Source organism: Agrobacterium sp. SORGH_AS 787 (assembly GCF_030819035.1).
GTDB classification, from domain to species: domain Bacteria; phylum Pseudomonadota; class Alphaproteobacteria; order Rhizobiales; family Rhizobiaceae; genus Agrobacterium; species Agrobacterium larrymoorei_B.
This window is the reverse complement of sequence record NZ_JAUTBG010000001.1, coordinates 877,501-992,843: the sequence shown is the minus strand read 5'-3', so window position 1 is coordinate 992,843 and position 115,343 is coordinate 877,501. Positions and strand designations below refer to the sequence as shown.

99 protein-coding genes and 1 pseudogene (2 of these 100 only partly in view) are annotated in these 115,343 nt (G+C 58.7%); 55 read left to right on the top strand and 45 right to left on the bottom strand.

Annotation, left to right across the window (positions count from 1 at the left end):
* The 6 genes from QE435_RS04325 to QE435_RS04300 all read left to right on the top strand — a co-directional run.
* Positions 1-772: the 3' portion of a sugar ABC transporter permease gene (locus QE435_RS04325; protein ID WP_309769715.1), read on the top strand. It extends 101 nt beyond the left edge of the window; the window shows 772 of its 873 coding nt (coding positions 102-873); its start codon lies beyond the left edge, outside the window; its stop codon occupies positions 770-772.
* Positions 773-783: 11 nt separating this feature from the next.
* Positions 784-1,608: a carbohydrate ABC transporter permease gene (locus QE435_RS04320; RefSeq protein WP_309769714.1), complete on the top strand. Its 825-nt coding sequence runs from the start codon at positions 784-786 to the stop codon at positions 1,606-1,608.
* 11 nt (positions 1,609-1,619) lie between these two features.
* On the top strand, positions 1,620-2,624 hold the full coding sequence (locus QE435_RS04315; protein WP_306928957.1) for an ABC transporter ATP-binding protein: 1,005 nt from the start codon (positions 1,620-1,622) through the stop codon (positions 2,622-2,624).
* A 98-nt stretch (positions 2,625-2,722) separates the two neighbouring features.
* Entirely contained in the window at positions 2,723-4,207 is a 1,485-nt protein-coding gene (locus tag QE435_RS04310) for a mannitol dehydrogenase family protein (RefSeq protein WP_349040375.1), read from the top strand.
* Positions 4,208-4,211: 4 nt separating this feature from the next.
* Positions 4,212-4,916 carry an HAD family hydrolase gene (locus tag QE435_RS04305; protein ID WP_349040374.1) on the top strand — a complete coding sequence of 235 codons (705 nt, stop codon included), beginning with the start codon at positions 4,212-4,214 and terminating at the stop codon, positions 4,914-4,916.
* A 68-nt stretch (positions 4,917-4,984) separates the two neighbouring features.
* Positions 4,985-6,559 (top strand): FGGY-family carbohydrate kinase, encoded by a 1,575-nt coding sequence (locus QE435_RS04300; RefSeq protein WP_349040373.1) that lies wholly within the window; start codon positions 4,985-4,987, stop codon positions 6,557-6,559.
* A gap of 34 nt (positions 6,560-6,593) precedes the next feature.
* Here the strand turns inward: QE435_RS04300 and QE435_RS04295 are convergent, their stop codons facing one another.
* The 9 genes from QE435_RS04295 to QE435_RS04255 all read right to left on the bottom strand — a co-directional run bounded on the left by QE435_RS04295 (position 6,594) and on the right by QE435_RS04255 (position 14,649).
* A complete protein-coding gene (locus tag QE435_RS04295; protein ID WP_306928950.1) occupies positions 6,594-6,776 on the bottom strand; it encodes a hypothetical protein in 183 nt (60 codons plus the stop codon).
* Between the two features lie 169 nt (positions 6,777-6,945).
* A complete protein-coding gene (locus tag QE435_RS04290) occupies positions 6,946-8,055 on the bottom strand; it encodes an aminotransferase class V-fold PLP-dependent enzyme (protein WP_349040372.1) in 1,110 nt (369 codons plus the stop codon).
* Positions 8,048-8,833, bottom strand: a complete 786-nt coding sequence (locus QE435_RS04285) for an ATP-binding cassette domain-containing protein (protein WP_349041128.1) — start codon at positions 8,831-8,833, stop codon at positions 8,048-8,050. Before QE435_RS04285 ends, QE435_RS04290 begins: the two co-directional genes overlap by 8 nt.
* Entirely contained in the window at positions 8,833-9,639 is an 807-nt protein-coding gene (locus QE435_RS04280) for an ABC transporter ATP-binding protein (protein WP_349040371.1), read from the bottom strand. The genes QE435_RS04285 and QE435_RS04280 overlap by 1 nt, the downstream gene beginning before the upstream one ends.
* Positions 9,636-10,466 (bottom strand): ABC transporter permease, encoded by an 831-nt coding sequence (locus QE435_RS04275; protein WP_349040370.1) that lies wholly within the window; start codon positions 10,464-10,466, stop codon positions 9,636-9,638. Before QE435_RS04275 ends, QE435_RS04280 begins: the two co-directional genes overlap by 4 nt.
* Entirely contained in the window at positions 10,463-11,452 is a 990-nt protein-coding gene (locus QE435_RS04270; RefSeq protein ID WP_349040369.1) for an ABC transporter permease, read from the bottom strand. Before QE435_RS04270 ends, QE435_RS04275 begins: the two co-directional genes overlap by 4 nt.
* A 1-nt stretch (position 11,453) precedes the next feature.
* The gene (locus tag QE435_RS04265; RefSeq protein WP_349040368.1) at positions 11,454-13,061 is read right to left on the bottom strand and encodes an ABC transporter substrate-binding protein; all 1,608 of its coding nucleotides are present in this window, start codon (positions 13,059-13,061) and stop codon (positions 11,454-11,456) included.
* A gap of 217 nt (positions 13,062-13,278) precedes the next feature.
* The gene (locus QE435_RS04260; RefSeq protein ID WP_349041127.1) at positions 13,279-14,439 is read right to left on the bottom strand and encodes an AGE family epimerase/isomerase; all 1,161 of its coding nucleotides are present in this window, start codon (positions 14,437-14,439) and stop codon (positions 13,279-13,281) included.
* A 66-nt stretch (positions 14,440-14,505) separates the two neighbouring features.
* Positions 14,506-14,649: a hypothetical protein gene (locus QE435_RS04255; protein WP_349040367.1), complete on the bottom strand. Its 144-nt coding sequence runs from the start codon at positions 14,647-14,649 to the stop codon at positions 14,506-14,508.
* Positions 14,650-14,752: 103 nt separating this feature from the next.
* Here QE435_RS04255 and bcsN point away from each other — a divergent pair, with 103 nt between their 5' ends.
* The 6 genes from bcsN (at position 14,753) to QE435_RS04225 (ending at position 24,439) form a co-directional block, all read left to right on the top strand.
* Positions 14,753-15,730 carry a cellulose biosynthesis protein BcsN gene (gene bcsN / locus QE435_RS04250; RefSeq protein WP_349040366.1) on the top strand — a complete coding sequence of 326 codons (978 nt, stop codon included), beginning with the start codon at positions 14,753-14,755 and terminating at the stop codon, positions 15,728-15,730.
* 110 nt (positions 15,731-15,840) lie between these two features.
* Positions 15,841-18,033, top strand: coding sequence for a UDP-forming cellulose synthase catalytic subunit (bcsA, locus tag QE435_RS04245; protein ID WP_349040365.1), 2,193 nt, complete (start codon positions 15,841-15,843; stop codon positions 18,031-18,033).
* On the top strand, positions 18,033-20,555 hold the full coding sequence (locus tag QE435_RS04240) for a cellulose biosynthesis cyclic di-GMP-binding regulatory protein BcsB (protein WP_349040364.1): 2,523 nt from the start codon (positions 18,033-18,035) through the stop codon (positions 20,553-20,555). Before bcsA ends, QE435_RS04240 begins: the two co-directional genes overlap by 1 nt.
* Positions 20,556-20,581: 26 nt before the next feature.
* Positions 20,582-21,601, top strand: a complete 1,020-nt coding sequence (locus QE435_RS04235) for a glycosyl hydrolase family 8 (RefSeq protein ID WP_349041126.1) — start codon at positions 20,582-20,584, stop codon at positions 21,599-21,601.
* Positions 21,598-23,859 (top strand): tetratricopeptide repeat protein, encoded by a 2,262-nt coding sequence (locus QE435_RS04230; protein WP_349040363.1) that lies wholly within the window; start codon positions 21,598-21,600, stop codon positions 23,857-23,859. The genes QE435_RS04235 and QE435_RS04230 overlap by 4 nt, the downstream gene beginning before the upstream one ends.
* Before the next feature lie 136 nt (positions 23,860-23,995).
* Positions 23,996-24,439, top strand: a complete 444-nt coding sequence (locus QE435_RS04225) for an Rrf2 family transcriptional regulator (protein WP_306928933.1) — start codon at positions 23,996-23,998, stop codon at positions 24,437-24,439.
* Between the two features lie 28 nt (positions 24,440-24,467).
* On the opposite strand, the gene QE435_RS04220 is transcribed toward QE435_RS04225, so the two are convergent.
* A complete protein-coding gene (locus QE435_RS04220) occupies positions 24,468-24,989 on the bottom strand; it encodes a flavin reductase family protein (protein ID WP_309769699.1) in 522 nt (173 codons plus the stop codon).
* 286 nt (positions 24,990-25,275) lie between these two features.
* On the opposite strand from QE435_RS04220, the gene QE435_RS04215 reads away from it, so the two are divergent.
* From QE435_RS04215 to QE435_RS04185, 7 genes are all read left to right on the top strand, one after another.
* Complete coding sequence (locus QE435_RS04215) at positions 25,276-26,343, top strand: LacI family DNA-binding transcriptional regulator (RefSeq protein ID WP_306928929.1); 1,068 nt, start codon at positions 25,276-25,278, stop codon at positions 26,341-26,343.
* Positions 26,340-27,362, top strand: a complete 1,023-nt coding sequence (locus QE435_RS04210) for an ABC transporter substrate-binding protein (RefSeq protein WP_349040362.1) — start codon at positions 26,340-26,342, stop codon at positions 27,360-27,362. Before QE435_RS04215 ends, QE435_RS04210 begins: the two co-directional genes overlap by 4 nt.
* 86 nt (positions 27,363-27,448) lie before the next feature.
* A complete protein-coding gene (locus QE435_RS04205; RefSeq protein ID WP_306928925.1) occupies positions 27,449-28,276 on the top strand; it encodes an ABC transporter permease in 828 nt (275 codons plus the stop codon).
* The gene (locus QE435_RS04200) at positions 28,273-29,052 is read left to right on the top strand and encodes an ABC transporter permease (RefSeq protein ID WP_309769696.1); all 780 of its coding nucleotides are present in this window, start codon (positions 28,273-28,275) and stop codon (positions 29,050-29,052) included. Before QE435_RS04205 ends, QE435_RS04200 begins: the two co-directional genes overlap by 4 nt.
* Entirely contained in the window at positions 29,045-30,070 is a 1,026-nt protein-coding gene (locus tag QE435_RS04195; protein WP_349040361.1) for an ABC transporter ATP-binding protein, read from the top strand. The genes QE435_RS04200 and QE435_RS04195 overlap by 8 nt, the downstream gene beginning before the upstream one ends.
* A 1-nt stretch (position 30,071) precedes the next feature.
* Positions 30,072-30,998, top strand: a complete 927-nt coding sequence (locus QE435_RS04190; RefSeq protein WP_349040360.1) for a nucleoside hydrolase — start codon at positions 30,072-30,074, stop codon at positions 30,996-30,998.
* Positions 30,995-32,788, top strand: coding sequence for an adenine deaminase (locus QE435_RS04185; RefSeq protein ID WP_349040359.1), 1,794 nt, complete (start codon positions 30,995-30,997; stop codon positions 32,786-32,788). Before QE435_RS04190 ends, QE435_RS04185 begins: the two co-directional genes overlap by 4 nt.
* Positions 32,789-32,794: 6 nt before the next feature.
* Here the strand turns inward: QE435_RS04185 and QE435_RS04180 are convergent, their stop codons facing one another.
* Positions 32,795-33,967, bottom strand: coding sequence for a M20 aminoacylase family protein (locus QE435_RS04180; protein ID WP_349040358.1), 1,173 nt, complete (start codon positions 33,965-33,967; stop codon positions 32,795-32,797).
* A gap of 149 nt (positions 33,968-34,116) precedes the next feature.
* Between QE435_RS04180 and QE435_RS04175 the strand changes: the two genes are divergently transcribed.
* Together QE435_RS04175 and QE435_RS04170 are read left to right on the top strand one after the other, a co-directional pair.
* Positions 34,117-34,785 (top strand): phosphoribosyltransferase, encoded by a 669-nt coding sequence (locus QE435_RS04175; protein ID WP_349040357.1) that lies wholly within the window; start codon positions 34,117-34,119, stop codon positions 34,783-34,785.
* A 75-nt stretch (positions 34,786-34,860) separates the two neighbouring features.
* Positions 34,861-35,643 carry a Ku protein gene (locus QE435_RS04170; protein WP_349040356.1) on the top strand — a complete coding sequence of 261 codons (783 nt, stop codon included), beginning with the start codon at positions 34,861-34,863 and terminating at the stop codon, positions 35,641-35,643.
* Between the two features lie 164 nt (positions 35,644-35,807).
* On the opposite strand, the gene QE435_RS04165 is transcribed toward QE435_RS04170, so the two are convergent.
* Entirely contained in the window at positions 35,808-36,608 is an 801-nt protein-coding gene (locus QE435_RS04165) for an AraC family transcriptional regulator (RefSeq protein ID WP_349040355.1), read from the bottom strand.
* Positions 36,609-37,086: 478 nt separating this feature from the next.
* On the opposite strand from QE435_RS04165, the gene QE435_RS04160 reads away from it, so the two are divergent.
* Complete coding sequence (locus tag QE435_RS04160) at positions 37,087-37,488, top strand: nuclear transport factor 2 family protein (RefSeq protein WP_349040354.1); 402 nt, start codon at positions 37,087-37,089, stop codon at positions 37,486-37,488.
* A 198-nt stretch (positions 37,489-37,686) separates the two neighbouring features.
* Here QE435_RS04160 and ligD read toward each other — a convergent pair whose 3' ends face one another.
* The 10 genes from ligD to QE435_RS04110 all read right to left on the bottom strand — a co-directional run bounded on the left by ligD (position 37,687) and on the right by QE435_RS04110 (position 49,328).
* Positions 37,687-40,182 (bottom strand): DNA ligase D, encoded by a 2,496-nt coding sequence (gene ligD / locus QE435_RS04155; protein WP_349040353.1) that lies wholly within the window; start codon positions 40,180-40,182, stop codon positions 37,687-37,689.
* Positions 40,183-40,185: 3 nt separating this feature from the next.
* Positions 40,186-41,019 carry a Ku protein gene (locus QE435_RS04150; protein WP_349040352.1) on the bottom strand — a complete coding sequence of 278 codons (834 nt, stop codon included), beginning with the start codon at positions 41,017-41,019 and terminating at the stop codon, positions 40,186-40,188.
* A gap of 20 nt (positions 41,020-41,039) precedes the next feature.
* On the bottom strand, positions 41,040-41,294 hold the full coding sequence (locus QE435_RS04145; RefSeq protein ID WP_349040351.1) for a hypothetical protein: 255 nt from the start codon (positions 41,292-41,294) through the stop codon (positions 41,040-41,042).
* A gap of 104 nt (positions 41,295-41,398) precedes the next feature.
* Positions 41,399-42,520 (bottom strand): GGDEF domain-containing protein, encoded by a 1,122-nt coding sequence (locus QE435_RS04140; RefSeq protein WP_349040350.1) that lies wholly within the window; start codon positions 42,518-42,520, stop codon positions 41,399-41,401.
* Positions 42,521-42,697: 177 nt separating this feature from the next.
* On the bottom strand, positions 42,698-42,928 hold the full coding sequence (locus tag QE435_RS04135; RefSeq protein WP_349040349.1) for a hypothetical protein: 231 nt from the start codon (positions 42,926-42,928) through the stop codon (positions 42,698-42,700).
* Positions 42,929-43,069: 141 nt separating this feature from the next.
* Positions 43,070-44,797 (bottom strand): biotin carboxylase N-terminal domain-containing protein, encoded by a 1,728-nt coding sequence (locus QE435_RS04130; protein ID WP_349040348.1) that lies wholly within the window; start codon positions 44,795-44,797, stop codon positions 43,070-43,072.
* Between the two features lie 16 nt (positions 44,798-44,813).
* Entirely contained in the window at positions 44,814-46,406 is a 1,593-nt protein-coding gene (locus QE435_RS04125; RefSeq protein WP_349040347.1) for a 5-oxoprolinase/urea amidolyase family protein, read from the bottom strand.
* A gap of 6 nt (positions 46,407-46,412) precedes the next feature.
* The gene (locus QE435_RS04120; protein ID WP_349040346.1) at positions 46,413-47,219 is read right to left on the bottom strand and encodes a putative hydro-lyase; all 807 of its coding nucleotides are present in this window, start codon (positions 47,217-47,219) and stop codon (positions 46,413-46,415) included.
* A gap of 16 nt (positions 47,220-47,235) precedes the next feature.
* Positions 47,236-47,997 carry a 5-oxoprolinase subunit PxpA gene (locus tag QE435_RS04115; protein ID WP_349040345.1) on the bottom strand — a complete coding sequence of 254 codons (762 nt, stop codon included), beginning with the start codon at positions 47,995-47,997 and terminating at the stop codon, positions 47,236-47,238.
* A gap of 74 nt (positions 47,998-48,071) precedes the next feature.
* On the bottom strand, positions 48,072-49,328 hold the full coding sequence (locus QE435_RS04110) for an NRAMP family divalent metal transporter (RefSeq protein ID WP_349040344.1): 1,257 nt from the start codon (positions 49,326-49,328) through the stop codon (positions 48,072-48,074).
* A gap of 259 nt (positions 49,329-49,587) precedes the next feature.
* On the opposite strand from QE435_RS04110, the gene QE435_RS04105 reads away from it, so the two are divergent.
* On the top strand, positions 49,588-50,253 hold the full coding sequence (locus QE435_RS04105) for a GntR family transcriptional regulator (protein ID WP_349040343.1): 666 nt from the start codon (positions 49,588-49,590) through the stop codon (positions 50,251-50,253).
* Between the two features lie 97 nt (positions 50,254-50,350).
* Here the strand turns inward: QE435_RS04105 and QE435_RS04100 are convergent, their stop codons facing one another.
* A complete protein-coding gene (locus QE435_RS04100; RefSeq protein ID WP_309769678.1) occupies positions 50,351-51,070 on the bottom strand; it encodes an outer membrane beta-barrel protein in 720 nt (239 codons plus the stop codon).
* Positions 51,071-51,344: 274 nt separating this feature from the next.
* Between QE435_RS04100 and QE435_RS04095 the strand changes: the two genes are divergently transcribed.
* The 3 genes from QE435_RS04095 to pbpC all read left to right on the top strand — a co-directional run bounded on the left by QE435_RS04095 (position 51,345) and on the right by pbpC (position 59,473).
* Positions 51,345-51,884, top strand: coding sequence for a GNAT family protein (locus tag QE435_RS04095; RefSeq protein ID WP_349040342.1), 540 nt, complete (start codon positions 51,345-51,347; stop codon positions 51,882-51,884).
* A 69-nt stretch (positions 51,885-51,953) separates the two neighbouring features.
* Complete coding sequence (locus QE435_RS04090; protein WP_349040341.1) at positions 51,954-57,395, top strand: alpha-2-macroglobulin family protein; 5,442 nt, start codon at positions 51,954-51,956, stop codon at positions 57,393-57,395.
* Positions 57,392-59,473: a penicillin-binding protein 1C gene (gene pbpC, locus QE435_RS04085; protein ID WP_349040340.1), complete on the top strand. Its 2,082-nt coding sequence runs from the start codon at positions 57,392-57,394 to the stop codon at positions 59,471-59,473. Before QE435_RS04090 ends, pbpC begins: the two co-directional genes overlap by 4 nt.
* 36 nt (positions 59,474-59,509) lie before the next feature.
* Here pbpC and QE435_RS04080 read toward each other — a convergent pair whose 3' ends face one another.
* Both QE435_RS04080 and QE435_RS04075 read right to left on the bottom strand, forming a co-directional pair.
* Complete coding sequence (locus QE435_RS04080; RefSeq protein WP_349040339.1) at positions 59,510-60,016, bottom strand: cupin domain-containing protein; 507 nt, start codon at positions 60,014-60,016, stop codon at positions 59,510-59,512.
* Between the two features lie 246 nt (positions 60,017-60,262).
* Complete coding sequence (locus QE435_RS04075) at positions 60,263-61,795, bottom strand: YifB family Mg chelatase-like AAA ATPase (RefSeq protein ID WP_349040338.1); 1,533 nt, start codon at positions 61,793-61,795, stop codon at positions 60,263-60,265.
* 180 nt (positions 61,796-61,975) lie between these two features.
* Here QE435_RS04075 and QE435_RS04070 point away from each other — a divergent pair, with 180 nt between their 5' ends.
* From QE435_RS04070 to QE435_RS04060, 3 genes are all read left to right on the top strand, one after another.
* On the top strand, positions 61,976-62,227 hold the full coding sequence (locus QE435_RS04070; RefSeq protein ID WP_349040337.1) for a hypothetical protein: 252 nt from the start codon (positions 61,976-61,978) through the stop codon (positions 62,225-62,227).
* 105 nt (positions 62,228-62,332) lie between these two features.
* A complete protein-coding gene (locus tag QE435_RS04065) occupies positions 62,333-63,367 on the top strand; it encodes an aspartate-semialdehyde dehydrogenase (protein ID WP_306928884.1) in 1,035 nt (344 codons plus the stop codon).
* Between the two features lie 369 nt (positions 63,368-63,736).
* Positions 63,737-64,552 carry a lytic transglycosylase domain-containing protein gene (locus tag QE435_RS04060; protein WP_306928883.1) on the top strand — a complete coding sequence of 272 codons (816 nt, stop codon included), beginning with the start codon at positions 63,737-63,739 and terminating at the stop codon, positions 64,550-64,552.
* A gap of 159 nt (positions 64,553-64,711) precedes the next feature.
* Here the strand turns inward: QE435_RS04060 and QE435_RS04055 are convergent, their stop codons facing one another.
* The 3 genes from QE435_RS04055 to QE435_RS04045 all read right to left on the bottom strand — a co-directional run bounded on the left by QE435_RS04055 (position 64,712) and on the right by QE435_RS04045 (position 67,674).
* Entirely contained in the window at positions 64,712-65,353 is a 642-nt protein-coding gene (locus QE435_RS04055; RefSeq protein WP_306928882.1) for a carbonic anhydrase, read from the bottom strand.
* Between the two features lie 66 nt (positions 65,354-65,419).
* Positions 65,420-66,295, bottom strand: coding sequence for a pyridoxal kinase PdxY (pdxY, locus tag QE435_RS04050; protein ID WP_306930190.1), 876 nt, complete (start codon positions 66,293-66,295; stop codon positions 65,420-65,422).
* A 188-nt stretch (positions 66,296-66,483) separates the two neighbouring features.
* Positions 66,484-67,674, bottom strand: coding sequence for a hypothetical protein (locus QE435_RS04045; protein ID WP_349040336.1), 1,191 nt, complete (start codon positions 67,672-67,674; stop codon positions 66,484-66,486).
* Between the two features lie 222 nt (positions 67,675-67,896).
* Here QE435_RS04045 and parC point away from each other — a divergent pair, with 222 nt between their 5' ends.
* Positions 67,897-70,152: a DNA topoisomerase IV subunit A gene (parC, locus tag QE435_RS04040; RefSeq protein ID WP_349040335.1), complete on the top strand. Its 2,256-nt coding sequence runs from the start codon at positions 67,897-67,899 to the stop codon at positions 70,150-70,152.
* A 44-nt stretch (positions 70,153-70,196) separates the two neighbouring features.
* On the opposite strand, the gene QE435_RS04035 is transcribed toward parC, so the two are convergent.
* The 5 genes from QE435_RS04035 to hemB form a co-directional block, all read right to left on the bottom strand.
* Entirely contained in the window at positions 70,197-70,592 is a 396-nt protein-coding gene (locus QE435_RS04035) for a type II toxin-antitoxin system death-on-curing family toxin (RefSeq protein ID WP_306928878.1), read from the bottom strand.
* Entirely contained in the window at positions 70,589-70,810 is a 222-nt protein-coding gene (locus tag QE435_RS04030) for an AbrB/MazE/SpoVT family DNA-binding domain-containing protein (protein WP_306928877.1), read from the bottom strand. Before QE435_RS04030 ends, QE435_RS04035 begins: the two co-directional genes overlap by 4 nt.
* Before the next feature lie 59 nt (positions 70,811-70,869).
* Positions 70,870-71,628, bottom strand: coding sequence for an arginyltransferase (locus QE435_RS04025; protein ID WP_349040334.1), 759 nt, complete (start codon positions 71,626-71,628; stop codon positions 70,870-70,872).
* Positions 71,629-71,764: 136 nt separating this feature from the next.
* The gene (locus QE435_RS04020; protein WP_306928875.1) at positions 71,765-72,223 is read right to left on the bottom strand and encodes an RDD family protein; all 459 of its coding nucleotides are present in this window, start codon (positions 72,221-72,223) and stop codon (positions 71,765-71,767) included.
* Between the two features lie 65 nt (positions 72,224-72,288).
* Positions 72,289-73,302 carry a porphobilinogen synthase gene (gene hemB, locus QE435_RS04015; RefSeq protein ID WP_306928874.1) on the bottom strand — a complete coding sequence of 338 codons (1,014 nt, stop codon included), beginning with the start codon at positions 73,300-73,302 and terminating at the stop codon, positions 72,289-72,291.
* 334 nt (positions 73,303-73,636) lie between these two features.
* On the opposite strand from hemB, the gene QE435_RS04010 reads away from it, so the two are divergent.
* The 12 genes from QE435_RS04010 to QE435_RS03955 all read left to right on the top strand — a co-directional run bounded on the left by QE435_RS04010 (position 73,637) and on the right by QE435_RS03955 (position 85,569).
* A complete protein-coding gene (locus QE435_RS04010; protein WP_309769665.1) occupies positions 73,637-74,074 on the top strand; it encodes a DUF6163 family protein in 438 nt (145 codons plus the stop codon).
* A gap of 233 nt (positions 74,075-74,307) precedes the next feature.
* A complete protein-coding gene (locus QE435_RS04005) occupies positions 74,308-74,817 on the top strand; it encodes a winged helix DNA-binding protein (RefSeq protein ID WP_186330162.1) in 510 nt (169 codons plus the stop codon).
* 306 nt (positions 74,818-75,123) lie between these two features.
* Positions 75,124-76,455 (top strand): murein L,D-transpeptidase, encoded by a 1,332-nt coding sequence (locus QE435_RS04000; protein WP_349040333.1) that lies wholly within the window; start codon positions 75,124-75,126, stop codon positions 76,453-76,455.
* A gap of 185 nt (positions 76,456-76,640) precedes the next feature.
* On the top strand, positions 76,641-77,930 hold the full coding sequence (gene glyA, locus QE435_RS03995) for a serine hydroxymethyltransferase (RefSeq protein ID WP_349040332.1): 1,290 nt from the start codon (positions 76,641-76,643) through the stop codon (positions 77,928-77,930).
* Between the two features lie 12 nt (positions 77,931-77,942).
* Positions 77,943-78,422 carry a transcriptional regulator NrdR gene (gene nrdR, locus QE435_RS03990; protein ID WP_062423522.1) on the top strand — a complete coding sequence of 160 codons (480 nt, stop codon included), beginning with the start codon at positions 77,943-77,945 and terminating at the stop codon, positions 78,420-78,422.
* 4 nt (positions 78,423-78,426) lie between these two features.
* Entirely contained in the window at positions 78,427-79,518 is a 1,092-nt protein-coding gene (gene ribD / locus QE435_RS03985) for a bifunctional diaminohydroxyphosphoribosylaminopyrimidine deaminase/5-amino-6-(5-phosphoribosylamino)uracil reductase RibD (protein WP_349040331.1), read from the top strand.
* Positions 79,518-80,129 (top strand): riboflavin synthase, encoded by a 612-nt coding sequence (locus tag QE435_RS03980; protein ID WP_309769662.1) that lies wholly within the window; start codon positions 79,518-79,520, stop codon positions 80,127-80,129. Before ribD ends, QE435_RS03980 begins: the two co-directional genes overlap by 1 nt.
* Positions 80,130-80,187: 58 nt before the next feature.
* A complete protein-coding gene (locus tag QE435_RS03975) occupies positions 80,188-80,823 on the top strand; it encodes a LysE family translocator (protein WP_349040330.1) in 636 nt (211 codons plus the stop codon).
* Between the two features lie 136 nt (positions 80,824-80,959).
* The gene (gene ribH / locus QE435_RS03970; protein ID WP_349040329.1) at positions 80,960-81,406 is read left to right on the top strand and encodes a 6,7-dimethyl-8-ribityllumazine synthase; all 447 of its coding nucleotides are present in this window, start codon (positions 80,960-80,962) and stop codon (positions 81,404-81,406) included.
* Between the two features lie 4 nt (positions 81,407-81,410).
* Positions 81,411-81,908 carry a transcription antitermination factor NusB gene (gene nusB, locus QE435_RS03965; RefSeq protein WP_062423518.1) on the top strand — a complete coding sequence of 166 codons (498 nt, stop codon included), beginning with the start codon at positions 81,411-81,413 and terminating at the stop codon, positions 81,906-81,908.
* Between the two features lie 97 nt (positions 81,909-82,005).
* Positions 82,006-83,226 carry an MFS transporter gene (locus tag QE435_RS03960; protein WP_349040328.1) on the top strand — a complete coding sequence of 407 codons (1,221 nt, stop codon included), beginning with the start codon at positions 82,006-82,008 and terminating at the stop codon, positions 83,224-83,226.
* 204 nt (positions 83,227-83,430) lie between these two features.
* Positions 83,431-85,569 carry a sodium-translocating pyrophosphatase gene (locus tag QE435_RS03955; protein ID WP_349040327.1) on the top strand — a complete coding sequence of 713 codons (2,139 nt, stop codon included), beginning with the start codon at positions 83,431-83,433 and terminating at the stop codon, positions 85,567-85,569.
* 22 nt (positions 85,570-85,591) lie between these two features.
* On the opposite strand, the gene QE435_RS03950 is transcribed toward QE435_RS03955, so the two are convergent.
* Genes QE435_RS03950 through QE435_RS03920 form a run of 7 tightly spaced genes read right to left on the bottom strand, consistent with a single transcriptional unit; the run spans position 85,592 to position 92,356 of the window.
* Positions 85,592-86,551, bottom strand: a complete 960-nt coding sequence (locus tag QE435_RS03950; protein ID WP_349040326.1) for a sugar kinase — start codon at positions 86,549-86,551, stop codon at positions 85,592-85,594.
* A 6-nt stretch (positions 86,552-86,557) separates the two neighbouring features.
* On the bottom strand, positions 86,558-87,616 hold the full coding sequence (gene ugpC / locus QE435_RS03945) for a sn-glycerol-3-phosphate ABC transporter ATP-binding protein UgpC (RefSeq protein ID WP_349040325.1): 1,059 nt from the start codon (positions 87,614-87,616) through the stop codon (positions 86,558-86,560).
* Between the two features lie 41 nt (positions 87,617-87,657).
* On the bottom strand, positions 87,658-88,479 hold the full coding sequence (locus QE435_RS03940) for a carbohydrate ABC transporter permease (protein ID WP_349040324.1): 822 nt from the start codon (positions 88,477-88,479) through the stop codon (positions 87,658-87,660).
* Positions 88,479-89,417, bottom strand: a complete 939-nt coding sequence (locus tag QE435_RS03935; RefSeq protein ID WP_306928855.1) for a sugar ABC transporter permease — start codon at positions 89,415-89,417, stop codon at positions 88,479-88,481. The genes QE435_RS03940 and QE435_RS03935 overlap by 1 nt, the downstream gene beginning before the upstream one ends.
* Positions 89,417-90,745 carry a sugar ABC transporter substrate-binding protein gene (locus QE435_RS03930; protein WP_349040323.1) on the bottom strand — a complete coding sequence of 443 codons (1,329 nt, stop codon included), beginning with the start codon at positions 90,743-90,745 and terminating at the stop codon, positions 89,417-89,419. Before QE435_RS03930 ends, QE435_RS03935 begins: the two co-directional genes overlap by 1 nt.
* A 54-nt stretch (positions 90,746-90,799) precedes the next feature.
* On the bottom strand, positions 90,800-91,459 hold the full coding sequence (locus QE435_RS03925) for a GntR family transcriptional regulator (protein WP_306928852.1): 660 nt from the start codon (positions 91,457-91,459) through the stop codon (positions 90,800-90,802).
* Positions 91,460-91,471: 12 nt separating this feature from the next.
* On the bottom strand, positions 91,472-92,356 hold the full coding sequence (locus tag QE435_RS03920; RefSeq protein ID WP_349040322.1) for a dihydrodipicolinate synthase family protein: 885 nt from the start codon (positions 92,354-92,356) through the stop codon (positions 91,472-91,474).
* A gap of 313 nt (positions 92,357-92,669) precedes the next feature.
* Between QE435_RS03920 and QE435_RS03915 the strand changes: the two genes are divergently transcribed.
* Positions 92,670-95,396, top strand: coding sequence for a DNA translocase FtsK (locus QE435_RS03915; RefSeq protein ID WP_349040321.1), 2,727 nt, complete (start codon positions 92,670-92,672; stop codon positions 95,394-95,396).
* A gap of 47 nt (positions 95,397-95,443) precedes the next feature.
* Here QE435_RS03915 and QE435_RS03910 read toward each other — a convergent pair whose 3' ends face one another.
* Positions 95,444-96,199 carry a DMT family transporter gene (locus tag QE435_RS03910; protein ID WP_349040320.1) on the bottom strand — a complete coding sequence of 252 codons (756 nt, stop codon included), beginning with the start codon at positions 96,197-96,199 and terminating at the stop codon, positions 95,444-95,446.
* A gap of 258 nt (positions 96,200-96,457) precedes the next feature.
* On the opposite strand from QE435_RS03910, the gene QE435_RS03905 reads away from it, so the two are divergent.
* Positions 96,458-96,937 (top strand): Lrp/AsnC family transcriptional regulator, encoded by a 480-nt coding sequence (locus QE435_RS03905; protein WP_306928844.1) that lies wholly within the window; start codon positions 96,458-96,460, stop codon positions 96,935-96,937.
* Positions 96,938-96,998: 61 nt separating this feature from the next.
* Here the strand turns inward: QE435_RS03905 and QE435_RS03900 are convergent, their stop codons facing one another.
* Entirely contained in the window at positions 96,999-98,981 is a 1,983-nt protein-coding gene (locus tag QE435_RS03900; protein WP_349040319.1) for an EAL domain-containing protein, read from the bottom strand.
* A 315-nt stretch (positions 98,982-99,296) separates the two neighbouring features.
* On the opposite strand from QE435_RS03900, the gene QE435_RS03895 reads away from it, so the two are divergent.
* Positions 99,297-100,340 carry a class I SAM-dependent methyltransferase gene (locus QE435_RS03895; protein WP_349040318.1) on the top strand — a complete coding sequence of 348 codons (1,044 nt, stop codon included), beginning with the start codon at positions 99,297-99,299 and terminating at the stop codon, positions 100,338-100,340.
* Positions 100,341-100,566: 226 nt separating this feature from the next.
* On the top strand, positions 100,567-101,391 hold the full coding sequence (locus QE435_RS03890) for a bifunctional allantoicase/(S)-ureidoglycine aminohydrolase (RefSeq protein WP_349040317.1): 825 nt from the start codon (positions 100,567-100,569) through the stop codon (positions 101,389-101,391).
* A gap of 152 nt (positions 101,392-101,543) precedes the next feature.
* Here QE435_RS03890 and QE435_RS03885 read toward each other — a convergent pair whose 3' ends face one another.
* From QE435_RS03885 to treY, 3 genes and pseudogenes are all read right to left on the bottom strand, one after another.
* Complete coding sequence (locus QE435_RS03885) at positions 101,544-102,338, bottom strand: 2-keto-4-pentenoate hydratase (protein WP_349040316.1); 795 nt, start codon at positions 102,336-102,338, stop codon at positions 101,544-101,546.
* 342 nt (positions 102,339-102,680) lie between these two features.
* Positions 102,681-103,881 (bottom strand): annotated as a pseudogene (locus QE435_RS03880) (MFS transporter).
* 227 nt (positions 103,882-104,108) lie between these two features.
* Positions 104,109-106,637, bottom strand: coding sequence for a malto-oligosyltrehalose synthase (treY, locus tag QE435_RS03875; RefSeq protein ID WP_349040315.1), 2,529 nt, complete (start codon positions 106,635-106,637; stop codon positions 104,109-104,111).
* Positions 106,638-106,884: 247 nt separating this feature from the next.
* Here treY and treZ point away from each other — a divergent pair, with 247 nt between their 5' ends.
* The 9 genes from treZ to QE435_RS03830 all read left to right on the top strand — a co-directional run.
* Positions 106,885-108,666: a malto-oligosyltrehalose trehalohydrolase gene (gene treZ / locus QE435_RS03870; protein WP_349040314.1), complete on the top strand. Its 1,782-nt coding sequence runs from the start codon at positions 106,885-106,887 to the stop codon at positions 108,664-108,666.
* A gap of 371 nt (positions 108,667-109,037) precedes the next feature.
* Positions 109,038-110,129, top strand: a complete 1,092-nt coding sequence (gene rutA, locus QE435_RS03865) for a pyrimidine utilization protein A (RefSeq protein ID WP_309769642.1) — start codon at positions 109,038-109,040, stop codon at positions 110,127-110,129.
* 5 nt (positions 110,130-110,134) lie between these two features.
* Entirely contained in the window at positions 110,135-110,863 is a 729-nt protein-coding gene (gene rutB / locus QE435_RS03860) for a pyrimidine utilization protein B (protein ID WP_306928830.1), read from the top strand.
* A gap of 18 nt (positions 110,864-110,881) precedes the next feature.
* Complete coding sequence (gene rutC, locus QE435_RS03855) at positions 110,882-111,271, top strand: pyrimidine utilization protein C (RefSeq protein WP_349040313.1); 390 nt, start codon at positions 110,882-110,884, stop codon at positions 111,269-111,271.
* A 5-nt stretch (positions 111,272-111,276) separates the two neighbouring features.
* Positions 111,277-112,053, top strand: coding sequence for a pyrimidine utilization protein D (rutD, locus tag QE435_RS03850; RefSeq protein WP_349040312.1), 777 nt, complete (start codon positions 111,277-111,279; stop codon positions 112,051-112,053).
* 247 nt (positions 112,054-112,300) lie between these two features.
* On the top strand, positions 112,301-113,338 hold the full coding sequence (locus tag QE435_RS03845) for an NAD(P)-dependent alcohol dehydrogenase (protein WP_306928825.1): 1,038 nt from the start codon (positions 112,301-112,303) through the stop codon (positions 113,336-113,338).
* A 130-nt stretch (positions 113,339-113,468) separates the two neighbouring features.
* Entirely contained in the window at positions 113,469-113,903 is a 435-nt protein-coding gene (locus tag QE435_RS03840; RefSeq protein ID WP_349040311.1) for a MerR family transcriptional regulator, read from the top strand.
* The gene (locus tag QE435_RS03835; protein WP_349040310.1) at positions 113,833-114,249 is read left to right on the top strand and encodes a carboxymuconolactone decarboxylase family protein; all 417 of its coding nucleotides are present in this window, start codon (positions 113,833-113,835) and stop codon (positions 114,247-114,249) included. The genes QE435_RS03840 and QE435_RS03835 overlap by 71 nt, the downstream gene beginning before the upstream one ends.
* A 116-nt stretch (positions 114,250-114,365) precedes the next feature.
* A protein-coding gene (locus tag QE435_RS03830; protein ID WP_349040309.1) for a D-TA family PLP-dependent enzyme crosses the window boundary here: on the top strand, positions 114,366-115,343 show its 5' portion. It continues 102 nt past the right edge of the window; 978 of the gene's 1,080 nt are visible here — the first part of the coding sequence; the start codon lies at positions 114,366-114,368; its stop codon lies beyond the right edge, outside the window.

The following is a 115,343-nucleotide window of genomic DNA, read 5'->3' as shown; positions in this document are numbered from 1 at the left end:
GTTTTCCTTCCAGAACTACAATCTGCTGAATCCGGCAAATGTCAGCTTCGCCGGTCTGTTCAACTACAAATTCTTCTACACCGATCCGGCCTTCTTCCAGTCGATCTGGAACACGCTGATCATCGTCGGTGGCGTGCTGCTGATCACCATTATCGGCGGCGTCGCCATCGCTCTTTTGCTCGATCAGCCGATTTTCGGTCAGGGCATCGTGCGCATTCTCGTGATTTCGCCATTCTTCGTCATGCCGCCCGTTGCGGCGCTGATCTGGAAGAACATGATCATGCACCCCGGTTACGGCGTGCTTGCGGACCTGAACAGGTTCTTCGGCTTTCAACCCATCGACTGGTTCTCGCGCTTTCCGCTTTTGTCCATCGTCATCATCGTGGCCTGGCAATGGTTGCCCTTTGCGACGCTTATCCTGCTGACTGCCCTGCAATCGCTGGATGGCGAACAGAAGGAAGCGGCTGAAATGGACGGCGCGAACTTCTTCAACCGCTTCATCTATCTGACGCTGCCACATCTGGCGCGTGCCATGACGGTTGTCATCCTCATCCAGACGATCTTCCTTCTGGGCGTCTATGCGGAAATTCTCGTCACCACCAATGGCGGACCCGGCTATGCCTCCACCAACCTGCCGTTCCTGATCTACCGGACCGCGCTGCTTGGCTATGATGTGGGCGGGGCGTCTGCCGGCGGTATCATCGCCATCGTGCTCGCCAATGTCGTCGCCATCTTCCTGATGCGCGCCGTCGGCAAGAACCTCGATCGTTAAGGAGACGTCCCATGGCTCGTAAAGTCTCTACCCGCTCGAAGATCGGCTTTTCCATCGCCGCCTGGGTGGTTGCGCTCATCCTGTTCTTCCCGATCCTTTATGCCTTCCTCACCTCCATCAAGACGGAGCCGGAAGCCATTGCGGGCTTCAGCCTGTGGCCGTCGGGGACGCTGGAAAACTACGTGACGGTGAACACGCAGCGCGACTACTTCAAGCCCTTCATGAACTCGGTCGTCCTGTCGGTCGGCTCCACGATCCTGGCACTGCTCATCGCCATTCCGGCGGCATGGGCCATGGCCTTTTCGCCAACGAAGCGCACCAAGGACATCCTGATGTGGATGCTCTCCACCAAGATGATGCCAGCCGTTGCCGTTTTGGTGCCGTTCTATCTGATGTTCCGCAATGCCGGCCTTCTCGACACCCGCATTGGCCTGACATTGATGCTGACCATGATCAATCTGCCGATCGTGGTGTGGATGCTCTACACCTACTTCCGTGAAATTCCGGGTGAAATTCTGGAAGCGGCGCGGATGGATGGTGCGTCGCTCTGGAACGAGATCGTCTACGTGCTGACCCCGATGGCGGTCCCCGGCATTGCCTCGACGCTGCTCCTCAACATCATTCTGGCCTGGAACGAATCCTTCTGGACCATTCGCCTAACGACCACCAATGCAGCACCGCTGACGGCATTCATCGCCTCCTTCTCGTCGCCGCAGGGCCTGTTCTGGGCAAAGCTTTCCGCGGCTTCGATGATGGCGATCGCACCAATCCTGGTGCTCGGCTGGTTCAGCCAGAAACAACTCGTGCGCGGCCTGACCTTCGGCGCTGTGAAATAAGGATCATAACAATGGGCAGCATTTCGCTTAAAAATGTTTCGAAGGTCTTTGGCGAAGCCAAGGTCATCCCGTCCATCAATCTCGACATTCAAAATGGCGAGTTCGTCGTCTTCGTCGGCCCGTCTGGCTGCGGCAAGTCCACGCTGCTGCGTCTGATTGCCGGGCTTGAAGACGTCAGCGGCGGCCAGATCATCATCGACGGCAAGGACGTGACCGAAAGGGCGCCCGCCGAGCGCGGTCTTGCCATGGTGTTCCAATCCTATGCGCTCTATCCGCATATGAGCGTGCGCAACAATATCGGCTTTCCGCTGAAAATGGCGAAGATGGAAAAGTCCGCCATCGACAAGAAGGTGAATGACGCCGCTGCCATCCTCAATCTGACGGATTATCTTGATCGTCGCCCCTCGCAGCTATCCGGCGGCCAGCGCCAGCGCGTCGCCATCGGACGTGCCATCGTGCGCGAACCCTCTGCGTTCCTCTTCGACGAGCCGCTGTCGAACCTCGATGCGGCACTGCGTGGCACGATGCGGCTGGAGATCTCCGAGCTGCACAATACGCTGAAGACGACGATGGTCTATGTGACCCACGACCAGGTGGAAGCCATGACCATGGCCGACAAGATCGTGGTTCTCAATCGCGGTAATATCGAGCAGGTCGGCTCGCCGCTCGATCTCTACCGCAGCCCGGCCAATCTCTTCGTCGCCGGCTTCATCGGCTCTCCGCGCATGAACCTGGTCAAGGGTGCCTATGCCTTTGGCAAGTCGGCCGAAACGGTCGGTGTCCGCCCTGAACATCTGCTGCTGTCGAAGGAAAGTGGTCTGTGGAAAGGCAAGGTCAATGTGGCCGAGCATCTCGGCTCGGATACCTTCCTGCATATCGATGTCGAGGGGATCGGCATGATCACCGCACGCGCCGGCGGCGAGTTCGCCTGCCAGCACGGCGACATCGTCTTCATCACGCCGGACGAGACCAAGGTCCATAGGTTCGACAAGAACGGTCTGGCAATTCGGGCATAGCGCTTGGATGCCAGCAACTGGCGAAAGCCATCACGAGATGAACGTTGAGCGCGTCTCCTGCGCGTCGGTTCGATTGGGAATTATTCGAGGATTGTCTCATGACATGCAAACTCTCGCTCGCAACGCTTGATCAGGCAAAGGCCACCGCTCAGGTTCCGTCCTATTCGCGGAGCGACCTTTCGGCTGGGATCGTTCATTTTGGCGTCGGTAACTTTCACCGTGCGCATCAGGCGATCTATCTTGACGATCTCTTCAACACCGGTGCCGATCATGATTTTGCGATCATCGGTGCTGGCGTTCTGCCATCGGACGCGGTGATGCGCGAGAAACTCGCCGACCAGGATTTCCTGACGACGGTGGTGGAGCAGGACAACAACCGTACAGGTGCCCGCGTCACCGGACCGATGATCGACATCCTGCCAGTCGGCCAAGCCAAGGCCATCATCGAGGCCCTTGCCGACCCAAAAATTCGCATCGTCTCCATGACGATCACGGAGGGCGGCTACTTCATCGATGCGTCCGGCGCGTTCAATCCGCAGCATCCAGCCATTGCCGAGGACGGCAAGAACCCGGCTGCGCCGAAGACGGTTTTCGGCCTGATCGTTGCAGGACTTCGAGCACGCCGCGACAAAGGCACTCCGGCCTTCACGGTCATGTCCTGTGACAACATCCCTCACAACGGCAAGGTCACCAAGAATGCAGTCGTCGGCCTTGCGGCCTTGTCCGATCCCGCCTTCGCCAACTGGATCGGTGAGAACGTTTCATTTCCCAATTCCATGGTGGACCGCATCACGCCGGCCACCGGCGACCGCGAACGCTCCATTGCCCGCGATGACTTCGGTATCGAGGATAACTGGCCGGTCTTCTGCGAAGAGTTCAAGCAATGGGTGATGGAAGACAATTTCCCCGCTGGTCGCCCAGCTCTGGAAAAAGTCGGCGTCCAGTTCGTGAGTGATGTCGCGCCCTATGAACACATGAAGATCCGCATTCTGAACGGCGGACATGCAGTCATTGCCTATCCAGCGGCGCTGCTCGACATTCATTTCGTCCATGAGGCGATGGAGCATCCGTTGATCCGCGCATTCCTTGCCAAGTTGGAAAAAGAAGAGATCATTCCGATCATTCCTCCGGTCCCGGACACCAATCTCAACGAATATTTCGACCTGATCGAGCGCCGTTTCCTCAACCCGAAGATTGGCGACACGATTCCACGTCTGGCGCAGGACGGCTCCAACCGCCAACCGAAATTCATCCTGCCCTCGACGGCTGACCGTCTGGCACAGGGCCTCGACATTGTTGGTCTGTCGCTGGTCTCTGCACTTTGGTGCCGCTACTTCTACGGCACGTCGGACAGCGGCAAGGCGATCGTCTTCAACGATGCGAGTGCCGAGCGCCTGCAGGCGGCGGCGATCAAGGCGAAAGACGATCCGATGGCGTTCCTCGCACTCAGCGATATTTTCGGCGACGTTGCGGAGTCCGACCTCTTCCGCAAGCGCTTTGCCCATGCTCTAAAGACATTGTGGCAGCAGGGAACGGCAAAGACGCTGCAGCTCTATCTGGACGATAAACTCATCGAAAGCTGACATCATGCCCACCGAAACCGGCCCCTTGGTGATCTTCGACTGCGATGGTGTTCTCGTCGATAGTGAGCCGGTTTCCGTCTCAGTGTTGATCGACATGCTGGCCCATCTGGGTGTCCAGATGACCGAGGAGGAGGCCTATCACCGGTTTCTTGGCCGCAGCCTCGCCAATATGACGGCAACGCTTTGGGAGGAATACGGTATCGAGACCGATATCGACTTTCTCGAACATATGCGGAGCGCGCTTTTCGAACGTTTTCGCCTCGAATTAAAAGCCATTGAAGGCATTGCCGAGACGCTGGACAGGCTCGACGTACCGCGCTGCGTGGCCTCTTCCAGTCAACCGGAACGCATCCGCTACTCTTTGGGCCTGACGGGGCTGATCGAAAAATTCGAGCCGCATATTTTCAGCGCGACCATGGTGAAGAACGGCAAGCCGGCGCCCGATCTCTTTCTGCATGCCGCCCACGAGATGGGCGTGGAGCCGGCCGAGTGCATCGTCATCGAAGACAGCCCGGCCGGCATTGCCGCGGCTAAGGCAGCGGGCATGTGCGTTTTTGCTTTTACAGGCGGCTCTCACGCACGCTTCCCGGCATTTCGCCAACAGATCGCAGCGCTCGAGCCTGATCTCGTGTTTGACGCCATGCCGGATTTGGTCCACCTTGTGCGCGACCGAAAGGGCCGCAAAGGCTCAAGAGCAGAGGCTGGTTGACGTGCAGGTGACGACACGGAACGGTTCTCTCCCCGCTTTCGGCAAGACAGGGATGGGAAACTAGCTTCATGCGCCAATATCTCGTTGCGGTCGATGTCGGAACAGGCAGCGCACGCGCCGGGGTGTTCGATCGTCATGGTGCAATGCTGTCGCGCGCAACGCATCCCATCATCATGCAAAGACCGAGGGAAAACCACGCCGAGCACGATTCCGAAGACATATGGAACGCGGTCTGCCTTTCGGTACGCTCTGCCATCACCGAAGCGGCGATTGATGCGGCGGGTGTGGCTGCCATCGGTTTCGATGCCACCTGCTCGCTGGTTGCGCGGGGCAAATCTGGCGAACAGGTGTCGGTCTCAACGACAGGCGAAGACCGCTTCGACACGGTGGTTTGGCTCGATCACCGGTCCATCAACGAGGCGGACTTTCTGACGGCGTCCCGTCATCCGGTTCTGGACTTCGTCGGCGGATCGATCTCTCCCGAAATGCAGATGCCGAAGCTGATGTGGCTGAAGAAACATCTGCCTCAAAGCTGGTCGAGAGCTTTTTACTTCTTCGATCTTGCCGACTTCCTCACATGGAAGGCGAGCGGCAGTGCTGCGCGCTCCAACTGCACATTGACGGCAAAATGGAATTTTCTGGCGCATGAGCCGCAAGGCTGGCGCAACGATTATCTCGAGCTTGCCGGGCTTGGCGATCTGAAAGAACGCGCTTCGCTCCCTTCGAGCACCGTCGCGCCAGGTCAAGCTGTTGGTGTGCTGTCGCCCAAGGGTGCCGATGACTTGGGGCTGGATACCGGATGCCGGGTCGCGACCGGCATGATCGATGCCTATGCGGGCGCGCTTGGTGCGCTCGGCGGTAGCCTCGACAGGCATGTCGAGAACAACGTCGCGCTGATAGCCGGTACATCCAGTTGTCTCGTGGCGCTGACGCCCAATCGCATGCATGGTCGCAGCCTGTGGGGACCCTATTGGCAGGCTGTTCTGCCGGATCACTGGCTGGTGGAGGGCGGACAATCGGCTACGGGCGCGCTGCTCGATCATATTGTCCGCATGCATGCGGCAGGTGGTGAGCCAGACGCCGCACTTCACCGGCGCATCGTCGACCGCGTCATGGCGTTGCGGGCAGAGGAAGGCGAGGCGTTTGCCAGCCGTCTGCATGTCCTGCCGGATTTTCATGGCAACAGGTCGCCGCTTGCCGACCCGCATGCCCGGGGCGTGATCAGCGGTCTGACGCTCGATACATCATTCGACAGCCTTTGTGCGCTTTATTGGCGCACAGCCGTTTCGATCGCGCTCAGCACGCGCCACGTTTTGGATGCTATGGAGAGTTTCGGATATCGAACCACCACCCTTCACGTCGCAGGTGGGCACGTTCACAATCCACTGTTGATGGAGCTTTACGCAAACGCGACAGGCAAGCGGGTCGTCGTGCCACAAACAAATGATGCCGTGCTTCTCGGAACCGCTATGACCGCGGCGGCGGCGGGTGGCGTCTATACGAGCTTGGCGGCGGCTGGCGCTGCCATGTATCCCGGCTATGAGGAATGCCAGCCGGAGGGAGCCCGGGCATCCCTGTATGAACGGGACTACAAAAAATTCCTCGCAATGTATCGGCATCGCGAGGAACTGGATCGTCTTTAACAGATGTGGAAGAGTATCGCTTTAAAGGTGTTTTTCAGATCACCGGGTAGAGCGACCAAAAGAACAGGTCATGTTCCTGATCTCGATCGCGCTGCTCGGACTCGTCGCGCGAGACCTGATCCTTTTTCGATCCGTTGTCACGCTTGAGCTTTTCTTCCTGTGCCCGACGGCCAAGGCCGAAGAGATCGAAGGAAAGCATGTTGAAACCAGCAACCATTTTCATTCCTCCTGTCACCGAACTTAACAATGTGTAAAGTTTCGCGCGTTGCCACGATTTCGTCAAGATTGCAGCAGGGATTCCTGTGTTAGCGTTGCGGGCGAGAGGGAAAGATCCTTCCAGTAGCGGCGTTTCAGCGAGAGCATTTTTCCAAACGCCCGTATGCGACCTACTTCGCACCTGAGGACGAATAAACTGCGTCCACCACCTCAACGGCTTTGTCGCCCAGTCTTGAGCGCCCCTGCAATTGCAGCGCCTGGGCGAAGGCTTTGATGTTGGCGAGCACCGCTTCCTTGCTGGCGCGGCGGCCGGTATGGTTGAGGCGGACCAAACGATCTGAGCCGGGTCCGACCGCTGCGCCGATATCCGCTCCATCGAGCCTTGCTGCCAGAAGAAGATCGTTGCGGTCGATGTCAGCCGGAAGTCTGACGGCTGTCACCAGTGCTGAAGCGAGAGTGTCGTCGACCCAAAGCTCGGCACCGAGAGCAACCAGAGCTTCGCGTGTCGCCTTTGCCGCAAGATGATGCCGCGCTTGAACTGCGTCAATGCCTTCGGCTTCCAGACGATCGAGTGCGGCGTCGAGCGCGAAGAACTCAAGCGGTGCGGGCGTGCCCGGCAAAACGCCTCTGCCGGTCTCAAGCCATTGCTCTTTCTGATCGAGTAGAGACAGCATCGAGTTGCGGGGAGCGCTTTCATGCCGCAGCATCGTCCAGGCGCGTTCGCTGACGGAGATTGCCGAGACGCCCGCCGGTCCTGCGAGCGATTTTTGCGGGCCGATCACGACGACATCGATGCCGTTTTCATCCACATTCAGTGCATGGCCGCCAATCGACGCGACCGCATCTACCACCGTGAGCACGCCTCTTTCTCTTGCAAGCCGGACGATGTCTTCCAGCGGGTTGAGAATGCCGGTTGCGGATTCCGCATGGACCAGCGAAAGCACAGCGATATCAGGATTTTCATCCAGTTGCTGACGCACAGCCTCTATCGCGATCGGCCGTCCGAGATCGGCCACGAGATTGATGACATCGCTGCCGCCGCGCTTCAGCCAGTCGCCGAACCATGCGCCGTAGGGGCTCGTCACGATGTTCAGCGCTTTCAGGCCAGGCCGTGCGAGACTGGTCGCAACGGCCTCCAGCGCCAATACGGCCTCGGCCTGGATAAGAAGCACATCGTTTCGTGTCTTCATCAGGGCTGCCAGTCTGTCTGCAAGCTTTGCGTAACGCTCCGGCGGAAAAGCAGGCACGTCGAGCAGATGGCTCCAGTTGCGATCAGGCATGGCTTTGGTCCTTGCGAAGTGTGGGAACGGCGGCAATCAGCCGTCTTGCCGTGTCCGACTGCGGGTTCGAGATCACACTGTCCGTCTCTCCATGTTCGACGATGCGACCCATCTCCATGATGGCGACGCGATGGCAGACGGCACGAATGACCGCCAGATCGTGGGAGACGAACAGGCACGAGAGGCCGGTCTCGCTTTGTAAGGACACCAGCAATTCCAGGATCTGGGCACGGACGGAAACATCCAGCGCAGAAACGGCTTCATCCATCACCAGCAGAGACGGGCGACTGGCAATTGCGCGGGCAATCGCCACCCTCTGCCGCTGTCCGCCGGACAGGTGGAGAACCGGACGTGCGGCGTATTCCGCGCCAAGCCCCACCCGCTCCAACAGCCGGGCGATTTCCGCTTGCCGACCCCGCGGCTCGACAACTCTGTGGATCCGTAAGGGTTCACCAATCGCTTCTGAAACCGTGGCGCGCGGATTGAATGCTCCATGTGTATCTTGAAACACCATCTGCATATGGCGCCGGGCGGCTCTCAATTCCTGTCCTGAAAAGGCCAGCCAGTTCCGACCTTGAAAACGCACCTCGCCGCCATCTGCCGGTGAAAGACGCATGATAACGCGGGCCAGCGTCGATTTCCCGCAGCCGGACGGCCCCGCAAGCCCCAGGGTTTCACCACGGGCCAGCGTAAAGGAAACATCCTCGAGCGCCTGCACAGTTCGTTCCCGCGATTGATACCGCTTTGACAGGCGACTGACGGAAAAGAATGTCTCCATCAACTCGCCCTCCGGATCAGTGGCGGTGTCGTCAGATCGAGGTGCGAGGACAGCAGACGCTTTGTGTCGTCGCTCGTGGGATGCGAGAGCACGTCCCGCGCCTTGCCCGATTCCACCAGTTGGCCCGATTGGAAAACCGCGATCTCGTCCGCAAGGCTCGAGGCCAGCGCGATATCGTGGGTGATGAAGATCAGTGTCATGCCGTTGGCATTCACCAGGTGGTCGAGAAGTCGAGCGATCGCCGCTTGCGTGATCGTATCAAGGGCACTGGTTGCTTCGTCGGCAATCAGGATTTTCGGGGCAGCGGAGATTGCGGCGGCAATCGCCACGCGTTGCCGTTGTCCGCCGGAGATCTGATGCGGATAGGCCGACAGCAACGCATCGGGGTTCGGCAATTGCACCTCTGCCAGCAAATCCCGGGCGTGGGTGTACGCCTGTTTTCGGGTGAGGCGAAGATGACGAATAGCCGCCTCCGCCACCTGCTCGCCGATCGTCAGGACCGGGTTCAGGCTGGCACTCGGGTCTTGGAACACATAGGCGATATCGCGTCCTCGTGTCGGAAATTGCGGGTTGCTGCTCTTCTCTCGATCTCCATTCCAGACAATCTGACCTTCCGTCCTCGCGCCCCTTGGCAATATACCCGCTATAGTGCGCGCGAGCGTGCTTTTGCCCGACCCACTCTCACCAATAATCGCCAGACGCTGCTTTTCCTGAAGCTGAAGCGATACGTCGCGCAAGGAAGGTCGCGTGGCCCCGTGATAGGTGACGCTGAGCCCTTCAACCTTCAGGAGCGGAGCCAGACTCATGGCGCATCCCCTTGAACGGCGAACGCCTTGTTGATGCCCTCTCCCAACAGATAGACCCCGAGAACCGTCAGGAGCAGAGCCGTGCCCGGGATGATGGACAGATAGGCTGCGGAGCGAAGCACGTTTCTCCCCTCCGCGATCATCCCGCCCCAGGTGACGATATTCGGGTCGCCAAGCCCGAGGAAGGAGAGGGCGGCTTCAGTGAGGATCGCAGCGGCGACGATGATGGCGGCAAGCGCCATGACCGGAGGCAAGGCGTTGGGCAGAATTTGCCGGAAGGCGATTTCCAAAGGGTGCATGCCGATGGTGCGGGCGGATGCCACATAGTCGCACTCACGGATCGAAAGCACTTGCGCGCGCGTCAATCGCGCCGGATCGGCCCAGGTGCCAAGCGCGATTGCCATGACCACGATGGGCAGCGATGGGCCGATGGTGCTGACAAAGGCAAGGGCCAGCAGGAAACTGGGCACGATCTGAAAGGCATCGGCGACCCGCATCAGCGCTTCATCGACAATGCCGCCAGCGAAGCCCGCAAACGTTCCCATGATGGTGCCAATCAGAAGGGCGGCGGCAGCAGCGGCGAGACCGACGAGAAGCGAACTGCGCGCCGCGTGGAACAGGCAGGCAAGAACATCGCGGCCGAGGGTATCGGTACCGAGCGGCACGGCGCGGTCGGTGAAAGGCGCAATCAGGGGCGCTGCGACGATGGAAAGCGGATCGTGCGGGAACACAAATGGTGCCGAAAGACCAGCGACCGCCACGACGAGAAGGATTGTCAGGCCGACCAGGCCCTCACGACTACGATAGATCCGTCCAAGAACCGTCACGCCGCTTTCTCCCCAGCGCCGATGCGTGGATCAAGAAACGCGTAGAGCACATCGACCATCAGGTTAATGAGGATGACGAAGACGGCGCTGACGAGGATGATACCCATCAACAAGGGGGTATCCCGTCCAGCAACCGCCTCTTGTGCCAGCCTCCCGAAGCCCGGAATGGCAAAGACGCTCTCTATCACCACGGAGCCACCCAGCATGGTGGCCGATTGGAGGCCAAGCACCGTGAGGAGGGGAAGGGCAGCATTGCGCGCAACGTGGCGCAGCACCACCCGGCTGCGGGATAGTCCTTTCGATTGGGCAAAAGTGACGAAATCCATCCGCCAAATCTCACCCATGGCGCTGCGCATCACGCGCAGGAAAAGCGCAAGATAGATGAGGCCGAGGCTCGCAACAGGAAGAGCGAGATGTCGGGCAATGTCGAGGGCGCGCGCGACACCTTGCTTACCGGAAGCGATGGTTTCCAGACCGGACGTCGGGAGCCAGCGAAGCTTGACCGCGAAGACGAGGACGAGGACGAGACCGAGCCAGAACCCCGGAACGGCATAGAGTGCCAGTGAAAAGGACGATAGCGTCCGGTCCAGCAGGGTTCCAGGCTTTGCTCCAGCGACAATCCCCAGAGCAGTGCCGAGAATGAAGGACAAGAGCGTCGCGCTTCCCATCAAAAGAAGCGTGTTGGGCAAACGCTCCATGATCAGCGAAAGGACGGGCCGGTCGAAGGCGACCGACCAGCCGAGGTCGAGTTTCATCACAGAGGATGCGTAGAGCCAGAGCCGCAAGAGGGCGGAATGATCCAGACCATATTGTGCGCGCAGGCTGTCGCGAAGGCTGGCATCTCCGCCGCCGATCGAGACGAGGTAGGCGTCCACCGCATCGCCAGACGCATTTTCCAACAACAGGAATGTAAAGAGCAGCACGATGATCAGCACCGGAATGGCGCTGATCAGCCTGCGACGGAGAATGCGGCCTGCGGCTTGCACCTTAATCCTCGATGGCGGTATCCGCCCAGTTCGAAACCGCCCATCTTGGATTGCTGGCGACGTTCTTCACCGTATCGCGGGCGACCGTAATGAAGCCCCACTCGGCCACATTGATGATCGGCAGGTCCTCTTTCACCTTCTGTTGGAAGGTCTTGTAGAGTTCGGTACGCTGCTTTTCGTCCACCGTTTCCGCCGCCTTGTCGATGATGGCGTCAATCTCCTTGTTCTCGTAACCGCCCTGATTGGAGAAGGGCACGCCAGCGGGTGTTCCCGATTTCACCAGAATAGTGGTGGAGATGGCAGGGTCACCGCGGAAGACGGTGGGGGCCACGGCAAGATCGAAGGCGTGGTCTGTGTAGACCGCCTTCTGATGCGCTGCCGCATCGTTGTTTACCAGCTGTGCATCGATGCCGATGGCAGACAGTGCCTGGCGCAGATAGGCGCCGAACTGCTTGGTCTCGTTGAAATAGGGCGCGGGCAGCAGTTTCAGTGAGAAACGATTGCCATCGGGTCCTCGCGGATAGCCTGCCTCATCGAGAAGAGCATTGGCTTTGTCGACATCGAAGTCGTAGAGTTTTACATCAGCCGTATAGAACTGCGGCGCGTTCTTCGGTACCGGGCCGGTTGAAACTGTGGCATATCCCAGGAAAACCGTGTCGACGACGAGCTTCTTGTCGATCGCATGCGCAATGGCCTGTCGCACCTTGAGATCGGAGAGTTCCTTGCGGCGATGGTTGATTTCAACGACGAGCTGATAGGTCAGCGCCTCATAGCCATCGGCGATGACCTTGAGACCCGGCTCCTTCGAAATACGCGCGAGATCCGAAAGTGGCACGGCGGAGAAGGCGGCCAGTTGGATTTCGTCCGCCTCCAGCGCGGTGGCCGCCCCTGCGCGATCGGGAAGCACACGATAGATGATCTCGTTGAGCTTTGGCTGACCCTTGCCCCAGTAGGTGCCGTTGCGCGTCAGGCGATAATATTCGCCGGGCTTGTACTCGGCAAAGATAAAAGGACCAGTACCCACCGGTTTGTTATTCAGCGGGTTGGTAGCAATATCGGTGCCGTCATAAAGATGCTTCGGGAGAACGCTTGTCACCACCGGGAGGGCGTTGCGGATCAACTGGAACGGCGTCGGTTTGGAGAAGTGGAAGATGGCCGTGTGCTCATCCGGTGTATCCACCCGCTCGAGATTGGCGAACACAAGGCGCCCGAGATTCTGAAGCGGCTTCCAAACGGAGAGCGCGGAGAAGGCCACATCCGCTGAGGTGAATGGCTTGCCATCATGCCAGGTCACGCCCTCGCGTAACCTGAAGGTCGCGCTCAGACCGTCCTGCGATCCTTCCCAGGACGTCGCAAGCCGCGGCTCCAGACCGTTCTTGCCGCTGAAGGAAGCTTCGGCCAGTGGCTCAACAATCTTGCTGGAGATGTAGAAGACGCCATTGGAGGCAACGATTGCCGGATTGAGGTTCTTCGGTTCGGAGTCCGCGGCAACAACCAGTCTCTCGTTGCTACCCGCCGCCCAGGCCAGATCGGTCCGCGTCAGCGTGGTGGAAGCGGCAAGCAGAGCTGCTGTCTTTAGAAGAGAACGGCGCGAAATGGGAGATGGCATGAAGGACTCCGGGTTCGGGTGGCGGGCGGCGTCATGGCTCCATTTAGGACCATGACGGCCCCAGTGTCCATGGGAAGTCATTGCATTGACAGCAATGTTTTCACGCCGCCTCTGACGCCTAGGACAATTCTTTTCATGGCCGTTGGGAAAGCCGCGAAAATTGTTCGCGGCAAGCAGAGACGTGTGGGGCTAATCGCGAGATTTAAGAGTCGACGTCTTATCGCGGTCCGGCTGTCTTGGCTGTCAACGCTTTCAACACGCTGTCGGCTTCGTAAATGGCGCAGACGATATGGTAGAATGTGCTGGCCGGTGCCGGTTCGTCGATCATCGGGGCGTCAGCGGGCCACTTGTCGAACCAGAGGCCTTTAACCGGTGTGTCGAGGAATGGCTGGATCGCCATCACCGCCCGGGAGGCGGAGGTTAGATAGCGGTGCCGTTCCTCACCTTCGGTAGCACTTGCAAGGCGAACGGCGGCCTTCAGCCATTCGGTTTGGGGCCAGAAGCGGGCCAAAGGATCATGCACGCTGAAATCGTCGAGAAGGCTCATCACCGCGACTTTGCGGCGCGGGCAGATGCCATGGCTTTCGCCGATCTCGAACATCCGCTTTGCCTTTTGAATGGCATCGAAGCTGTTGCGCAAGAGGCCCCACCTGACCAGAAGCCAGGCCCATTCGAACTGGTGGCCCGGCTCCATGATGTGGCCTTTTTCGCCCGGTGCCGGGGTCCAATCCTTGTCGAAGAATTCGCGCAAACCGCCATTCTCCTGATCGATGAAACGCGTCATCGCCAGATCTGCAATCTCATCGGCGACAGCTGTCCAGGGGCCGGTCGGATCCACCGTTTCCCAGGCCAGCATCGCCTCGAAAAGATGCATATGCGGGTTGGAACACAGCGGATAGCGCGACGGATTGTCTTCCTCGAAACCCCGATCGAAATGGGCATAATGCTCTTTGAGGAGCGAGAGGATGCCGAGCGCCCGCTCACGCATCTCATGTTTTCTCTCCGGCAAAGCCATGGCCGTCTGTGCTGCAGCAAAGAGGGCGAAGGCTTGATTGTAAAGATCGAAGGATGGATCGATCAACTTTCCGGATGCATCGGCAAGATTGCCGTAGAGCCCGCTCTCCAGAAGATAGACCTTATCGAACCAGTCGAGGCCATGATTGATGGCGCGCTGCCAATCGCCCTTCCAACCGTTTTCGCCAGCTGCCGCATAGCAATAGGCCTGACGGGGCTGCACTCGGGCACGACGATTGTCGCCAAGAACCGGTTTGCCATCCTGGTCCATCCTCTCGTGAAAGCCGCCATCGGGCTTTGCTGCTCCGGCTTCCCACCACAGCGGCAGAGCAGCCTCCTCCAGCCATCGACGCAATGCGGTGATCTCGTCCGTTAGTTGTACTGTCGCGCTCAAGGCTTGCTCTTCCATACTGTTGGTCTTTCCGTATTTTCATTCCGTCGTACCGCCCGTCAAGTCGTCGTAGCGGCTGTCGTCCACCAAAGGAACCATCCGCCCAATCTTGGTCAGGCGATAAAGTTCCCGTGACTTTGTCCAGCGGTACAGCGGCAAGGGACTGGCATCACTCTGTGTCATCGACATTTCGGATTGCTAATTCATTTCACTCACGTATTTCGTAACCATGATTGTGTCACATGTGATTCGTGATGTTTGTACCCTTTCAAAGGGGCGTGGCGGGATGAGTAACACCGCCACTGCGATAGCATTGGCATGTGGCGTGGCGCTTACCCTCTCAGGTTGCAATACGCCAGCCGGCGTGCAGCAATCCGGCGGGCCGAAGATGTTGGCACCGGAAGAAGCACTGATCTTTCCGCCGCCCGGAGGTCCGGAAGTCCTGACCGTTATCAACCGCAATTATGCCAATGCCGTTCAGCAGGACGTGATCCTGCGCTCGGATGCGGCGACCCCTGGTCAGAACTATCTCAAGGTGCAGCTTTTCGGACCGCAAAAGGCGGAGGATACCGGAAGGGGCGGACTATCGGAAAGCAGCCTGCGTGTTTCGTCGATCTCAAGGGAGATCAGGAGCGCGTTTCCCGGTGTGGCGATGGCGACGTCTGCCGAATATCTGCAAAATAATTACGGTGCCTTTTCTTATGCGTCAGGTAGAGGTTATGGAAACGATGCCTGCATTTACGGATGGCAGCAGATCAGGTCGCCGGAAGACGCGCGTCAAGGTTTCAAGAATCTCGGTCGCATCAATGTGACATTGAGGCTGTGTCAGTCGGGCGTCACCGTGCGTTATCTTCTCTCGGTGATGTACAACTACACGATCACCGGCAACTATCTCTCCAGCGACTGGAACCCTTACGGAATCGCGCAGGATCCAGACAAGGGACTTGGACGTCCGGGCAATCCTATCTATCCCGTCTCAGGTGCTGCTCCCATGCAGCCTGGAACACAGACCCCTGTCGCGGCTCCTGTGCTTGCACGGCCACGGACCGTGGTGACAGCGGCCACCGTGCCGGTTGTGGTGCAGCCACAGCCCGCCGCCTCCACCAGACCGGCCGTGCTCATTCCGTCTCCGACAGCGCCGAGGGCTTCTGGCAGCAGGCCAGCAGATGTGCCTCCGCCGGCACGGCGTATCGAAACGAAACGGGTTGCCATTCCGTCGCCTGCCTGCGTTGCCGGTCAGACGAGCGGGCAAACCTGCAATTAACTGTTTCGGGTGTAACTGATCCACTTGGTCTCTTCGTCGCAGTGAGGGGGCCAGCGGCATGAGGCCAGGGAGCGGTCCGCTTCTTATCGACTTGATGTAAAGGTTCGCTGATGAGCAAGGTCATCACTTTCACCCTCTGGCTGTTCGTTTCAGCCTGTGTCTTGCTGATCATTACGTTACCCGTCAGTTTGCAGACGCACCTCATCGCCACGGCAATTTCGCTGGCTTTGCTCGCAACCATCAAATTTCTAAACGGCAGGGGCGCGTGGCGGCTGATCGGTCTTGGTTTCGGCACGGCAATCGTACTGCGCTATGTGTATTGGCGCACGACCAGCACCTTGCCGCCCGTCAATCAGCTCGAAAACTTCATTCCCGGCTTCCTGCTCTATCTCGCCGAGATGTACAGCGTGGTGATGCTGGCGCTCAGTCTCGTCATCGTTTCCATGCCGCTGCCGTCGAGAAAGACACGTCCTGGTTCGCCCGGCTATGTGCCGACTGTCGATGTGTTCGTGCCAACCTACAACGAGGATGCCGAACTCCTCGCCAATACGCTGGCCGCAGCGAAGAACATGGACTACCCGGCCGACAAGTTCACTGTCTGGCTGCTCGATGATGGCGGCACGGTGCAGAAACGCAACGTGCCAAATGGACTGGAAGCGCAGGCGGCCATCCGACGGCATGCGGAATTGCAAAAGCTCTGCGCCGATCTCGGCGTCAACTATCTGACGCGTGAGCGCAACGTCCACGCCAAGGCTGGCAATCTCAACAATGGTCTGGATCATTCCACGGGCGAACTCGTCACCGTTTTCGACGCCGACCATGCGCCCGCGCGCGATTTTCTTCTCGAAACGGTTGGCTATTTCGAGGAAGATCCAAGGCTCTTCCTTGTCCAGACGCCGCACTTCTTCGTCAATCCCGATCCGATCGAGCGCAATCTGCGCACATTTGAAACCATGCCGAGCGAGAACGAAATGTTCTACGGCATCATCCAGCGCGGCTTGGACAAATGGAACGGCGCCTTCTTCTGCGGATCGGCAGCGGTTCTGCGGCGAACGGCGCTGAAGGAAACCGATGGTTTCAGTGGCGTCAGCATCACCGAGGATTGCGAAACGGCCCTTGCGCTTCATTCGCGCGGCTGGAACAGCCTTTATGTCGACAAGCCTCTGATTGCCGGTCTGCAGCCGGCGACCTTCACCAGCTTCATCGGCCAGCGAAGCCGGTGGGCGCAGGGCATGATGCAGATCCTGATCTTCCGCCAGCCGCTTTTCCGACGCGGGCTCTCCTTCACGCAACGGCTCTGCTACATGTCATCGACGTTGTTCTGGCTCTTCCCGTTTCCGCGCACGATCTTCCTCTTCGCACCGCTCTTCTATCTTTTCTTTGACCTGCAGATCTTCGTTGCGTCCGGCGGCGAGTTCCTGGCTTATACCGCGGCCTACATGCTGGTGAACCTGATGATTCAGAACTTCCTCTATGGAAGTTTCCGCTGGCCGTGGATTTCCGAGCTCTACGAATATGTTCAGACGGTGCATCTCTTGCCTGCCGTCGTGTCGGTCCTTTTCAATCCCAGCAAGCCGACCTTCAAGGTGACGGCCAAGGACGAGTCGATCAGCGAAGCGCGCCTGTCGGAAATCAGCCGGCCCTTCTTCGTCATCTTCTTCATTCTCATCATCGCCATGGTTTTCGCGATCTATCGCATCTATGCCGAGCCCTATAAGGCGGATGTCACGCTTGTGGTCGGCGGCTGGAACCTGCTCAACATCATCTTCGCCGGCTGCGCTCTCGGCGTCGTTTCCGAACGCGGAGAGAAATCGGCATCGCGGCGTATCACCGTCAAGCGGCGCTGCGAATTGCAGTTGCAGGAGGACGGTCCCTGGCTTCCCGCAACGGTTCAAAACGTGTCCGTCCACGGGATGCTGATCCACATTTTCGAAAAGGATCTGGATTCTGTCGAGAACGGTCGCTCTGCGATTATCCGAGTGGACCCCTACAGCCCAGGGGCGCCGTCGTCGATGACGATCAACATCGTCAGAAGCGTCAAGCAGCAGGGCTTCATCTCGGTGGGTTGCACCTTTGCGCCGAAGGAAACCATTGAGCACCGCTTGATTGCGGATCTGATTTTCGCCAATTCCGATCAATGGACCGATTTCCAGCGGGCACGCAGGGGTAATCCCGGCCTCATCCGCGGCACGATCACCTTCATGGGCATTGCGATTTTCCAGACACAACGTGGCCTCTATTACTTCATGCGCTCCTTCCGATCGAAGGCGCGCCAGAAGCCTGCCGCAGGAGTGGCCAAGTAATGAAAAGGTCGCTCCTTCTCCTAGGCTTTTACGCCATGATATCGGCGAGCGCGCTGGCGCAGACTGCCCCCTTCGACATGTCGCCTGAGCGTCCCGCCAGCCCGCCTGCGGCGAGACAGGTGCCGGCGCAGCCGGCGCCACAGCCAATGCAGCCAGCACCGTCTGTGCCGCAAATCCCGGCTGCGCCACCCGCAATCGTACCTCCCGCCCAGCAGCCGACATCGCCGCAGCCGACGCCCGTTCCGGTCGCTCCTGTGCCAGTCTCCCCTATGCCAGTCCCTCCGTCTTCTTCTCAACCAGCGCCATCGCAGCCCCAGAATAAGCCACAGAACCAGTCTGCGCAGGCGACACCGGCGCCAGCCCAGACATCGGTCGATCCGCGCCGTCGTTACATACTGCCATTCACCGATCTCAGCCTGTCCGGAGAGATCGATCAGCGGCAATGGACGATCTATCTGACGCAGGAGCAGGCGCAGGCCGCCCAGGCGGTGACGATCGCCTATCAGAACGCCGTCGTGGTTGCGCCGGAAAGCTCAAGCCTTGAAATCGCGATCAACAATGTGCCGCTGGAGAAAAAGAGCGTGGCCTCTCCCGATGCGGAAGGCAGCCTCTCGATCCCCATTCCACCAGGCACGCTTCAGGCAGGTGCCAATGTCGTGACGCTCGGGGTCAAGCAACGGCACCGCACGGATTGCACCATCGAGTCCACCTATGATCTTTGGACCGATATCAATCCCGCCGGCACATTTATCACGCTGAATGCGGATGTCGCCAACCGTTTTGAGACGATCGAAGACATTCAGGCGATCGGTGCCGGCAGCGAAGGCCTCACCTCCATCGATATCGTGGCACCCGGTCTGACGAACCCGGTCCTGGCGGAATCGTTGTTGAAACTCTCTCAGGCGCTGGCACTGCGCACGCAGATGCCCAATCAGGAGATCGCCTTCCACACAACGGTCCCAAAGGAGCGTAAGGCAGGTTCGCTGGTCGTGCTGGCGGGCACATCGCGCGAGATCGCCACCATTGCAAGCTCCGTTCCGCCGGAGGTCTTAGCCGGTCCCTATGCCGGTTTCGAAAGCAATATCGTCAGCAACCTTTCGGCTTTGGTCGTCGGAGGCCCGACACCACAAGCGCTGCAAACGGCAATTGATAGCCTCGCTGCATCAGCGGAACGCCCCACTGGCTCACTCCGATCCTTCCTGTCCACACGCAACTGGCACACGCCGGACGCGCCATTGGTTATCGGCGACCGTCGTCTTGCACTCTCATCCCTTGGTGTAAAAAGTGCGGAATTTTCAGGGCGTCGTTTCAGAACCGATTTCACCATAGGTATTCCCGCTGATTTCTACGCGGCAGCCTATGGCGAGGCGACGCTGCTTTTGGATGCGGCCTATGCCAGTGACGTGCTTCCCGGCAGCCATATCGATGTCTATGTGAACGGCAACATTGCCTCCACTGTGCCGATTTCAAACCGGGGCGGCGGCATCTTTAGACACCTGCCGATCAAGCTCACATTGCGGCATTTCGTGCCGGGCGCCAACACGGTTGCGATTGAAGCCGTCATGCAGACGCAGGCGGATTCGGACTGTTTGCCCGGTACAACGGCAAGCGAGACACCGCGTTTTGCACTGTTCGATACGTCTGAACTCCATATGCCCAATTTCGCAAGAATTGGTCGCGCACCGGATCTGGCTGCCAATCGTGGTGTGATACAACCCTATCACAACTCTCAGCAGCCCGTTGCGGTTTACATGGAGCGGATCGATCCGGACGTGATGTCGTCTGCGGCAACACTTCTGGGTCGCATGGCGCTCGCCGCCGGTCAGCCGATCGCGATTGATCTCGTCAGTTCCATTTCTGCCGTGGGAGACAGAGATGCAGTCTTCATCGGCACGCTGGCCCAGATTCCGCCAGCGCTTGCAGCCCAATTCAACATTGCTCCCGCCAGCCAGACGAGCTGGGGTGAGAGCGGACGTCCGACCCCGCCCGTGGAGCAGACCGACCAGTTGTTTGAAAACTGGCGTCAGCGCGTAGACGGTGGTGTCTGGCAGGGCCAGATCTCCTCCTTCGAGGAATGGGTCAGGCGTAACTTCGATATCAGCGAGGAAACTTTCCGGTTTCTTCCTGGTGCGGAACAAGTCTACACACCGCCTGGAAATGTCAGCTTCATGTTGGCGCAGGGGCTGAGCCCCGGGGGTGAGGGTGTGTGGACGCTTGCAACGGCACCGGCCATCGACACCTTGAGATCCGGCGTCAAATCCATGACGGAACTGAAGCGATGGACAGCCCTTTCTGGACGCATCGCCACTTATGACCCCGCTACCGACAAGGTCGAGACGATTGTTGCCGAGCAGCAGACCTTCTTCATCACCGGCCCGGCGACATTTTCCAACTGGCGACTGATCGCTGCCAACTGGCTATCGAGCAATACGCTGTCCTATGCGCTGGTGTTCATCGGCTTCCTGTCGCTCCTCGGATGGGTTACCTTCTTTCTTCTGCGGGGGCTCGGACGCAAGCCATGATGACATTTGCCAGATCGCTGACAAAAATGGTTCTGCTGCTGGGGATGCTCATGGTTCCGCTGAGCGTCAAGGCAGCCTCCATCAATGCGGCGGACTGGCAGAGCTATCGATCCGCCTTTCTCGATGCGTCCGGGCGCATCGTCGATACAGGCAATAACGGGATCAGCCACAGTGAAGGCCAGGGTTATGGCATGTGGCTCGCCGTTCTTGCCGACGATCAGGCGAATTTCGAGCTGATATGGTCCTTCACCAAGACCGAACTTCTGGTGCGGGACGACGGCCTTGCTGCCTGGAAGTGGGATCCGCAATCCACACCGCACGTCTCGGACATCAACAACGCAACGGATGGCGACATCCTGATCGCGCAGGCGCTGGCACTGGCAGCGAGGCAGTGGGGACGCCAAGATCTCGCAGATGCCAGCCGTGCCATTGCCAAGGCGGTGCTCGACAAGGCGGTGGTGGAGCGCGGCGGACGAACCCTGCTTCTTCCGGCCGTCTCCGGCTTTGCCGATAGAGACCGGCCGGATGGACCAGTTGTCAATCCGTCCTACTACATCTTCGAAGCCTTTCCGCTTTTAAACGAGCTTTCGCCGTCACCCCTTTGGGGCAAGCTTGCTGCGGACGGTCTTGCTGCCATGAACGGCTTTGCCTTTGGCCCGCGGAAACTTCCTGCCGACTGGGTCTCGGTGCGGACGAAGCCGCGCCCCGCCGATGGTTTCGCGCAGGAGTTCGGCTACAATTCCATTCGTATTCCGCTCTATCTCGTCAGAGGCGGCGCTGGCTCGCCCGATCTTTACAACAGGATGGCGGCTGGCATGTCGCTCGATGGCGGCAATGTCGCAACATTCGATCTGAAGTCGGGTGCGGCGAAGGATGTGCTCTCGGATGCGGGCTACCGCATCATGCCCGCACTTCTGGCCTGTAAAGCCAGCAAAAAGCCTATTCCGCAGGACCTGAAAACCTACGCGTCAACACTTTATTATCCATCTACGTTGCATCTCTTGGCTTTGTCTTTCGTAGCGCAAGCGAATCAGGAGTGCCTATGAACAAGAAGCCACTGTTGCTGTCCGCTGCCGTCCTGGCATTGTTCGCCGCTGGCATCTTCCAGTCGCGCGATGCGCTTCTCGGTCACATCAGTGCCGTTCATTCCGCCTCGATGCAAGCGGCTGGAACACAAGTCTTTGCCGCCGGCATGAATAATGCCGAAGTGCAGAAGGGCGCTAGCCCGCTTTCTCTCGGGAACAGACGGCCGCAATCTTCCGCTGCTCCCTCGGCTGATCTTGCGCAGGCACCGCGACCTCCGCAGCAGGCGCCTCAAAACCCAGCTCCTACACAGCCAGGTGCCCGCGATGTACCACCAGCGGTCGACGAAAGTGCGCTTCGCTATTTCGCCGCACGCGGCGATACCGCGCGTCTCCAGGCAGAAATCGCGCGCCTGAAAGCGCTCTACCCGAATTGGACACCGCCTGCCGACCCTGCTGCTGCCGCGCCCACCGGCGATCCGCAATTGGAGGGGATCTGGCAACTTTATGCCGCTGGTCGCTATTCGGAGGCGCGCAAGGCAATCGCCGACCGCCAGGCTGCGGAAGCCGGATGGCAGCCACCCGATAATCTTACCGAAATGCTGGGTCTCGCTGAGGCGCGCCAGCGTCTGGTGAACGCCTCCGATCTGAAACAATATAATGCCGTGATCGGCTTGGCGGCTGAAAATCCAAGCCTGCTGACCTGCAGCGAAGTCGATGTTCTGTGGCGAGTGGCTGAGGCCTTCGCTCGCACGGAAAAACCGGAGCGCGCGCGCGATGCCTATGGCTATGTGCTGAGCAACTGCCAAAATCCGGCTGAACGTCTCGCAACCGTGCAAAAGGCCTCCGCGCTTCTGCCGCTCGACATGATGGAAGACCTTCTGTCGCGCGAAAAACCTGGGCCGGATGGCCAGCTCGAGTTCGAGCCCGTCAAGGACGATCTTGCGCGGCAATTCGTGGCGAAGGCGGGAGAAGACCCCAAGGTCAATGTGCCGCCCGCCTATCTCTCCCGAATGGAACGGCTAGCGGAAACCAACAAGCTCGCAAACGACGCGCTCCTGCTCGGCTGGTATAATGTCGAGCGTGAGAAGATGGACGATGCGGAAAAGTGGTTCCGCCGCGCAAGGGAGGTGGAGGATTCCGCTTCCGCATCTGAGGGCTTGGCGCTGGCGCTCGTGGCGCGCGGAGAACCCCGAGAGGCCGAAGAGATCATGTTCAAGTGGCGTGGCTCTTCGGATGGCGCGCACGCAACCTATCTTGCCGCTGCAGCCAACCTTCTGGCGCTCGATCCGCCTGTCGCACTGGATCCCGACGTTCTCCAGCGCATTGCAACGGAAACCGTTGCACAAAAGGACGCAGCAACGGCGCAGGAATTTGGCTGGTATTCGCGCGCCTTCCAACAGCCGCAGATGGCGCAGCAATGGTTTTCCACCGCCTTGCAGTGGAAGCCGGAGGATGAGCCATCGGCGTATGGTCTGGCGCTGACCTATCAGGACCTTAATAATCTGGCGGAGGTTCGTCGTCTCCAGCGCCAATGGGGTTCCCAATCGCAGCGCATCATGGAAGTCGGCCGGCCTGTGGCTCAATCAAGCGCTGTCGCCGCCGCACCCGCGGTGACGGCACCTGCGCCCGTGCAGCCCCAATCTCGTGCAATGGCGACTGCGCCGCGCATGGTCTCGCCGCAAGCGACTGCGGTCGCTTACGAGCCTCCGCCGCCGCGCCAAGCGCGGGCCGTTCGGGGTGCACGCCAGTCCCAACGTTGCTCTGCGAACCTCAATCCGGAATCGCTTTCTGCGCAGGATGCACTTCAGCAGGGCTGGTGCCTGATGGAGGCCAACCGGCCAGCCGAAGCGGTGAAGGCTTTCTCCGCTGCTCTCAAGGTTGGCGAGCCGTCGGTTCGTAGCGATGCGGCTTACGGTCAGAGCCTCGCCTATCTTCGTATGGGGTTGACGGACAATGCCGCCGTTTCTGCGACGAAGTCGTCCATGGACCGGCAGAAGGCGACCGAGCTTCAAGTGGCGATCCTGACGGACCGTGCGTTGGCAGCCTATGAAAGCAAGCATTATGAAGAAGCGCTCATCCTCCTGGACCAGCGCGCGAGATATGCCACGGAGCGCATTGATCTCATGGTGATCCGCGGCTACGCCTATCTCAATATGAAGCGTTACGGCGAAGCGGTACAGGTCTTCGAGGCCTCTGCTGCAACGGGCAATGCGGATGCGATCCGGGGCCTTGCAGCTGTACAAAATGCCCGGCCGAGCCGCGGCCCGCAGGGCGGCTAAGCAATCTATCTCCAATAGAACCTCTCCATCATTGGAGAGGTTCTATTCGATAATTTTCATGGAATTCATTGAAAGTTCATGTGCCGCAACGTATGTCGGGTGACGAAACGCGACCTACTGGATGTGAAAGACGCCGATGCTGACGAAAAAAGGGAAATACGGTCTCAAAGCCTTGATCGATCTTGCGAGCCTCGACACGGGACAGACTGCCTTCGTCAGCGACATAGCCGCACGCAACAATATCCCGAAGAAGTTTCTCGACGCGATTTTGCTGGAGCTTCGCAATGAAGGCATGCTGCGTTCCAAGAAAGGGCCGGGCGGCGGGTATGCGCTGTCGAAACCGGCATCCGATATTTACATCGGTCAGGTCATCCGCGCACTCGACGGACCGCTCGCCCCTATTCGTTGCGCCAGCCGTACCGCCTTCGAAGCCTGTGAGGACTGTTCCGATCCGGCAGCCTGTCAGGTGCGCCGGTCGATGACGGATGTCCGGGATGCCATGGCAGCCGTCCTCGACACGATGACGCTTGAGCAGTTTGCGGCCAATACCGGCGAGGAGCAGGTGAACAAGACCGCTTGATGCGCCTGCTCTGCCAAACTCGGTCACACTAGACCTGAAGATATTGTCCGGCGTGATAGAGAAGCGGTCGTCCTTGGCCATGGGTGACGGAGAGCACCCGGCCGATGACGATGGCGTGTGTGTGACGCTCCACGACATCCTCGACCGCACAGTCGATGACCGCGAGCGCGCCGTGTAAGCCAGAAGCGCCGCTTTCCAGTTCGAACCAGTCGGCCCCTTCATAGCGCTCTGCCCCCTTCAGTCCGCCAATGCCGGCAAAGCGGGACGCCACCTCTTGCTGTTCACCGGACAGGATGTTGACGCAGAAGTGGTTGAAGCGCGCGATGACCGGCCATGTCGAAGACGATCGGTTGATATTGACGATCATCGTCGGCGGCTCCATCGATAGCGCCGTGGCTGACGTGACGGTCGCACCCGTGCGATGGGCACCGTGGCCAGCCGTGATAATGCTGACGCCGCCTGCCACCTGGCGCATGGCCGTTTTCAACTCCGCGGCTTCAAGGGCGATCTTCTCCCGCTCCTCGTGAATGTAAGTCACTGTCGCTGTCATCGTTTCCACCTTTCAGCGCTTGTTCCCCGGATAGGTCAAACGTAGCAATGCGTTTGTCCCAGCCACAGCCAAAAGATTTTATTGTTGATCAATTTTGTAGAATGTTCCTGGCGTTTCCAGTGGTCAAACAGGGCCGGCATGCCCGGCAGAGGACCAACGGGTCGAACTGTCCAAGATCGTCGAGGATCTCTCACACAGTCCAAAACATGAAAAACGACAGGCACGACTCGACACCGAGGAAAGTTTCGACTAGCTTGGTTAAACGTTTAAGCAAGGGCGTTGAATCATGGCTTTGCAAAAGCCTGCCGCAAATCTGCATGGAATTGCTGCCGCACTCGGTGTATCGAGTGCGACGGTATCGAACGCGCTTTCCGGCAAGGGACGTGTTTCGGCGGAGCTTAGCGACCGCATTCGCAAGATGGCGGCGGAGCTTGGTTACGTGCCCAGTCCTGCTGCCCGCGCTCTTCGCACGGGGCGCAGTGGTGTGCTCGGGCTCGTGCTTCCAGATATCGGCAATCCGCTCTTTCCCCAGATTGCCCAAGCCATCGAGAAGGCCGCGGCTGATGCCGGCTATGGCGTTCTGATCGCCGACTCTCATGGCGAGGTTGCCAAGCAGACCGAGGCGATCACCCGGCTCGTCGAACGCGGCGTCGAGGGCATGGTCGTCGTCCCTCGCCGCGGAACCCGGATTGCCGATGTGGATTGCCCGGTCGCGGTTATCGATTCCCCCTCGACACCTGGCAATACAGTGGCCGCCGACCACTGGGATGGTGGAATGCAGATCGGTCGGCATCTCGCCGGGCTCGGACACAGCAATGTCGTCATCATTGCCAGAAACCAGGATTCCAATGTCCAGAACGATCGCGTCGGTGGCATTCGTGCCGGATTGACCGCATCCGCCCGGACGGAGACGCTCTGGATCGCGTCGCTTGAACAGCAACATGGCGAGGGCTGCCGGCTGGGTGTGGCGGACAAGGTGCGCCAGGGGTTCACCGCCTTTGCCGCTGCATCCGATCTGCATGCCTTACGGGTTCTGACCGAACTTCAGGACGAGGGGATTGCCGTGCCGGATGAGGCCAGTGTCACCGGCTTTGACGACCTCATCTGGGCGTCCGTGGTCACGCCCTCGCTCACCACTATTCGCATGGATATGGCACGCATCGCGGAAGTCGCGGTGACTGCTCTCGTTCGCACAATCGATGACGAAGACCCTGCCAACCGGCCCGCAGCGGGCGGCGTGGTCGCGGATGTTTCCAAAGTGGCTATGGAGCTCGTTACTCGTCGCTCCTCTGCCGCCAACAATAAGAAGCAGACTGAAGAAAAAACCCTCACAGCTGGAGAACACACACCATGAAAAAGATCATTCTGGCATCTAGCACGGCGCTGATGCTGTCGTTCGGGGCCGCACAGGCCCAGGACAAGACCCTAACGATCTCTGTCTACGCCTTCGCGCAGGACGAGTTCAAGGAACTCGTCTACACCCCATTCGAGCAGAAATGCGGCTGCAAGCTGGTTGTCGAAACCGGCAACAGCGTTGAGCGCCTGGCGAAGATGGAGGCCAACAAGGCCAACCCGGTTGTCGATCTCGCGATTGTCTCCATGGCGGATGCGCTTTCCGCCGCCCGCAAGGACCTGATCCAGAAGATCGATACGGCCAAGGTGCCGAATATCGAGAAGCTATACGACATTGCCAAGGATCCGAATGGCGACGGTATGAGCGTTGGCGTCAACCTCTATGCGACGTCGATTGTCTATCGAACCGACAAGATGAAGATCGACAGCTGGGGCGATCTCCTCAAGGACGGTATCGTCGATCACATCGCTTTCCCGAACGTCACTACGAACCAGGGTCCTCCGGCGCTCTATATGCTCGGCAAGGCGATGGGCAAGGATACGCCCGATCTCGCAGCTCCAATCGCGGCTGTCGGTGCAAAGAAGGACGATATCGTCACCTTCTATGTGAAGTCCTCGCAGCTGGTGCAGCTGATGCAGCAGGAAGAAATCTGGGCCGCACCCATCGGTCGCTTCTCCTGGGCGCCTTTCACCAAGCTCGATCTGCCGCTCGCATGGGCGACACCCAAGGAAGGCCAGACCGGCGGCATGAACGTGCTTGTCGTCCCGAAGGGGACGAAAAACGAGGATCTCGCACTTCAATTCATGGATTTCTGGCTCTCGACCGATGTTCAGAAGGCGCTTGCCGATAAGCTGGTGGATAGCCCCACCAACAAGGAGGTGAAGGTTTCCGAACAGGTGGCGAACAACATCACCTATGGCGAAGAAACCGTGAAGAGCCTGCAGCTCATCCCGTCCGCTGTCGCGCTCGACAACCGCGACAAGTGGCTGTCGGAATGGAACGCCAAGGTTGGGCAGTAACCTTGCGTCCAGCGTCATCCTCGAACCCAACCGTCGAGGATGACGTCGCATCTGTGATGGACCAGCCTTTCGAAGGATAGACCGCCATGTTTCAAAATCGGACCGAGGCTCTGGCGCTCGCCTTGCCCGCCGCAATCTTCGCGGCGGCGGTCTTTCTCGTGCCGGTCTTCATCCTCCTCTCGGAAGGCTTTCGCACCGCCGACGGGTGGACGCTGCAGGCTTACACGACCTTCTTTTCCGACCCGCTGAACCAGGCGGTGTTTTTGCGCACCCTGAAGCTCGGTGCGCTGGTTACGGTCGTTTCCGCCGTCATCGGTTACGCCGCAGCCTTCGCCATCGTCAGTCTACCGCCGGGCTCCAAGGGGCACATGATCAATCTGGTCATCCTGCCGCTGATGATTTCGCCTGTGGCGCGCACCTATGCGTGGATCGTCATTCTGGGCCGTACCGGTATCGTCAATGAAGCGCTGACGTTTCTTGGGCTGACGGATAGCCCGATCCGAATTCTCTTCAGCGAAACAGCCGTTTTTATCGGCCTGTTGCAGCTCTTTCTGCCCTTGATGATCATTTCGCTGATCAGCGCGCTGGAAAACATGCCGCGCGATGTGGTGGCTGCCTCGCGCGTTCTGGGTGCAAACTGGTTCCAGGTCTTCTGGAAGGTCATCATTCCCCTAACGAAGGAAGGCCTCGTCGTCGGTGGCACGCTGGTCTTCACCGGCTCGCTCACCGCTTATATCACGCCCGCCATTCTCGGCGGCTCCAAGGTGCTGATGCTGGAAACGCTGCTCTATCAGCAGGTGACGGTGTCCAACAATTTCGTTGCTGCAAGCGTCATCGCCTTCATTCTGATCGTCATGAGCTTTGCGGCCAATATCCTGCTCAAGCGCATCGCAACGGCAAGGAACAGGAAATGACCCGCAATCTCTTCATTCCCCTGACGCTGATGCTGGTTATCGGCTTTCTGATCGGACCGTTTTTGATCATCGTCGCCGCCTCGTTTTCGGCGGGCGACACGCTCGCTTTCCCCCCACAGGGCTTTTCGCTGAAATGGATCGCCAAGGTCTTCACGGTCGAAAGCTTCCGTGACAGCTTCGCCATGTCGATGTTCCTTGCCATCGGCGGCACCTTCGCAGCCCTGCTGCTGGGCATACCCGCTGCTTACGCGATGTCGCGCTACAAGCTGCCGTTTTCCGAAACGATCCGCACCATTGTTTCAGCACCGATCATCGTGCCCGGCATCATTGTCGGTCTGGCGCTGCTTCGCTACTTCGTCGTTCCCTTCGGCATCGGCATCACGCTGGCACTCTTCCTCGCGCACACAGCGCTGATCCTGCCCTATGCGGTGCGTGTGGTCTCGGCGAGCCTCACCAATCTGCGCTCGGATATCGAGGAGGCGGCGGTGCTGCTCGGCTCGTCACGGCTTGGTGCCTTCTTCCGGGTCGTATTGCCGAATATTCGCGGCGGCATCCTGTCGGCCTTCATTCTCGGCTTCGTCACCAGCTTCAATCAGGTGCCCGTCTCGCTCTTCCTGTCAGGCCCTGGCGTTCGCACGCTGCCGATCGATATGTTGGGCTATATGGAAATCGTCTTCGATCCGTCCGTCGCCGCACTGTCCTCGCTTCTTGCTTTCCTTTCCATCGGCATTGTTTTCATGGCCGAACGTTTCCTGGGGTTCTCCCGCTATGTCTGACGCTCAGTATCTGTCTCTTCAAAATCTTTCGCTCGCCTATGGTGCCACCATGGCCGTCGACAAGCTCAACCTCGATATCCGTAAAGGCGAGCTTCTCGCGCTGCTCGGACCGTCCGGCTGCGGCAAGACCACGACGATGCGTGCCATTGCCGGGCTGATGCCGATTGCAGGCGGCCGTATCGATCTGGATGGTGCCGATATCACTCGTGTCTCCGCCAACAAGCGTGCCGTTGGTCTCGTCTTCCAGTCCTATGCGCTCTTTCCGCATTTGACAGTCTATGAAAACGTTGCCTTCGGTCTGCGGCTCAAGGGCATAACCGGCGCAGAGCTCGATGCAAAAGTGGCATCCGGTCTTAAATCCGTCGGTCTCTCCACCTTCGCCTCGCGCAAGCCCGCAGAACTTTCCGGTGGTCAGCAGCAGCGCGTGGCGCTTGCGCGCTCCATGGTCATGGACCCCAAGGTTCTTCTGCTCGATGAGCCTCTCTCCAACCTCGACGCCCGGCTCCGGCTGGAGATGCGCACCGAGTTGCAGCGGGTGCAGAAGGCGACCGGTGTGACGATGATCTTTGTCACCCATGATCAGGTCGAAGCCTTGGCGCTGGCTGATCGCATCGTTGTGATGAAAAACGGTGCGATTGAGCAGATCGGTACGCCGGAAGAGATTTATAATGCGCCTGTCTCCGCCTTCGTCGCCGACTTTGTCGGCTTTGAAAACATCTTCCGTCTGGACGGTGCAGAGCTGAAGACGGAGGCAGGACGCATAACGCTTTCTGGCCAGGTTCCGAGTACGGCGGGACTGGCATGGAGGCCGCGCATGGTAACCCTCGGTTCAGGTCCTTTCGAGGGGACCGTGCGCGGCACGTCTTTTGCGGGCAACACGCGGGAATATCTGCTCGACAGCGCGCTTGGCGCCATCAAGGCCGAGGTGGATGCGAGCCTGCCGTCCTACGAGATCGGCGCCACGCTGCCCTTCGATCTGCCCGTCGAAAAGGCAGCATCTCTTAAGGTGTTCAGCTAAGATGGGGCTATGGATCGATACCGATATGGGTTTCGACGATATCGCTGCCATTCTGGTGGTGGTAGCGTCCGGTCAGGTCATCGATGGCGTCTCTCTGGTCTTCGGCAATGCGCCGCTCGATCAGGTGAAAAACAATGCTGCGGGTGCGGCCTTGGCCTTCTCATGGCGCTTTCCGATCCATGCCGGGCGGGCAAGCCCGGTGCTCGGGGAGATCGAGACTGCGCAACGCATCCTGGGTGAAACGGGTATACCAACGGTGGGAGCAATGCTTCCGGCATCGAGCGATCTGCCCCCGTCGGATGCCTTCGAGGCCCTCTGCCGGTGGTTGGCGGATGGGGTAGGGGAAAAGAAAATTCTCGCACTTGGTCCTCTCACCAATATTGCGGCTCTCTGCCTCGCCCGACCCGATCTTGCCGGTCGCATCACCGAGCTGACCTGGATGGGCGGCGGCGTCACGCTTGGCAATCACACGGCCTCTGCTGAATTCAACGCCTTCGCCGATCCTGAAGCCGCGGCCATCGTCCTTGCTCATGGGCTTCCGCTGCGCATGGTCGATCTCGACTTCTGCCGCAAAGTCACCGCCTCTCTCGCGGATGTGGCGCCCATTCGTCAGGCGGGCGGCAAGAACGCGGCGCTGGTGGCCGATATGCTGGAAGGCTTCATCAACATTGCCGTCAGCCGAGGACGCGACGCGATGGCGCTTTACGATCCTTGCGCGGCGGTTGCCGTCGTTGATCCTGAGAGCGTCACATGGAAACCGGCGCGCATCGATGTCGAACTGCGGGGCGGTCTCACGCGCGGGCGAACGGTCGTGGAAGCGCGGCTTGCCCATGCCGAGCACTTCAATGCCCATTATGCCGAGAGCGTCGATGCTGAACACGCGCGCAAGATCATCCTTGGCGCGCTCGCAGAAGAGGCAAGCCGATGAGCGAAAAGCCGATCATTGCCGATCGTGACGGGATGAACGATGCCGCGCTTCGCACGCGCGCCGTCGCTGCTGCGAGAAGCGATGCCCCGTTCGACGTCCTGATTTCCGGCGGCACCTTGGTGGATGTGGTGACGGGCGAACTGCGTCCTGCCGATATCGGACTCGTCGGCCCACTGATCGCAAGCGTCCACCCCACCGGCTCAAGACAGGATGCCGCGCAGGTGCTGGACGCCACAGGCGGCTATGTCGCGCCGGGATTGATCGATACGCATATGCATATCGAAAGCTCCATGGTCACGCCTGCTTCCTATGCCGCCGCAGTCGTCGCGAAGGGTGTGACCACCGTCGTCTGGGATCCGCATGAGTTTGCCAATGTCCATGGCCTTGAGGGTATGTCCTGGGCATCGCGGGCAAGTCGCAATCTACCACTTCGGACGATCTTGCTTGCGCCTTCCTGCGTACCGTCGGCGCCGGGGCTTGAACGGGCGGGTGCTGATTTCGATGCGACGGTGCTTGCCGAAATCCTCTTCTGGCCGGAAGTTGGCGGTGTTGCCGAAGTCATGAATATGCGCGGCGTGATCGAACGCGACCCGCGCATGAGCGCCATTCTCCAGGAAGGACTGCATGCGGATAAGCTTATCTGCGGACATGCGCGTGGGCTGGAAGGTAGCGATCTCAACGCGTTTATGGCAGCCGGTGTCACCTCCGACCACGAACTGACCTCGGCGGAAGACCTGATGGCGAAACTGCGCGCCGGGTTGACCATTGAGCTACGGGGCTCCCACGATCATCTGCTGCCGGAATTCGTCAATGCGTTGAACAGGCTCGGCCATCTGCCGCCGACACTAACGCTTTGCACCGATGACGTCTTCCCCGACGATCTGCTGAAGGGTGGCGGGTTGGACGATGTGGTGCGCCGGCTGGTGCGCTATGGCCTTCGTCCGCAATGGGCATTGCAGGCCGCGACCTTAAACGCAGCAGCACGCCTTCAGCGCAATGATCTCGGCCTGATTGCTGCCGGTCGAAGGGCGGATATCGTGGTTTTCGACGATCTTGCGCAGTTCTCCGCCCGCCATGTTTTGGTCAGTGGAACGCCCGTTGCCGAACAAGGCCGAATGATCGTGGAGCTTCCTGAAATCGACGCAGCGCCTTTGAGAGACTCCATGAAGCTGCCGCTCCGCTCGTCCGAGGATTTCCGGGTGAAAAGCAGCGGCAAACGCGTGCGGCTCGCCACCATCGACAGGCCCCGCTTCACACAGTGGGGAGAAATCGAGGCCGACGTGGTCGACGGTTTTGTCGTGCCTCCTGACGGAACGACGATGATCTCGGTGACGCATCGGCACGGCAAGGCGGATGCCATTACCCGAACCGGATTTCTGACCAGTTGGGGATCGTGGAAGGGCGCCTTCGCCACAACCGTCTCTCACGATAGTCACAACCTGACCGTCTTCGGCGGCAACGAGGCGGATATGGCGCTCGCCGCCAACGCGGTGATCAAGGCTGGCGGCGGAATGGCCGTAGCCTCAGGCGGAAAAGTCACAGCCCTGTTGCCCCTCCCGCTGTCCGGCCTCGTATCCGATGCGTCACTGACAGAGGTGGCGACAGGCTTCGAAGCGGTGCGCGAGGCGGTGAGCAAGGTCGTGGCATGGCAGCCGCCCTACCTCGTCTTCAAGGCCTGCTTCGGCGCCACGCTTGCCTGCAACATCGGCCCACACCAGACCGACATGGGCATCGCCGATGTGCTGACGGACAAGGTGCTGGAAACGCCGGTGCTTGAGGTTCTCGCCTAAGCGGGGCTATTCCGCCGACAGTTCGTGCTCCACCAGCGTCTTCCAGAAGGCAACGCCGGAGGCAATCGCGTCATCGTTGAAGTCATAGGAGGTGTTGTGGTGCAGCGCCCCGTCCACCGCAGGGCCGTTGCCCAGCCAGACATAGCAGCCGGGTGCTTCGCCGGCAAAGAAGGCGAAGTCGTCGCCAGCGGTGGAAGGCGGAAAGGCCGTCCGGACTTTCGTGCCAAAGACACCGCGCGCCGCCTTCAGCGCCCGCTCTGTCGCATCGGCATTGTTGACGACTGGCGGGATACGGCGGATGAATTCGTAACGCGACTCGATCCCGAACATCGACGCCGTACCCTTTGCCAGACGGCCGATTTCTTCCTCCAACTGATCCCGCACATGCGGGGCGTAGGCCCGCGCTGTCCCTCCAATATGCACGAGATCCGGAATGACATTCAGGGCGTTCGGGTCTCCCGCCTGAAGCGAACAGGCACTGACGACGGCGGGTTGCAGCGGATCGATGACGCGTCCGACGATGCTTTGCAGCGAGGAGAGAAAGCTTGCCGAAGCGGTGATCGGATCGCGACCAAGATGCGGCTTTGCCCCATGGGTACCGACGCCCTTGAAAATAACCCGCCAGCTATCGGAAGAGGCAAGCTGCGGTCCTTCCACCACAGCCATTTCGTCCGTATCGAGACCCGGCATATTATGGAGACCGTAAACCGCATCGCAGGGGAAACGCTCGAAGAGCCCGTCTTCGACCATCTTCTTTGCCCCGCCACGGCCCTCTTCCGCGGGCTGAAAAATGAAGTGCACGGTGCCGGAAAAGTTTCTGGCATTGGCAAGTGCCCGGGCAGCACCCAGCAGCATGACGGTGTGGCCGTCATGGCCACAGGCATGCATCTTTCCCGGTATGATCGACTTATAAGGCCTCTCCGCCAGTTCCGGCATGGCGAGCGCATCCATATCCGCTCGCAGCCCGATGCTGCGTGTGCCGTTTCCCACTTGAAGCGTTCCAACGATTCCTGTGACCCCGAGGCCACGATGGACGGTGATGCCCGCCTCCTCCAGAAGAGAAGCGACGATCTGGCTGGTGCGTTCTTCCTCGAACCCGAGCTCCGGATGCGCATGCAGATCGCGACGCAGCGCCGTCAGAAAGGAAAACTCGTCGGCGGTCATGGTCGAGGCGGTCATAAAGGTAGTCCTTGGGATATCTGCATGGAAGCCGTGGGCACGGCTCATCTATTGACGTCATTTCTAGTGCAAAAGCGCTTTGGATTTAATAGGGCATTGAACAGGAATTCGACGATGGTTCGAAAAACAGTGATGAGGAAGGACGCGCGATGAAGCCTCACGAGTTCTGGCAAAATCTGCATGGGCCCGGCAGCTTTCCCGAGCAAGGGACCAAGGTCGGCTTTTACCCGGTCACGCTGGATGATGGGCGTCAGCTTCGTCTGCCGATCCGTCCGCTTGCAGATGGCGAGCACGCGTTGGCGTCGTTGATTATCAACCAAGCCTCATTCGAGGTGCTGGGTGCTCTGGCAGACGATCTGGCGGCCAAGCTGATTTCCTTTGAGCCGGATGTGGTGGTCGGACTGCCAACACTTGGACTGACGCTCGCGAGTGAAGTGGCCCGCCGCCTCGGTTACTCGCGCTATGTGCCGCTCGGGACGTCCCGAAAATTCTGGTATCTGGATGAGCTGTCAGTGCCGATGTCGTCCATCACCACGAAGCAGGAAAAGCGGCTTTATATCGATCCGCGCATGTTGCCGCTTCTGCAAGGGCAGCGCGTGGCGCTCATCGATGATGTTATTTCCAGCGGTACTTCGATCGTTGCCGGGCTCTCCCTGCTCCAAGCCTCCGGCATAGAGCCAGTGGTCATCGGTGCGGCGATGCTGCAATCGGAACGCTGGCGCGACGCGTTGGAAGAGCTGGACCCCAGATGGCCGACGCGTGTGCGTGCGGCCTTCTCCACACCCTTGCTGCGCAAAAATGGAGATGGCTGGATCTGAGCTTGGGAACTTCAGCTCGCCTCAGAGGATTAGATGAGGTTGCTGCAACCGAGCCTCACACCTCAAGGAGTTTCCATGCCGAGACAGACATTCTGGAAGGGTCATCTGAGGCTCTCGCTGGTCACGGCAAAGGTGTCGCTCACGCCTGCCATTTCCCAGAGCGGTAAGATCCGCTTTCACGTCATCAATCGGGAGACCGGCAATCGCGTCGAAAGCCGCTACGTGGACAGCGTCACCCATCGTCCGGTTGCGGATAGAAATCAGGTGAAGGGCTTTCCGAAGGAAGACGGCGACTTTGTACTTCTGGAGGAAGACGAGATCGACGCCGTCGCTCTGGAAAGCACCAGAACCATCGATATCCAGACCTTCGTTCCCGCAGGTTCCATCGACTGGATCTGGTACGATCGGCCGCATTTTCTAAAACCTGAGGACAAGATCGGCGCTGAAGCCTTCAGCGTCATTCGCGAAGCGATGAAGGCCAGCAAGGTCGTCGGCATTGCGCGGCTGGTGCTCTATCGCCGCGAACACGCCGTGCTGCTGGAGCCCTCCGGCAAAGGCATCATCCTCTGGACGCTGCATTATGGCGACGAGGTACGCGATGCTGTCGATACGATCGATCAAAAGACGAAGGTCGATCAGGAACTGCAAGAGGCGCTGGACAAGCAGATCGACAAGCAGTTGACGAATTGGAAGCCGTCGCTGGTCCAAGATACGGTGCAGAAAAAAGTTCAGAAGCTACTGAAGACAAAAGCAAAGGAAGCGCCGAAGTCCAAGAGCAAGAAGCAGCCCGCTGCGGTAAAGCAGGGCGGCAATGTCATCAACATCATGGATGCGCTGAAAAAGAGCCTGCAATCCTAAGCACGATCGCGGCACTGAAGCGCGGTGCCTCCTGTTGGACGGACAAAGAACGCTCTATCTTACTGACGTCTGGCATCGTGTTTTGCGAAAATCGGTTTCGATTTCTGGGCCCATGCTATCGATCGCTTACAATCCGGCAACGGGTCGCGTTCCTGAAATTCACGCTAAGATGCCTTGATATCCATCTCTGGCTGGCCTCCCAGCATCCACTGTTCCAAGTCGAAGCCGAGGCGAGTGCCTTCTCCGACCCTGTCAACAAGACTGTTGCCCCAGTTGCGCAAGCGAGAGGGCGGATAGCCGAACTCGTTGACGAAGGCACGCCGGAAGTTTCGTTCGTCACTCAATCCCCATCGTTTTGCGATTGCGGGGATTGTTTCGCCCTGACACTCCTCGGAGAGGATATCGCGGCGAATGGCAAATAATCGCAACCGCCGGATCGTCTTGGCGATATCGCTGGTTCCCCTCATGGAACGATAGAGCTGCGCTCGCGAGAGGCCGAATGCATGGCAGAGCCGTTCTTGTCCGAGGTCAAATTCGGATAAGTGGTCGGCAATGTATCGGCGGATGGAGGGCTGTAGGTCTGTCACGTCTTTTTTTGACGTGCGGGTGAAGGGCAGAGCCTGGCCAAGGCATGAGGTGATGATTGCAATCGAGGCCTGGGTCAGACAGGTGATCTCCGCCGCCTCCAGCGTCTCGCCGATCTGGTCCAGCGAATTCAGCAGAGCGCCGAGCATCGTGGCCTGAGCCGTACCGGTACCGAAGACGCATCCATCGAAGCGCGGTGACCAGTTTAGCCCAATGGAAAGAAGGCTCATAGGGATGATGAGCGCCAGCCATGTCGCCTCCTCGACGATCAGATCCATCGGGTTGGAGAGCCGAGAAAAGACGACATCGCCAGCGGCGAGCGATATGGTTCTCCTGCCGATGCGACCATGAACGCGACCGCGCGCCACGACATTGACCATGACATGCTCGACCGGAACTTTCTGTGTCCGATCCTTCCCTCGCGAGAAGCGAAACGTTCTCGAACTGGTCCGCGTCCAACGCAAGTCCCCAAGAGCTCGAGTCTCAAATGCTCCCGTAAAGCTCCCTTCATCCATGATCTCGACATCACCGCCGGCTCGCATCGTGTCCTTCCAAAGAGCGACACGCTCTGCCGGAGACATTCCGTGCAGGTCGAGCTCAAGTCTGCTGATGGGTGCTTGAAGCGGCTTCATGCAAAGACGGTAGCACCCTTTACCGGGCAAAACATCTCATCATTGCAGAAATAAGCGTACAATTCGCCCGCGCCGCGATGAAGCGGTTGAATGAACAGATGTCGCTTGGCACTGAGCAGAGGGGCGTCGTGATCGGAAGCGACCTTTGACCTAAAGCGTTACGATGCACACCCGAAGCATTTTTCAACAACAACTATTTCCACAGCCCAGTTTTTCAGGAACGAACATGAGCGATATCGAACAAAATCGTGCCCTTGCCGAGCGTCTCTATTCAGGCTTTGCCACCGGCGACCTGCCGGCAGTGCTTTCTACAATGGCGGCGGACATTGAGTGGACGGAGGCCGAGGGCTATCCCTATGCTGGGACCTTCATCGGTCCCGACGCTGTCGTCGAGGCCGTTTTCGTCAAGCTCGCGACGGAATGGGAGGGTTACCAGGCCATTCCAGAGCAATTCGTCGCTGAAGGAGACACGGTCGTAGCGCTCGGTCATTACAGCGGGACATACAAAGCAACGAACAAAAGCTTCCGCGCCCCGTTTGTGCATGTTTGGACAGTGCGGGACCACAAGTTTGTGAAGTTCGTGCAACACACCGACACAGTTGTCGTTCAACGCGCGCTCCACGCGTAACGCTTGCCTTGCAGAATTATTGATCGGTACCTGAGGCAAACAAGAAGCAAATGCGTGCGGGCGAAGCCGAAGAATAAGCGGCACGCATGAGCTTCTAAAGCCGACGAAATGGCCCCGCGAGCGCTGGTATCTAAGATAGACAATCCGAAAGAGGGTGTCGTGCGACGCGTTGGAACGGGCCTCGGCGCGCCACGCCCCTCAGCCGGGAAGCGGCTTGGCGGATGTCCAGAAGTCCGCCCATGGGTCGGACTTCCTCGCCTTCACATGCGCTGGTGTGTTCTTCACCGTGAACTCCGCCGGACCTTTTATCTTGGACAATTCCGACCATTCGAGCGGCATGGAAACAGTCGCGCCGTCTCTGGCGCGGGTGGAGTAGGGCGCGACAGCCGTGCTTCCGCGCCCATTGCGCAAATAATCGACAAAGATGCGACCATTGCGCTTGGCCTTGGTTGCGACAGCCAGATATTTATCCGGCTCATCTTTGCCCATGTCTGTCGCGAGTTTCTTCGCAAAACTCTTTACCTTCACCCAGCCGGCTTTTGGCTCCAGTGGCGTGACGACATGCAGGCCCTTGCCTCCAGAGGTCTTGACGAAGGCGGCAAGTCCAGCCGCTTCCAGCCGGGATTTGAGGTCGAGCGCGGCTTCGACGACAGCGCTCCACTCGACGTCCTCACCGGGATCGAGGTCCATCGTGATCAGGTCCGGTTTCTCCCAGGCCTTGGTGGTCGAACCCCAGGGATGTATTTCCAGCACGGCGGATTGAACGAGCGCCATCATGCCGTCGAAATCGTTGATCACGATCAGGGGCTCGCCGGATCTGTCCTTCGGGTCCTTGATGGCACCGATCGCCTTGTTCATCCCGCGCCATGGATGCTTCTGGAAGAATTTCTGTCCGCCGATCCCTTCCGGGCAACGCAGCAGGGAAAGCGCGCGGCTTGTCACATAGGGTGCGATGTGCTCCCAAACCTGTGCATAATAGTCCGCAAGATCCGCCTTGGTGATCTTCTGATCCGGCCAATAGACCCGCTCGGGATGGGTGAACTTGATCTTCGTTTGCGGCATTTCTGCTGCATCATTTGTGTCGGGCTTCGCCACCTCTCCCACCTCCCGGCTGATCTCCTTGGGCGCCTTGTCTTCCCGCAGGCCTTTGAATGAGGCATGGCGGAGATTGCCATCACCGGACCAGCCTCGAAACTCGACCTCCGCGACAAGCTCAGGCTTCACGTAGTGAAGATCACGGCGGGCAAGCGCCGTCAGCTTCTGTGAGAACGGACTTTCCGTCTGTGTCAGGGGTTTCAGCCTGTTGAAGATCATCTCTGCGGTCTCGCCGGTAAAACCTGTCCCAACTCGGCCGACATGCCGAAGCTTGCCATTCTCGTAGACGCCGAGTGCCAGAGAGCCGATGGCCTGGTCCGATGACGATGAGAGCGTGTAGCCACCGATGACAAACTCCTGGCCGCTGCTGCATTTGGACTTGATCCACTGCCCCTTGCGACCGGAGACGTAAGGAGAATTGGCAACCTTGGATATGACGCCTTCCAGTCCAAGCGTGCAGGCATGCTGAAGAACTTTTTCGCCGTCCTCCTGAAAATGGGCGCTGTAGCGCAGCACAGGGTCGTCGGAGGGCAGCAGTTTTTCCAGCAACGCCTTGCGTTCAACGAGTATAGCCTGCTGCAGGTCCCGGCCATCGAGATAGAGCAGGTCGAAGACGTAATAGCGGAAACGATCCTGCCGACCCTCGCTGAGATCGGCCTGAAGTGCCGAGAAGTCGGAAACACCGCTTTCCTTTTCAACGACCAGTTCGCCGTCTAAGATGGCGGCTTCCACCGGCAGTGCGGCAAGCGATTGGTTGATGGCCTCTCCAAATTTTTCGGTCCAGTCCAGGCCGCTGCGGGTGAGAAGAACGACTTTGCCCTTCTCGATCCTTGCTTGCAGTCGATAGCCATCGAACTTGACCTCATGCAGCCAACGCGATCCTTCCGGTGCGTTGTTCTTCAATGTCGCCAAGGCCGGTTTGATGAAAGTGGGCATCGCCGCTTTACGACTTTCCTTGGGAAAATCATGCACCTGCTTGCCGGTTGTCTTCGCGCTTTTGGGCTTGGACGAGACGTCTTTTGAGTTCCAGGTATCTTCAGGGTTCTTTGCCACCTGCTCGATGCTTCGCCCCGTCTTGACGGAGTTGGCAGCGTCCTCGATCACATCGACGGTTTCGTTGGCTTCCTCGTCATGTGCCTTGATCAGCAGCCAGTTTTCCCGCTTTTCCTCGGGCCTGCCTTTCATCCGGACCAGATGCCAGCGGCCTTTCAGCTTTTCGCCGTCGAGTTCGAATTCCATGTGACCCTTGCGATAGGCCTTTTTCGGGTCGCCGATGGGAGACCACGTGCCACGATCCCAAACGATGACAGTGCCGCCGCCATATTGGCCTTGGGGAATGATACCTTCGAAGTCGGCATAGCTTAGCGGATGGTCCTCGACATGGACGGCTAGTCGTTTCTCATTCGGATCGAGGCTCGGGCCTTTGGTCACGGCCCAGCTTTTCAGTACGCCATCCATTTCCAGGCGGAAATCATAATGCAGCCGCCGCGCATCATGTTTCTGCACCACGAAACTGTTGCCGGATGTCGCCGCCGCTTCGCCCTTCGGCTCCGGTGTCTTATCGAACTTGCGCTTCTGGTTATAGGTTTGAAGGCCCATGGATCAACTTGCCTTCTTGCGTTTGGCGGTGCCAGACGACTTAGGTTTGGCCGCCTTTTTGTCGGAGACACCAGCGCTCTGGCGCAAGGCCTCCTTCAGGTCGATGACGTTGTCACGCTTTTCAGGCTCGCGCTTCTTGATCGTCTTGCCTTCGATCTTCGCCTGCACCAGTTCCGTCAGCGCATCATTGTAGCGGTCGCTGTAGCGCGACGGATCAAACTTGCCGGCTCGCTTCTTGATGATGTGTCCTGCCAGTTCCAGCATCTCGTCGTCGAACTCGATGTCGGGGACGGATTTGAAGGCGGCAGCTTGCGAACGCACCTCGTAATCATAGTTCAATGTCGTGGCGATCACGGCGTCACCGTCGGGCCGGATCAACAGCATTCTGTTGCGACGAAAGAGAATTGCTTCTGCGAGTGCTGCCACTTGGCGCTCTTTCAGTGTCCGCGCCAAGAGTGAAAGCGCTTCTCGGTCTTCGTCTGTCGAGGGTGAAAGATAATAGGGCTTGTCGAAATAAAGCTTGTCGATCTCGTCGCATTCGAGGAAGTTTTTAACCCGAATGACCTTGTTGCCGTCCGGCATCAACTCCGCCAGCTCGTCGCCTTCAATGACGATGTGGTCGCCATTCTCCAGCTCATAGCCCTTGACCTGCTGCTCGCGTTCGACCTTGTCGCCGGTCTCGCTATCCAGATATTGTCGCTCGACGCGGTTGCCGGTCTTTCGATTGATGATGTTGAAGGAGATTTTTTCCGAGGATGAGATGGCTGTGTAGAGTCCGACATCACACTGAAAATCAGCGAATTTGATACTGCCTCTCCACACCGCTCTCGGCGCCATCGCCAGCCTCCTTTTACGCTCTAACTTTTACTGGAACGCTCACGATCGATAATCCGCTCGACGGCGACGACATCTTCCTGCGAAAACACCGGAACGGGGTCGGACGCCATGGCTTCCATCACATCCGGCGAAAGCCCACCGCGCCGCGCCACCCACTCCATCGCCTCACGCGTCTCTCGCTCGGCCTTCAACTGCGCATAAAGCGCCACGATCAGCCTGTCGCGAATGTCGGGCTGTTGATGCTGTGGATCCGTGGTTTTCGCAGTATGTGCCATGTTTCTTAAATTCGAGACTGGCGCGAAAGTTCCACCATGAGCGGGACGAGGGTATTCTGGCCGCGTCGGATGGTTTGAGGCTCAAACGATTCCAGGCTTCAGCCTTAGTCAGCCGCGACCGGAGATGTTTGATGGAAGGAGGGAAATTCTCTCTCAACGCCTCCGCCATTGCGCTTTGCCCGATAGGAAGCAGCATCCGCCAGGCGTATCATCGTGCTGAACTCCGCATCTTTTGCCGGTCGGACCGTGTATCCCAGGCTGACACCCACGCGGACAGCTTCGTCGAAAATATCAAAAGGCGTCGTCAATGACTGGAATACGTCATGCGCAGTTTGCTCGACATCCTGCGTGTTTTGAATCTGCGTCTGAACGACGACGAACTCATCGCCGCCAACGCGAGCGGCAATGTCATGTGGCACGATCAGACCTCGAAGCCGGACGCCTATGGCGATCAGCAAGTCATCTCCAGCGGAATGCCCGAGACGATCGTTGATCGCCTTGAAGCCATCCAGATCTAGACAGTGAACTGCAATCATGGGACCCACCGTGTGGGGGCTGCGGGCGAAGCCTTCGCGAAGTGCGATGCGATTGGCAAGACCGGTCAAAGGGTCGACGCGCGCAAGGCGCTCCATCTCAAGCCGCAACAGGATCTGCTGTGACGCCGTTCGATAGACATGCCACACGCTCTGCATCGCCGCGAGCAGGAAGACCGCAAACATCGTCGCCAGCAACCAGTGCGCCGTGTCCCCAGCGAAAGCGGCAGAAATTGTTGTCGGAACGGCAGCTATGCTAATTGCGATTGCCGATATGAGGGGGCGAACGGACATGCGGCTCGCGACGCCGGCGGAATAACCGAAGAGCAGGGCCGTCGCCAAAACGTGCAGGGAGAAATCGGAGGACCGGAATATCAGCGCGGAAATCGCGCCCACCGACGCGGCGACGAGGAAGGTCAGAATTGCGTGCGCCAGCTCCCAGTCTTTCGGTGCCAGAGAAGGCGGACGCCCGGTATTGGTCCAATGCCGGTGACACAGCATGACGCATACCTTGGCGAAGGACGCCAGGCCACCGCACACCATGGCGGCAAAAATCCCGGTGTCGTGCAAGCTTGTCGCGGCGAAGTATCCGATGACGACAAGGGTGAAACCCATGACGGTCGTCGGGGTCACAGTATAGGCCAGTTGGGCAACAAGTGCCTTATAGAGGTCGTCCGGCTCTCTTTTCCGCATCGATCAGCCCTTGTCGCCGGCTGGCGCCTGTTGAGCGCAAGAGTTTATGCGAAAAACTTAAACGACTCTCTAAGAGAGGCTTCATTGGTTGGCAGCGGAACACGATCATCTGACGGAGACCTGCAATTATTGGCACGAAATTTTAGGCTCGAGGTTAGGCGCTCAGAGCCTCAAATGTTACCCTCGAAAATTGCCCTCATTCATGTCGCGCTCGTCGTAATTCACGTCCCAATCCTTGTCGGGTTTTTTCTTGCCCGGCGGCAGCTTGTTGGCCGTTGCGTCGTCGGAACCGGTGATGAAGGTGGGTTTGGCGCTTGCGACGCCATTATTGTCCGAGGTCTTTTTGCCCGGTGCAAATTGCGGCTTTGCATCCGCGTGGATCTTGTTGATGTCTTTTTCAGAGCTCATGGGAACCTCCATTGGTTCATGAGCTAACCTCAAAGCAGCAGGTGTGTTCCGTTAGTAGAAACCCTGAAGCCTGTGGTGACGCCCAACCAGGGGCGCCATCACCGGCGAAATGCGCGGCTCTCGTCTGCTCTCAAAGACCGATCAATCAATCGTCATCAATGCGGTACCGGCCTGCAGATAATCGCCTTCCTTGACCAGAAGACGGATCGTACCGCCTTTGGTGGCAAGGATCTGGGTTTCCATTTTCATGGCTTCCATGACAGCAATCAGATCGCCCTCAGATACGGTCTGGCCATCTTCGACCTTGAAGGATTGCAGCGTGCCAGAGACAGGCGCGGCGATCTCGCCTTCCTTCTTGGCGGCTGCGCCAGCCTCCGCTGCCGGAGCTCCGCCGCCGACGCTACCCAGAGCAGAGAGCAGAAGGCTAGGCAGGCCGACCGAAACGCGTTTGCCGTCGATCTCCAGATAGGTGCGGTGAATGGATGGGTCGTCTGCCTGGGCGGGGCGCTCCATCGCATCCGGCATAGCGGCGAAATCGGTCTCGATCCAGCGGGTGTGAACCTTGAAGTCGTCCTCCCCGCTAAAGTCTCCCGTCTCCAGAGCCGCGCGATGGAAAGGCAGGACCGTTGCCACGCCTTCGATCTGGAATTCCTTCAACGCACGGCGGGCGCGTTGCAGCACCTGCTGGCGGCTTTCACCGGTGACGATCAGCTTCGCCATCAGGGAATCGAATACGCCAGGAATGCTCGAGCCACTGACGACGCCGCTATCGAGACGAATGCCGGGGCCGGATGGCGGATCGAAAAGCGTGATCGTTCCCGGCGTTGGCAGGAAGCCGCGGCCGGGATCTTCGGCATTGATACGGAACTCCATCGAATGACCGCGAGGCTCCGGCGTCTCCGTAACGCGAAGCGTCTTGCCTTCGGCAATGCGGAACTGTTCGATCACCAGATCGATGCCAGTGGTTTCCTCGGTGACGGGGTGCTCGACCTGAAGGCGGGTATTGACCTCAAGAAACGAAATCGTCCCATCCACGCCCAGCAGAAATTCAACCGTGCCCGCACCGCTATAGCCGGCGGCTGCACAGATTGCCTTGGCGGCAGCGTGGATTTTCTGCCGTTGCTCGTCCGAGAGGAAAGGGGCAGGGGCCTCTTCGATCAGTTTCTGGTTACGGCGTTGCAGCGAGCAGTCGCGGGTACCCAGCACCAGCACGTTGCCGTGCTTGTCGGCCAGAACCTGCGCTTCGATATGGCGCGGTCGGTCGAGGAAGCGCTCCAGGAAACATTCACCACGGCCAAAAGCGGCGGTCGCTTCTCTGACGGCGGACTCGTAGAGATCGGCGATCTCTTCCATCTTCCAGGCAACCTTCAAGCCGCGTCCGCCACCGCCATGGGCAGCCTTGATGGCAACCGGCAGGCCATGCTCTTCCGCAAAGGCGATGACTTCCGCCGCGGTTTCTACCGGGCCGTCGCTACCAGCAACGAGCGGCGCGCCGACGCTGGTCGCGATACGGCGTGCCTCGACTTTGTCTCCCAGTGCTTCGATGACCTGCGGATCGGGACCGATCCAGGTCAGTCCGGCATCGAGCACGGCTTGGGCGAACTCGGCGCGTTCGGACAGGAAGCCGTAGCCGGGGTGGATGGCATCTGCATCCGAACGCTTTGCGATGGCAATGAGCTTGGGGATATCGAGATAGGTTTCGGAGGGACGCACGCCGTCCAGCGCATAGGCTTCATCCGCCATGCGGGCGAATACTGCATCCTGATCCGGGTCGGCATAGACGGCCACCGATTGCAGTCCATAATCCCGGCAGGCGCGGATAATCCGGACAGCGATTTCGCCGCGATTGGCAATCAGAACTTTCTTCATCGCTATTCTCCTCGGATTATTTGCTCTTGGCCGCGATGTCGGCGAATGGCCCGATCGGGCGAAACTGGATTTTGGCATTGACGGGGATTTGCCCCGCGAGATCGAGATGATATTCCGCAACCGCCCCGATCACGGGATAACCGCCCGTCAGCGGATGGTCGGCAAGGAAAAGCACGGGCTGGCCGCTATGGGGAATCTGAATTGCACCCGTTGCGGTGCCCTCGCTCGGCAGTTCGGCGCTGTCGCGCCGTTCCACCGGCACTTCACCCGCAAGGCGGATGCCCACGCGGTTGGATTGCGGCGTGACCTGCCAGAGCTGGTTGGTCAGCGTTTCGATACCCTTTTGCGTGAACCAATCGGTGCGTGGACCGAGAACGACGTCAAGTATGACGACCTCATCCATGGCCGGTGGTTCGAAGGCGGGAACTTCATCGATGGCGACGCTCGAAGGCCCGTTCGTTTCGGTCTTGAGCGGCAGGATCCGACCTGCCGTGACCGGTTCAGGACCGACCACGGCGAGCGTATCGGTGGCGAAGCTGCCAAGCACGGGCTCGACATCGAAGCCACCGCGCACCGCGAGATAACAGCGCATGCCTTTTGGTGGCTGTCCAAGCGTGACGATATCGCCGGCCTCAAGCGAGATCGGCGCGTAAGCCGCTTTGGTGAAACGTCCGTCTGCCGTTTCGATCGCGACAGGGCAGGGGGCACCAGCAAGTCCGATAACGGTGCGGTTCGCAGCACGGAAGGAAAAGCCACCGAGCGTCAATTCCAGGCATGGGGTGTTGTGGGGATTGCCGACGATGCGGTTTGCCGCATTGAAAGCGCCGCGATCAAGCGCACCGGATGCAGAAACGCCCTGTCCGGTCTGTCCAAAACGGCCAAGATCCTGAAAGAGGGCCGGCATGGGCGCCGCTAGCACTTCGAAATGCGGACCTTCGCGCGACGGCTCCTCGCGCGGCTTTACGTCGGAGGCTGGCAGGCTGATCTTTCCTGAAGCCTTGTCCATGTCGAAGAAGCGAACGCGGTAGCCCGGCTGGAAGAGCGCGCCGGGCTCGCGATCGATGTCCCACATCTTGACGGGCGTCGTGCCGATGATCTGCCAGCCCCCTGGGCTGTTTTGCGGATAGACACCGCTGAAAGCGCCAGCCAGCGCCACGGAGCCAGCGGGGATGCGGGTGCGCGGGCTTTGTCGCCGGGAAACATGGAGTGCGGGATCGCCACCGACCAGATAGCCGAAGCCCGGCGCAAAGCCGCAAAATGCAACGGTAAATTCGCTCTCGGTATGGCGACGGATAACCTCGTCGACGCTAAGCCCGGTCAGTGTCGCCACATCGCCTAGGTCTTCGCCATCATAATGAACCGGTATTTCAACCAGCTTGTCCGATGGCGGAATCTTTGCCGTCAGGTCACGACGGGAAAGCTCGGCAGCCAGCGCCTGTGCGTCGATCTTTTCAGGGCGAAACCGGATCATCAGCGTGCGTGCGGCCGGGACAGTTTCCTCGATACCCTCGATTGGGTCGTTTTCGAGGGAGGCGAAGAGCGCGAGCGTTTGGTCCAGATCGGCAAGTTCGACAAGAATCGTCGTGAGACTGACGGGGAGAAAGCGCATTTGTCCTCACGCGTGATAGGCAGAATCGGGAATGTCGGTGATGAACATATGGCCCGGTGCGTGGGTGATGGCAAATGGTACACCGGATGCCATGACTGCCGCCTGTGGGGTTACGCCGCACGCCCAGAAAACCGGAACTTCGCCGGGCTCGATACGTACGGGATCGCCGAAATCCGGCTTTGCGAGATCAGCGATGCCGAGTTCCTCGGGCATGCCGATATGCACCGGCGCGCCATGAACGGCCGGAAACCGACCGGAAATCGTCGCCGCATCCGCAACACGCGATGCGGTGATCGGGCGCATGGACACCACCATATTACCCTTCAGGCGTCCAGCCGGACGGCAGGCGCGGTTCGTCAGATACATGGGGACATTGCTTTTGTCCGTCATGTGACGGATCTCGATGCCCGCCTCCACCATCGGCGTCTCAAAGGTGAAGCTGCAGCCGATCAGGAAGGCGACCATATCGTCGCGCTCGGCCCAGGCCGAGGTCGCATCATGCGTCTCCTCGGCAAGCTTGCCATCGCGCCAGATGCGGTAAAGCGGCAGATCGGTTCGTAGATCGGCACCCGGCGCAAGAAGCGTGGTGGGCGAGCCGGGATCGGACACGTCCAGCACAGGGCAGGGCTTTGGATTGCGCTGCGCATAAAGCAGGAAGTCGAAGGCCCAGTCGCGCGGCAGCACGATCATATTGGCCTGGGTGAAACCGGGCGCGATACCGGAGGTAGGCTGAACCAGACCGGCGCGGTAGCTGGCGCGTGCTTTCTGGGCAAGCTCTATATTCTTGGCGGTGTGCGATGCGGGGATGGTCATTTACCGCTCCTATCGTTCAAGAGGTGAAAGAGCGAACGGCAATACCGTCCGTTTCAAACCGGCGGCGAATTTCGCGCGCAATATCGACCGCGCCTGGACTATCGCCATGAACGCATATGGACTGCGCCTCGATAGTGATCACGCTGCCGTCAATGGCTTCCAACGTTCCCTGACGGGCGAGTTGCACCATGCGTTCGGCGATTTTACCCGCATCATGTAGCACGGCTCCCTTCTCGCGGCGGGACACCAGTTGCCCATCCGGCGTATAGGCCCGGTCGGCAAAGGCCTCGGCGACGACGGAAAGCCCGGACTTGCGCGCCAGTTCAAGGATTGGCGCATTGGCCAGTCCCATCAGCACCAATGAAGGATCGATGGCCTTGATGCCGTCGATGACGGCCTGGCCTTGTTTGGCGTCATGGGCGATCCGGTTGTAGAGCGCGCCATGCGGCTTGACGTAGCGCACCGTGGTACCGGCGGCTGCCGCAATGCCCTTCAGTGCGCCGATCTGGTAGATGACATCGGCAATCAGATCCTCCGGCGTCACATCCATGTCCCGGCGCCCGAAGCCGACGCGGTCAGGATAGGAAACGTGAGCGCCAATGGTCACGCCATTGGCCGCGGCCGCCTTGACCGTCTTGTAAATGCCGGTCGGATCTCCGGCGTGAAAACCGCAAGCGATATTGGCGCTGGAGACGATGGAAAGCATCGCTTCGTCGTCACCCATGCTCCATGCACCATAGCTTTCGCCAAGATCGCTATTGAGGTCGATATGCGCCATGTCGTCTTTCTCCTACAGCGGTTGATCTCCGTGGCCACGTTCAGGTGGCCACGGTAAATGCTTGCCTGTGCTTCTTACAGTCCAAGCAGAGCGAAGATCGGGCCGACCGACTTGTAGGCCATGTACCATGTCAGGCAGCAGGTCAGCGCGCCGAGGATAAGCAGCCAACGCGGATAGTTGTAGCCGCGCATCAGCTCCGGGCGCTTCCAGGCGGCAAAGAGCAGCATGGAAAGGCCGATCGGCAGGACCAGACCGTTCAATCCGCCGACGAAGACGAGCATGGCGGCCGGCGGGGTGGTGATCAGGATGTAGGACACCAGCGAAATGCAGATGAAGGCGACGGTCGAAAGGTTGCGCTGGCGCTCGGTCATGTTCGGCTTAAAGGCGGTGAGGAACGAGACCGAGGTATAGGCCGCACCGATGATGCTGGTGAGTGCCGAGGCGAGGAACACCGCACCGAAGAGACGGAAGCCGATATCGCCGGCTGCCGCGTGGAAAGCCTGGCCTGCAGGGTTAGCCGCCTTGCCGGATAGGTCGATGACGACGCCGCTTGCGACGACACCGAGAATGGCGAGGAAGAGGATGTAGCGAAGAACGCCGGTAATCGCGATGCCGCTCAGTGCCGCACGATTGACGGCACCGATATTTTCAACGCCCACCGTGCCCTTGTCGAGAAGGCGGTGTGCGCCAGCATAGGTGATGTAGCCGCCGACCGTGCCGCCAACAATGGTGGTGATGGTGGCGAAATCGATCGTGTCGGGGAGGAAGGTCTGATGGAAGGCTTCAGCCACTGGAGGGCCGGATACGATCGCCGCGTAGAGGATCAGCGCCAGCTTGACGAAGGCTGCGACGTAAACGACGCGGTCCATGGCAACACCCGCGCGTCGCGACAGGAAGATGCCGATGGCGACGAGTGCTCCTATGGCACCGCCGATCTTGGGGTCAAGGTCGATCATGGCGTTGAAGCCAAGACCGGCACCGCCAATATTGCCGATATTGAAGAACAGACCACCGATGATGACGAGGACTGCCAGAATATATCCCGAGCCTGGAATGGCTGCGTTCGCAATCGCCGGAGCACGCATCTGCGTGACGGTGACGATACGCCAGACATTGGCCTGGACAACGAAGTCGATGATGATGGAAACGATGATGGCAAAGGCAAAGGCTGCGCCCAGCTTCACCGTGAAATTGGCGGTTTGGGTGATGAAGCCAGGGCCGACGGCGGCCATGGACATTAGGAACATCGCCGATAGGAGCGCGTAGCGCTGGCTCTTCGGGTTAAACGCAGCCGCGTTTGTGCGGCCGGGCGTCTGCTCGGTCTGCTGCATGAGAGTTTTCCTGTTCTTATCGTCACCCGCCCCTCGCGGATGCTTATGAGGTCATCATGTATGGTTTGTTTGTGATGTCAATATTGTTCAACAATTTTTTTGTTTTGTTCATTCAGGCATGCATTCTCGGGGCCGGAATGGCGGTTCGGCGCCTACTTTTCCAGTCGAGCAGAGGCAGGGTGAAAGCCGTTGAAACTATTGCTTGATTCCGCCAGTCTTTTGTTATCTGAAGACCCCGCAAGAAGAAGCGAGGAAGCCTGTGACAGACACACGTGAAAGCATGCCGCTGTCCGACTGGATTGCCAAGCGCATCCGCCTCATGCTGATTTCGGGCGAACTCAAGCCAGGCCAACGTATATCCGAAGCAGCCTTCAGCGAGCATCTGGAAGTGTCCCGCAACTCTCTGCGCGAGGCCTTTCGCATCATGACGAAGGAAGGCCTGCTCAAGCATGAAACCAATCGTGGCGTTTTTGTCCAGACGCCGACCATGGCATCGATCATGGATATCTACCGCGTGCGGCGCATGCTCGAATGCGGAGCGCTGCGCAAAGCATGGCGCCTGCATGAATCGGTCAAGGCCATGCGCCAGGCCGTCGAGGAAGCTAAGCTGAAGCGGGAGCAGGAGCTATGGGTTGATGTGGGAAGTGCCAATATGGCGTTTCATGCCGCTGTCGTGGCGCTTGCCGACAGCGAACGTTTGAGCGAGCTTTATGAAAGGGTGTCGGCCGAGCTTCGGCTTGGCTTTGCGCTCATCGAGGACCCGCGTCTGCTCCATTCACCCTTCGTCGATATGAATGACGAGATTGTCTCCTTGTGCGAAGAGGACAGGTTTGCAGAGGCAAGCGAGAAGATGGAAGACTATCTGCTGATTTCCGAGAACGGTCTTCTCAAGGCGTTTGGAAAGATTTCAGGCAAGGCGCGGTAGAGCGGACGTCCTTTCTGGAGTCGGCTGCTTCTCTTCCGCTCATCAAAAAAGGGGACCGCGCGTGGCGCGATCCCCTTTTTAGCATACTGCTCGTCGATCAGAACTGACGACGGAAGCCAGCGGTGATGGCGTGGCTCTTGAAATCCGTGCTGGACACGGTGCCGTCTGCTGCGGTGAAATCGAAGTTGTCTGCGCCCGTGTAACGATAGCCGATATCGAAAGTGGTGTTGGCGAACAGAGCGCTGTCACGCAGGAAGGAAATGGTGTTCAGCTCGATGCCGACGCCTGCATCCAGATGGTATGCGAAAGCGGTGTCGCTATCATTCATGATGACGCCAACGCCATCGGCACCCTGGCGACGAAGCTTGAGGTTCATCGCACCCACGCCACCGCCGAAGTAAGGCGTGAAGGCGGTGCCTGTCGGAACGTCGATGTAGCCGTTGACGTAGCCCTGGAAGTTACGGGCCGAGCCGAAAGAGCCGGCAGCGTCCACGCCGTTCACAGTGTGCGTGTCGACATCCGAGCGGCCATAACCGACTTCGAGTTCGACGCGCGGCGAAACGAAGTCGTAGGACCCGAAGCTATAACCGGCGCGAAATGCGCTATAGTAGCCGACATCGTAATCGGTGTTCACGCCAGCCGTAGCGGTCGAGAAATTGGTATCGTCCAGGAATGTCAGGCTGTTCAGGCTACCGATGTAGAAGCCGCCCGGATCGGCAACAACGGCAGGTTCGGTCTGAACGGCAAGGTCAGCCGCGTAGGCGGTGGTGGAAGCAAGCGCTGTCATGACTGCAGCAAGCTTGAAGACGTTTCTCATTAGAAAACCTTTCTGAATCGGCCCCCGCCGTTGTCCAGACACTGCTTGCGACCTCTTCCAATGTCCACGCCGCAGCTTTCATTTAGCACTTGATCGCAAGCTGAAATCACCATCCCGTTGCAACATGGCAACGAATGGAGAGGCTGACGTTACGGAACCCTGTTGACCCTGGCTTTCGACATAATGTGGTTGTTTTTTAAGTGGATGGCGCTTGCCGGTCGCTCTTTGGCAGCACGTCAATTGGGATTAACGGCAATACGTCCGGGAGACGGAGATGGACGAGATCAGAACGGAGCGCCTGGTTCTGAGGAACTTCAAGGTCGGGGATGCTCAGGACCTGCTCGCTTACCTGCATGACCCAAGCGCCAACTGTTTCCTTTCTTTGCGCCTTCAAAATCTTGAGGAAGCGGCGGCAGAGGCGGCGAAGCGTGGCGCCTCCGATGACGACATCGCCGTCTATTCTCTTGAGCATAAAAAGGTGATCGGTGATCTTTTCGCCATCGCCGATGACGAGGGGGATACGCTGTCGGTCGGCTGGAATTTAAATGGCGACTTTGCGGGCCGAGGCTATGCTTACGAAGCGGCACGCGCGCTGTTTTGCTGGCTGTTTGAAGAAAGGCAGATACGCCGCCTCTACGCCTATGTCGAAGATGACAATATCGCCTCCCAGCGCCTGTGTGAAAAGCTTCGTATGCGCCGGGAAGGGCTTTTTCTGGAATTTGCCTCCTTCACCAAGGATGAGGCGGGGCACCCGCTTTACGAGAACACGATGCAGTATGCAATTTTGCGCCGGGAGTGGGAGGCGTGGGCTTAGGGCTCGTTGACAAAGAAGCCTGAATAGGACCAAAGTCGCGCCGATCATTGTGTTTTCGGGGAGAGACCGATGTCCTTTCGCGTCGTTTCGCACGCTTTTGCCCTTGTTCTTGCAACATTTTCCGCCGCACCACTTCTGGCGCAGGATGCGTCGCGCAAGGTGGTAACAACCGCAAATGGCGACTATTTCGGTTTCGACCTGCGCACGGAGCAGAATGTCTCGTTGGACGAGTGCAAGACGATCTGCATCGATGACAAGGGATGCAAAGCCTTCACCTATAATCCCAAGGTGAAGTGGTGCTTCCTCAAGTCGGATTATAATCAGCTCAATGCCTTTCCCGGCGCCGTCGCCGGAAAGATTGTGGAGGCGTCAAGCGAGCCTGATCTCGGCGCGCCGCAGCGTCTTTCCTTCGTCGAGGACAGCCTCTACCAACAGGCCCGCAAGCTGAAAGCCAATTTGCCTGAGGCGGATGATGCTCAGGGTCTCAACGCGTTGCTGTCGCAAGCACGCCAGCAGGCAGGCATCGATATCCCTCAGGCGGTGGAAAGCTATAAATCGGCGCTCTCGCTCAACCCCGAGAACGGCGCATTATGGGCGGAGCTCTCTTCCGTCGAGGCGAAGGTCGAGAACAATTACGAAATCCTTGGCGAGGCACCGGCGGCAGCGCTCAACGCCTACCAGTTCAGCCGGACACAGAGCGCTCGCTTGACGGCGTTGAACCGGCTGGCACAGGCATTCGAAAAGAGCCAGAGCTATCGCGCGGCTCTGAACGCTTACAAGGCCAGCCTCGCGCTTTCGGATGTTGCCAAGACCCGCGCGGCCTATAACGACCTTCGCACCCGCCAGGGCTTCCGCGTCATCAACAATACGGTCGATACTGACAGCGTAACACCGCGCGCCTGCATCCAGTTTTCCGAGCCGCTGGTCAAAAATGCCGACTACTCGTCTTTCGTGACGTTGGACGGTGCGGCGCCGAAAGCGCTCGAAGCCAAGGGCAGCGAGATCTGCGTCGAGGGTCTGACGCATGGGCAGAAATACAAGATTGCGCTTCGTGCCGGACTGCCGTCCTCCGTGGAAGAGCCGCTGGAAAAGCAGGTCGATCTTGATATCTATGTGCGCGACCGTTCCGGCTCCGTGCGCTTCACCGGCGAAAACTTCGTGCTTCCCGGCACAGCGCGCCGCGGTATTCCGCTCGTGTCGGTCAATATCGATCATGCCGATTTGAAGCTCTATCGCGTGGGTGACCGCAACATCACCTCGCTGCTGGCCAATTCGCAGTTCCTCACTCAGATGGATGGTTACAGCGCCGAGAAGATCGAGAACGAGTTGGGCGAACTCGTCTGGCAGGGCGGCATCGATATTCAGACGGAACTGAACAAGGACGTCATCACCAGCTTCCCGGTGGACGAGGCCTTGCCGGATCGTAAGCCTGGCATCTATGTACTCACCGCCGTGCCGCCAGGCACTGCGCCGGAAAACTGGGACGCGCGCGCCACTCAGTGGTTCCTTGTCTCTGACACAGGCATCACCACCTATGCCGGGACCGACGGGCTGAATGTCTTCGTCCGCGCTCTGAGCAATGCCGAACCGCTGAAGGGTTTTTCGCTCCAGCTTCTTGCCAAGAACAACGAGGTTCTCGGTTCGGCGACCACCGACGCCGAGGGACGCGCGACATTTTCCGCCGGCCTGATGCGCGGCTCCGCCGGTCAGGCGCCCGCCATCATCACGGCCCGCAATGGCGATAAGGACTACGTTTTCCTCGATATGACGCGTGCCGGTTTCGATCTTTCCGATCGCGGCGTGACCGGTCGTGCGGCACCCGGCGCCATCGACGTGTTCAGCTGGACCGAACGCGGCATTTACCGCGCGGGTGAAACGGTGCATGCCGCCGCACTTTCGCGCGATATCGAAGGCAACGCGATCGAGAACCTGCCACTGACCTTCATCTTCTTCCGCCCGGATGGCGTCGAAGATCGCCGCTTCGTCAGCGATGGCAAGGCGCTGGGAGGCCATGCGGTCGATCTTCCGTTGCAGGAAAACGCCATGCGTGGCACCTGGACGATGCGCATTCATACCGATCCGAAGACAAGCGCGATCAGCGAGAAATCCTTCCTGGTGGATGATTTCGTTCCCGACCGCACCGAGTTCGATCTGACGAGCGCAGCAAAAGAGATCGATCCGGTAGGCGAGACGCTGATCGATGTCGATGGTCGCTATCTCTATGGCGCGCCGGCGGCAGGTCTTGAACTCGAGGGTGAAGTGGCGCTGAAACCGACCCGCACCAATCCGGCCTTTGAAGGATATTTTTTCGGACTGGCGGATGAGGAGACCGAAGAAGAGAACCGCACCACGCTCGATAATCTTCCGGTTCTGGACGAAAACGGCAAGGCAAGCTTCCCGGTGGAGCTTGGCGATCTCCCTTCCACCACGCAGTTTCTTTCCGCCAGCATCACCGTGCGCATGCGCGAGGCGGGTGGACGTGCGGTGGAGCGCTCGCTGACATTGCCCGTCAAGTCCGACAGCAACATGATCGGCATCAAGCCGCAATTCTCCGGTGATCTGGCTGAGAACTCCATTGGGCGTTTCCATGTGATCGGCGTTGCGCCGAACGGCAGCAGGCAGGCGATGAATGAGCTCACCTGGAAGCTCATCAAGGTGGAGCGCAATTATCAATGGTATCGTCAGGGTAATTCCTGGCGCTACGAGCCGGTGGTCAATACCAAGCAGGTGGAAACCGGCACGCTTTCCGTCACACCGGATGGAGCAGACATCTCCGTGCCCGTCACCTGGGGTCGTTACCGGCTGGAGGTGGAAGCACCGCAGAATGATGGCGCTGTCTCCAGTGTGGAGTTCGATGCCGGCTGGTTCGTGACTGCAAGCTCGACCGAAACGCCGGATGCTCTGGAAATTGCGCTCGACAAGCAGAGCTACAAGGTGGGCGAGACAGCCAAGCTTCAGGTCACATCCCGTTATGCCGGCCAGTTGATGGTGGTCGCCGGTTCCGAAAAGCTGATCTCGGTGCAGAATGTCGAGATCGGCGACAAGGGTGGCGAAGTCGAAATCCCCGTGACGGAAGAGTGGGGCGCTGGCTCTTACGTAACGGCTACCCTGTTCCGCCCCGGCGACGCGCAGGAAAGCCGTATGCCGATGCGCGCCATCGGCGTGAAGTGGCTGGCCGTCGATCCGGGCGAGCGCAAGCTTGGCATCGCGCTTGATCTTCCCAAGCAGACATTGCCGAGACAGGCGCTGCAGATCCCCGTGCATGTCTCCGGTGCCGGTGCTGGCGATAAGGCCTTTGTGACGATTGCCGCAGTTGATGTCGGCATCCTGAACCTGACCCGCTACGAGCCGCCGAAGCCGGACGAGTGGTACTTCGGCCAGCGCAGGCTCGGTCTGGAGATCCGCGATCTCTATGGCCGCCTTATCGATGGCTCGCTCGGCGCCACGGGGCGTCTGAGAACCGGCGGCGATGGCGGACAGGTTGCGCTTCAGGGCAGCCCGCCGAAGGAGAAGCTCGTCGCGTTTTTTGCAGGCCCCGTAGAGCTGGATGCGCAAGGCAAGGCGACGATCAGCTTCGATATCCCGCAGTTCAATGGCACGGCACGGATTATGGCCGTTGCCTGGACCAAGACAGGGGTCGGTCACGCGGTCTCGGATGTCGTCATTCGCGATCCGGTGGTGGTGACGGCCAGCGCGCCGAAATTCCTGAGCCCAAGCGACGTCTCGCAGTTGCGCCTCGATATCGCCAATACCGATGGCGAGGCTGGTGACTATAAGATCGATGTCACCAGCAACATGGCAGTCACCGTGGATCAGGGCGAGTTTTCGCAAGTGAAGAGGCTGGAAAAGGGTGGTAAGACGTCCCTGACCGTGCCTCTGACGGGCGAGTTTCCGGGTGATGGACAGATCGCGATCAAGGTCAGCAATGCCAGCGGCATTTCGCTGGAGCAGGCGCTCACCATTCCGGTACGTCCATCGGTGCTTCCGGTCACGACACGCCGCAACATCAAGATAGCACCCAACAGCAGCCTGACGGTGGACGGCAATCTCCTGGCCGACAGCATGCTGGTGGGCTCATCGGTCTCGGTCAACGTCACCCGCTCGCCAGCTTTTGATGTTCCCGCACTGATGATGATGCTGGACAAATACCCTTATGGCTGCGCCGAACAGACGACGAGCCGGGCTCTACCGCTTCTTTACGCATCCGAACTGATGAAGGACAGCGGTGGCAATGACGATCTGGAACTGCGCAAGCGGGTGCAGGACGCGATCTATCGGGTACTCTCCTTCCAGTCGAGCGCCGGCGGCTTCGGCCTCTGGTCCCCGGGTGAAGGTGATTTGTGGCTCGACGCCTACATTACCGATTTCCTGACGCGGGCGCGTGAGCAGTCCTACGATGTGCCGGACACCGCCATGGTGCAGGCACTCACCAATCTCCAGAATGGTCTTGCCTATGACAGCAATGTCAAGGACCGTGGCAATGAGATCGCCTATTCGCTCTATGTGTTGGCGCGCAATCGCAAGGCTGCGATCAACGATCTGCGCTATTACTCCGACACGGCCTTGAACCAGTTTCCGACACCGCTTGCCAAGGCACAGGTCGCGGCAGCCCTCTCGCTTTATGGCGATGCTGCACGGGCCAAGTCCGCTTTCGGAGCATCCTTGAGCATGGCCTCCTCAAGCGCGAACGTCACGCTGGCGCGTGCCGATTACGGTTCAGCGCTGCGCGATGGCGCTGCGTCCCTTGCGCTGGCGGCGGAAAGCCGTCCGGTTCCGACAGTTGTGTCCCAGCTTGCGGGCGTCGTATCGAAGGACTTCGAGTCCAAGAGCTATACCAGCACGCAGGAACAGGCCTGGATGGTTCTGGCAGCCCGTGCGCTGAAAGGCGAGGACAAGGATATTCGCCTGGATGTGAACGGCACGCTACAGCAGGGCGGCTTCAGCCAGCGCATGAGTGGTGATGAGCTGCTTCAAAAGCCGCTCAATCTCACCAACGCTTCGGTAAACCCGGTGACGGCGGTCGTTACCACCGTCGCACCGCCATCCACGCCGCTTCCCGCGGGCGGAGAGGGTTTCACCATCGAGAAGACCTATTATACGATGGACGGCGAACAGGTGAATGTCAGCGAGGTCAAGCAGAACGAGCGCTACGTCGTGGTGCTGACGGTCATTCCGCAGAATGACTGGCAGGCGCGTATTCTCGTGACCGATCTTCTGCCTGCCGGTTTTGAGATCGACAATCCGAGCCTCGTCAACAGTGCGGCGCTCACCAACTTCGACTGGCTGCCGGAAACGGAAGCGGCGCATACGGAATTCCGTTACGATCGCTTCGTGGCCGCATTTGACAAAACCGCGGGCGATAGCTCGGAAATCACGCTGGCCTATGTGGTGCGGGCAGTGACACCAGGCACCTATGACAACCCGGCTGCCAGCGTAGAAGACATGTATCGTCCGCAGTTCTCCGCTCGCACGGCGACGAGCAAGATGGAGGTTCGCGCAGCGCAGCAATGAGGGGTTGGCGCAGCTTCTTCTTCGGCTTTGCCCTGGCGGCGTCGGGCACCGGTGCCGCCATCTATGGGCTTGATTGTCTGGATCGCGCCTATCCGCCGCCGCTAGACAATGCGCGTCTTGTCTCTCAGGAACTGGTGGATACCGATGGCAATCTTCTGCGCGCCTTTGCCACACCAGATGGGCGCTGGCGGTTGCAGACCACCGCGGCCGAGGTCGATCCGCAATTCATCAAGATGCTGATCGCCTATGAGGATCAGCGATTTTACGACCACCATGGCGTGGACATTCAGGCGCTTGGGCGTTCTGCCTGGCAGTTATTGACCAATGGTCGCATTGTTTCCGGCGCCTCGACCTTGTCGATGCAGGTCGCACGTCTGATCGAGCCTCGAACGGACCGCTCTTTCAGCGCCAAGTTTCGTCAGATGCTGCGCGCCGTGCAGATCGAACGCCGGCTGAGCAAGGAAGAAATCCTCGAAATCTACCTTAACATCGCCCCCTATGGCGGTAATATCGAGGGCGTGCGCGCGGCAAGTCTTGCATGGTTCGGCAAGGAGCCTCGACGGTTGAATACGGCGGAAGCAGCGCTTCTGGTCTCCCTGCCGCAACTCCCCGAAAAGCGCCGACCAGATCGTTTTCCCGACGCCGCGAAAGAAGCCCGAGAGCGCGTGTTGCAGAGATTGGCCGTCGCGCGCATCGTCGGAGAGGGCGAGGCCGAGCGCGCATCTGCTGCCGCCGTTCCCCGGGATCGTTTGGCGCTCCCAGCTCTCGCACCCCATCTGGCGCAAGCCGCGAGGACGAAGCTGCCGGGCCAGCATGTCATTGGCTCGACCCTACGACGTGGCATCCAGAGCGAACTCGAAGCCTTGGCGCGGCACGCCGCAGACAAAATAGGAGACAAGGTTTCGGTCGCCATCGTCATGGCCGATAGCGCCACCGGCGAGATTCTGGCCGATGTTGGCTCGTCCGACTTCCTCGATAGTTCCCGCCGCGGCTGGGTGGAGATGAGCCGCGCGATCCGTTCGCCGGGCTCGACGTTGAAACCCTTTATCTATGGGCTGGCTTTCGAAAATGGTCTCGTCTCGCAAGAGACCATCATCGAGGACCGCCCGGCGGATTTTTCCGGTTATCGGCCGCGCAATTTCGACATGCAGTATCAGGGCGATGTCAGTATCCGGCAAGCCTTGCAGCTGTCTCTCAACGTGCCCGCGGTGAAGCTGCTGGATGCCGTCAGTCCTGCCGCCTTAATGGTGCGTTTCAGACGCGCCTCGGTCAATCTCGCACTGCCGAAGTCTGAGCCGCCGGGGCTTGCCATTGCGCTTGGTGGGGCAGGTGTGTCTCTTGTCGATCTTGTGCAGCTCTATGCCAGCCTTGCCAATCAGGGTCAGCCGGTGAAGCTTGGCGACGGTGTCAGAAACAAGCCTGAGATACTCGATGTCGAACCGATCTTTTCCCGCAGTGCCATCTGGAACATCACCGATACACTGTCCGGCGTTCTGCCACCGCTCGGCATGAAGCAGCGCGGCATCGCCTATAAGACCGGCACCAGCTATGGCTACCGCGATGCGTGGTCAGTGGGTTTCGATGGCCGCTATGTGATCGGCATCTGGGTTGGGCGGGCCGATAATGGCTCGGTTCCCGGCATTGCCGGCTATGCGACTGCCGCGCCCATTCTCTTCGATGCCTTTGCTAAATCCGGTGTGGCGATCACGCCTCTGGCGCCAGCACCAAGCGGCGTGACGCGCTTAAGCTACGGCGATCTCCTCGCCAATCAACGCCGCTTTACCACGACCTCCAGCGGACTACTGTCAGCGTCGCGTCGCGAATCCTCGCCACTGATCGTCTATCCGCCGGAAGGCGCACGTGTGGAACTTTCAGACAGCGCAGGCTCGCTCTCGCCGCTGGTTCTCAAGCTACAGGGCGGGCGAGCGCCCTTCCGTTGGCTCGCCAATGGAAAACCTCTGCCGGACCTCACGCGCCGCCGCAGCAATGAATGGACGCCGGAAGGTCAAGGCTTCTCTACACTTACCGTCATCGATGCCGATGGTCGGGCGTCCAGCGTCCGCATCTTCGTGCAGTGAAGCATCCTCGCTCGTGTGAACGATGGCGCGGCGCTTTCAGAGCGACGGCGTTTTTGCAGGAAGAATCCGGTTCTTGACCCTATAGGCAAGCGCCAGCGCCGTTGGGAAAGGCCTGCGCAGGAAAGCGACCTTGCGAACATAATTGTCCACGCGCCACGTCGCCCAGGTGCCAGCCTTGAAGTAGGCGACATCGCCGGCATAAAGATGATGCACGGATCCATCGGCTGCCGTCACATGCACGTCGCCCTCGATGATGTGGACGGTTTCGTCCCACATGAAGAACCAGCGAAACGTGCCCGCCGTGCAGTCCCAGACCGCCGTGTAGGCAGCACGGTCGCCACTGCGGGAATGGTCCGCCATGCGCGCCTGTGGATTACCGGCGATAATCCATTCCGGATTGATGGGGGCCGCCTTCATCTCCATCCGCCCGGATGCAGCCGAAACCACCGCCCCGGTCCGTCTCCGTCCCATCGAAATCGGCATGAGCGGCACTGTCCGCGACGCTATCGCAATAGCGGTCGCAATCATCATCTTAACAACCATCGTCGGTCCCCACCTTGATTGCGGAGATTGTAGCAAGGGCGAGTGAGAAAAATCTTCAAAAATTATGTTGAATTTGAACTATCTTCATCCCCTAAGTTAGGGGAACAAGAAGAAATGCTTCAAGCGAACGCTTATACTAGATGCGTTCACGCATAGCTTCGTCTGGAATATGAATATCCTCTGATATAAGCTCATGACGTGGCCAATAAATTCAATTAATACTTTTAAAGCATCATCTAAGAGGCGTTAAGCCGCTGCTGAAAGCCGCTCGCCTGCGATGCGATACGAGATCGCTTCCGCCAAGTGTAATCGCCCGACGACTGGCTTGTCATCCAGATCGGCCAGCGTTCGCGCAACTTTCAGGATGCGGTGGTAGCCTCTGGCCGAGAATTTCAGCTTTTCGGCGGCGTCGCGCAAAAGTTGGAGGCCGGTAGCGTCCGGTTCAGCGCATTTTTCGATGAGGGCTGTGGTGCAACGTGCATTGGTGCGGATGCCCTGGAAGCCCGCGGCTGCGAAGCGTTCTTCCTGCATCTGGCGGGCACGTGCGACGCGGCGGGCGACGTCGGCGCTGGCTTCTGCTGCCATCGGGCGGATCAGGTCTGCAGCAGAGACGGCAGGGACCTCTATGCGGATATCGATGCGGTCCATCAACGGACCGGAGATGCGGGATTGGTAATCTGAAACGCATCTTGGGCCGCGTGCACAGGTGAAGCCGGGTTCGCCGGCCATGCCGCATTTGCAGGGGTTCATGGCGGCCACCAGTTGGATTTCAGCGGGATAGCTGACGCGATGATTGGCGCGGGCGATGATGCATTCGCCGGTCTCAAGCGGTTGACGGAGTGCATCCAGCACTTGCGGGGAGAATTCCGGAAACTCGTCGAGAAACAAGACGCCATGGTGAGCGAGCGAGGCTTCCCCCGGCTTGGCCCGCAAGCCGCCGCCGACAAGGGCTGCCATCGTCGCCGAGTGGTGAGGCGTTCTAAATGGACGCCGGTCGGAGAGCTTGCCGCCGGAAAGCTGTCCCGCGATCGAATGCACCATCGACACTTCGAGCAGTTCAGAGGCAGACAGCGGTGGCAGGATCGATGGCAGGCGAGAGGCAAGCATGGATTTTCCGGAGCCGGGAGGGCCGACCATCAGAAGGTTATGCCCACCGGCTGCTGCCACCTCAAGTGCGCGTTTGGCGCTCTCTTGGCCCTTGATGTCCGCGAGATCAGGAAGATTGTCTGGATTGGCACGGATGGCTGGAATGGGTCTCGACAGAAGCTGCGTGCCGCGAAAATGGTTGGCGATGGCAATCAAGCTGCGCGGCGCGAGGATGTCGATTTCGGCCCCTGCCCAGGCGGCTTCAGGGCCGCTTTCGGCTGGGCAGATCAGGCCCTTGTCTTGGGCGTTTGCCGCAATAGCTGCCGGAAGAGCACCGGCGACAGCGCCGATCGTGCCATCCAGATTGAGTTCGCCCAAAACGACGAAGCGGGTCAACGCTTCGGCGGGAATGGCGCCGAGTGCAGCCATGAGGCCGAGCGCGATGGGAAGATCGAAGTGCGAGCCTTCCTTGGGAAGATCAGCGGGAGCGAGATTGACCGTGACCTTTTTGGCGGGCATCGCAAGACCGGAAGCATGCAACGCGGCCTGTACCCGCTCGCGGCTTTCAGCGACGGCCTTATCCGGCAGGCCAACGATCTGCATGCCGACCTTGCCAGGTGCGACCATCACCTGAACCTCGACCGGCACACCCTCGATGCCTTGAAACGCAATAGTATTGATGCGCGCTACCATCAAAGGCCCCCACAGCCGTAATCGCCGTCCGCACGGCTCTCTCAGATCGCAGGGGCAACTTGGCATAGGGAGGAGAATAAAACAAGAACATGCGGACGAGATTCAGCGCTGAGGGCGCGTAAGGGTCTGAGGGCTCGATGTGCGCTGCGGAGGGAGACAGGCGTGGGCACGAGGATAGCCATGCTGGTTTCGCGTTGCGGCAAGGTTGACACTTGGTCGAAAAGACATGGCACCTGCCAGAAAGAGCGCATGTTTGCGCTTGACAGAAAAGACAAAGCTCCTAATAGCTTCTGCACGAAAAGGAGCGCACTGTTCATGCGGCATGTCCAGCACATGATTGTCATGCAAAGCCCGGCAGGTTCAGCCGGCGATCCTGCGCGCCTTTCTGGTTCCATCCGAATTACGGCCAAAACGACGATTAAAACCGTCTGACGTCTCTGGCCCGCCGCTCTCTCCCCGGTTTGGCCGGGGAAAGGAAGCCGCAGTTTCGCGGCTCCCCCTCACCAAAAAGAGGAGAGGCAGAAAGAGAGCTTGATCATGGGTTTCAAAGTTGCAATCGCAGGCGCCACCGGCAATGTCGGACGCGAAATGCTGAACATCCTGGCGGAACGTGGTTTCCCTGCGGATGAGGTCGTTCCTCTGGCCTCGGCGCGCAGCCAGGGCACGGAAGTGTCCTATGGCGACCGCACGCTGAAGGTTTCCAATCTCGAGAATTACGACTTCTCCGATACCGATATCTGCCTGATGTCGGCCGGTGGCGATGTCTCCAAGAAGTGGTCTCCGAAGATCGGTGCGCAGGGTTGTGTCGTCATCGATAACTCGTCTGCATGGCGCTATGATCAGGACGTTCCGCTCATCGTGCCGGAAGTCAACGCCGATGCTGTCGAAGGCTTCACCAAGAAGAACATCATTGCCAACCCGAATTGCTCTACGGCGCAGCTCGTTGTCGCTTTGAAGCCGCTGCACGATGCCGCCAAGATCAAGCGCGTTGTCGTCTCCACCTACCAGTCTGTTTCGGGTGCTGGCAAGGAAGGCATGGACGAGTTGTTCCAACAGACCCGCGCCGTCTTCGTGGCTGACCCGGTTGAAACCAAGAAGTTCACCAAGCGCATCGCCTTCAACGTCATTCCGCATATCGATGTCTTCATGGAAGACGGTTACACCAAGGAAGAGTGGAAGGTTCTGGCAGAAACGAAGAAGATGCTGGATCCGAAGATCAAGGTGACCTGCACCGCTGTGCGCGTTCCCGTTTTCATCGGCCACTCGGAGTCGGTCAATATCGAGTTCGAAAACGAAATCACCGCCGATCAGGCGCGCGATATCCTGCGTGAAGCACCCGGTTGCCTCGTCATCGACAAGCACGAAAACGGCGGCTACATCACGCCGGTCGAATGCGCAGGCGAAGATGCGACCTATATTTCGCGCATCCGTGAGGACGCAACGGTCGAAAACGGTCTCAACATCTGGGTGGTTTCCGACAACCTGCGCAAGGGTGCGGCACTGAATGCCGTCCAGATTGCCGAACTGCTCATCAATCGCGGTCTTATCAAGCCGCGCAAAGCGGCAGCTTGATACGGTTTTTTAATAACTATTAACTATAACCCGTCCGTTACTTTCGAGAATGGACGGGTTTTCGATTTTCGTGCCTATCACAGCCAGTTCATTTGCTGGTTATGAAGACGATCGGCAATTTGTGCCCATTCAATCTCGCTACAGCATAGGCCCGAAAATCGGAACCGATTTTCGGATAAGCACGATGCGTAGGTTGAAAGAGACAGAGCGTTCTTAGTGCGTCCGAAAAGACGCACGGCGCTCTAGTGGAATGAATTCGACATTTGATGCCCATGTGTGGGGATCTCAAGGATCAAAAGTCAAATTCGAACCATTAGAAAGACGAACATGGCGAGGGACTGTCCCTCACTTTATCAAAGGCAGATACGGATGCGGGCAATAACGGCTTTTTCCCTTGGTGCGACGGTAGTTGCAATGCTGGCGGCAACGCCGCTGCAGGCAGCGCAATGCGGTAATACCTCGGCTGGTTTTGGCAACTGGGTGCAATCCTTCAAGCAGGAAGCGGCGGGCCGCGGCGTCAGCCAGGCGGTGCTTGATCGCGCTTTCTCCAACGTCACCTACAACCAGGCAACGATCCGCGCTGACCGCGGCCAGCACAGCTTCAAGCTCTCCTTCGATCAGTTCATGCAAAAGCGTGGTGGTCAGGCCATCATTTCGCGCGGCAAGGCAATGAAGAAGAACAATGCGGCGCTGTTTGCCAATATCGAGCGCGCTTACGGCGTTCCGGCCGGCCCGCTTCTGGCGATCTGGGGCATGGAAACCGGTTTCGGCAACTTCATGGGCAATCAGCACACGCTCTCTGCCGTTGCAACGCTGTCTTATGATTGCCGCCGTTCCGACTATTTCACCGAGCAGCTTTACGCAGCGTTGAAGCTGGTGGGCAATGGTTCGCTCAACGTCAACGCCAAGGGTGCTGCTCATGGCGAAATCGGCCAGACCCAGTTCCTGCCGTTGAACGTTGTGCGCTACGGTGTGGACTTCGACCGCGATGGCCGCATCGATCTCGTCGGCTCACGCGCCGACGCGCTGGCTTCGACAGCGAATTTCCTTGCCGGCCATGGCTGGCAGCGTGGCGCAGGCTATCAGCCTGGTCAGCCGAGCTTCGCGGGAATCCAGGGCTGGAACGCGGCGACCGTCTATCAGCAGGCGATCGCTTACATCGGCAAGGCCATTGACGGCCAATAATATGTCTCGCCGTTCATAAAACGGGTGAGATGTAACCCGATCCTCGGCTTAAAGCGCCGTGCGTCCTATTGGACACACGGCGCTTTACCTTTTTTGAATCTGCGCATCGTGCTTTCCGAAAATCGAGACCGATTTTCGGGCCGATGCTGTAGCCGGGGATCACACTTCCGGCCTGCGGAAATCGCCGGTCTTACTGTCCATCACCCACAATTCACCCGTCGAGATGTCGAACCAGGCGCCGTGCAGCTTTACCTTGCCTGCGGTCTCCTGCGCCTTGACGAAGGGGAAGCCTCGCAGATTGTGGATGGAGTTGCGGATTGAGACACGTTCGAGCGCTGTCTGACGCTCGCCCGAGGTCATCACGTCGTTGCTCTGGATTTGCTCGGCGGCGGATTTGACGAGGTTCATCCATTTGCCGATGAAATCGCCAGGCGAAAGCGACTCGAAATTCGGATCGAGGGCCGCCTGAATGCCGCCGCAGCGGCCGTGGCCCATGACGACGATGTCCTTCACCTTCAGAACCTGCACTGCATATTCGATGGCGGCAGATGTTGCGTGATATTGTCCGTCCGGTTCGAAAGGCGGCACCATGTTCGCCACATTCCGCATGACGAAAAGCTCGCCCGGTCCGCAATCGAAGATTGTTTCGGGTGCCGAGCGGGAGTCGCAACAGGCAATGAACAATGTCTGAGGCTTCTGGCCGCTATCGGCAAGAGTGCGGTATCGGTCGCGCTCATCGGCATAACGGCCGCTCATGAAGTTCTTGTAGCCGTTCAGAAGATAATCTGGAAAATCTTTCATTCGATCTCGCCGTGCCGTTGGTCGCTACCGGAAACGCCTTCTCATAAGGCGCATGAAACTTGCCCGCTATTTGCCCTTGCTGCGGGCAGGATGCAAGAGATGGCGCATCTGAACCATCGCCATGGGTGTGGAAAGGCTCGACGCATCGGTTTCAAGCGTCAGTTCGTTGGCGCCACGCTTCATGGTGCGGGCCAGAATTTCAAAGACACTGGCGGTTGCCAGTTGCAGCGCTTTTTCGTCATCCACGCCCTGAAGCATACGCGCCAAAAAGACTGCAGCAAGAAGGTCGCCAAGTCCGTTCGGCACGTTATCGATGGCACGATGTTCGGCAAGCAGCGCGTGGCGGCCGCTGAGGAAGAGATTGCCGATACCATTTGCCATCATCGGAACGGCGGAGGTGACGAGCATTTTTGGCGGGCCGAGCGCAAGGGCCGCATCCATGATTTCGGAATTGGTGTCGAGCGCAGCACCGCTCATCCAGGCGAGCTCGTAGCGATTGGGTGTGGAGACGGTTGCAAGCGGCACGAGTTCATCGCGGATCGCCTCGGCCGTCTCGATCGGCACATAGAGCCCGCCCTTGTCACCCATGACGGGATCGCACACGTAGATCAGATCAGGGTTGTTCTCTCTCAGCGTTCGGATCAGACGGGCGACGGAACGCACCTGATCGGCGCTGCCGAAATATCCGGTGAGGACCGCTTTGACTTCTCCACGCCATTTCGAAGCCGCCAGATCGCCCATGGCCGCGTCGAAGGCCTCGCCGTCAAATCGCAGACGGGTGGAGGGTCCTTGGCCTGGATGCCATGGCATGACGATGGTGGGCACCGCCCAAACCGGAAAGCCAAGTGTCTCCAGACCGAACACAGCCGCTCGATTGCCCACCGAGCCGCGCATGACATGGCTGGAAATGACGATGACGGAGCCGCTGATATTGTCTTGCACGAATGTCATTCCATCTTCGAAGGATTGGAGAGGCATACCGCCTCCCACCTTAAGCAGAAGCCTAAAAGTTTTTAGGGTTTTAGAGGGAGCGGCACAGGGGCGCAAGGTCAGGACGTGCCGAGGTCTCGCTTGCCAGCCGCTTGGCAGAAAAAAGCCCCGGACGATTGATCCGGGGCTTGTCGAAGAGACTATTCGTTGGCGGTGACGGTGACCCCCAGAACGCTCGGGATCGTGTTCGGTGCGCCCATTGCTGCGCCCATGATCATGGGGAAAGGAACCGGCTTCGCCGGCGCTGCGGAGATCGTGAAGTTCTTCGGATCGTCAACATAGGTGTTCACAGCAGCGGATACGGCGTTCTGCAGTTCCGGAATGTTGAGTTGTGCGATCATCATAGGCGCCATGCCCTTGATCATCTGGGAGAGCTGCTGGCTCGTCGTGCCCTGCTCCTTGGCGGCGTAATCGATACCGCGCTTGGTAATGCCGGCATCATCGAAACTTATCTTGGCGTTGTTGAAGGTCAGTTGCTGCATGAGACCAAGTATGGCAAGGCCGAAGGCCTGATCAGCCTGTTCCTTGTTGGGATTGGCTTCCTGCGCCTTGACGGCGTCCTGCATCGACTTGATGAAGGCCATCGTATAGCCGGAGATGCTGAAGCTCATGTCCAGGCGACCGACATTCTCGATATCGATCGCGTATTCGTCGACATTGATCGTGCCGGGTGCAATTTCCCACGAGCCGTTGACGTTGAGGTCGCCGCTCAGAGATTTCAGCTGAAGCGCGTCGATGGCCTCTTTCGTCTTCGGATCCTTGACGCCGCTCAGATCGCCTTTGAAGCCCTCTGCCGTAAGATCGAAGCTGATGGTGCCGCCATCTTCGCTCTTGGTCATCGTGGAGTTGCTCTCGGCGATGGAGAACGCTTCCTTGCCATCGATCTTGACCGTGGCTGGGCCTGTGTGTGCCTCGTCGTAAAACAGTATGGCATCGACTGTATTTGCCGTTGCATCGGCTGGAACCACGACGCCGGTCATGTAAAGATCGTCGATGGCGATCGCCACCTTTTCCTTGGCGTAGTCGACGTTCTCGAAACTCATCTTCTCAATGGTGTAACCGCCATTGTCTTCTTCGACACCTTCGAGAGTAACGTTGCCAACGGGAAACTGCTGTGCCGGGTCGGTTGCGTTACCGATGACGACACCCGACAGCGTGACATTGTCGCCGTTGGTGGCGATGGACTTGGCGGTGATTTCCGCGCCCTGCACGTGATAGGCAGCATTGATTTTCTTCAGCACATCGGCGCCATCCAGGGCAAAAGCCGGAGACGCAAATGCCAAGACGGCTGCGCTGGCAAACAGGAAATTCCGTGTGGTTTCAAGTCTCATTCTGTCTCTTCCCTTAAGATGCGAAGTCCGCAACAAGAATAGGCATCACGCATTCATATCTTCAGCACGAGCGCGATTGACCGAAGTGGTACTGCGCAACGAATGGCTGAATTGCGGCACAAAAACAAGATTGCATAGAAATATAGGCTTAACGCCTGTCATCCACAGCGCATAAAGCCCGGATTTCTTGCCCGAGGCGCCTATTTCCGATAGGCAGTCGCCATGGGAAAAAATCTTGTTCCGCCATCGGGCGGCGATGACGATCACATTCTGCCGGTCGATCTGAAGGCGGCGCTCGAAGAGCGCTACCTTGCCTATGCGCTATCGACCATCATGCATCGCGCGCTTCCGGATGTGCGTGACGGATTGAAGCCGGTTCACCGGCGCATCATTCATGCGATGAGCGAGATGGGGATTCGTCCCAATTCTGCGTTCAAGAAATGCGCCCGTATCGTCGGTGACGTCATCGGTAAGTTCCATCCGCATGGCGACCAGTCGGTCTACGATGCGCTGGTACGCCTTGCGCAGGACTTCTCTCAACGCTACCCGATCGTGGACGGCCAGGGCAACTTCGGCAATATCGATGGTGATGGCGCTGCCGCCTATCGTTATACCGAAGCGCGTATGACCGATGTCGCGGCTCTGCTGCTGGAAGGTATCGAGCAGGACGCCGTTGATTTTCGCCCGACCTATAACGAGGAAGACGAAGAGCCGGTGGTTATGCCCGGCGCGTTTCCGAACCTTCTGGCTAACGGGTCCTCCGGCATCGCGGTTGGCATGGCAACGTCCATCCCGCCGCACAATGCTCATGAAATCTGTGATGCGGCTCTTCATCTGATCAAGCATCCGGATGCGAGCGTCGAGAAGCTGTTGGAATTCATTCCCGGTCCAGATCTGCCGACGGGCGGGATAATCATCGAAAGCCGCGAGAATATTCTCGAGGCCTACAGGACCGGCCGCGGCGGTTTTCGCGTTCGCGCCAAATGGGAAACGGAAGATCTCGGCCGTGGCGGTTATCAAATCGTCGTCACCGAAATTCCGTTCCAGGTCCAGAAGTCGCGGCTGATCGAAAAGATCGCCGAGCTGCTGCTTGCCCGCAAGCTGCCGCTTCTGGAAGACGTCCGCGACGAATCCGCCGAAGACGTTCGCATCGTTCTGGTGCCGAAGAACCGCACTGTGGATGCGACGCTGCTGATGGAATCGCTCTTCCGCCTGTCGGATCTGGAAAGCCGTATTCCTCTGAATATGAACGTGCTGTCGCTTGGCCGTGTGCCGAAGGTGATGGCGCTGAACGAGGTGCTGACCGAGTGGCTGGCGCACCGCAAGGAAGTCCTTGTTCGCCGCTCCAAGTTCCGCTTGGCGGCAATCGACCGTCGCCTGGAAATTCTCGGCGGCCTGCTGATTGCCTATCTCAACATCGATGAGATCATCCGCATTATCCGCGAAGAAGACGAGCCAAAGCCGGTGATGATGGCGCGGTTCGGGCTGACCGACAACCAGGCCGAAGCCATTCTCAACATGCGCCTTCGCTCGTTGCGCAAGCTGGAAGAGTTTGAGATCCGTACGGAATTCGACGAACTCAGCAAGGAAAAGGGCGAGATCGAGTCCCTCCTGGCATCCGACGACAAGCAGTGGCAGGCGGTGTCCTGGGAGATCGGCGAGGTCAAGAAGAAATACGCCAAGGCAACCGAACTTGGCCGCCGCCGCACGCAGTTTGCCGATGCGCCGAATGCTGATGTCGAGGCCATCCAGCAGGCGATGATCGAGAAGGAACCGATCACGGTCGTCATCTCGCAGAAGGGCTGGATCAGGGCCTTGAAGGGCCATATGTCGGATACGTCCAGCCTCACCTTCAAGGAAGGCGACGGGCCGAAGCTCGCCTTCCCGGCTCAGACCACCGACAAGCTGCTTCTGGTCACCACGGGCGGCAAAGTCTATACGCTCGGCGCCGACAAGCTGCCCGGCGGTCGCGGTCACGGCGAGCCGGTGCGCATCATGGTGGATATGGAGAACGATCAGGACATCCTCACCGCCTTTGTCCACGACTCATCCCGCAAGCTCCTGATCGTCTCGACCGGCGGCAATGGCTTCATCATTCCTGAAACGGAAATGGTCGCCAATACCCGCAAGGGCAAGCAGATCATGAACGTCTCCATGCCGGATGAAACCAAGCTCGTGGTGCCCGTCATAGGCGATCATGTTGCTGTCGTGGGCGAGAACCGTAAGATGCTCGCCTTCCCGCTATCGCAAGTGCCGGAAATGTCGCGCGGCAAGGGCGTACGCCTGCAGCGCTACAAGGATGGCGGCGTCTCCGACGTGAAATGCTTTGCAATCGCGACCGGTCTTTCATGGGAAGACAGCGCCGGGCGCTCCTTCTCGAAGGTCGGAGACGAACTGCTTGAATGGATGGGTGATCGCGCCGGTGTCGGCCGCAGCGTTCCGAAAGGCTTTCCGCGCAGTGGCAAGTTCGGAGGCTAAAGTGCGTCGCAAATCCGTGTGCGGTTTTGCGACGGCATATGTCATCAGATATTTGTCAGTGGGATAACGTGGTCTTTGAGGAAGCGGGTTATCCCTTCTTCGTCAATTTCGCCGGCCGCCACAGCCATGACAAACGCATAGAGCTTGGCGTCATCCGTTTCCAGCATAAGGCCGTTTTCCATTAGGAAAACACCGGTCGTCACAATGGCGATCCTCTTATTGCCATCTACGAAGGCATGGTTCCTCGCGAGGCCAAACAGGTAAGCCGCCGCAAGTTCGCATACGTCGTTGCATCCGTAAGCAGCTTTGTTGATGGGCCTGTTAAGCGCGGAATCGAGCAAAGCGTTATCCCGCAGCCCGTGGCTCCCGCCGAAATGCTCGATCTGCATTTGATGCAGTTGCTCAACAAGCTTGCTATCCAGAAAAACGAAATCTGTCATTCTGCCAGCTTCTTCAAAGCAACCTTATATTTATCCATGAAGACCCGCGCATGCTCCAACTGCCGCGTAAAGGCCTCGTCTGCTGGCCGGATGTGCCATTCGCCTTCCTTTTTCTCGAGGCTGATAGCGTCGCCTGCCTTTACTCCGAGGCTTTCCAGAACTTCTTTCGGAATGATGATACCTTCCGAATTGCCAATCTTGCGGACCGTCACATTCATCTCAAACTCTCCGTTATAACGCTGTTATAACATGGCGGAAGAGATGCGGCAATGTCAGGTCAGCTTGCGTCTGGAGTGTACAATTCCCATCCGCGCGGCGTCAGATGCTCTTGGGGATGATAACGCGTCTTGTATCCCATCTTGTCTGAGCCATCGACCCAGTAGCCTAGGTAGACGTGGGGCAGTCCAAGCGTGCGAGTGCGGGTAATATGATCCAGGATCATAAAGGTGCCGAGCGAGCGCTTCTCAAGTTCGGGATTGAAGAAGGAATAGACCATGGAGAGGCCATCGCTCATCAGGTCTGTGAGCGCGACGGCGATCAGTTCTCCGCGCTTGCTGTCATCGATACCCGCACCCGGTTCTCGCTTTCGGTACTCGATGATGCGCGTGTTGACATGGGTGTCTTCCACCATCACCGCGTAATCGAGTGCCGACATATCCGACATGCCGCCTGATGTATGACGATGATCGAGGTAGCGGCGAAAGAGCGAGAATTGCTCGGTGGATGGTTCGGCCCGGTGGACCGTTGCCACGAGATCACTATTGGTCGCCAATACACGCCGCATCGACTTCGTCGGCGTGAAGGCATCGGCCAGGATCCTGACGGAGACGCAGGCGCGGCAATTCTCGCAGGCAGGGCGATAGGCGATGTTTTGAGAGCGACGAAACCCGCCCTGGGTCAGCAGATCGTTCATCTCGGGCGCGCGAGGACCCACCAGATGCGTGAAAACCTTCCGTTCCAACTGGTTCGGAAGATAGGGGCAAGTGGCCGGCGCGGTGAGATAGAATTGCGGCGAAGGCGTCGTCTGCGTGTTCATCGAACCCAATCGCTCCCTTCGCAAGCCAACCTTCTGTGTCAGAATGACAAAAAGGTGGGAAACGTCAACTCTCGAAGAGACCTGTCAATAAAATTGAAGCCGCCGGAGCGGCTTCATCGCTTTTTGCTCTGAATTTTTACCGGGTTCTGATCGTCACTGTTCCCAGAAGGAAGTCGTGGACCAGTCTGGAGCGCTCGGTGAACAGACCTGCCAGCAGGATGAACGGCGTCAGGATCGAATTGATAATCCAGAAGAGCGCGATATGAGCGGTCGAAATCAGGAAGTCGATTCGGCCACCATCGAGGCGCGCCATTTGAATGCCCACCACGCGCATGCCGGGTGTGGCTTGCGCCGCGCTTCCGAGCGTCATGCCGAAATAAAGGATGGCGACGATGAAGAACAGCGCAGGGAAGAGCATGAAGCCAAAGCCGAGCGTCAGGATGCCGAGAAAGAACACGATCACGGCTGCCGGAATGCACAGCAGAAGCACCATCACATAGTCGATGATGAACGCCACGACACGACGGCTCAGCACGCCTTCATAGGCGCGCCAGTCTTCGGTCGGAACGTAGGTCGGGTTCGGGTTGAAGCTCATTGGCGGTTTCTCCTTTTCGAGAAAAGATATGGTGTGGACCACCGCAAATACAATGACCGCCTCGCTCAGCCCTTTGCGAGCTTTTTCGCCACCTCGACGGCGAAATAAGTCAGGATGCCATCGCACCCCGCCCGCTTGAAGCAGAGCAAGGTCTCCATCATCACCCTGTCGCCATCGATCCAGCCATTCATAGCAGCCGCCTTGATCTGCGCATACTCGCCGGAGACCTGATAGGCGAAGGTCGGAAGACCGAAAGCATCCTTCAGCCGCCAACAGATGTCGAGATAGGGAAGGCCTGGTTTCACCATCAGCATGTCGGCGCCTTCTTCAACGTCGAGAGCGGCATCCCGCATTGCCTCGGTGCCATTGGCGGGACTGATGTAATAGCTGTTCTTGTCGCCCTTCAGTAGCCCGCTGGTGGAAATTGCCTCGCGGTAGGGTCCGTAGAAACCAGAGGAGAATTTTGTCGCATAGGCCATGATGCCGACGCCTTGGTGGCCCGCCGCATCTAGCCCGCGGCGGATCGCGCCGATCCGGCCGTCCATCATTTCGGAAGGGGCGATGATGTCCGCGCCCGCATCCGCCTGCATTACGGCAGCCCTCACCACCTGATCGACCGTTTCATCATTGACGATATCGTCGCCACGCAGGATCCCGTCATGCCCGTGGCTGGTAAAGGGGTCGAGCGCCACATCGGTGATCACACCAATATTGGGGACCGCCTTCTTGATCGCCGCCGTCGCCTGGTTGATCAGGTTGTTGGCTTCCAGTACCTGGGATCCCGTCTCATCTCGCAGTTCCATCTCAATATTGGGGAATGTCGCAATGGCGGGAATGCCGAGATCGGCAGCTTCCCTGGCTGCTTCGACCAGCTTGTCGACGCTCATGCGATTGACGCCGGGCATCGATGGGATGGGATCGACGATATTCGTACCGGGGACGACGAAGACCGGCCATATCAGATCATCAACCGTCAACTGGTTTTCGCGCACGAGCCTGCGCGTCCAGTCGGCTTTGCGGATGCGCCGCATGCGTCGGTGGCCGGTAATGTGATCTACCAGATGAGTCTTGTCGGTCATGTGTTTTCCTTCAGAGCCTGTCCGATGGCACTGGTCCATCACCCATGCTCTCTTATGGTGTTTCCGTCTGAATGTTGGAAGCTACGGGTAAACGCGGCTTCGATAGGGCGCCAGAGTGTGATGATGGCATAACATAAGGCAAGCATGATGCGAATGCGACGCTCTGACCCACAGCCAGTTCGAAAATCCTTTGCGCCTTCGACGCGTACAGCGCGCGGTGCCCTGGCGTTTGAGCGCCGTAAAAGGAGCCCCGCGGTAGCTGTCGCTCATGAGGGCTGTGACCTCTCGCAATTATCCATTGGCAGGAGCCACGCCAGAAACGTATCTTCGCCCCATGGAACCTGATTCTCCACCGCAACCGAAGCTGCCCCTGACGGAAATCCTGTACTATGTCTTTCTCAGACTGGTGGCAGCGTCGTGTTTCTGGTTCGGGCTGCAGTACTGGGCCATGCTGACGGGCTACACGCTGAGCGGCCATGCCCGCTTCGATATGCTCAATCTTCCCTGGCGCGTTGCCGGCACCGGCTTGGCGGTCGTCTTTCCGGTCGCAGCCCTGGGATTGTGGTTGGGCGCTTCATGGGGCGCGGTGATCTGGGTCATCGGCGCTGGCGCACAGATCGCCATGTACAAGGTATGGCCCAATATCTTCGGGAGCAACACGCTTGTGCCCGTCATGCACTGCATCGTGGCAACTGTTTATATACTATTCCAGGTCGCTTTCTGGCTGGATGCGCGCCAAAATGACGAGCGCGCAAGAATTGATTCACCATAATAATAAAGCTCTTGCGGCCCGATTTTCTCAAAATTTTTTGACTAAGTATTTGATTTATTTGATTCCTGCAATTTCGCGCCGCTGCACATCACGTCTGGGTCCACAGGCGACGACATCCGGTAACCACTCGTTAATGATGCATTTTAAGTAGAATTTTATGCGCATTGCTTAGGTTTGCTCACAAGGCGGGAAACAAAATCAACACCGCCAAACAAAACAGTGAGGCAGTCATGATCAATAGCAAAGCAAAGCCACAGGCAGTTGTAACCGACGTACAGGAAGAAGCCATCCGTTCGCTCTACATGGAGTCTCTCCATCTCGTCGAACGCCTGCACCGCCGCCTTCTCGATGTTATCAAGGACGAGTTCGACCGTCAGGGTCGCGATGACGTCAACGCCGTCCAGGCGCTCCTGCTCTTCAACATCGGCACCTCCGAACTGACCGCCGGCGAGCTTCGCTCGCGTGGCTACTATCTCGGCTCCAACGTGTCCTACAACGTCAAGAAGCTGGTCGACCTCGGCTTCATCAACCACCAGCGCTCGCGCATCGACCGCCGCTCGGTTCGCATTTCTCTGACCGACAAGGGCCAGGACATTGCCGAAACCGTCGCCCGCCTCTATGAGCGCCACATCGGCTCGATCGAAAAGGTTGGCGGCATCGGCACCGGCGAATTCGCCGAAATGAACAAGCTGCTGCAACGCCTCGACCGTTTCTGGAACGACAGCATCGCATATCGCCTCTAAGGAGAGCGCCACCGAATTTTGCAAAGCCGGATGCGGAAACGCGTCCGGCTTGTTGCATTTTTGTGCGGGTCAGGCCGAAAAGAGCGGGTGACACAGCTTCGTGAGCAGTGTCAAGGTGACACGAATTGGCCATATTGGTATGGGACCGCCAAAGCGAGGGAGCCGGCGGTCTCTTCTATCATCGCATGATGCGTCAGTTTTGATTTCGCATGAAGTATTTCCTGCCGGCAGGCGTCCGAAAACGTTTGTTAATCATGTTGTTCTAGGCATCCATAAGGTTGCCTGACGAAATGGCTGGTAGGTAGAATGACTAAGAAATCCGTGCCCGAATTGCTCTCTCGCCGCGCCATGTTGCGCTCGGCCGTTTCGCTCGGCGCTGTCGCGCTTGCCGCACCCGCGCTGGCGCAGGATGCGTTCAACGATCTGATCGGATCGTCGCGCCGCGGCAATTGGGACGATCAGTTCGATGCGAACTCCTCGCGCTCGGCTGTTGGCGTGGTTTCCAACAATCCCGTTCTCGGTCCTGAAGCTCCGGCCTATATGCAGCAGGCGATCACGCAGTATCAGCAGATCGTCTCCAATGGTGGCTGGCCGGAAGTGCCACCTAGCCAGCAGCGTCTGCAGATCGGCGTCAACGATCCTTCCGTCCAGGCGCTTCGTCAGCGTCTGATGATTTCGGGCGATCTTCCGCGTGAAGCCGGCATTTCCAGCGCTTTCGATTCCTACGTCGATGGTGCGCTCAAGCGCTTCCAGGCGCGTCACGGCCTTCCGGCAGATGGCGTGATCGGCGAATATACGCTGAAGGCGCTGAACGTGTCGGCGCAGCTGCGCATGGCGCAGTTGCAGACCAACCTCATCCGCATCCAGACGATGGCGGGCGATCTCGGCCAGCGCCATGTGATGGTGAACATTCCGGCAGCCTCGATTGAGGCGGTGGAAAACAACCGCGTGGTTCTGCGCAATACGGCTGTTGTCGGTCGCGCCAGCCGCCCGACGCACATCATCAACTCGAAGATCTACGAGATCATCCTCAACCCGTACTGGACCGCGCCGCGCTCGATCGTCGAGAAGGACATCGTTCCGCTGATGCAGAAGGACCCGACCTATCTGGAGCGCAACAACATCCGCCTGCTGGATGGCCGTGGCCAGGAAGTGTCGCCACAGACCGTGGACTGGTTTGCCCCCAAGGCGCCAAACCTGATGTTCCGTCAGGACCCTGGCAAAAACAACGCCATGTCCTCGACCAAGATCAACTTCCACAACCCGAACAACGAATACATGCATGACACGCCTCAGCAGGGCCTGTTCAACAAGCTGATGCGCTTTGAATCCTCCGGCTGCGTGCGCGTGCAGAATGTACGCGACCTGACGACCTGGATGCTGCGCGACACGCCCGGCTGGTCGCGTCAGGAAATCGAGCGCGTCATTGCAAGTCGCGTCAACACGCCGATCAAGCTCGCAACCGAAATCCCGGTCTACTTCGTCTACGTCACCGCATGGTCGGCAAAGGATGGCGTCGTGCAGTTCCGCGACGACATCTACGGCAATGACGGCAATGCCGAATTGGCGCTGAACACGACGAACACGCAGGAGCAGCCTTCCGGCTCCATCGGCGAGGATCTGTTGCCGCGCAACTGATTGCCGTTCAGACAGACTAGAAAAGCCGCGCCCACCGGACGCGGCTTTTTCTTTGTTCATGTCGCGCATTTTGCATTTTTTACGCCGGACGTCGCAGTTTGACGGTCAAATCTCGCTGCGCTTATTGCTCTTATACGGGTGGGGCGCTAAGACGCCATCGCATTACTGTTTCAGGAGCCTTCATCATGTCGAACACAGATGCCTTCTTCTCCAAGCCGCTTGCCGAAATCGATCCGGATATCTTTGGCGCGATCGAGAAGGAGCTGGGTCGCCAGCGTCACGAGATCGAGCTGATTGCCTCGGAAAACATCGTGTCCCGCGCCGTGCTCGAAGCCCAGGGCTCGATCATGACCAACAAATATGCCGAAGGCTATCCGGGCAAGCGCTATTATGGCGGCTGCCAGTTCGTCGATATTGCTGAAGAGCTTGCCATCGAGCGCGCCAAGAAGTTGTTCGGCGTCAACTTTGCCAACGTTCAGCCAAATTCCGGTTCGCAGATGAACCAGGCCGTGTTCCTGGCACTCTTGCAGCCGGGCGACACTTTCATGGGCCTCGACCTGAACTCGGGAGGTCACTTGACCCACGGCTCGCCGGTCAACATGTCCGGCAAGTGGTTCAACGTTGTCTCCTACGGCGTTCGTGAAGGCGATAACCTGCTCGACATGGACGAAGTGGAGCGCAAGGCCAAGGAAACCAAGCCGAAGCTCATTCTCGCTGGCGGTACAGCCTATTCCCGCGTCTGGGACTGGAAGCGCTTCCGCGAGATCGCCGACGAAGTCGGTGCCTACCTCATGGTCGATATGGCGCACATTGCAGGCCTGGTTGCCGGTGGCCAGCATCCCTCGCCGTTCCCGCATGCGCATGTGGCAACCACCACCACGCACAAGTCTCTGCGTGGTCCACGTGGCGGCATGATCCTGACCAATGACGAAGATCTTGCGAAGAAGTTCAACTCCGCCGTCTTCCCTGGTCTTCAGGGCGGTCCTCTGATGCACGTCATCGCCGCCAAGGCTGTTGCCTTCGGTGAAGCGCTGAAGCCGGAATTCAAGGACTACGCAGCCCAGATCGTCAAGAACGCCAAGGCTCTCTCCGAAACGCTCATAGACGGCGGCGTCGATGTCGTTTCCGGCGGCACGGATAACCACCTGATGCTGGTCGACCTTCGCAAGAAGAACGCCACCGGCAAGCGCGCGGAAGCAGCACTCGGTCGTGCCTATATCACCTGCAACAAGAACGGTATTCCTTTCGATCCGGAAAAGCCTTTCGTCACCTCCGGTATTCGCCTCGGCACACCAGCCGGCACGACGCGCGGCTTCAAGGAAGCCGAATTCCGTGAGATCGGCAAGCTGATCGTCGAAGTTCTGGACGGTCTGAAGGTTGCCAATTCCGATGAAGGCAATGCCTCTGTGGAAGCAACGGTACGCGAGAAGGTCGTCGCTCTGACCGATCGCTTCCCGATGTATCCTTACATGTAAGAAGGCAACAGGATGCGCTGCCCTTTCTGCGGTTCTGAAGACACTCAGGTCAAGGACTCACGTCCGGCGGAGGATAACACCTCCATCCGCCGGCGGCGCATCTGCCCGGATTGCGGCGGTCGCTTCACCACCTATGAACGCGTGCAGTTGCGCGAGTTGATGGTGATCAAGAAGAGCGGCCGCAAGTTGGCATTCGATCGCGAGAAGCTGGTGCGATCTTTCGAGATCGCGCTTCGCAAGCGCCCGGTCGATCGCGATCGCATCGAGCGCGCGGTGTCCGGTATCGTGCGCCGGCTCGAAAGCTCAGGCGAAACGGAAATTGCCTCGGAAGAAATCGGCCTGCAGGTGTTGGAAGCATTGAAGAGCCTCGATGATGTGGCTTTTGTGCGCTACGCCTCGGTCTATCGTGATTTCTCCCATGCGGAAGATTTCGAAAACGTCATCGCGGAAATCAACGCCAAGATCGCCCGCGATACAGATTCCGGGACCTGATACAGTGGCTCCGCGGGCCGAAGACGAAAGATTCATGGCGCGCGCCATCGAAGTTTCGCGTCGGAATACTGGCTTCACCGATACTAACCCATCCGTCGGATGCGTTCTCGTCAAGGATGGCGTGATCGTCGCCGAAGCCGTCACCTCGATTGGCGGCAGGCCGCACGCGGAACGCAATGCGCTCGACCTTGCAGGTGAAGCGGCGCGTGGTGCGACCGCCTATGTGACGCTCGAGCCCTGCGCCCATTGGGGAAAAACCCCTCCTTGCGCCAACGCACTCGCGCATCATGGTGTCGCCCGTGTTGTCGTTGCGGTGGACGATCCCGATGAGCGTGTCTCGGGCCGGGGCTATCAGGTCTTGCGCGATGCGGGGATCGAGGTCCAGACGGGTGTGTTGCGCCGGGAAGGCGAACGCGCGCTGGCCGCCTATCTCACGCGCAAGATAAAGAGGCGGCCCCACGTGATCCTGAAACTTGCGGTCTCTGCCGACGGCATGATCGGTCGTAAGGGTGCCGGTCAGGTTGCGATTACGGGAGCCGAAGCGCGCCGTGCCGTGCATGAATTGCGCGCCCGCTGCGACGGCATTCTCGTGGGTATCGGCACAGCGATTGCGGATGATCCAGAACTCAATGTCCGCATATCGGGAATGGAGCAGCATTCGCCCATTCGTTTCGTGCTCGACCGACGGTTGGAGTTGCCGACCAACTCGAAGCTGGTGAAGACCGCGCGCGATGTCCCGCTTGTCGTCGTGGAGATGCCCAGTGGCGCAGAGGAGCGCGACCTTGCGGAAAGACGCGCTCGGCTGGCATCGGCAGGTGCTGAAGTGCTAAGCGCCAAAAATCTCGAAGATCTGCTGCTCATACTCGGCGCGCGAGGACTGTCGGAGCTTCTCGTCGAAGGCGGGGCGGTTGCTGCGAAGGCTTTTCTCGACGCGGGCTTGGTGGATCGCATCCTGCTGTTTGAAAGCCCGGTCCTAATCGGCGCCAACGGTATTGAAACACCGATCAAACGCGCCGATATGCCTGACACCTATTCCCTGGTCGGTGAGACCGTCTATGGTGCTGACCGCTGTTTCGATTATGAAAGGTCGCTTTGATGTTTACCGGTATCGTCACCGATGTTGGAACTGTTTCCGAGCTTCATCCGCTGGCCGAGGGCGTGCGGCTGCGCGTGGCGACCAACTACGATCCGAAGACCATCGATATGGGCGCGTCCATTTCCCATGGCGGCGTCTGCCTGACGGTGACGAGGCTGCCGGAAGAGGGCAGCAACGAGCGCTGGTATGAGGTGGAAGCCTGGGAAGAGGCACTTCGCCTCACCACCATCTCCGCTTGGGAGAAGGGAACGCGCGTCAATCTTGAGAGGGCTCTCAAGATCGGCGATGAACTCGGCGGCCATATCGTTTCCGGTCACGTCGATGGCAAGGCGGAAATTCTGTCCGTCGAGCCGGAGGGGGAAGCGGTGCGCATCCGCCTGCGCGCGCCGGAGCATCTGGCGAAATTCGTCGCGCCCAAAGGTTCGGTTGCGCTGGATGGCACCTCGCTGACGGTGAACGCCGTCGACGGTCCAGACTTCGATGTGCTGTTGATCCGCCACACACTGGCCGTCACCACCTGGGGCGATCGCAAGCCTGGTGATTTTGTCAATTTCGAAGTCGATACCATGGCCCGCTATGCGGCACGGCTTGCGGAATTTCCGTCAAAGTAGGATGCTTCCTAAAAATGGAGAAGGCGTCGCTTGAGCGCCAAACTCTGCGGAGCTCACAATGGCATCTTATGAACTGCTTGCGGCATTCCTGATCACGACAGCGCTCTTTGCCTATGTACCGGGGCCTGCGATGCTCTACACCATCGCACAGACCATGGCGCGTGGACGTTATGCGGGCCTACTCGCAGTGCTCGGCATTCACATCGGCTGCTATGTTCATATCGTTGCCGCGGTTGCGGGATTGTCCGTTCTGTTTCAGGCTGTGCCGTGGCTTTATCTTGCGGTGAAGTTTGGTGGCGCTTGCTATCTTATCTGGCTTGGGTTCTCCATGCTCAGAGCCAGGATCAACGGCGAAACAAGCGGCAGCTTCACGATTGCCCGGAAATCCGCAAAGCGTGCTTTCATCGATAGCATTGTCGTTGAAGTTCTGAACCCGAAGACGGCGCTCTTCTTCCTCGCCTTCCTGCCGCAATTCGTCGATCCGGCCGCGGCATTTCCGATCTGGCTTCAGTTTCTGATCCTCGGCGTTGCCGTCAACATCATCTTTACTTCGGCGGATTTCGTCGTCGTTCTGGTTGCGGGGCTTGCGGCCGGGCGGTTGAAGCGGTCTGCTTTCGCGCAAACGGTTGCCCGGCGCGGAGCCGGCGCGATTTTGATGGGGCTCGGCCTTCATCTTGCTTGGCAGAGAAGCTGATCGGCGCAGAGAATTCGGGGTCGCGGCGGGGCGCACGCGGCAGCATTGCATTAAAAATGCTTGCCAAGTGCAGCCAGCCATGGTTTGACCGCGCCAAAAGCCGGTATCATCCGGCGCAGATTTTCAGGAAACTCCCATGTCCCAGCCTCATCTTCTCATCGTGGAAGCACGCTTTTATGACGATATGGCCGATGCCTTGCTCGATGGCGCAAAGTTCGCGCTCGAAGAGGCTGGCGCCACCTATGACATAATTACCGTTCCAGGCGCGCTGGAGATTCCCGCAGCCATCGCGATGGCGCTTGATGGCGCAGACAATGGCGGCACGGAATATGATGGCTTCGTTGCGCTCGGCATGGTCATTCGTGGTGAGACCTATCACTTCGATATCGTTGCGAGCGAATCGTCGCGCGCCATCATGGATCTGACGGTCAGCGAGTCGCTGGCGATCGGCAACGGCATTCTGACCGTCGAAAACGACGAACAGGCCTGGGCACGCGTTCGTCGCTCCGACAAGGATAAGGGCGGTTTTGCCGCTCGTGCCGCGCTGACCATGATCGAATTGAAAAAGAAGCTGGGTGGTTGATCGGATGACGAGTGTCGAAAACGGCGCAGAACCGCGTCAACCCTCCATCAAGCCCGTAAACCAGCGTGGCGCTGCGCGCCTTGCTGCCGTGCAGGCCCTCTACCAGATGGATGTCGGCGGTACCGGCGTCATGGAAGTGGTTGCCGAATATGAGGCGCACCGCCTCGGCAAGGAAGTGGATGGCGAGACCTATCTGAAGGCCGACCCGTCCTGGTTCCGCTCGATCGTTTCAGGCGTTGTACGCGACCAGACGAAGATCGACCCGCTGGTGCGGTCGGCACTTCAGGAAGATTGGCCGCTTTCGCGTCTCGATACGACGGTTCGCGCCATATTACGTGCCGGCGCCTTCGAAATCCTCGAGCGCAAGGACGTCCCGGTTGCCGTGATCGTCACCGAATATGTCGAGATCGCCCGCGCGTTCTTCGAAAATGACGAGCCGAAGCTCGTCAATGCGGTTCTCGATCGTATCGCAAAGCAGGTTCGCGGCGAGACCAAGCGGTAAGTTTCACGCCCTCACTTTTTGATTTCCCGCAAGGCTGGCCAGCAAGCCGCGTTATAGTCTTTGCGGGACATACTCCGATTGGGAAGGTGGGGATAAGATGAGCGCGGTATCGGTTGCGGGCCTGGAAGGCCAATTGTCTGAGGCCAAGCGCAACGTTTTCCTCCTCACCCTTGCACAGGCCATTCTCGGTTCTGCCGGACCGTTGAGTTTCTCGGTGGGTGCGCTTGCGGGTTACCAACTCCTTGGAGCCGACAAATCCCTGGCGACAGCGCCGCTTACCGGCTTCAACATCGGTGTTGCCCTTGGCGCGGTGGCGGTTGCATTCGCCGCGCGTTTTCTCGGGCGCAAAGCCGGCTTCATTCTCGGAGCGCTCCTGTGTTCCACCGGCGGCGCTCTGGCGGCCGTGGCACTCTTTCGCACGGACTTCTGGCTCTTCGCGCTCGGCTTGATGCTGATCGGTCTTTCCGGCGGCTTTACCCAGAAGATCCGTTTCGCGGCAGCCGATGCCTCGCCATCTTTCTACAAGCCCAAGGCTATTTCTTGGATCTTGGCGGGCGGCGTTGTCTCTGCCGTCGTCGGTCCCCAGCTTGCCATTTTCGGGAAGGATGTCTTTGCGCCGGTCACCTTTGCAGGCACATTCATTGCTCTTGTTCCACTCGGCCTTCTAGCCGCTGGGATCCTTTGCTCTCTGAAGCTACCGGAGTTGAAGCAGACGGTTGCGAGCGCCCCGGCGCGGCCTCTCCTCGAAATCATCGCCACGCGCCGCTTCATCACTGGTATGATCTGCGGCATCGGCTCCTATGCTCTGATGACCTTCATGATGACCGGTGCGCCGCTTGCCATGGTCATCGGCTGCGGTTTTCCCAGCGAGTTGGCCACGCTTGGCATCCAGTGGCACGTGCTCGCCATGTTCGGCCCGAGCTTTTTCACCGGTGTCCTGATCACCCGCTTCAGCGCGGAGAAGGTGGTCGCGGCCGGTCTCGTCATTCTCATGGCCTGCGCCATTGTCGCGCATATGGGTGTGGAACTCTGGAACTTCTGGCTGGCGCTGATCCTGCTTGGGGCAGGGTGGAACTTCGGATTCATTGGCGCAACTGCGATCGTGTCCTCCAGCTACCGGCCGCATGAGGCTGACAAGGTGCAGGGTTTTCACGATATCGTTCTTTTCGGCACGGTCGCGCTGTCGTCCTTCTCCTCGGGCCAAGTTTTTACCGCCTGGGGCTGGTCGGTGATGAACCTCGTTATCTGGCCTGTCGCCGGTCTTTGCCTCATCCTCGTGCTGACATTGATTTTCAGCCGGGCGCAAAAAGCCGTCTGAATCAGAACCATACGCATCAGTGCATGATCTTCGGGCTTGACGCGACGCGTCATCGCGACGCAATCTTGCCACTGCAAGCCATTCTTCCCGGGGAGGGGAACAAATGGCTCATCCTGGTGTAAGGCGTGCAGCGCCTCACGCCCCGCATGTGGTTTCGCCCGCCGGGGAGATGTGACGAACCGGCACAACGGGAGGTAAGTGCGAATGACCGTCATTGCATTGGTAATTTTATGCGGTGTCCTTTCGATCGCTTATGCGATTTGGGCAACGAAAAGCGTTCTGGATGCCGATCAAGGCAACGAGCGCATGCGTGAAATAGCAGGCTATATTCGCGAGGGAGCTCAGGCCTATCTCGCCCGTCAATATCTGACCATCGCAATCGTCGGTATCATCGTTACGATCGCTGCGTGGATGCTTCTCTCTCCAGAAGCCGCAGTCGGTTTCGTCGTTGGCGCCGTTCTGTCCGGTGCTGCCGGTTTCGTCGGCATGCATGTGTCGGTACGAGCCAATCTTCGCACGGCGCAAGCCGCATCCCATAGCCTCGCAGCCGGTCTCGATATCGCCTTCAAGTCCGGCGCCATCACCGGCATGCTTGTTGCTGGCCTGGCGCTACTCGGCGTCTCCATCTATTATTTCATCCTGACCTCGGTGCTCGGCCACCCAACCGGCTCGCGCGACGTGATCGACGCGCTGGTCTCGCTTGGCTTTGGGGCATCGCTGATCTCCATCTTCGCCCGTCTTGGCGGCGGCATCTTCACCAAGGGTGCGGATGTCGGCGGTGACCTTGTCGGCAAGGTCGAGGCCGGTATTCCGGAAGACGATCCGCGCAACCCGGCTACCATTGCCGACAATGTCGGCGATAATGTCGGCGACTGCGCAGGCATGGCCGCCGACCTTTTCGAAACCTATGCGGTCTCCGTCGTGGCGACGATGGTTCTGGCGGCGATCTTCTTTGCCGGCGCGCCGGTGCTGGAAAACGCCATGCTCTATCCGCTCGCCATCTGCGGCGTCTGCATCCTGACATCGATTGCCGGGACCTTCTTCGTCAAACTCGGTACCAACAACTCAATTATGGGCGCGCTCTATAAGGGCCTGATCGCCACCGGCATCTTCTCAATCGCCGGGCTTGCGGTCGCAACCTCGCTCACCATCGGCTGGGGTTCTATCGGAACCGTTGCCGGAATGGACATCACCGGCACCAACCTGTTCTTCTGCGGCCTTCTCGGCCTTCTAGTGACGGCACTGATCGTCGTCATCACCGAATACTACACCGGCACCAACAAGCGCCCGGTCAACTCCATCGCTCAAGCGTCGGTCACCGGCCACGGCACCAACGTCATCCAGGGGCTTGCGGTCTCGCTTGAATCGACAGCACTGCCCGCCATCGTCATCGTTGGGGGCATCATCTCCACATACCAGTTGGCGGGCCTCTTCGGTACGGGCATTGCGGTTACCGCCATGCTCGGTCTTGCCGGCATGATCGTCGCGCTCGATGCCTTTGGCCCGGTGACGGACAATGCCGGCGGCATTGCCGAAATGGCGGGTCTCGATTCGGATGTGCGAAAAGCTACCGATGCGCTGGATGCCGTCGGCAACACCACAAAGGCCGTAACCAAGGGCTATGCCATCGGCTCCGCCGGTCTTGGCGCGCTGGTACTCTTTGCCGCTTATGCCAATGACCTCTCCTACTTCGCGGCCAATGGCGCCACCTATCCTTACTTTCAGGATGTCGGCGAGATCTCCTTCAGCCTTTCCAACCCTTACGTGGTGGCAGGCCTGATCTTCGGCGGTCTCATCCCCTATCTCTTCGGCGGTATCGCCATGACGGCTGTCGGCAAGGCGGCGGGCTCCATCGTGGAAGAGGTTCGTCGCCAGTTCCGCGAAAAGCCCGGCATCATGCAGGGTACGGAGAAGCCGGATTACGGCAAGGCCGTGGACCTGCTGACCAAGGCCGCCATCCGCGAAATGGTCATCCCGTCACTCCTGCCGGTACTGGCGCCGATCGTCGTCTATTTCGGCGTGCTGCTGATTTCCGGCTCCAAGGCGTCCGCCTTCGCAGCCCTCGGCGCCTCGCTGCTCGGCGTCATCATCAACGGCCTCTTCGTTGCGATCTCCATGACCTCGGGCGGTGGTGCCTGGGATAATGCCAAGAAGAGCTTCGAAGACGGCTTTGTCGACAAGGATGGCGTGCGCCATGTCAAAGGCTCGGACGCTCATAAGGCCTCGGTGACCGGCGATACGGTGGGTGACCCTTACAAGGATACAGCAGGTCCTGCGGTCAATCCGGCCATCAAGATCACCAATATCGTGGCACTTTTGCTCTTGGCGATCCTGGCAGGTTGATTGAAAGAAGGCAGGCCGCTTCTCAAGCGTGAGGGGCGGCCTCTGCCAGCCAAGCGGCCATCGCCGCTTCTGCTTCGGCCCGCGTCGGCGTGCCCGTCCTTCCACCGAAAACCTGACACTTTAGCGCGGCCGCCACGGACGACAACTGTATCGCAGTGCGGCTCTCCATCCCTTCCGCCACAGCCAAAGCGAATGTCCCATGAAACACGTCGCCCGCTGCGAGCGTGTCGACCGCTTCGATGGCCATGGTCGACTGAAAATGGACGGTTGGGTCTCTGGCTTCCGTCCAGTAGCACCCCGAAGACCCGGCGGTCACCGCAATGAAGGTCTCCGGGTAGCGCGCATGTAAAACCGTCAACATGGCCGATACATCAGAGAGCCCCGTCAGCCGTGCCGCTGCGGGCTCGGAGAAAATGATGTGGCTTGCAGCGGGTGCAAGCCGTTCCAACGTTTGCACCGGCGCAACATCTCCGTCCAGAATAGCGGGTTTGCCAAGTTGTCGCGCAACGGTCAGCACATCAAGCGCGAGTTCGGGCCAGCGGACGTCCACCAGAACGGCATCGAAGGGTGCGAGATCGGCCTGTGTACAGGAGCGTTTATTCTCGTGGAGCCTGTGATCGTAGAAAGGGACGATCAGTCGCTCCCCTCGGTCATCGATCAGGATGGTGGAGAGCGCTGAGCGCGCACCCTTGGCGACCGTCATGCCGGACGTATCGATGCCACTTTCCGACAGGTCGCGCAGAATGCGGGCGCCCGTCTCGTCATCGCCGACGGCGCCCCATAGGCTTGCCCGACCGCCCATGCGATAGACAGTGTAGGCAGCGCTCGATGCCATGCCCTCGGCAATCTGCAGCATTTCGTAAGGTAGGACTTTGCCTTGCCCCGTCGGCATGTCATGCACGCGAAACAGCGTGTCCAGCACGGCCGCGCCGACGCAGAGTACGTGGCGGCCGCGGTCCTCTTCTTTTCTCTTGCTTTGCATCGATGCTCAGATTCGCTTGCCGGTTTCCTTGTCGAACAGGTGCACCGAAGCGGGATCGATGGCAACACGAACCGTATCGCCGAAGCGGATATCCAGGCGCTCGCGGAAGAGGCAGGCAATTTCTTCGCCATTGCAATTCAGCTTCGCATAGATTTCCGAGCCGGTGCCTTCCACCAGCTCCACCCGTCCTTCGATGCCCGTTTCGGCAGCGCGGATGTGTTCAGGGCGGATGCCGTAGACCAGCTCGCGCCCACCGAGAGACGCGGGATTGGCAGTCGGTGGCAGAGGCAGCGTCACGCCCTTGGCGGTGCGGAAAACGCCTTCTTCGACACGGCCGCGGATGAAGTTCATGGCAGGCGAACCGATGAAGCCGGCGACGAAGAGGTTGGCCGGACGGTCGTAAAGTTCGAGCGGCGCACCGATCTGCTCGATGATACCGTCATGAAGCACGACGATCTTGTCGGCCATGGTCATGGCTTCGACCTGGTCATGCGTCACATAGATCGTGGTGGTGCCGATGCGCTGATGCATGGACTTGATCTCGCCCCGCATCTGCACACGCAGCTTGGCGTCGAGGTTAGAGAGCGGCTCGTCGAAGAGGAAGACCTGCGGATCGCGCACCAAAGCGCGGCCCATGGCAACGCGCTGGCGCTGACCGCCGGAGAGCTGGCGCGGGTAGCGATCCAGCAGCTTCTCCAGTCCAAGAATGCCAGCAGCCTTGTCCACCTTCGCCTTCGTCACGGCGGCATCGACCTTCTTGAGCTTCAGGGCAAAGCCCATATTCTCGGCGACTGTCATGTGCGGATAAAGCGCGTAGTTCTGGAAGACCATGGCGATATCGCGGTCACGGGCGGGGAGGTGGCTGACCTCGCGCGCGCCGATATGGATTTCGCCATCGCTCAGCTCTTCGAGACCGGCGATCATGCGAAGCAGGGTGGATTTGCCGCAGCCGGATGGGCCGACGAGGACGACGAATTCTCCGTCACGGATATCGATATCGATACCGTGGATGACATTGACCGCGCCGAAGCGCTTCTGGACATTCTGAATATTGACGGGTGCCATGATGATTATCCTGTAATAAAAGCTTCCAGCAATCTATCGGGTCAGCCGCCCTTGACGGCGCCTGCGGTAAGGCCCGCGACGATCTGCTTTTGGGCAAACATGGTGAGCAACAGTACCGGCAGCGTGACGATGAGCGCTGCGGCGGCAAGCGGACCCCAGCTGACCTGCTCGAAGGACAGCATGTTATAGACCGCAACCGGAAGCGTTCGCGTTTCGCGGCTGGCCAGCACGATGCCGAAGACGAAATTGTTCCACGAGAAGATGACGGCAAGGATGAAGGAGACCACGATGCCGGGCTTGGCAATGGGAAGCGCCACAAGGCGAAACACCTGCCAGGACGACGCACCGTCGATGCTTGCGGCCTCTTCCAGCTCTTTCGGCGTGGTCTCGAAATAGCCGATCATGATCCAGACGACGATTGGAACCGTCACGACCAGATGGATGATGATCTGCGGCCACAGTGTTCCGAGCAGGTTCAGCCATTGGAACAGAAGAAACAGCGGAATGAGGAAGGAGAGGCCGGGCGTCATGCGGGCGATCATGATGACGATCGCCGCCTTTTCCGCCTTCAGCCGCGCAATGCCGTAGCCTGCCGGAACGCCGATCACCAGCGCAAGAATGGTGGCCGCACCCGTGACCAGCACGGAGTTCCAGAAATAGAGGAAGAAGTTGTTTTCCTCGAACACCTTCACGTAGTTCGACCAGGCGAAGCGCTCAGGTATGAGGATCGGCGGATAGGCGCCGTTATCGATTTCGAATTTCAGCGACAGCGAAATCATCCAGAGGAAGAACAGGATGACGGGGGAGATCATCACCAGCGCAATGAAGAACAGGCCGATGCGGTCCAGGGTTCTGCGGGACATCAGCGATCCTCCATCTCGTTCCATTGGGTGCGCGCACGGACCATCAGAAGAACGAAGGAGAGCGCGATGATGACGATGAAGAAGACGACGGCCATGGCCGATGCATAGCCGATGTCGTAATAGGCGAATGCCGTGTTGTAGAGGTAGATGTTGATCGTTTCCGATGCGGTGCCGGGACCGCCTTGCGTCATCGCGTAGATGATGTCGAAGCTCTTCACCGCATCGATGGAGCGGATGATGACGGCGATCATCAGGAACGGCGCGATCATCGGCATGGTCAGGTAACGGAACTTCTGCCAGGCATTGGCGCCGTCGATTTCAGCGCTCTCATAGGGCTCGCGTGGAACGGCTGCCAGACCACCGAGAACGATAAGCATGACGAGCGGCGTCCACTGCCAGGTTTCCACCAGCACCAGCGAGGGGATAACCGTGGACTGGTTGTAGATCCATTCCAGCGGACCAATGCCGATGAACGACAGAAGATAGTTCAGCACGCCGAGCTGCGGATGGAACATCATCGTCCAGACGAGGGCAATGGCGACCGGGGTCGCCATCATCGGCATGACAAAAACGCCGCGCAGGAAACCGCGCAGCGGGAATTGCGCATCGAACACAAGGGCAGCCAAGGTGCCGAGGAAGAGCGGTGCGACAACCGAGAGCACCGTATAGACCAGCGTGTGCCAGAGCGATTCCCAGAACCGCGCATCACTTGCCAAGCGGATGTAGTTGTCGAAACCGATGAAACTCTGCTCTTGCCCAAGCGTCCAGCGTTGCGCGCTCATCCACAGGGTGAAGACCCAGGGGAAGACGATGACCGCTGCGATGACGACGAGAGCGGGAATGACGAAAGGCCAGTAGTTGGGAGCAAGCCGCGGCGGCTTGCTCCTCTGTGCAGGTTTCGTCACCGCTGCGCTATGTTCGATGCTGACAGACACCATTATCCCTCGCTGCGTGCCAGAACAGGTGCGAACTGTTCGGTCGCCTTCTTGAGTTCTGCGGCGGGATCCGCGCCGCCGATCATGTTGGTGAGGCCGACGCCGTAAATATCGCGGAACTCGGTCACCGGAATGATGACCGGAAGCGCGAGCTTCGACACCTTGCCGGAACCGACCACGGCATCCAGCCACTCGGTCGGCATCTTCACGCCTTCACGCACCTTCGCATCCTCGAGGATGGACTGGCGGAACGGAACGCCGGCACCGGCCTGCAGAAGACGTGCACCCATGTCGTGCGAGATCGCCCACTGGCAGAAGAGATAGGCCGCTTCCTTCTTGGTGCTGGCTTCGACAACCCCAAGACCGTCACCGAATGTGCCGGCCGCCTGCGCAGCCGGACCCTTCGGCATCACGCCGTAGCCGGTCTTGCCGACGACGCGGGACTTTTCGGGGTTTTCGATCGGCGGCGCGAAGCCGACGCCATCCAGCCACATGCCAATCTTGCCCTGAAGGAAGGCAGACTGTGCTTCGGCCCAGTTGAAGCCGGAGACACCGGGAGGTGCTGCCTTGGTCATCAGGCGCTGGTAGAGTTTGGCCGCTTCGACGGCTTCCTTGGATTCGGTGTTGATCTTGCCATCGGTAATCGGCTCTGCGCCGTAACCGAGCATAAAGGTGGTCCAGACCGGTGTATTGGCGTTCTTCAGGCCGCGCGCCACGAAACCGTAGGTGTTGGTCGAGGGATCGGTGATCGCTTCTGCGGCGGCAACCAGCTCTTCGAAGGTCTGAGGATATTTCAGGCCCTTGGCTTCGAAGAGGTCCTTGTTCCAGTAGAGGATCCAGTAATCCACGGAGAAGGGAAGCGAACGCAGAACGCCGTCGCTATCCTTGGCGAACTGCATACCGGCCGCAGCAAAATCGCTTTCGACCAGCGACGGATCGGTCAGTGAAGGGTTCTTCATGAAACCGCTGATATCGGCGAGCCATTTGCCCTTTTCGAACTGGCGCTTCTGAACGTGGTAGCTCAGGTGAACGACGTCGAAGCTTGGCTTGCCTGAGGAAAGCTCGATGACCACCTTCTGGCGCTGCTGCTGTTCCGGCGTGGCCTCGGCATTGACCTTGATGCCAGTGAGCTCTTCGAATTCCTTGATGTGTTTGAGAAGCGTTTCGCTGCGCGGGCTCTTGACCAGATTGACCTCAAGCGTGGTGCCGGCATGCTTCTTCCAATCCACCGCGGCCGATGCAGAGCGCACGCCGAACATGGCGGCACCGCCAAGCGCAGCCGTGCCCGCCAGGAAGGCGCGGCGTGTTGGGCTCATCAATGAATGTGACATGAAGTTCCTCCTCTTATTCGCCGGGATCTCCTCATCCCGGCTTATGGTGATCTTTCAAACCGCGAGTGCTCTGTCCCTCGCGCTACGAATATGGGCAACCAGCCTCTCGACCGCCGTGTCGACATCGCGTCGTTCGACGGCCTCAATGATGGCAAGGTGCTCGACCATGACGGATTTGACATGGCCGGCGATGCGAAAGCGCTCCTGGTTGATCAGGCGCATCTTGATCGAATTGACGCGATAGGCATTCGAGATGATCGAGTTGCCGAGCGCGTCGATAAAGGCGTCGTGCATGCCCCAATCCACGGCCTGGGCGCGTGCATCGAGTTCCGGCGAGCCGTTGCCGCTCTTGGCAAGTTCGGCAATCTCCCGATGGTCTTTCAGCATTGCCGCAATCGCATCGTCGGATGCGGTGCGGGTGAAGTTCGCCACCGCTTCCTTTTCCAGCAGAATGCGGAACTGAAAGGCTTCACGGATGAGGTTGATATCGATATGGGCGACCTGCAATCCGCGCTGCGGCACAGTCTTGATCAGCCCCTCAGCTTCAAGCCGCGGGATTGCCTCGCGGATCGCTCCGAGAGGCAGGCCGGTCAGTTCGACGAGGCGACGCTGGGAAATGAACTGGCCGGGCCGAACGTCGCGCGCGAGAAGATGGTGCGTAAAGCTCTCATACGCCTTCTCTCTCAACGTCGTCTGTTCGGCTACATCGTCCATTTATGATCCCTTTCAAGCCGCCTGTTTGCTGAAGAGCGACCCGAATGCCGCCTCGATCTTTTTACGATCTTCTGCGGAAATGGAAACCAGTGGCGGACGGACGGCATGCCAGATCGTCTCGCCAGTGACGTGAGACACAAGCACCTTTACCGCAGGCGTCACCGGGAACTTCAGAAGTTCGACCACGAGATCCTGAACGCGGGTGTCATCCTTGCCCTCGACCGCCATGGCGCGGATTTCCGCGGGAAGGAAGTTGGCGCAGCCGGAGATGGCGCCCTGACCCCCCATGCGAACGCCCTGAGCCAGATGACGCTCGTCGCCGATCAGGATGATCAGGTCGCCATGTTCCTTCAGAAGCCGTTCCGTATGCGGCCAATTGCCGGAGGAGTCCTTCACGCCAACGACGATGCCGGGGAAGGCCTGCTTCAAGCGGCCGACAAGTTCGACCGACAGCGTCACCATCGTCACCGAGGGAATATTATAGACGAGGATGTCGCGCGCGGTCGAACCGATCTGCGAGAACACCGACGCGAACCAGTCGAACAGACCGTCATCGCTGACATTCTTGAAGTAGGAAGGTGGGGCCAGAAGAATGTTGCGGACACCTGCGTCGAGGGCGGCAAAGGCTTGGTCGGCAGCATCCTGTGCCGAATCGACCAGAACACCGACGACGATGTTTTTCGGCGAGATGCCGGCACTCAGGCAGGAGGCCAAAATGTCGGCGCGCTCGCGGGTGCCGATGGAGCTTCCTTCGCCGGTGGTGCCGAACAGGGTGATGCTGTCACAGCCGGACGATAGCGCCCACTCGGCCTGCTTGATCATCGCATCGATGGCAATGGTGCCATCCTGCATAAAGGGTGTCGTCAACGCTGCCGAGAGGCCGAACTTACCAGTCACGTGCATGCTCCTCCAAAACTGATGAAGAAGTGATAAGACATTAACATGTCAGTTGTAAAGTCACCGGTGTTCAGTTTGTTGTTATGGCTTGAAATTAATTTCGGACACTGGAAGCACCACATGTGCTGACGTCGAAGAGGATGAAAGATCCGCATGAAGCGGGCTGAATCAGGCGGGGTAGATGCTGTGACCGCGACGTGGCGCCCGGGCCACAGCCAGCTTTAACTCTGTTGAAATTCGTGCGCTGGGCCACTTTAGCAATAGGTGGTTAACCTTTATTTTTTATCTCAGTGGCTGTGCCAATTGTCCGTTTATGATGAGTGTACAGGCTGTCATGCGTTTTCCCCGATCCAATTTTAATAATCCAGGCAATGCGATAGAGGGGGGAGAGGCTGAATCGGCAGACAACATGGTTCAGCATCCCCAAATCCAAGCCTCCCCGGCGCAAAGCTTAACGAGAGCTGAGCGCGCCGCCGTGGGTCGTAACGCCGATCAGATCGCCGCCAATGCGATCGAAGGCCGCCCGGATATGCCTGGCTGGCAGAACGCCTTCACGCTGGGGCCGAATGTGCGCTTTTCCCGTACGCCACAGAGCATCTTCGCCAAGAAGAATGCTGCGGGTGAGGACATCGTAGATCAACCTGCCGAGCAGGGCGAGATGGACCCCTCCGCAGCTCAAGATACTGTTGCGGTGTCTACGACGTCGACCGCGCCGCAGCCGGCACCGGTGGAGCGCCGCATTGCAAAACCTGCGGTATTGCCGCAGCCGCCAGGTGCTACGGGTGCCCGGGCCCTCAGCTACCGCCTGCGCCGCGAACTGGCGTTGCGCCAGCAGCAGGAGCTTTTGCAGCAGGCCGAAGCCCCTACGCCCGTAGAAACCGCGGCTCAGCCCGCCACCGATGAAGCACCGCAAGAAAGTGTCATTCGAGAAGAGATCGATGTTACCTGCTTCCCGGAGGAGCGACATCATAAGCCCACGCTCGATGTGCCGTCCTTCACCACTTATCTTTCCGATGACATGTTCTGGGAAGTCATGAATCTTGACGTCGAGGGCACGATTGCGCCAGACCGTCAGCCCATGCGCCTGTCTGAACTGGCCAGGCTGAAGGCGCAACGCGTGTCCACGGCGAAACTCACCGCAGTTCCGCAGCAGCCGGCCTCCATCCACGGCCCGCTTCTGCGCCAGCCTCGCCCGGTCGAGCCTGTCATCATTCGCCAGCAGCCCCGGCCAAGCCTGCCTGCCATGCCGGTATCGGCCGAATTGAATGGATCGGCTGTCTCGCTTTACCGCGAAGTCGGTGTTCGCGGCCCTCAACCAATTCAATCCGAACCGGAAGAGATCGTCGAGACGATGCCGGTCGAACAGGACGCGCCTGTTGTAGAGGTTGTCGAACCGATTGCGATTGAGGCCCCGTCTCCGCGTCGCGAAACCCGCACGGTCGCCCGCAACAATCAGCCAATGTTCCTTGATGCACCGGTCTTCGGGGAAGGCGAATACGAGTATCCGCCGATCGACCTTCTGCAGCCGCCGCAGGTGCAGCAGACCACGACAATGACACCGGAAGCGCTGGAGCAGAGCGCAGGGCTTCTGGAAAGCGTACTCGAAGATTTCGGCATCAAGGGTGAGATCATCGATGTGCGCCCCGGCCCGGTCGTGACACTTTATGAATTCGAGCCCGCACCCGGCGTCAAGTCTTCGCGTGTCATCGGCCTGTCGGACGATATTGCCCGCTCCATGTCGGCGCTTTCGGCCCGCGTCGCGGTCATTCCCGGCCGCAATGTCATCGGTATCGAACTTCCCAACCCCGTGCGCGAAACCGTCTATTTCCGCGAACTGATCGAATCCCACGATTATGCCGATACGCGAATGAACCTGGCGCTTTGCCTCGGCAAGACCATTGGCGGTGAGCCGGTGGTGGCAGAGCTTGCCAAGATGCCCCACCTTTTGGTGGCGGGCACGACTGGTTCCGGTAAGTCGGTTGCCATCAACACCATGATCCTGTCGCTGCTCTACCGGTTGAAGCCGGAAGAATGCCGCCTGATCATGGTAGACCCGAAGATGCTCGAGCTTTCCGTCTATGACGGTATTCCGCATCTCCTGACCCCAGTCGTCACCGATCCGAAGAAGGCCGTCATGGCACTGAAATGGGCGGTGCGCGAGATGGAGGATCGCTATCGCAAGATGTCGCGCCTCGGCGTTCGCAACATCGACGGCTACAATGCGCGCGCTGCCGCTGCTCGCGCCAAGGGCGAGACGGTGATGTGTAACGTCCAGACCGGTTTCGACCGCGCAACGGGCGAGGCAGTCTACGAGCAGGAGGAAATGGACCTCACGGCCATGCCGTACATCGTCGTCATCGTCGACGAAATGGCCGATCTGATGATGGTGGCCGGCAAGGAAATCGAGGGCGCGATCCAGCGTCTGGCGCAGATGGCGCGTGCCGCCGGTATCCATCTGATCATGGCGACACAGCGTCCCTCGGTGGATGTCATCACCGGCACGATCAAGGCCAACTTCCCCACACGCATCTCCTTCCAGGTCACCTCGAAGATTGACAGCCGCACGATCCTTGGCGAACAGGGCGCCGAACATCTTCTCGGCCAGGGCGATATGCTGCACATGATGGGCGGCGGACGCATCGCCCGTGTTCATGGCCCCTTTGTATCGGACGAGGAAGTCGAAAAGGTCGTCGCGCATCTGAAGACGCAAGGCCGCCCTGAATATCTGGGAACGGTGACGGAAGATGCCGACGAAGCCGATGAAAGCGAGGATGAGGACAGCGCCGTCTTCGACAAGACCGCCATGGCCGAAGACGATACCGCCGATCTCTATGAGAAGGCCGTGAAGGTGGTGCTGCGCGACAAGAAGTGCTCGACCTCCTACATCCAGCGTCGTCTGTCGATCGGCTACAACCGCGCGGCCTCTCTCGTAGAGCGCATGGAGCAGGAAGGCATTGTCGGTCCTGCCAACCATGTCGGCAAGCGCGCCATCATCATCGGTGAGCGTGATACCCACGAGGTGCCGGGCGCTGTTGACTGAAGATACTCACGAGCCCGTTAACGTGTTCGCCGCGGAGCGATGACCTTCTAGGCATGCTCTCGCGGCGACGCATACGTCTTGCTGAAAATGGCGATTGCAGAGCAGACGCCGATGATCTGCATCGCTGCTCCGATCGCTTCAGCTGGCGTCGGAAACCGACCTTCAAACATGAAGCCATAGGCGAGACCAAAGACTGTTTCCGCCACGATGAGTTGGGCCGCGAGAGCCAGCGGCAATCGCCGAGATGCAATGACCCAGCACCAAGTGGCGAGCCACGATCCAGCCAGTCCCATGACGAGCGCCCATGCGAAAAACCTCAAGGCTTCCGCCGACGATGCCGTGTGAGCTAAATCGAAAGACGCGAGTGGGAGCAGCAGCAAGCTTCCCATCGCCGCTCCGATCCCTTGCAACCCCGTCCACTTTAGGCCGTCCGGCGCGTCTGGAGACCGCATCACGGTCGCGTTCACCAGACCATAGACGATCCAGATCGCCAGCGCTGCAGAGCTAGCAGTAACGCCGAGCAGGATTGATGTCGCATCATCCAGGCCGGCGACGTCGAGCGCTGCGACATTTACAAGCCCCACACCGATTGCGATCAACGCCAGGGGCATTGCGACAACTCTCCACGGGGCGGAAGCGCTCTGAAAATTGGCGATGATGGCTAGGATGACCGGCATCGTGCCGATGATAACCGGCGGAATCGCCGCGCCAGCAAACTGCACGGCGAAGGCTGCGCTGATGAAGTAGCCGACATATCCTGCGCTGCCCAGCAGAAGTCCTATCAGAAGGCGAAAGGGGGCCATGCCTTCAGGCCGGAAACGTCGATCGATCATGAGCAACAGGCAGGCGAGCCCGAAGATTCCATAACGCGCAATTGCCAAATCCCACGTCGTGAAGGGCTCACCACCCGAGGGGCAATGAAGGTGAGGCCCCATAAGGCGCAAGTAACGAGGCCTGTTACGATCCCGAGCAGCATAACTTTCTCCTGTTTGAGAAATCATCCTATGCAGCTTGAAGGATTGATATGGAGTTTCTGAGCTTGGAGTCGTAATGTGACCGCTATGTCGAAGGCAAAAGAGGTTTCAAACCTTCAAACTAAAAAATCGTCGCTCGATGCGATTGACGTGCAGATCGTCGCGGCACTCGATCGCGACGCTCGCCTATCGATGAGTAAGCTTGCCGGCCTCGTTGGAATGTCGGCACCGAGCGTCGCGGAGCGGGTTCGGCGCTTGGAGACATCCGGCATCATCCGGGGATTCAATCTTGATCTGGACATGAGGGCAGTCGGCTATCAGGTGCGGGCTATGGTGAGAATCCGGCCACTGCCAGGCAAGCTGCATCTTGTCGAGCGACTGATTCAGGAGACGCCTGAGTTTGTCGAGTGCGACAAAATCACCGGCGACGATCCTTTCCTGGCTCGTCTTGTGGTGCACTCCATTGAGGAGATGGACGATGTTCTCGAAGCGCTTTCGGAACATGCCGTCACAAGTACCGCCGTCATCAAGGGAACGTCTGTAAAGCGGCGTTTGCCGCCACTATAAACCTAGATCAGGACCGATGCGGCCGTTGTGGACGGCCATCCAAGTCCGTCCGGAAGAAGTACTACCGCGCGCCCTTCACGCCATTCACCCCCGATACCTCGAAGGCATCGGCAGGCACGGGGCGACCGACGAAATAGCCTTGGACGTGGTCGATCCGGAACTGGTGCATCAGGTCCAACTGCTCGACGGTCTCCACACCCTCGACCAGGATTTTCGGCCCGCGATTGCGGATGAGGCTGATGATGTCATTCAACATGATCCTGCCTCGGGGCGTCGAGCCGTCATGGAGGAAGGACTTATCGATCTTGACGGTGTCGAATTCGATCAGTCTCAACCAGGAGAGGCCAGCAAAGCCGGTGCCGAAATCATCCAGCCAGATCTTGATTCCAAGCATCCTCAGATCGCTGATGCAGCGCAGGACATCGGAATCCATGTCCATTTCGAGACCTTCGGTAATTTCCAGGGCGAGTTGGCCGCCTGAAATACCAAGCTCTCCCAGGATCGCCGCGACCGAGGTGGCAAAGCCCGGACGTTTCAACTGAATGGGCGATACGTTGACGCTGACGACCTGCACCTTGGCGGTCTGCAGCATCTGCTGGCAGGCGGTGCGAATGGCCCAAAGGCCGAGATCGGTAATCTTGCCGATCCGTTCGGCGATGGGGATAAAGATACTGGGTGGAACCTGCGTCCCGTCCAGCAGTCTGAGGCGCATCAGGGCTTCGGCTGCCTGGACACGATTGGTCACGAGGTTCCGGATAGGCTGGTAGACCAGCGAAACGAGATCCTGCTGGATGGCGATATCCAAGAGAGCCGCAACATTCTCAGTATCGTCGCTGGTCAGTGGATCGTCGGGGTCGAAAAGCTTGATCCGGTTGCGTCCGCTTTCCTTAGCGAGATAGAGCGCCCGATCGGCCTCGTGTATCACGCGTTCCAGTTTCGGCATCGGCATCGGTCGTGCATAGGATGCGCCGACGCTCACCGTGATGACGGAGGTGCCATCCCGCCGTCGTTCATGAGCGAGACAGAGATTTTCGACCGTGCGGCGGAGAAGCCCGGCAACATGATCGATCTCTTTAGGTGTCTTGTAGCGCATGAGCGTGATGAACTCTTCCCCACCATAGCGACCCACCAAGGCATCATAATCGCTCATTGCCGCCTGGAGTGCGTGGGCAACCTGGATGAGACAGCGGTCGCCCTCCTGATGACCGTAGTAGTCGTTGTATTTCTTGAAGAAATCGACATCGATCAGGAAGACCGCGAAACTCCGCTTCGACGTGATCCAGTCGCTCCACAGGCGGCGCAAATGGGCGTCGACGGCGCGCCGGTTGGCGACGCCCGTCAGCGGGTCGGTATTGGAAAGCCTGAACAAGGCTTCACCACGCTCATCGGCTTCACGCTGCCGAACCTTGGCTTCAATAGCGCTCAGAAGGACACGAGCGCGCTCCCGATTGAGCCGCCAGTTCACATAGGAGGTGAAGCTGAAGCAGGCGAGATAGAAGGTGCCGAAGGAGATCTGGTAATAGACGTCCTTGTGCAGGAAGCTGAGAGCCACGAAAAAGATGAGGAGGACGATGCTGGAAGCAAGAAGCGAGAGGCCGAAATTGAAGGTGAAAAACAGGTTCGCACCCATCATGAAGATGGCGCCGAACACCATGTAGTAGGACATGTTGATGGTGTGGATTGTCATCATAGCCGGCAGCAGCCAGCCGAGATAGCCACACACCAGCGCCGCGGCGCACGTCACATCCATGAGGTCGGTTCTTGTTCCCGCTCTCACTTGCGATTCCAGAATGAGCAGAGCGGCAATGCCGACGACGAAGCGCGCGAAAATCGTGTGAATGGAAACGTCTGGAACCAGAAGCACATCGGTCACTGAAAACAGCAGATAGATGAGGACGGCAACCCAGAGACCCTGACGGATTGCCCTTCGGCGCTTGACGTCCGCTTCTTCGAAGAAGTGCTGTCGCACGCGCGTTTCAGAGCCGGTGCGCGATGCATCCGCCTGCAGATCGAGGTCCACACTCTGTGCCAAACTGTGCGTCATGCACATTCCTAAAGGTTGTACGAATTTTCGGCGAGCGATCATCCTCGCCTCATAAATTTCAATGCACGATCTGCTCCACCCCCTTTGCGTCCGAGCTCTCCTTTGGCGGAAACAGGGGAAGTTTGCCCAATGATCATACTCGCATGCCGATTAAGTTTCTTTGAATCTTACTCCCGTAATTTTAGCCATTAGTCATACCTTAATGGTTAAGGCCTAGAAACGAATTCCTCTTCCCTAGTTATTCAATCGCTGGCCCTGAGCAGCAAGGTCATCGATTAACCTAGGATTAACAGTGGCTTAAAAGGGGATTTAGTGGTGGCTCGAAACAATAGGATCGTGCTGGACGGACAGAGCTTGGTCACGCCGGATTCAGTTTCCAACGAATTACTGACGCAGAATGACAGCAACTCGCAGCGTGATCTTGCTGTTGCGGAAGCAGAAGTGGCGCTTATTCTCAACCTGGCACACCAACAGTTTATTGCCAATGCAGCGCCTGCAACCATTATACACTCGGTTGCGGGTAGGCTCCACCAAATGCGAAGAAAATACGACTATAGCGTGTGGATAGGGGTTCTGCCGCTGATCCAACAGCATCCTGTCGCCGACTACTTTCTGGAGGATCCCTTTACGAAGTGGTCCTTTGAAAAACCGCGTGGCTACTCCGGCGATGCGCAACTACTGGATTTTATCTACGGTCACGCCAGCGTCGCGGACCGCATCCAAGCCGCCTCTCCCCTGGGCACTGCCCTTTACGATTATACCCGCGAAGCTTCGTCCTCCGTCGCAGTGCGCGAACGGCGCGATATTCTGACGCGTTACGTCGATGACATTGCGCAGGAAAAGGGGCCGGAGACCGAGATTCTCACCATCGCAGCCGGTCATTTGCGCGAAGCAAACCGCTCGCAGGCGCTCGCCTCAAATGGCATCAAACGCTGGGTTGCTCTTGATCAGGATCCGCTGAGCATCGGTTCCATCGCGCGTGACTTTGCCGGCACCAGCGTCGAAGCTGTCGATGGTTCGGTCAAAGATCTTCTTGCTCGCTCCCACGATCTTGGACAATTCGACTTTGTCTATGCCGCAGGTCTCTATGATTATCTGACGGACAAGGTTGCGATCAAGCTGACGAGGCGATGCCTCGATATGTTGAAGCCCGGCGGTACCTTTCTCTTTGCCAACTTCGCCGAAGATATTGCCGTCGATGGCTATATGGAATCCTTCATGAACTGGACGCTGCTTTTGCGCAGCAAGGCGGATATGTGGAAGATCATCAATGCCAGCATCGCTCCATCCCTTGCTGAAAGCGAGGTCTTTCATGGGCAGAACCACAACATCGTCTATGGCGTCATCAGGAAGCTCTAAGTCTTCTCTGCTGTGTCGCATCGACGAACAGAGATTGCGCGTCGATGCTCTAGCCTCAGAGTGCCGTGCCGTGTGCCTCCTGCAGCCATTACCCAAATCGATCTCGGCGCTTCAAAAAATCGGAGAAGTCAGGAAATCGCTCTGGCGAGTGGAATGATTGCGGGGTAATCCTAGCTGCGAACAGGCCACGCGATGCTTGTGGCTCGATTTTGGAAGCTTGGAGTGCATGATGGAAAAGAAGCGTTACTACTCTGATTTTGGCGGGTTGCCAGGGCAGACGGAGCTGCTTTCCAGCAAAGCGGTGTTTACCACCGCCTATGCGGTCATTCCCAAGCGGGTCATGTCTGACATCGTCACCAGCGTGTTGCCGCATTGGACCGATACGCGCGCCTGGATCATCGCTCGGCCGATGACGGGATTCTCCGAGACCTTCGCGCAGTATATCATGGAAGTGCAGCCGGGTGGTGGAAGCGACAAGCCGGAGCCCGACACCCGCGCTCAAGCCGCAATTTTCATGGTCGATGGCGAGATGACGATCACCTTCCAGGGCCAAGAGCACGCTCTTCGCTCAGGCTCTTTCGCCTACATCCCGGCGGGAAGCGAGTGGTCGCTGCGGGCCAAGGGCGGCTCGGCCGCGAAATTTCACTGGGTTCGCAAGGTGTTCGACAAGGTCGAAGGTCTCGGGTTGCCGCCGGCCATCTTCACGCATGAAGACGAGCATGAACTCTCCGCCATGCCAGACACAGAAGGCAAGTGGGCGACCACCCGCTTTATCGATCCTGCGGATGACCGTTACGACATGCATCTCAACATCGTCACCTTCGAACCGGGCGCCACCATCCCTTTCATGGAAACCCATGTCATGGAGCACGGCCTCTTTGTACTCGAAGGCAAAGCTGCCTATCGCCTTAACAATGATTGGGTGGAAGTCGAAGCAGGTGACTTCATGTGGCTGCGTGCCTATTGCCCGCAGGCCTGCTACGCTGGCGGCCCAGGACGTTTCCGCTATCTTCTCTACAAGGATGTCAACCGCCACGTAAAGCTGTGGTAGGCCACGGCATCGTCCTGAAATTCAATGACGACGCTTGAGGTCAAGTGCTCAGGAGCGCGCCCAACCAAAACGGGTGCGCTCTATCTGCTTTGAGTGAGGGCCTTGTGCTTTCCCGAACTCGTCTGTCATTTTTGGCCGATGCTATAGAAGTTTTAGCCAGGAATCTGGATGTCCATTTCGCCGATCCCCTCCCAGCGAGCGCTGATCCGCGTTGCTTCACCAAGGCGGATCATACCGCACAAGCTGCCAGTGGTGATCACCTGACCGCGCTTAAGCCCGCCTAAGTGATCGTTCTGCGCGTTGGCATAAGCGAGAAGAGGTGCGACCGGGTCCATTTGCGGATGCACCGGTATGGCACCGAACAGAATATCATCCTCCGCCTCGACCATCAGCGGCGGCAGGCTCGGATCCTGAAGGGCAAGTGCCTCCATGATGGCCGAATCGATCGCCGGTCCAAGGACGAAGGAGTGGTTAGCGAGCCTGTCGGCAAGGAACAGCGGAAACGGCACGCGGTTTTCTTCCGTCAAACGATAGCTCACGAACTCTGCCCCGAGGTTGATGGATTCAACCGCTTTCAGGATCATCTCGCGCGTATAGCTTTCGCCGAGCGGCAGCATGGGCAAATCCTCGGCAAGCACGAAGCACACTTCGATTTCGATGCCGACAGCACCGGGTTTCGGGACGGTGAGCGTGCTGTCCTGAACCTCGTCATAAAGATCGAGCAGGGGGGCTGCGACCGGGCGACCATTGTTCAGACCAAGCTTCCAGCCTGCCACGTCCTTGCCGAGCGTGCCAACGGCCAGCGCCTGGACGGCCATGGCGGTGTCGATCGTCGCAGGGATGAGGTTTCGGCTTTCGAGCTTCTCGGCGCTGATGGACGACTGTCGTGCTTCAGCTTCAGCCAGAACCATGCCGAGCCTGATATTCGCTTCCGTGATCGTCGTCATTTATTTCCCCGCAAGTCCGGCCTTTAAAGCTTCATTACAGGCAAATTTCTTGCTGACAAGGGAATGGCGCAAAGCGGGGAAACAAAAGGGCAGTCGTCAACACAATATTAACCATGATATCGTGTCGATCTACATGCCTGTTTGCTGATAAAAAATGGGGAAGATCACAAACCTTCATCTACCGCTTGATCGATTCGGGAGCGACTATTTTCGGTGAACGCCGTAGGGGACGAGATATCGCAAAAGAAAAAGGTGGCAGATCTCCCTGCTGAAGCAAAACCACCAATGTTTGAGTTTATCAAAGCGCCGCCCGCTTTCGATAGAGGGGGCGGCGCTTCTCCATTATATACGGCGGCCAGGCAGTTGCGGGAGAAGAACCGTCAGCAGTCCCAGCAGAGGCAGATACGAGCAGACCTGATAGACGAACTCGATGCCTTGCCGATCGGCAAAGACGCCAAGGACCGCAGCACCAATCCCACCGAAGCCGAAGGCAAAGCCGAAGAACATGCCGGCAATCAACCCGACGCGACCGGGTACCAGTTCCTGCGCGAAAACGACGATTGCGGAAAACGCAGACGAGAAGATGAAGCCGATGACGACCACGAGAACTGCCGTCCAGAAGAGGTTGGCATAGGGCAGGATCAAGGCAAACGGTATGACGCCAAGGATCGAGAACCAGATAACCACGCGCGAGCCGAATCGGTCGCCGATAGGCCCGCCGAAGAATACACCGGCAGCGGACGCGCCGAGGAACAGAAACAGCAGGATTTGCGCATTCTGCACCGAAACACCGAACTTCTCGATGGTGAAGAAGGTGAAGTAGCTGGAAATGCTGGCAAGATAAGCGTTTTTCGTCGCGGTCAGGACCACGAGAACGGCAAGCGTCATCAACACCTTGTTGCGGGGCAGCGGCAACTCACGGCTGACAGGTCGTTTTCCTGCCGCACTGCGCCGATGGCGGCTGTACCAGATACTGACCCATGACAGGATGGCAAAGCCGGTCAGCGCAATGATCGAAAACCAGCTTAGAACCTCCTGGCCTCTCGGAATGACGATGAAGGCCGCAAGCAGCGGTCCGATTGCGGTGCCCGTATTGCCGCCCACCTGGAAGAAGGATTGTGCCAGACCGTGGCGTCCACCGGAGGCGACGCGCGCCACACGGGATGCTTCAGGGTGGAAGATCGCTGAGCCGATGCCGATCAGGCAGGCGCCGAGCACCAGCACAGGGAAACTATGGGCATAGGCCAGAGTGATGAGGCCCGTGCAGGTGGAGAGCATCGCGGCTGGAAGCGAGAACGGCATGGGCCATTTGTCGGTGGCGACGCCGACGGCTGGCTGCAACAGTGATGCCGTCACCTGGAAGGCGAAGGTCAAAAGCCCGATCTGTCCGAAGTCGAGCGCATAATTGGCTTTCAGCAGCGGATAAAGCGACGTCAGCAGCGACTGCATGATGTCGTTCAGCATGTGGCAGAAGCTTGCCGCCGCGATAATGGAAAAGGTGGTCACTTCGGGGGGTGAAGCCGGGATTGGTCACTCTGGCCATGAGGGTATCTCCAAACACGCGCTTGCACGCGTCGGCTTCTTCTGAAAGCTCGGCCTTTCATGTTCAAGGTCAAATTTGCGGATTTCGTGTATTTTAGCAAAATAACATCTGCACCAAAGCGTCTTTCGCTTTGGCCGCGTTGATCATCATTGCAGCTCCGGCCTGGAAAGACCGAAGCTGCAATAAGCTTGGCGTGTTTCCATTTAACAAGGAAACGGTCTAGCCGATCAGACCGTTCTAAGAACGAGGAAAGATTGCTCCTCGGCAGTTGCGTCCAGTTCCAGCACGTGGCTTGTTTCGATGTGATCCTCCGTCCACACGTTCTGGAACCGCTTGTCTGATAGTTCGGCGGGAAGCTCGATGGTCACTCCGCCGCCAAGCGTCGGCGGAAGAACCTGATCCGCACCCCGTGCGAGCGTGAAGCGCGGGACAACAACCAGCACGGCTTGCTCACCATGCACTCTGGCGAAGGCCATAAGGTTGCCGGAGCGCGACGTCGCGCGAAGCGGCACATAGTCCCCTTCATTGAAAAGATCGGCAGCGGCCTGGCGCAGATGCAGCAGGGTGGCGATGACAGACTGCTTCAGCGAACCATCGTACCAAGCGGAGACATCGGCTATATCAGGCTTGCGGCCTTCTGCCAGGCGTTTCGACAGAGCGTCGTAATCCGGTTCGCGGCGATTGTCGGGATCGACGAGGCTGAAATCGAAACCTTCGCTGCCCTGATAGATGTCAGGAATTCCAGGCGCCATGAGCTTGATGATCGTCTGCGTGAGGCTATTTGCAAGGCCGGCCTCGATGAAGGGTTTGATCGTCTCGGCGAAGCCCTTGAGAAAGTCTCGGTTGTCTAGCGAGAAGAGATGCGAGGCATAGCCGAGAACAGCCTCTTCATACGCCTCGTTGGAGTCGCCCCAGTCGGTTCTGAGTTTCGCCTCACGCAGCGCTTTCTCCAGGTAGGTGAGGAAGCGATCCTTCAACTGCTCGACCGTCTTCTCGTCATCGGCATCGAAGCGAGGAGGGAGAAATCCGGCGAGCGCCTGGTAAATCATCCACTCGACTTCAGGCTCCGGAGCCGGACCATCTTGAAGCTGCCGAACAGCCTTGGCGTTGGTCTCACGCCAGTCCTCAACGGCTGCAATCCAGACGTCAGGTGCTTCCGACACAGCATAGAGGCGGGCTCTGGCATCTTCGCCGCGCTTCGTGTCATGCGTGGAGGTGCCTGAAATCCCTTTCGGCTGCCGCTCCTTGCGGATGCGCATCTCCTCATGAAAATGATCGAGCGAGAAGTCAGGCTGGATGGGCTCGGCGCCGACTTCGTTCAGGCCAAGCAGCAGGTTGTGGCGGAAAAACAGCGTATCCTCGATGGACTTCGCCATGATCGGTCCGGTCAACTGCTGGAACTTGGTGCGGAAGGTCACCGCATCCTGCTCCGCAGAGCTCGGCACGTCACCCTTGAGGATGCCGGTGATCAAGGCAAGCGCCTCAATCGAGACGGCATGGCCAGCGTCGCCAATGGCTTCTATAACTTGGTCCAGAAGGGCCTTGTCGTCCGCGCGCAAGCCCTCAGGCGTTCCGTAGGTGCGGTAGACCGTGAAGGCAATCAGCATTTCGCTGAGCGCGTCTTTCAGTTCGCTTTCAGGAGTGGGACGTCCTGCTTGCTCCGCAATCTTGGCTGCCAGTGTCACTAGGACAGAGACCTCACCCTCGAAGTTCCTGCTGACCATCAGGAGCTTCGCTGCGCGCAACTGCTCCTCCGCATCGCGTCGGTTTTCTCCGAGCGCTTCATAGGCGGACTGCAACACCTCAAGTTTCTTGCCATCTACCAAGGCATGGCTGAGGGCGGCAATGAACTCGTAGCCGGTCGTACCAGAAACCGGCCAATCGGCTGGGAGTTGTTCGCCTTCTCCTAAGATTTTCTCGACGACGATATAGCAGTCCGGTCCTACGGCCTCTCTTAACCAATCAAGATAGCCCTTGGGATCCGCAAGACCATCGATGTGGTCAAGACGCAGGCCTTGGACGGCACCGCTGTGGACAAGTTCGAGGATCAGCCGATGACTATCCTCGAAGACCGCCTTGTCTTCTACCCGCACGCCCGCAAGGCCCGTGACCTCGAAAAAGCGTCGATAGGACAAGTCGCTCGCCGCATCTCGCCAGGACATCAGCCGGTAGGGCTGTTGGTCATGCAGCTCAGACACCGAAGCCTTATCCGAAATCTTCAAAATCTCTGCCTCACGCCCGTCATATGTTGCGGGGTGGAGTGGAAACAGGGATTCGAAATAGGCAAGAACCGGCTTGCCAGTCTTCGGATCGGACTTGATGGCCAAATCGCCTGCCTCCAGCACGGCGTCAAAATCATCGCCGAGAACCGGCAAGGTCAAGCGCCGCGACCAGTCGATATCGAAATGGCGAGCATAACGGCTCTCCGCACCATGCTCGATTACATCTTTCCACCAGGGCGTCTCAAGCGATGCGGCCATATGATTGGGAACGATATCGAGGATGAGACCGAGCCCGGCATCCTTCAACGCTTCGACCATGCGGTCGAAACCAGCCCGGCCGCCGATCGCGGGATCGATCTCATTCGCGTCGGTGACATCGTAGCCATGCGTGGATTCCGATGTCGCCGTGAAGATTGGTGACGCATAGAGATGGCTGATCCCGAGCTTTTTCAGATAGGGCACGAGAGCGCTTGCGCGATCAAACGTCATGCCGTTACGGAATTGCAGGCGATAGGTGGCGGTCGGAAATTTCATGCGACAATCCCAAAAGTGGCCGCTGCTTTGGCCGGTGAAAGCTGGCGAAAGGACCAGTGGTGGGCTTCAGCGTTCTGGTCCGGAAGATGTGTGAAGCGCTGCGCAAACTGCTCTTGGGGGAGAGTAGTTCCACCCGCTGAGTCGGTTTGCGTTATGACGATCAAGCATCGAGAAATTCGGGAGATGCACGTGAACCTTTTGCATCGACTTCTGTTTGATGCAGTGCACAACAGCACGAGGGGCTCCGGTGGTTCAGACATTCGATTTCGGTCCAGCTATTTCCGATCAAGACATTGAGTTTCGCCTTTGGGCACCTCTGCATGATGAGGTGCTGCTCAACATCGAAGGCGCTCCGCCGGAGGCGATGAAGCGGGACGATGAGGGCTGGCACCGGCTGCGCAAGCCGACCCCCGAGGCCGCATTACGATACAGCTTTACCTTGGCCGATGGCTTGAAGGTTCCAGATCCCGCCTCGCGCTTTCAGCCGCATGATGTCCATGGTCCGAGTGAGCTTGTCGATCTGTCGAGCTTTCCATGGAAGAGCTCCGATTGGCACGGTCGACCTTGGGAGGAGATCATTATCTATGAACTCCACATCGGCACCTTCAGCGACGAAGGCACCTTCCAAGGCGCGATTGCCCATCTCGATCACCTGCGTGATCTCGGCGTCACCGCTATCCAGATCATGCCTGTTGCGGATTTTCCAGGCGGCTACAATTGGGGCTATGACGGCGTCATGCCCTATTCGCCGGACAGTAGCTATGGACGTCCGGAAGACTTGATGGCGCTGGTCGATGCCGCCCATGAGCGCGGGCTCTGCGTTTTTCTCGATGTGGTGTACAACCACTTTGGCCCAGACGGCAATTATATGCCCAACTACGCGCCGCTCTTTTCCCCCCATCACGAGAACCCTTGGGGGCAAGGCTTGAATTACGACGACGAGCAATCCGAGTATGTGCGTGAGTTCATCATTCAGAACGCCATCTATTGGGTGACGCAATTCCGGTTCGATGGCCTAAGGCTCGATGCCGTTCATGCGATCATCGACGATAGCGATGAACATCTGCTGACGGAACTCGCGCGCCGCGTTCGTGCCGCCGCGGCTGACCGGCACATTCATCTGATCGTCGAGAATGAAGACAATGACAGCGATCTCTTGAGCCGTGACGAAGAGGGGAAACCAGAGCGTTTCACCGCGCAATGGAATGATGACATCCACCACGTGCTTCATATCGCTGCGACTGGCGAGACCTTCGGTTACTACAAGGCCTACTCCGACGACGACAACCAGATTGGTCGCGCCCTTGCGGAAGGCTTCGCCTTCCAGGGCGAGCATATGCCCTACCGCGATGAGGAGCGCGGCAAGCCGAGCGCGCACTTGCCGCCCACGGCTTTTATCTCCTTCATTCAAAATCACGATCAGATCGGCAACCGCGCACTCGGCGACAGGATGCAGACCTACGCACCGGAAGCGGCACTGAAGGCGATTACCGCGATCTATCTCCTCGCGCCGCAAATACCGATGCTGTTCATGGGCGAAGAGTGGGGTTCGCGCGATCCCTTCCGCTATTTCTGCGATTTCAACGAGGACCTGAACCAGAAGGTGAGGGATGGGCGCCGCGAGGAGCTTTCTCGCCTCCCGGGCTTCGATGGCGAGGATTTACCAGATCCGACCGCCAAGGACACCTTCATCGTCAGCAGGCTCGACTGGTCGAAGGTGGGAGATGATGAAGCAAGCCAGTTGCTGAGTTTCTATAGGACGCTGCTCGACCTGCGGAAACAGCACATCGTGCCGCTGCTGAAGACGATCATCCCCGATACAACGCGTTACGATGTCAGAGACGGGGTTGTCACCGTCGACTGGGGAATGGAGGACGGAGCAACGCTTCGCCTGATTGCCAATCTTTCCGAAAATAATGGTGAGATCGAGACTGACGCGACAACAGGCGTCGAGCTTTTCAGTCTCGGAACCGTCAGCGCAACGGGCATATCGCCATGGGCTGTCCGGTGGACCTTGCATCCCGCTTGATTAGGAAGTCAGGCGGTTTTGACGCCTGACAATCATCCTGCTTTGCAAAGGACATGATGCAGCAGCTTTGCCTGCCTCGCACATGCGTGGCTTGCAATCGACAATTCCGATAGCCAAGCATGCAATATTTTCGGTTGATCTTTGCGTCCAGTCGGGTGAGCATCCCCTTTCGGGTTGATTTGCTGTTTGCGCGACAGGCCAGTCAGCCCGTTATTCATTGATCTATTTTGACGTATGGGGAACAAAAAGACTTTCAAAATCTACCGTCGAAATTTCGATCCGCTGGGGCTTGGGCCGATGTCATATCGATGCCGTCCCCGGTGCTGCAAGTCACAGAGCATTGTCGGTACAGTTCGAAGAAGGACATATTTATGGAAATTGGAGTCTTCATCCCCATTGGAAACAATGGCTGGCTATTGTCGGAGAATGCGCCGCAATACAAGCCGAGCTTCGAGCTAAACAAAGAAATCACTCTCAAGGCTGAGAAGTACGGCTTCGATTTTGCCTTGTCGATGATCAAGCTTCGCGGCTTTGGGGGCAAGACCGAGTTCTGGGATCATAATCTCGAATCCTTTACGCTGATGGCAGGCCTCGCCGCCGTCACCACACGCATCAAGCTTTTCGCAACGGCTGCCTCACTCGTCATGCCGCCGGCCATCGTTGCAAGAATGGCCTCCACCATCGACAGCATTTCCAATGGGCGCTTCGGTATCAACCTCGTGACCGGCTGGCAGCGGCCGGAATATTCCCAGATGGGCATGTGGCCGGGCGACGAATACTTCGGCAAGCGGTACGCTTACCTTGCCGAATACGCAACGATCCTGCGTGAATTGTGGGAAAAGGGGCAGAGCGATCTCAAAGGTGAGTTCTTCCAGATGGACGACTGCCGGCTCTCGCCGCAGCCGCAGGCCGATATGAAGGTGATCTGTGCGGGCTCCTCCAATGCCGGCATGGAATTCTCCGCTAAATATGCGGACTACAATTTCTGTTTCGGTGTCGGCGTCAATACACCCACCGCGTTTGCGCCTGCCGCCGAGAGGCTCAGGGAAGCAACGGCAAAGACGGGCCGCGATGTATCGTCCTTCGTTCTCTTCATGGTGATCGCCGACGAAACGGACGAGGCCGCACGGGCGAAATGGGAGCATTACAAAGCCGGTGCCGACGAGGAGGCGATCAAGTGGCTCGGCGTCCAGGGGGCTGCTGATACGAAATCCGGTTCGGACACCAATGTCCGGCAGATGGCCGACCCGGTCTCCGCCGTCAACATCAACATGGGAACGCTTGTCGGCTCCTACGAGACCGTGGCGCGATTGCTTGATGAGGTTCCGACCGTGCCTGGAACGGGCGGCGTACTTTTGACTTTCGATGATTTCGTCAAGGGCGTTGAAGATTTCGGCACGAAGATCCAGCCTCTGATGGCGTGCCGCAAGCATGTAAAGCCCCTTCTCGAGGCGGCGGAGTGAGTAGCATGACAACAGGATACCAAGCCCCCGCCGTTCACAGCGGAAGCGTCACATTGCCCGCTCGCCCAGAGCCGATCACACTGAAGCCCGAAGAAACCGCCGTCGTCGTCGTCGATATGCAGAATGCCTATTCGACGGAAGGCGGCTATGTGGATCTGGCCGGCTTCGACATTTCAGGCGCCAAGGGCACGATCGACAATATTCGTAAGACTCTGGATGCCGCGCGCGCTGCTGGCGTTCAGGTGGTCTACTTCCAGAATGGCTGGGACAAGGATTATGTCGAGGCTGGCGGTCCAGGCTCGCCCAACTGGCACAAATCCAACGCGCTGAAATATATGCGCGCCAATCCCGATGCGCAGGGTAAGTTGCTTGCCAAGGGCACCTGGGATTACGCGATCGTCGATGAGCTTCAGCCGAAACCCGGTGATATCCTGGTGCCAAAGACCCGCTATAGCGGCTTCTTCAACACGCAGATGGACAGTATCCTGCGCGCCCGCGGCATTCGAAACCTCGTCTTCGTCGGCATTGCCACCAATGTCTGCGTCGAAAGCTCGCTTCGCGATGCCTTCCATCTGGAATATTTCGGCGTCATGCTCGAAGACGCGACCCATCACCTCGGCCCGGATTACATTCAACAGGCGACCGTCTACAACGTCGAAAAGTTTTTCGGTTGGGTGGCGACTGTCAATGATTTCTGTGGCGCCATAAGCCAGGCCGCACCTGCCAATTCCTGATTGTAGAAGGACAAACTCATGCCGAAGAAGATCATCGTTCCCGAAGGCACATCGAAGCCGATTGCACCATTTTCGCCCGGCACGCTGGCAGATGGGATCGTCTATGTCTCTGGAACGCTGCCATTCGACAAGAACAACGACGTCGTTCATGTGGGTGACGCAAGCGCCCAGACCCGCCACGTGCTGGAGACCATCAAGTCGGTGATCGAAACAGCTGGTGGCACGATGGAAGACGTGACGATGAACCACATTTTCATCACCGACTGGGCCAATTATCAGGCGGTCAATGCCGTCTATGCCGAATATTTCCCCGGCGACAAGCCGGCTCGCTACTGCATTCAATGCGGTCTGGTGAAGCCGGATGCGCTGGTGGAAATCGCAGCCGTCGCTCATATCGGCAAGCCCTAAGCGCAATGCATTTCGATCTGCACGGAAGACAAGATGCCGATGCGCCGACGATCATCCTGTCGTCGGGCCTCGGCGGTTCTGCAAGTTACTGGGCGCCGCAGCTTGCGGCGCTATCGAACCACTATCGGATCGTGACCTATGATCATCGCGGTTGCGGACGCACCGGTGGCGAAGTACCGGCCGATGGCGGCATCGCGGCCATGGCGGACGATGTGCTGGAGATTGCCGAGCAACTGGGCCTCACTCGTTTCGATTTCATGGGACACGCATTGGGCGGCTTGGTCGGGCTTGATCTCGCCCTTCGCAAGCCCGAAATGGTCGGAAAACTCGTTCTCATCAATGCCTGGAGCAAGGCCGATCCCCATTCCGGACGGTGCTTTGATGTGCGCATCGAGCTCCTCGAGAAATCCGGCGTTCCCGCTTTCGTCAAGGCACAGCCCCTGTTCCTGTACCCGGCCGTCTGGATGTCGGAAAATGCCGAACGGCTGGAGGCGGAGGAGCGGCACGCAACCGAGCATTTTCAGGGGCGCACCAATATCCTGCGCCGCATCGCCGCCTTGCGCGCCTTCGATGTCGATGACCAGTTGAAGGAAATCGAAACGGAGACGCTGGTGATTGCCACGCGCGATGATCTTTTGGTTCCCTATACGCGGTCGATTCGTCTGGCCGAAGGCTTGCCGAACAGCCAGTTGCAGCTCGTCGACTTCGGAGCCCATGCTGTCAACGTCACGGCTCCGGATGCCTTCAACGCCGCCATACTGCGCTTTTTGCAGCCTGGCTGATACTTTTTCGTTACTTGCTTGGCTCGGCAACATACTTCCTTCAACGAAAGAGCGATGGCACAAAGGAAGGGGTTGCTTTCCGCTGCCCGACGTTTCATCACCTTCTTATAGAGCGCCGTGCGTCCTTTAAGACGCACAAAGGACGCTCTAACTTTTTGAATCTACGCATCGTGCTTTCCGAAAATCGATTCCGATTTTCGGGCCGATGCTGGAGACGCAGGTCGCATCAAGGCTGAAGGAGGAAACGATGAAGGCTCTGGTTCTGGAGGAAAAGGGAAAGCTGTCGCTTCGCGACTTCGATCTTCCCGCCACGCTCGGTCCAAAAGATGTGAAAATCCGCACCCACACGGTCGGTATTTGCGGCTCGGATGTGCACTATTACACCCATGGCAAGATCGGCCACTTCGTCGTTAACGCGCCTATGGTGCTCGGCCACGAAGCAGCGGGCACGGTTGCCGAAGTCGGCTCCGAGGTCACGCATCTGAAAGTCGGAGACCGCGTGTGCATGGAGCCGGGTATTCCCGACCCGACCTCGCGTGCAGCCAAGCTCGGCATCTACAATGTTGATCCGGCCGTGACGTTCTGGGCAACGCCACCAGTCCACGGTTGCCTTACACCTGAGGTCATTCATCCGGCCGCCTTCACCTATAAGCTGCCCGATAACGTATCCTTCGGCGAGGGCGCGATGGTAGAGCCCTTCGCCATCGGCATGCAGGCAGCGCTCCGCGCGCGGATCCAGCCGGGCGATGTGGCGGTGGTCACGGGTGCCGGACCAATCGGAATGATGGTAGCGCTTGCAGCACTTGCCGGCGGTTGCGCCAAGGTCATCGTTGCCGATCTCGCTCAGCCCAAGCTTGATATCATTGGTGCCTATGATGGTATCGAGACGGTCAATATCCGCGAAGCCTCGCTGCCAGATGCCGTTGCCAAGGCCACGGATGGCTGGGGTTGCGATATCGTGTTTGAGTGCTCAGGCGCGGCTCCTGCCATTCTCGGCATGGCAAAGCTCGCCCGACCCGGCGGGGCAATCGTGCTTGTCGGCATGCCGGTCGATCCGGTGCCGGTCGATATCGTCGGATTGCAGGCCAAGGAACTGCGTGTCGAAACCGTCTTCCGTTATGCCAATGTCTACGACCGGGCGATTGCGCTTATCGGTTCCGGCAAGGTTGACCTGAAGCCGTTGATCTCCGCCACCATCCCCTTTGAAGACAGCATTGCTGGATTTGATCGCGCGGTGGAAGCGAGAGACACCGACGTGAAGCTTCAAATCGTCATGCCGCAATAATCGGTCCGGTGCCGGTGGCAAAACGTCTCCGGCATCCTCTGAACTATTTCGCTCGAAAGCTATCAGCGGCTATTGACCTAGAGCGTGCTCTAACTTGTAGCTTCCTCTGCGTTATGACGATGAGGTGCTCATGAAGATCGGCGAACTGGCAAAACGCTCCGGCCTGTCGGCCTATACGATCCGCTATTACGAGCGGATCGGCTTGCTGCCCTATGCCGATCGCGACCGCTCGAGCAGGCGCGATTACGATCCCGAGATTCTCGTCTGGATCGAGTTTCTTGGAAGACTGAAAACCACCGGAATGCCGATCCGGGACATGCTGCGCTACGCCGCCTTGCGAAAACAGGGCGATGCGACAGGTCCCGAACGGCAGGCGATGCTGGAAGCGCATCGCGACGAGGTTCGTGATCGGGTTGCCGAACTCCAGCAGTGCCTCCTCGTCCTCGACCAGAAGATCGCCGGATATGCCGGCGAAGATCAGAGGATGACGAATGATGACGCAGACACAGGAAAACTTGAACCAAAGCCGGCTGGAACGCGGCAAACGCGCGCTTGCCGATATTGACGGCGAAGCCGGAGCAAAGGTAATCGCGGCGCTCGCCGATATCGCACCGGACTTCGCGACCTACCTGTTCGAATTTCCCTTCGGCGATATTTACAGCCGACCAGGCCTCGATATCAAAGCAAGGGAGATCGCGACTATCGCTGCGCTGACGGCGATGGGCAATGCAGCGCCACAGCTAAAGGTGCATATCGAGGCCGGCCTCAATGTCGGGCTATCGCGTGATGAGATCACGGAAATCATCATGCAAATGGCCGTCTATGCCGGATTTCCAGCGGCATTGAACGGCCTGTTTGCCGCGAAGGATGTCTTCTCCGCGATTGACGCGCGAGAAGCGGCAGCGGCTTAAGGGGCAAATCCAAAAGCCAGCTCCGTGTGGGCGCTATTTCTCCATCTTCCTGTAGCAATGAAGGAGAAACGGATATAGCGTCCCGCCGCCGAACCCGAGTTGCTTCCGAGGATGTCATGCCCCTATCCGATCAGCAGATTGCCGAGCTCAACACGCCCGCCGTTGTCGTGGATCTCGACATCGCGAAAAAGAATATCGCTCGCTTTCAGGACTATGCTGACGTCCATGGGCTGAAGGTCAGACCGCATATAAAGACACACAAGCTCCCGGCCGTCGCGGAGATGCAACTGTCTGCAGGCGCTGTGGGCATTACTTGCCAGAAGGTGTCGGAAGCCGAGGCCATGGTGGCGGGAAGCGACGCCATCAAGGACGTTTTGATCACCTACAACATTCTCGGCGCAGCGAAATTGCGGCAGTTGCGCGCTCTGGCCGGCAAGGTTCGTCTATCGGTCGTTGCCGATAGTGCCGAGGTTGTGCAAGGTCTCTCCGACGCCTTTGCCGATGCGCAGGAGCCGCTGACCGTCCTTGTCGAGTGCAATACGGGTGCGAACCGCTGCGGTGTACAAACTCCCCAAGCCGCCGCGGAATTGGCCGCTGTCATCGATCAGGCGGCAGGTTTGCTGTTCGGCGGATTGATGACCTATCCAGCTCCGTCAGGCGAGGCCGCAGTCCAGAGCTTTATGACGGACGCCAAGCGGATAATCGAAGATCAGGGAATTGCGGTGCCCCTCATCACCTCCGGCGGCACACCGTCTATGATGCACGCGGCCAAGGCGCCGGTTGTCACGGAGTATCGTCCCGGAACCTATGTCTATAACGATCGATCGCTTGTGGCGCGCGGCGTTTGTGGCTGGGACGAATGTGCCCTGAACGTTATCGCCACCGTCGTTTCGGTACCGGCGGAAAACCGCGCCATTATCGATGCCGGCTCGAAGGCCCTGACCTCTGATCTCTTGGGCCTCACAGGCTATGGCCATGTGCTTGGTCGTGAGGATATCATGATCGATCAGTTGTCGGAGGAGCACGGACGTCTTGTGACCGAGGGACCGATCGGGCTCAAGGTGGGGGACAAGCTTTGTATCGTTCCGAACCAC

Coding starts and splice junctions, on each gene's coding strand:
- ligD (WP_349040353.1), bottom strand. CDS start 40,182: ATGGGCCTTCAAACCTATAACCAGAAGCGCAAGTTCGATAAGACACCG.
- QE435_RS04150 (WP_349040352.1), bottom strand. CDS start 41,019: ATGGCGCCGAGAGCGGTGTGGAGAGGCAGTATCAAATTCGCTGATTTT.
- QE435_RS03885 (WP_349040316.1), bottom strand. CDS start 102,338: ATGACGACGATCACGGAAGCGAATATCAGGCTCGGCATGGTTCTGGCT.
- QE435_RS04305 (WP_349040374.1), top strand. CDS start 4,212: ATGCCCACCGAAACCGGCCCCTTGGTGATCTTCGACTGCGATGGTGTT.
- QE435_RS03930 (WP_349040323.1), bottom strand. CDS start 90,745: ATGTCACATTCATTGATGAGCCCAACACGCCGCGCCTTCCTGGCGGGC.
- QE435_RS03950 (WP_349040326.1), bottom strand. CDS start 86,551: ATGCAAAGCAAGAGAAAAGAAGAGGACCGCGGCCGCCACGTACTCTGC.
- QE435_RS03935 (WP_306928855.1), bottom strand. CDS start 89,417: ATGGTGTCTGTCAGCATCGAACATAGCGCAGCGGTGACGAAACCTGCA.
- QE435_RS04225 (WP_306928933.1), top strand. CDS start 23,996: ATGCTGACGAAAAAAGGGAAATACGGTCTCAAAGCCTTGATCGATCTT.
- QE435_RS04075 (WP_349040338.1), bottom strand. CDS start 61,795: ATGGTAGCGCGCATCAATACTATTGCGTTTCAAGGCATCGAGGGTGTG.
- QE435_RS04240 (WP_349040364.1), top strand. CDS start 18,033: ATGAAAAGGTCGCTCCTTCTCCTAGGCTTTTACGCCATGATATCGGCG.
- glyA (WP_349040332.1), top strand. CDS start 76,641: ATGTCGAACACAGATGCCTTCTTCTCCAAGCCGCTTGCCGAAATCGAT.
- QE435_RS04140 (WP_349040350.1), bottom strand. CDS start 42,520: ATGCGGAAAAGAGAGCCGGACGACCTCTATAAGGCACTTGTTGCCCAA.
- bcsA (WP_349040365.1), top strand. CDS start 15,841: ATGAGCAAGGTCATCACTTTCACCCTCTGGCTGTTCGTTTCAGCCTGT.
- QE435_RS04195 (WP_349040361.1), top strand. CDS start 29,045: ATGTCTGACGCTCAGTATCTGTCTCTTCAAAATCTTTCGCTCGCCTAT.
- pbpC (WP_349040340.1), top strand. CDS start 57,392: ATGAGGGGTTGGCGCAGCTTCTTCTTCGGCTTTGCCCTGGCGGCGTCG.
- QE435_RS04160 (WP_349040354.1), top strand. CDS start 37,087: ATGAGCGATATCGAACAAAATCGTGCCCTTGCCGAGCGTCTCTATTCA.
- QE435_RS04175 (WP_349040357.1), top strand. CDS start 34,117: ATGAAGCCTCACGAGTTCTGGCAAAATCTGCATGGGCCCGGCAGCTTT.
- QE435_RS04095 (WP_349040342.1), top strand. CDS start 51,345: ATGGACGAGATCAGAACGGAGCGCCTGGTTCTGAGGAACTTCAAGGTC.
- QE435_RS04100 (WP_309769678.1), bottom strand. CDS start 51,070: ATGAGAAACGTCTTCAAGCTTGCTGCAGTCATGACAGCGCTTGCTTCC.
- QE435_RS04145 (WP_349040351.1), bottom strand. CDS start 41,294: ATGGCACATACTGCGAAAACCACGGATCCACAGCATCAACAGCCCGAC.
- QE435_RS04235 (WP_349041126.1), top strand. CDS start 20,582: ATGGTTCTGCTGCTGGGGATGCTCATGGTTCCGCTGAGCGTCAAGGCA.
- QE435_RS03890 (WP_349040317.1), top strand. CDS start 100,567: ATGATGGAAAAGAAGCGTTACTACTCTGATTTTGGCGGGTTGCCAGGG.
- rutA (WP_309769642.1), top strand. CDS start 109,038: ATGGAAATTGGAGTCTTCATCCCCATTGGAAACAATGGCTGGCTATTG.
- QE435_RS03905 (WP_306928844.1), top strand. CDS start 96,458: ATGTCGAAGGCAAAAGAGGTTTCAAACCTTCAAACTAAAAAATCGTCG.
- QE435_RS04170 (WP_349040356.1), top strand. CDS start 34,861: ATGCCGAGACAGACATTCTGGAAGGGTCATCTGAGGCTCTCGCTGGTC.
- QE435_RS04135 (WP_349040349.1), bottom strand. CDS start 42,928: ATGAGCTCTGAAAAAGACATCAACAAGATCCACGCGGATGCAAAGCCG.
- QE435_RS04180 (WP_349040358.1), bottom strand. CDS start 33,967: ATGACCGCCTCGACCATGACCGCCGACGAGTTTTCCTTTCTGACGGCG.
- parC (WP_349040335.1), top strand. CDS start 67,897: ATGGGAAAAAATCTTGTTCCGCCATCGGGCGGCGATGACGATCACATT.
- QE435_RS03980 (WP_309769662.1), top strand. CDS start 79,518: ATGTTTACCGGTATCGTCACCGATGTTGGAACTGTTTCCGAGCTTCAT.
- QE435_RS04255 (WP_349040367.1), bottom strand. CDS start 14,649: ATGACACAGAGTGATGCCAGTCCCTTGCCGCTGTACCGCTGGACAAAG.
- QE435_RS04055 (WP_306928882.1), bottom strand. CDS start 65,353: ATGAAAGATTTTCCAGATTATCTTCTGAACGGCTACAAGAACTTCATG.
- QE435_RS03955 (WP_349040327.1), top strand. CDS start 83,431: ATGACCGTCATTGCATTGGTAATTTTATGCGGTGTCCTTTCGATCGCT.
- QE435_RS04120 (WP_349040346.1), bottom strand. CDS start 47,219: ATGACCATCCCCGCATCGCACACCGCCAAGAATATAGAGCTTGCCCAG.
- QE435_RS04035 (WP_306928878.1), bottom strand. CDS start 70,592: ATGACAGATTTCGTTTTTCTGGATAGCAAGCTTGTTGAGCAACTGCAT.
- QE435_RS04315 (WP_306928957.1), top strand. CDS start 1,620: ATGGGCAGCATTTCGCTTAAAAATGTTTCGAAGGTCTTTGGCGAAGCC.
- QE435_RS04045 (WP_349040336.1), bottom strand. CDS start 67,674: ATGAGACTTGAAACCACACGGAATTTCCTGTTTGCCAGCGCAGCCGTC.
- QE435_RS04065 (WP_306928884.1), top strand. CDS start 62,333: ATGGGTTTCAAAGTTGCAATCGCAGGCGCCACCGGCAATGTCGGACGC.
- QE435_RS03915 (WP_349040321.1), top strand. CDS start 92,670: ATGATGAGTGTACAGGCTGTCATGCGTTTTCCCCGATCCAATTTTAAT.
- QE435_RS04290 (WP_349040372.1), bottom strand. CDS start 8,055: ATGCCTGATCGCAACTGGAGCCATCTGCTCGACGTGCCTGCTTTTCCG.
- QE435_RS03845 (WP_306928825.1), top strand. CDS start 112,301: ATGAAGGCTCTGGTTCTGGAGGAAAAGGGAAAGCTGTCGCTTCGCGAC.
- QE435_RS04230 (WP_349040363.1), top strand. CDS start 21,598: ATGAACAAGAAGCCACTGTTGCTGTCCGCTGCCGTCCTGGCATTGTTC.
- QE435_RS04130 (WP_349040348.1), bottom strand. CDS start 44,797: ATGAAGAAAGTTCTGATTGCCAATCGCGGCGAAATCGCTGTCCGGATT.
- QE435_RS04025 (WP_349040334.1), bottom strand. CDS start 71,628: ATGAACACGCAGACGACGCCTTCGCCGCAATTCTATCTCACCGCGCCG.
- QE435_RS03840 (WP_349040311.1), top strand. CDS start 113,469: ATGAAGATCGGCGAACTGGCAAAACGCTCCGGCCTGTCGGCCTATACG.
- QE435_RS04020 (WP_306928875.1), bottom strand. CDS start 72,223: ATGAGCTTCAACCCGAACCCGACCTACGTTCCGACCGAAGACTGGCGC.
- rutD (WP_349040312.1), top strand. CDS start 111,277: ATGCATTTCGATCTGCACGGAAGACAAGATGCCGATGCGCCGACGATC.
- QE435_RS04220 (WP_309769699.1), bottom strand. CDS start 24,989: ATGACAGCGACAGTGACTTACATTCACGAGGAGCGGGAGAAGATCGCC.
- QE435_RS04190 (WP_349040360.1), top strand. CDS start 30,072: ATGGGGCTATGGATCGATACCGATATGGGTTTCGACGATATCGCTGCC.
- QE435_RS04320 (WP_309769714.1), top strand. CDS start 784: ATGGCTCGTAAAGTCTCTACCCGCTCGAAGATCGGCTTTTCCATCGCC.
- QE435_RS04200 (WP_309769696.1), top strand. CDS start 28,273: ATGACCCGCAATCTCTTCATTCCCCTGACGCTGATGCTGGTTATCGGC.
- QE435_RS03910 (WP_349040320.1), bottom strand. CDS start 96,199: ATGGCCCCCTTTCGCCTTCTGATAGGACTTCTGCTGGGCAGCGCAGGA.
- QE435_RS04295 (WP_306928950.1), bottom strand. CDS start 6,776: ATGGTTGCTGGTTTCAACATGCTTTCCTTCGATCTCTTCGGCCTTGGC.
- QE435_RS04285 (WP_349041128.1), bottom strand. CDS start 8,833: ATGGAGACATTCTTTTCCGTCAGTCGCCTGTCAAAGCGGTATCAATCG.
- QE435_RS03925 (WP_306928852.1), bottom strand. CDS start 91,459: ATGGACGATGTAGCCGAACAGACGACGTTGAGAGAGAAGGCGTATGAG.
- QE435_RS04000 (WP_349040333.1), top strand. CDS start 75,124: ATGACTAAGAAATCCGTGCCCGAATTGCTCTCTCGCCGCGCCATGTTG.
- QE435_RS03900 (WP_349040319.1), bottom strand. CDS start 98,981: ATGACGCACAGTTTGGCACAGAGTGTGGACCTCGATCTGCAGGCGGAT.
- hemB (WP_306928874.1), bottom strand. CDS start 73,302: ATGACCGACAAGACTCATCTGGTAGATCACATTACCGGCCACCGACGC.
- QE435_RS04185 (WP_349040359.1), top strand. CDS start 30,995: ATGAGCGAAAAGCCGATCATTGCCGATCGTGACGGGATGAACGATGCC.
- QE435_RS04300 (WP_349040373.1), top strand. CDS start 4,985: ATGCGCCAATATCTCGTTGCGGTCGATGTCGGAACAGGCAGCGCACGC.
- QE435_RS03940 (WP_349040324.1), bottom strand. CDS start 88,479: ATGTCCCGCAGAACCCTGGACCGCATCGGCCTGTTCTTCATTGCGCTG.
- ribH (WP_349040329.1), top strand. CDS start 80,960: ATGTCCCAGCCTCATCTTCTCATCGTGGAAGCACGCTTTTATGACGAT.
- QE435_RS04115 (WP_349040345.1), bottom strand. CDS start 47,997: ATGGCGCATATCGACCTCAATAGCGATCTTGGCGAAAGCTATGGTGCA.
- nrdR (WP_062423522.1), top strand. CDS start 77,943: ATGCGCTGCCCTTTCTGCGGTTCTGAAGACACTCAGGTCAAGGACTCA.
- QE435_RS04030 (WP_306928877.1), bottom strand. CDS start 70,810: ATGAATGTGACGGTCCGCAAGATTGGCAATTCGGAAGGTATCATCATT.
- QE435_RS04280 (WP_349040371.1), bottom strand. CDS start 9,639: ATGAGTCTGGCTCCGCTCCTGAAGGTTGAAGGGCTCAGCGTCACCTAT.
- QE435_RS04070 (WP_349040337.1), top strand. CDS start 61,976: ATGCTGGTTTCGCGTTGCGGCAAGGTTGACACTTGGTCGAAAAGACAT.
- QE435_RS04090 (WP_349040341.1), top strand. CDS start 51,954: ATGTCCTTTCGCGTCGTTTCGCACGCTTTTGCCCTTGTTCTTGCAACA.
- bcsN (WP_349040366.1), top strand. CDS start 14,753: ATGAGTAACACCGCCACTGCGATAGCATTGGCATGTGGCGTGGCGCTT.
- QE435_RS04205 (WP_306928925.1), top strand. CDS start 27,449: ATGTTTCAAAATCGGACCGAGGCTCTGGCGCTCGCCTTGCCCGCCGCA.
- QE435_RS04080 (WP_349040339.1), bottom strand. CDS start 60,016: ATGGTTGTTAAGATGATGATTGCGACCGCTATTGCGATAGCGTCGCGG.
- treY (WP_349040315.1), bottom strand. CDS start 106,637: ATGAAATTTCCGACCGCCACCTATCGCCTGCAATTCCGTAACGGCATG.
- QE435_RS04165 (WP_349040355.1), bottom strand. CDS start 36,608: ATGGTCAATGTCGTGGCGCGCGGTCGCGTTCATGGTCGCATCGGCAGG.
- QE435_RS04215 (WP_306928929.1), top strand. CDS start 25,276: ATGGCTTTGCAAAAGCCTGCCGCAAATCTGCATGGAATTGCTGCCGCA.
- QE435_RS04125 (WP_349040347.1), bottom strand. CDS start 46,406: ATGCGCTTTCTCCCCGTCAGTCTCACGACGATTCTTGTCGAACTTGCC.
- QE435_RS04110 (WP_349040344.1), bottom strand. CDS start 49,328: ATGCAGCAGACCGAGCAGACGCCCGGCCGCACAAACGCGGCTGCGTTT.
- QE435_RS04265 (WP_349040368.1), bottom strand. CDS start 13,061: ATGCCATCTCCCATTTCGCGCCGTTCTCTTCTAAAGACAGCAGCTCTG.
- QE435_RS04010 (WP_309769665.1), top strand. CDS start 73,637: ATGGAACCTGATTCTCCACCGCAACCGAAGCTGCCCCTGACGGAAATC.
- QE435_RS03960 (WP_349040328.1), top strand. CDS start 82,006: ATGAGCGCGGTATCGGTTGCGGGCCTGGAAGGCCAATTGTCTGAGGCC.
- QE435_RS04210 (WP_349040362.1), top strand. CDS start 26,340: ATGAAAAAGATCATTCTGGCATCTAGCACGGCGCTGATGCTGTCGTTC.
- ugpC (WP_349040325.1), bottom strand. CDS start 87,616: ATGGCACCCGTCAATATTCAGAATGTCCAGAAGCGCTTCGGCGCGGTC.
- QE435_RS04060 (WP_306928883.1), top strand. CDS start 63,737: ATGCGGGCAATAACGGCTTTTTCCCTTGGTGCGACGGTAGTTGCAATG.
- rutB (WP_306928830.1), top strand. CDS start 110,135: ATGACAACAGGATACCAAGCCCCCGCCGTTCACAGCGGAAGCGTCACA.
- QE435_RS03975 (WP_349040330.1), top strand. CDS start 80,188: ATGGCATCTTATGAACTGCTTGCGGCATTCCTGATCACGACAGCGCTC.
- QE435_RS03835 (WP_349040310.1), top strand. CDS start 113,833: ATGACGCAGACACAGGAAAACTTGAACCAAAGCCGGCTGGAACGCGGC.
- QE435_RS04310 (WP_349040375.1), top strand. CDS start 2,723: ATGACATGCAAACTCTCGCTCGCAACGCTTGATCAGGCAAAGGCCACC.
- nusB (WP_062423518.1), top strand. CDS start 81,411: ATGACGAGTGTCGAAAACGGCGCAGAACCGCGTCAACCCTCCATCAAG.
- rutC (WP_349040313.1), top strand. CDS start 110,882: ATGCCGAAGAAGATCATCGTTCCCGAAGGCACATCGAAGCCGATTGCA.